Source organism: Pseudomonas imperatae, assembly GCF_057128625.1.
The window spans coordinates 1-110,540 of record NZ_JBSKHP010000023.1 but is presented as its reverse complement, the minus strand read 5'-3'; the positions used below and the strand labels follow the sequence as shown (position 1 = coordinate 110,540).

At 64.2% G+C, this 110,540-nt stretch carries 103 protein-coding genes and 9 tRNA genes; 89 read left to right on the top strand and 23 right to left on the bottom strand.

Translation table 11 applies throughout. The annotated features are described in order from the left end of the window. Positions 1 to 374: 374 nt before the first annotated feature. On the top strand, positions 375 to 1,766 hold the full coding sequence (locus tag ACWKWX_RS24855; protein WP_476299558.1) for an MFS transporter: 1,392 nt from the start codon (positions 375 to 377) through the stop codon (positions 1,764 to 1,766). Between the two features lie 61 nt (positions 1,767 to 1,827). On the opposite strand, the gene ACWKWX_RS24850 is transcribed toward ACWKWX_RS24855, so the two are convergent. The 4 genes from ACWKWX_RS24850 to flgA form a co-directional block, all read right to left on the bottom strand. Then, complete coding sequence (locus ACWKWX_RS24850; RefSeq protein WP_416426130.1) at positions 1,828 to 2,574, bottom strand: flagellar brake protein; 747 nt, start codon at positions 2,572 to 2,574, stop codon at positions 1,828 to 1,830. Between the two features lie 81 nt (positions 2,575 to 2,655). After that, positions 2,656 to 3,123: a flagella synthesis protein FlgN gene (locus ACWKWX_RS24845; protein WP_483829201.1), complete on the bottom strand. Its 468-nt coding sequence runs from the start codon at positions 3,121 to 3,123 to the stop codon at positions 2,656 to 2,658. Between the two features lie 51 nt (positions 3,124 to 3,174). Next, the gene (gene flgM, locus ACWKWX_RS24840; RefSeq protein WP_483829200.1) at positions 3,175 to 3,507 is read right to left on the bottom strand and encodes a flagellar biosynthesis anti-sigma factor FlgM; all 333 of its coding nucleotides are present in this window, start codon (positions 3,505 to 3,507) and stop codon (positions 3,175 to 3,177) included. A 149-nt stretch (positions 3,508 to 3,656) separates the two neighbouring features. Next, positions 3,657 to 4,409, bottom strand: a complete 753-nt coding sequence (gene flgA, locus ACWKWX_RS24835; RefSeq protein ID WP_416426127.1) for a flagellar basal body P-ring formation chaperone FlgA — start codon at positions 4,407 to 4,409, stop codon at positions 3,657 to 3,659. Between the two features lie 75 nt (positions 4,410 to 4,484). On the opposite strand from flgA, the gene ACWKWX_RS24830 reads away from it, so the two are divergent. The 15 genes from ACWKWX_RS24830 to ACWKWX_RS24760 all read left to right on the top strand — a co-directional run bounded on the left by ACWKWX_RS24830 (position 4,485) and on the right by ACWKWX_RS24760 (position 20,480). Beyond that, entirely contained in the window at positions 4,485 to 5,411 is a 927-nt protein-coding gene (locus tag ACWKWX_RS24830) for a chemotaxis protein CheV (protein ID WP_416426126.1), read from the top strand. Between the two features lie 52 nt (positions 5,412 to 5,463). Continuing rightward, on the top strand, positions 5,464 to 6,291 hold the full coding sequence (gene cheR / locus ACWKWX_RS24825) for a protein-glutamate O-methyltransferase CheR (RefSeq protein ID WP_416426125.1): 828 nt from the start codon (positions 5,464 to 5,466) through the stop codon (positions 6,289 to 6,291). Positions 6,292 to 6,583: 292 nt separating this feature from the next. Beyond that, positions 6,584 to 6,991 carry a flagellar basal body rod protein FlgB gene (gene flgB / locus ACWKWX_RS24820; protein WP_416426124.1) on the top strand — a complete coding sequence of 136 codons (408 nt, stop codon included), beginning with the start codon at positions 6,584 to 6,586 and terminating at the stop codon, positions 6,989 to 6,991. Between the two features lie 3 nt (positions 6,992 to 6,994). Next, the gene (gene flgC / locus ACWKWX_RS24815; RefSeq protein ID WP_473004016.1) at positions 6,995 to 7,441 is read left to right on the top strand and encodes a flagellar basal body rod protein FlgC; all 447 of its coding nucleotides are present in this window, start codon (positions 6,995 to 6,997) and stop codon (positions 7,439 to 7,441) included. A 15-nt stretch (positions 7,442 to 7,456) separates the two neighbouring features. Further along, the gene (locus ACWKWX_RS24810; protein WP_483829199.1) at positions 7,457 to 8,158 is read left to right on the top strand and encodes a flagellar hook assembly protein FlgD; all 702 of its coding nucleotides are present in this window, start codon (positions 7,457 to 7,459) and stop codon (positions 8,156 to 8,158) included. Positions 8,159 to 8,185: 27 nt separating this feature from the next. Beyond that, positions 8,186 to 9,493: a flagellar hook protein FlgE gene (flgE, locus tag ACWKWX_RS24805; RefSeq protein WP_483829198.1), complete on the top strand. Its 1,308-nt coding sequence runs from the start codon at positions 8,186 to 8,188 to the stop codon at positions 9,491 to 9,493. Between the two features lie 364 nt (positions 9,494 to 9,857). Further along, entirely contained in the window at positions 9,858 to 10,598 is a 741-nt protein-coding gene (locus ACWKWX_RS24800) for a flagellar basal body rod protein FlgF (protein ID WP_416426121.1), read from the top strand. A gap of 48 nt (positions 10,599 to 10,646) precedes the next feature. Continuing rightward, positions 10,647 to 11,432: a flagellar basal-body rod protein FlgG gene (gene flgG, locus ACWKWX_RS24795; RefSeq protein ID WP_416426120.1), complete on the top strand. Its 786-nt coding sequence runs from the start codon at positions 10,647 to 10,649 to the stop codon at positions 11,430 to 11,432. Positions 11,433 to 11,481: 49 nt separating this feature from the next. Next, positions 11,482 to 12,177, top strand: coding sequence for a flagellar basal body L-ring protein FlgH (gene flgH, locus ACWKWX_RS24790; RefSeq protein WP_027981699.1), 696 nt, complete (start codon positions 11,482 to 11,484; stop codon positions 12,175 to 12,177). 12 nt (positions 12,178 to 12,189) lie between these two features. Further along, positions 12,190 to 13,311: a flagellar basal body P-ring protein FlgI gene (locus ACWKWX_RS24785; RefSeq protein WP_416426119.1), complete on the top strand. Its 1,122-nt coding sequence runs from the start codon at positions 12,190 to 12,192 to the stop codon at positions 13,309 to 13,311. An 11-nt stretch (positions 13,312 to 13,322) separates the two neighbouring features. After that, positions 13,323 to 14,600, top strand: coding sequence for a flagellar assembly peptidoglycan hydrolase FlgJ (gene flgJ / locus ACWKWX_RS24780; protein WP_483829197.1), 1,278 nt, complete (start codon positions 13,323 to 13,325; stop codon positions 14,598 to 14,600). An 11-nt stretch (positions 14,601 to 14,611) separates the two neighbouring features. Then, positions 14,612 to 16,663, top strand: a complete 2,052-nt coding sequence (gene flgK / locus ACWKWX_RS24775; protein WP_483829196.1) for a flagellar hook-associated protein FlgK — start codon at positions 14,612 to 14,614, stop codon at positions 16,661 to 16,663. 14 nt (positions 16,664 to 16,677) lie between these two features. After that, on the top strand, positions 16,678 to 18,261 hold the full coding sequence (locus ACWKWX_RS24770) for a flagellar hook-associated protein 3 (RefSeq protein WP_483829195.1): 1,584 nt from the start codon (positions 16,678 to 16,680) through the stop codon (positions 18,259 to 18,261). Between the two features lie 295 nt (positions 18,262 to 18,556). Next, a complete protein-coding gene (locus ACWKWX_RS24765; RefSeq protein ID WP_483829194.1) occupies positions 18,557 to 19,486 on the top strand; it encodes a ketoacyl-ACP synthase III in 930 nt (309 codons plus the stop codon). 112 nt (positions 19,487 to 19,598) lie between these two features. Further along, a complete protein-coding gene (locus ACWKWX_RS24760; RefSeq protein WP_483829193.1) occupies positions 19,599 to 20,480 on the top strand; it encodes a CgeB family protein in 882 nt (293 codons plus the stop codon). An 89-nt stretch (positions 20,481 to 20,569) separates the two neighbouring features. Here the strand turns inward: ACWKWX_RS24760 and ACWKWX_RS24755 are convergent, their stop codons facing one another. Further along, complete coding sequence (locus tag ACWKWX_RS24755; RefSeq protein WP_483829192.1) at positions 20,570 to 22,207, bottom strand: tetratricopeptide repeat protein; 1,638 nt, start codon at positions 22,205 to 22,207, stop codon at positions 20,570 to 20,572. A gap of 236 nt (positions 22,208 to 22,443) precedes the next feature. On the opposite strand from ACWKWX_RS24755, the gene ACWKWX_RS24750 reads away from it, so the two are divergent. The 40 genes from ACWKWX_RS24750 (at position 22,444) to ACWKWX_RS24555 (ending at position 61,191) form a co-directional block, all read left to right on the top strand. Next, positions 22,444 to 23,577 (top strand): flagellin N-terminal helical domain-containing protein, encoded by a 1,134-nt coding sequence (locus tag ACWKWX_RS24750; protein WP_483829191.1) that lies wholly within the window; start codon positions 22,444 to 22,446, stop codon positions 23,575 to 23,577. A 74-nt stretch (positions 23,578 to 23,651) separates the two neighbouring features. After that, positions 23,652 to 23,996, top strand: a complete 345-nt coding sequence (locus tag ACWKWX_RS24745) for a flagellar protein FlaG (RefSeq protein WP_483829190.1) — start codon at positions 23,652 to 23,654, stop codon at positions 23,994 to 23,996. A gap of 84 nt (positions 23,997 to 24,080) precedes the next feature. Continuing rightward, positions 24,081 to 25,481, top strand: a complete 1,401-nt coding sequence (gene fliD / locus ACWKWX_RS24740; RefSeq protein ID WP_483829189.1) for a flagellar filament capping protein FliD — start codon at positions 24,081 to 24,083, stop codon at positions 25,479 to 25,481. A gap of 98 nt (positions 25,482 to 25,579) precedes the next feature. Next, positions 25,580 to 25,984 carry a flagellar export chaperone FliS gene (fliS, locus tag ACWKWX_RS24735; protein WP_483829188.1) on the top strand — a complete coding sequence of 135 codons (405 nt, stop codon included), beginning with the start codon at positions 25,580 to 25,582 and terminating at the stop codon, positions 25,982 to 25,984. A gap of 65 nt (positions 25,985 to 26,049) precedes the next feature. Next, a complete protein-coding gene (gene fliT / locus ACWKWX_RS24730; RefSeq protein WP_483829187.1) occupies positions 26,050 to 26,361 on the top strand; it encodes a flagellar protein FliT in 312 nt (103 codons plus the stop codon). 230 nt (positions 26,362 to 26,591) lie between these two features. Then, a complete protein-coding gene (locus ACWKWX_RS24725; protein ID WP_483829186.1) occupies positions 26,592 to 28,067 on the top strand; it encodes a sigma-54 dependent transcriptional regulator in 1,476 nt (491 codons plus the stop codon). A 233-nt stretch (positions 28,068 to 28,300) separates the two neighbouring features. Beyond that, positions 28,301 to 29,509, top strand: a complete 1,209-nt coding sequence (locus ACWKWX_RS24720) for a sensor histidine kinase (protein WP_483829185.1) — start codon at positions 28,301 to 28,303, stop codon at positions 29,507 to 29,509. Between the two features lie 5 nt (positions 29,510 to 29,514). Further along, positions 29,515 to 30,918: a sigma-54-dependent transcriptional regulator gene (locus ACWKWX_RS24715; protein ID WP_483829184.1), complete on the top strand. Its 1,404-nt coding sequence runs from the start codon at positions 29,515 to 29,517 to the stop codon at positions 30,916 to 30,918. 204 nt (positions 30,919 to 31,122) lie between these two features. Continuing rightward, a complete protein-coding gene (gene fliE, locus ACWKWX_RS24710) occupies positions 31,123 to 31,452 on the top strand; it encodes a flagellar hook-basal body complex protein FliE (protein ID WP_027981673.1) in 330 nt (109 codons plus the stop codon). A 15-nt stretch (positions 31,453 to 31,467) separates the two neighbouring features. Continuing rightward, positions 31,468 to 33,258, top strand: coding sequence for a flagellar basal-body MS-ring/collar protein FliF (fliF, locus tag ACWKWX_RS24705; RefSeq protein WP_483829183.1), 1,791 nt, complete (start codon positions 31,468 to 31,470; stop codon positions 33,256 to 33,258). After that, entirely contained in the window at positions 33,251 to 34,270 is a 1,020-nt protein-coding gene (fliG, locus tag ACWKWX_RS24700; protein ID WP_416426090.1) for a flagellar motor switch protein FliG, read from the top strand. Before fliF ends, fliG begins: the two co-directional genes overlap by 8 nt. A 134-nt stretch (positions 34,271 to 34,404) precedes the next feature. Continuing rightward, positions 34,405 to 35,169: a flagellar assembly protein FliH gene (gene fliH / locus ACWKWX_RS24695; RefSeq protein WP_483829182.1), complete on the top strand. Its 765-nt coding sequence runs from the start codon at positions 34,405 to 34,407 to the stop codon at positions 35,167 to 35,169. Next, positions 35,159 to 36,517: a flagellar protein export ATPase FliI gene (gene fliI / locus ACWKWX_RS24690; protein ID WP_473003986.1), complete on the top strand. Its 1,359-nt coding sequence runs from the start codon at positions 35,159 to 35,161 to the stop codon at positions 36,515 to 36,517. The genes fliH and fliI overlap by 11 nt, the downstream gene beginning before the upstream one ends. A gap of 6 nt (positions 36,518 to 36,523) precedes the next feature. Then, complete coding sequence (gene fliJ / locus ACWKWX_RS24685) at positions 36,524 to 36,973, top strand: flagellar export protein FliJ (RefSeq protein ID WP_416426087.1); 450 nt, start codon at positions 36,524 to 36,526, stop codon at positions 36,971 to 36,973. Between the two features lie 88 nt (positions 36,974 to 37,061). Further along, entirely contained in the window at positions 37,062 to 37,367 is a 306-nt protein-coding gene (locus ACWKWX_RS24680) for an STAS domain-containing protein (RefSeq protein ID WP_416426086.1), read from the top strand. A gap of 2 nt (positions 37,368 to 37,369) precedes the next feature. Beyond that, positions 37,370 to 39,076: a SpoIIE family protein phosphatase gene (locus ACWKWX_RS24675; protein ID WP_416427441.1), complete on the top strand. Its 1,707-nt coding sequence runs from the start codon at positions 37,370 to 37,372 to the stop codon at positions 39,074 to 39,076. Positions 39,077 to 39,102: 26 nt separating this feature from the next. Further along, entirely contained in the window at positions 39,103 to 39,447 is a 345-nt protein-coding gene (locus ACWKWX_RS24670) for an Hpt domain-containing protein (protein WP_473003983.1), read from the top strand. A 188-nt stretch (positions 39,448 to 39,635) separates the two neighbouring features. After that, entirely contained in the window at positions 39,636 to 41,087 is a 1,452-nt protein-coding gene (locus ACWKWX_RS24665) for a flagellar hook-length control protein FliK (protein ID WP_483829181.1), read from the top strand. A 206-nt stretch (positions 41,088 to 41,293) separates the two neighbouring features. Beyond that, complete coding sequence (gene fliL / locus ACWKWX_RS24660; RefSeq protein WP_416426083.1) at positions 41,294 to 41,797, top strand: flagellar basal body-associated protein FliL; 504 nt, start codon at positions 41,294 to 41,296, stop codon at positions 41,795 to 41,797. A gap of 9 nt (positions 41,798 to 41,806) precedes the next feature. Continuing rightward, positions 41,807 to 42,775 carry a flagellar motor switch protein FliM gene (gene fliM / locus ACWKWX_RS24655; protein ID WP_416426082.1) on the top strand — a complete coding sequence of 323 codons (969 nt, stop codon included), beginning with the start codon at positions 41,807 to 41,809 and terminating at the stop codon, positions 42,773 to 42,775. Between the two features lie 55 nt (positions 42,776 to 42,830). Beyond that, positions 42,831 to 43,298, top strand: coding sequence for a flagellar motor switch protein FliN (fliN, locus tag ACWKWX_RS24650; protein WP_473003979.1), 468 nt, complete (start codon positions 42,831 to 42,833; stop codon positions 43,296 to 43,298). Next, positions 43,299 to 43,772 carry a flagellar biosynthetic protein FliO gene (fliO, locus tag ACWKWX_RS24645; protein WP_416426080.1) on the top strand — a complete coding sequence of 158 codons (474 nt, stop codon included), beginning with the start codon at positions 43,299 to 43,301 and terminating at the stop codon, positions 43,770 to 43,772. Next, complete coding sequence (gene fliP / locus ACWKWX_RS24640; RefSeq protein WP_416426079.1) at positions 43,772 to 44,524, top strand: flagellar type III secretion system pore protein FliP; 753 nt, start codon at positions 43,772 to 43,774, stop codon at positions 44,522 to 44,524. The genes fliO and fliP overlap by 1 nt, the downstream gene beginning before the upstream one ends. 21 nt (positions 44,525 to 44,545) lie before the next feature. After that, entirely contained in the window at positions 44,546 to 44,815 is a 270-nt protein-coding gene (gene fliQ, locus ACWKWX_RS24635; protein ID WP_483829180.1) for a flagellar biosynthesis protein FliQ, read from the top strand. Next, positions 44,812 to 45,597, top strand: coding sequence for a flagellar biosynthetic protein FliR (fliR, locus tag ACWKWX_RS24630; RefSeq protein WP_483829179.1), 786 nt, complete (start codon positions 44,812 to 44,814; stop codon positions 45,595 to 45,597). The genes fliQ and fliR overlap by 4 nt, the downstream gene beginning before the upstream one ends. 1 nt (position 45,598) lies before the next feature. Continuing rightward, entirely contained in the window at positions 45,599 to 46,735 is a 1,137-nt protein-coding gene (gene flhB, locus ACWKWX_RS24625; protein WP_483829178.1) for a flagellar biosynthesis protein FlhB, read from the top strand. Between the two features lie 186 nt (positions 46,736 to 46,921). Then, complete coding sequence (gene flhA, locus ACWKWX_RS24620) at positions 46,922 to 49,051, top strand: flagellar biosynthesis protein FlhA (RefSeq protein ID WP_483829177.1); 2,130 nt, start codon at positions 46,922 to 46,924, stop codon at positions 49,049 to 49,051. 11 nt (positions 49,052 to 49,062) lie between these two features. Beyond that, positions 49,063 to 50,376 (top strand): flagellar biosynthesis GTPase FlhF, encoded by a 1,314-nt coding sequence (flhF, locus tag ACWKWX_RS24615; RefSeq protein ID WP_483829176.1) that lies wholly within the window; start codon positions 49,063 to 49,065, stop codon positions 50,374 to 50,376. Between the two features lie 123 nt (positions 50,377 to 50,499). Further along, positions 50,500 to 51,333, top strand: a complete 834-nt coding sequence (gene fleN, locus ACWKWX_RS24610) for a flagellar synthesis regulator FleN (protein ID WP_008374846.1) — start codon at positions 50,500 to 50,502, stop codon at positions 51,331 to 51,333. After that, on the top strand, positions 51,327 to 52,076 hold the full coding sequence (fliA, locus tag ACWKWX_RS24605) for an RNA polymerase sigma factor FliA (protein WP_416427440.1): 750 nt from the start codon (positions 51,327 to 51,329) through the stop codon (positions 52,074 to 52,076). The genes fleN and fliA overlap by 7 nt, the downstream gene beginning before the upstream one ends. Positions 52,077 to 52,336: 260 nt before the next feature. Continuing rightward, the gene (locus tag ACWKWX_RS24600; protein ID WP_177323407.1) at positions 52,337 to 52,711 is read left to right on the top strand and encodes a chemotaxis response regulator CheY; all 375 of its coding nucleotides are present in this window, start codon (positions 52,337 to 52,339) and stop codon (positions 52,709 to 52,711) included. A gap of 19 nt (positions 52,712 to 52,730) precedes the next feature. Next, positions 52,731 to 53,519: a protein phosphatase CheZ gene (locus tag ACWKWX_RS24595; protein ID WP_416426068.1), complete on the top strand. Its 789-nt coding sequence runs from the start codon at positions 52,731 to 52,733 to the stop codon at positions 53,517 to 53,519. A gap of 12 nt (positions 53,520 to 53,531) precedes the next feature. Continuing rightward, positions 53,532 to 55,736, top strand: coding sequence for a chemotaxis protein CheA (locus ACWKWX_RS24590; RefSeq protein ID WP_416426066.1), 2,205 nt, complete (start codon positions 53,532 to 53,534; stop codon positions 55,734 to 55,736). A 48-nt stretch (positions 55,737 to 55,784) separates the two neighbouring features. Beyond that, complete coding sequence (locus ACWKWX_RS24585) at positions 55,785 to 56,918, top strand: protein-glutamate methylesterase/protein-glutamine glutaminase (protein ID WP_473003973.1); 1,134 nt, start codon at positions 55,785 to 55,787, stop codon at positions 56,916 to 56,918. Then, positions 56,918 to 57,658, top strand: coding sequence for a flagellar motor protein (locus tag ACWKWX_RS24580; protein WP_416426062.1), 741 nt, complete (start codon positions 56,918 to 56,920; stop codon positions 57,656 to 57,658). Before ACWKWX_RS24585 ends, ACWKWX_RS24580 begins: the two co-directional genes overlap by 1 nt. Positions 57,659 to 57,668: 10 nt before the next feature. Beyond that, positions 57,669 to 58,556, top strand: a complete 888-nt coding sequence (gene motD, locus ACWKWX_RS24575; RefSeq protein ID WP_416426060.1) for a flagellar motor protein MotD — start codon at positions 57,669 to 57,671, stop codon at positions 58,554 to 58,556. Positions 58,557 to 58,612: 56 nt separating this feature from the next. Beyond that, positions 58,613 to 59,401 (top strand): ParA family protein, encoded by a 789-nt coding sequence (locus ACWKWX_RS24570; RefSeq protein ID WP_473003969.1) that lies wholly within the window; start codon positions 58,613 to 58,615, stop codon positions 59,399 to 59,401. Then, positions 59,401 to 60,249: a CheW domain-containing protein gene (locus ACWKWX_RS24565; protein ID WP_483829175.1), complete on the top strand. Its 849-nt coding sequence runs from the start codon at positions 59,401 to 59,403 to the stop codon at positions 60,247 to 60,249. Before ACWKWX_RS24570 ends, ACWKWX_RS24565 begins: the two co-directional genes overlap by 1 nt. 69 nt (positions 60,250 to 60,318) lie before the next feature. After that, positions 60,319 to 60,798, top strand: coding sequence for a chemotaxis protein CheW (locus ACWKWX_RS24560; RefSeq protein WP_027981645.1), 480 nt, complete (start codon positions 60,319 to 60,321; stop codon positions 60,796 to 60,798). Continuing rightward, positions 60,799 to 61,191, top strand: coding sequence for a DUF2802 domain-containing protein (locus ACWKWX_RS24555; protein WP_473003964.1), 393 nt, complete (start codon positions 60,799 to 60,801; stop codon positions 61,189 to 61,191). Positions 61,192 to 61,276: 85 nt separating this feature from the next. Here the strand turns inward: ACWKWX_RS24555 and ACWKWX_RS24550 are convergent, their stop codons facing one another. Both ACWKWX_RS24550 and ACWKWX_RS24545 read right to left on the bottom strand, forming a co-directional pair. After that, positions 61,277 to 62,827 (bottom strand): DHA2 family efflux MFS transporter permease subunit, encoded by a 1,551-nt coding sequence (locus ACWKWX_RS24550; protein ID WP_483829174.1) that lies wholly within the window; start codon positions 62,825 to 62,827, stop codon positions 61,277 to 61,279. Next, positions 62,817 to 63,854: an HlyD family secretion protein gene (locus ACWKWX_RS24545; protein WP_416426053.1), complete on the bottom strand. Its 1,038-nt coding sequence runs from the start codon at positions 63,852 to 63,854 to the stop codon at positions 62,817 to 62,819. The genes ACWKWX_RS24550 and ACWKWX_RS24545 overlap by 11 nt, the downstream gene beginning before the upstream one ends. A 175-nt stretch (positions 63,855 to 64,029) precedes the next feature. On the opposite strand from ACWKWX_RS24545, the gene gltX reads away from it, so the two are divergent. The 7 genes from gltX (at position 64,030) to ACWKWX_RS24510 (ending at position 66,562) form a co-directional block, all read left to right on the top strand. Continuing rightward, a complete protein-coding gene (gene gltX / locus ACWKWX_RS24540) occupies positions 64,030 to 65,508 on the top strand; it encodes a glutamate--tRNA ligase (protein ID WP_483829173.1) in 1,479 nt (492 codons plus the stop codon). Positions 65,509 to 65,787: 279 nt separating this feature from the next. Beyond that, positions 65,788 to 65,863 (top strand) — tRNA-Ala (locus ACWKWX_RS24535). Between the two features lie 72 nt (positions 65,864 to 65,935). Next, positions 65,936 to 66,011: transfer RNA gene (locus ACWKWX_RS24530), tRNA-Glu, on the top strand. 50 nt (positions 66,012 to 66,061) lie between these two features. Continuing rightward, positions 66,062 to 66,137 (top strand) — tRNA-Ala (locus ACWKWX_RS24525). A 43-nt stretch (positions 66,138 to 66,180) separates the two neighbouring features. Next, positions 66,181 to 66,256 (top strand) — tRNA-Glu (locus ACWKWX_RS24520). A gap of 111 nt (positions 66,257 to 66,367) precedes the next feature. Next, positions 66,368 to 66,443, top strand: a tRNA-Ala gene (locus tag ACWKWX_RS24515). 43 nt (positions 66,444 to 66,486) lie between these two features. Further along, positions 66,487 to 66,562, top strand: a tRNA-Glu gene (locus ACWKWX_RS24510). Positions 66,563 to 66,910: 348 nt separating this feature from the next. Here ACWKWX_RS24510 and ACWKWX_RS24505 read toward each other — a convergent pair. The 9 genes from ACWKWX_RS24505 to ACWKWX_RS24465 form a co-directional block, all read right to left on the bottom strand. Next, entirely contained in the window at positions 66,911 to 67,498 is a 588-nt protein-coding gene (locus tag ACWKWX_RS24505; protein WP_483829172.1) for a recombinase family protein, read from the bottom strand. A gap of 644 nt (positions 67,499 to 68,142) precedes the next feature. Continuing rightward, entirely contained in the window at positions 68,143 to 68,538 is a 396-nt protein-coding gene (locus tag ACWKWX_RS24500) for a hypothetical protein (RefSeq protein WP_483829171.1), read from the bottom strand. Next, entirely contained in the window at positions 68,535 to 68,789 is a 255-nt protein-coding gene (locus tag ACWKWX_RS24495; protein WP_483829170.1) for a hypothetical protein, read from the bottom strand. Before ACWKWX_RS24495 ends, ACWKWX_RS24500 begins: the two co-directional genes overlap by 4 nt. Positions 68,790 to 69,449: 660 nt before the next feature. Further along, positions 69,450 to 70,400, bottom strand: coding sequence for a hypothetical protein (locus ACWKWX_RS24490; protein WP_483829169.1), 951 nt, complete (start codon positions 70,398 to 70,400; stop codon positions 69,450 to 69,452). 50 nt (positions 70,401 to 70,450) lie between these two features. Next, the gene (locus ACWKWX_RS24485; protein WP_483829168.1) at positions 70,451 to 70,708 is read right to left on the bottom strand and encodes a hypothetical protein; all 258 of its coding nucleotides are present in this window, start codon (positions 70,706 to 70,708) and stop codon (positions 70,451 to 70,453) included. Positions 70,709 to 70,717: 9 nt separating this feature from the next. Next, positions 70,718 to 71,113 carry a hypothetical protein gene (locus ACWKWX_RS24480; protein WP_483829167.1) on the bottom strand — a complete coding sequence of 132 codons (396 nt, stop codon included), beginning with the start codon at positions 71,111 to 71,113 and terminating at the stop codon, positions 70,718 to 70,720. A 307-nt stretch (positions 71,114 to 71,420) separates the two neighbouring features. Continuing rightward, complete coding sequence (locus ACWKWX_RS24475; RefSeq protein ID WP_483829166.1) at positions 71,421 to 71,666, bottom strand: hypothetical protein; 246 nt, start codon at positions 71,664 to 71,666, stop codon at positions 71,421 to 71,423. Positions 71,667 to 71,784: 118 nt separating this feature from the next. Then, positions 71,785 to 72,540: a helix-turn-helix domain-containing protein gene (locus tag ACWKWX_RS24470; RefSeq protein WP_483829165.1), complete on the bottom strand. Its 756-nt coding sequence runs from the start codon at positions 72,538 to 72,540 to the stop codon at positions 71,785 to 71,787. 320 nt (positions 72,541 to 72,860) lie between these two features. After that, positions 72,861 to 74,297, bottom strand: a complete 1,437-nt coding sequence (locus tag ACWKWX_RS24465) for a DUF6538 domain-containing protein (protein WP_483829164.1) — start codon at positions 74,295 to 74,297, stop codon at positions 72,861 to 72,863. A gap of 292 nt (positions 74,298 to 74,589) precedes the next feature. On the opposite strand from ACWKWX_RS24465, the gene ACWKWX_RS24460 reads away from it, so the two are divergent. The 4 genes from ACWKWX_RS24460 to ACWKWX_RS24445 all read left to right on the top strand — a co-directional run bounded on the left by ACWKWX_RS24460 (position 74,590) and on the right by ACWKWX_RS24445 (position 77,537). Next, on the top strand, positions 74,590 to 75,129 hold the full coding sequence (locus tag ACWKWX_RS24460; protein ID WP_416426049.1) for a TetR/AcrR family transcriptional regulator: 540 nt from the start codon (positions 74,590 to 74,592) through the stop codon (positions 75,127 to 75,129). Positions 75,130 to 75,145: 16 nt separating this feature from the next. Next, positions 75,146 to 75,973, top strand: coding sequence for an alpha/beta fold hydrolase (locus ACWKWX_RS24455; protein WP_416426047.1), 828 nt, complete (start codon positions 75,146 to 75,148; stop codon positions 75,971 to 75,973). A 49-nt stretch (positions 75,974 to 76,022) separates the two neighbouring features. Then, positions 76,023 to 76,460: an acyl-CoA thioesterase gene (locus ACWKWX_RS24450; protein ID WP_473003955.1), complete on the top strand. Its 438-nt coding sequence runs from the start codon at positions 76,023 to 76,025 to the stop codon at positions 76,458 to 76,460. 117 nt (positions 76,461 to 76,577) lie between these two features. Then, the gene (locus ACWKWX_RS24445) at positions 76,578 to 77,537 is read left to right on the top strand and encodes a tRNA dihydrouridine synthase (protein ID WP_483829163.1); all 960 of its coding nucleotides are present in this window, start codon (positions 76,578 to 76,580) and stop codon (positions 77,535 to 77,537) included. Positions 77,538 to 77,560: 23 nt separating this feature from the next. On the opposite strand, the gene ACWKWX_RS24440 is transcribed toward ACWKWX_RS24445, so the two are convergent. Then, positions 77,561 to 80,851, bottom strand: coding sequence for a sensor domain-containing protein (locus ACWKWX_RS24440; protein ID WP_483829162.1), 3,291 nt, complete (start codon positions 80,849 to 80,851; stop codon positions 77,561 to 77,563). 56 nt (positions 80,852 to 80,907) lie between these two features. Further along, entirely contained in the window at positions 80,908 to 81,792 is an 885-nt protein-coding gene (locus ACWKWX_RS24435) for a LysR family transcriptional regulator (protein WP_416426038.1), read from the bottom strand. Between the two features lie 131 nt (positions 81,793 to 81,923). On the opposite strand from ACWKWX_RS24435, the gene leuC reads away from it, so the two are divergent. From leuC to ACWKWX_RS24345, 18 genes are all read left to right on the top strand, one after another. Further along, positions 81,924 to 83,357, top strand: a complete 1,434-nt coding sequence (gene leuC / locus ACWKWX_RS24430) for a 3-isopropylmalate dehydratase large subunit (RefSeq protein WP_473003947.1) — start codon at positions 81,924 to 81,926, stop codon at positions 83,355 to 83,357. Further along, positions 83,354 to 83,998 carry a 3-isopropylmalate dehydratase small subunit gene (gene leuD, locus ACWKWX_RS24425; protein ID WP_483829161.1) on the top strand — a complete coding sequence of 215 codons (645 nt, stop codon included), beginning with the start codon at positions 83,354 to 83,356 and terminating at the stop codon, positions 83,996 to 83,998. The genes leuC and leuD overlap by 4 nt, the downstream gene beginning before the upstream one ends. Positions 83,999 to 84,039: 41 nt before the next feature. Next, the gene (gene leuB, locus ACWKWX_RS24420) at positions 84,040 to 85,122 is read left to right on the top strand and encodes a 3-isopropylmalate dehydrogenase (protein WP_416426033.1); all 1,083 of its coding nucleotides are present in this window, start codon (positions 84,040 to 84,042) and stop codon (positions 85,120 to 85,122) included. 57 nt (positions 85,123 to 85,179) lie between these two features. Continuing rightward, complete coding sequence (gene asd / locus ACWKWX_RS24415) at positions 85,180 to 86,292, top strand: aspartate-semialdehyde dehydrogenase (protein ID WP_416426031.1); 1,113 nt, start codon at positions 85,180 to 85,182, stop codon at positions 86,290 to 86,292. A gap of 299 nt (positions 86,293 to 86,591) precedes the next feature. Further along, positions 86,592 to 87,593, top strand: coding sequence for an aspartate-semialdehyde dehydrogenase (locus tag ACWKWX_RS24410; RefSeq protein WP_483829160.1), 1,002 nt, complete (start codon positions 86,592 to 86,594; stop codon positions 87,591 to 87,593). A gap of 137 nt (positions 87,594 to 87,730) precedes the next feature. Further along, a complete protein-coding gene (locus ACWKWX_RS24405) occupies positions 87,731 to 90,541 on the top strand; it encodes a FimV/HubP family polar landmark protein (RefSeq protein ID WP_483829159.1) in 2,811 nt (936 codons plus the stop codon). Between the two features lie 109 nt (positions 90,542 to 90,650). Continuing rightward, positions 90,651 to 91,505 (top strand): tRNA pseudouridine(38-40) synthase TruA, encoded by an 855-nt coding sequence (gene truA / locus ACWKWX_RS24400; RefSeq protein WP_416426025.1) that lies wholly within the window; start codon positions 90,651 to 90,653, stop codon positions 91,503 to 91,505. A gap of 61 nt (positions 91,506 to 91,566) precedes the next feature. Then, positions 91,567 to 92,199 carry a phosphoribosylanthranilate isomerase gene (locus ACWKWX_RS24395; RefSeq protein WP_483829158.1) on the top strand — a complete coding sequence of 211 codons (633 nt, stop codon included), beginning with the start codon at positions 91,567 to 91,569 and terminating at the stop codon, positions 92,197 to 92,199. A gap of 311 nt (positions 92,200 to 92,510) precedes the next feature. Next, the gene (accD, locus tag ACWKWX_RS24390; protein WP_483829157.1) at positions 92,511 to 93,431 is read left to right on the top strand and encodes an acetyl-CoA carboxylase, carboxyltransferase subunit beta; all 921 of its coding nucleotides are present in this window, start codon (positions 92,511 to 92,513) and stop codon (positions 93,429 to 93,431) included. Beyond that, positions 93,428 to 94,735, top strand: a complete 1,308-nt coding sequence (gene folC, locus ACWKWX_RS24385; RefSeq protein ID WP_483829156.1) for a bifunctional tetrahydrofolate synthase/dihydrofolate synthase — start codon at positions 93,428 to 93,430, stop codon at positions 94,733 to 94,735. The genes accD and folC overlap by 4 nt, the downstream gene beginning before the upstream one ends. Next, the gene (locus ACWKWX_RS24380; protein WP_483829155.1) at positions 94,719 to 95,390 is read left to right on the top strand and encodes an SPOR domain-containing protein; all 672 of its coding nucleotides are present in this window, start codon (positions 94,719 to 94,721) and stop codon (positions 95,388 to 95,390) included. Before folC ends, ACWKWX_RS24380 begins: the two co-directional genes overlap by 17 nt. Before the next feature lie 77 nt (positions 95,391 to 95,467). Then, positions 95,468 to 96,028, top strand: coding sequence for a CvpA family protein (locus ACWKWX_RS24375; RefSeq protein ID WP_416426015.1), 561 nt, complete (start codon positions 95,468 to 95,470; stop codon positions 96,026 to 96,028). A gap of 42 nt (positions 96,029 to 96,070) precedes the next feature. Further along, positions 96,071 to 97,576, top strand: coding sequence for an amidophosphoribosyltransferase (gene purF / locus ACWKWX_RS24370; RefSeq protein ID WP_416426013.1), 1,506 nt, complete (start codon positions 96,071 to 96,073; stop codon positions 97,574 to 97,576). A gap of 165 nt (positions 97,577 to 97,741) precedes the next feature. Further along, positions 97,742 to 98,956 carry an O-succinylhomoserine sulfhydrylase gene (locus ACWKWX_RS24365; protein WP_027981620.1) on the top strand — a complete coding sequence of 405 codons (1,215 nt, stop codon included), beginning with the start codon at positions 97,742 to 97,744 and terminating at the stop codon, positions 98,954 to 98,956. Then, on the top strand, positions 98,953 to 99,729 hold the full coding sequence (locus ACWKWX_RS24360) for an SDR family oxidoreductase (RefSeq protein WP_416426010.1): 777 nt from the start codon (positions 98,953 to 98,955) through the stop codon (positions 99,727 to 99,729). Before ACWKWX_RS24365 ends, ACWKWX_RS24360 begins: the two co-directional genes overlap by 4 nt. 123 nt (positions 99,730 to 99,852) lie before the next feature. Next, positions 99,853 to 99,928, top strand: a tRNA-Val gene (locus tag ACWKWX_RS24355). Between the two features lie 62 nt (positions 99,929 to 99,990). Continuing rightward, positions 99,991 to 100,067 (top strand) — tRNA-Asp (locus ACWKWX_RS24350). A gap of 94 nt (positions 100,068 to 100,161) precedes the next feature. Beyond that, positions 100,162 to 100,238: transfer RNA gene (locus ACWKWX_RS24345), tRNA-Asp, on the top strand. Between the two features lie 204 nt (positions 100,239 to 100,442). Here the strand turns inward: ACWKWX_RS24345 and ACWKWX_RS24340 are convergent. From ACWKWX_RS24340 to ACWKWX_RS24330, 3 genes are read right to left on the bottom strand one after another with little or no spacing between them, the layout of a single operon-like run. Beyond that, the gene (locus ACWKWX_RS24340) at positions 100,443 to 101,099 is read right to left on the bottom strand and encodes a DUF799 domain-containing protein (RefSeq protein WP_483829154.1); all 657 of its coding nucleotides are present in this window, start codon (positions 101,097 to 101,099) and stop codon (positions 100,443 to 100,445) included. After that, a complete protein-coding gene (locus tag ACWKWX_RS24335) occupies positions 101,099 to 101,470 on the bottom strand; it encodes a DUF4810 domain-containing protein (RefSeq protein ID WP_483829153.1) in 372 nt (123 codons plus the stop codon). The genes ACWKWX_RS24340 and ACWKWX_RS24335 overlap by 1 nt, the downstream gene beginning before the upstream one ends. 33 nt (positions 101,471 to 101,503) lie before the next feature. After that, the gene (locus ACWKWX_RS24330; RefSeq protein WP_476301726.1) at positions 101,504 to 102,187 is read right to left on the bottom strand and encodes a CsgG/HfaB family protein; all 684 of its coding nucleotides are present in this window, start codon (positions 102,185 to 102,187) and stop codon (positions 101,504 to 101,506) included. Positions 102,188 to 102,490: 303 nt separating this feature from the next. Here ACWKWX_RS24330 and ACWKWX_RS24325 point away from each other — a divergent pair, with 303 nt between their 5' ends. Continuing rightward, positions 102,491 to 103,411: a DUF2242 domain-containing protein gene (locus ACWKWX_RS24325; protein ID WP_473003936.1), complete on the top strand. Its 921-nt coding sequence runs from the start codon at positions 102,491 to 102,493 to the stop codon at positions 103,409 to 103,411. A 921-nt stretch (positions 103,412 to 104,332) separates the two neighbouring features. Here the strand turns inward: ACWKWX_RS24325 and ACWKWX_RS24320 are convergent. Beyond that, complete coding sequence (locus ACWKWX_RS24320; RefSeq protein ID WP_483829152.1) at positions 104,333 to 105,373, bottom strand: AraC family transcriptional regulator; 1,041 nt, start codon at positions 105,371 to 105,373, stop codon at positions 104,333 to 104,335. A gap of 4 nt (positions 105,374 to 105,377) precedes the next feature. Continuing rightward, the gene (locus ACWKWX_RS24315) at positions 105,378 to 106,508 is read right to left on the bottom strand and encodes a nitrilase-related carbon-nitrogen hydrolase (protein ID WP_416425998.1); all 1,131 of its coding nucleotides are present in this window, start codon (positions 106,506 to 106,508) and stop codon (positions 105,378 to 105,380) included. Between the two features lie 127 nt (positions 106,509 to 106,635). Here ACWKWX_RS24315 and ACWKWX_RS24310 point away from each other — a divergent pair, with 127 nt between their 5' ends. The 3 genes from ACWKWX_RS24310 to ACWKWX_RS24300 all read left to right on the top strand — a co-directional run bounded on the left by ACWKWX_RS24310 (position 106,636) and on the right by ACWKWX_RS24300 (position 110,367). After that, positions 106,636 to 107,241, top strand: a complete 606-nt coding sequence (locus ACWKWX_RS24310; protein ID WP_483829151.1) for a glutathione S-transferase — start codon at positions 106,636 to 106,638, stop codon at positions 107,239 to 107,241. 151 nt (positions 107,242 to 107,392) lie between these two features. After that, positions 107,393 to 109,429, top strand: coding sequence for a 2,4-dienoyl-CoA reductase FMN-binding domain-containing protein (locus tag ACWKWX_RS24305; RefSeq protein ID WP_483829150.1), 2,037 nt, complete (start codon positions 107,393 to 107,395; stop codon positions 109,427 to 109,429). Positions 109,430 to 109,470: 41 nt separating this feature from the next. Further along, the gene (locus ACWKWX_RS24300) at positions 109,471 to 110,367 is read left to right on the top strand and encodes a 1-aminocyclopropane-1-carboxylate deaminase/D-cysteine desulfhydrase (RefSeq protein WP_483829149.1); all 897 of its coding nucleotides are present in this window, start codon (positions 109,471 to 109,473) and stop codon (positions 110,365 to 110,367) included. Positions 110,368 to 110,540: the final 173 nt, after the last annotated feature.

The window sequence follows — 110,540 nt, the reverse complement described above, 5'->3', positions numbered from 1 at the left end:
GCCGATGGTAGTGTGGGGTTTCCCCATGTGAGAGTAGGTCATCGTCAAGATTAAATTCCGAAACCCCCATCTGCTAACGCAGGTGGGGGTTTTGTCTTTTTGGCGTGCGCAAAAAGTCCTTGGACGCGGCCTGCGGCCGCTGCTACGGGGGCGCGTGGGCGCCATGTCAGGTACACCGCACGTAGCAGCGGCCACAGGCCGCGTCCAAAGCCCCCGCGTAACGACCGGGCACCCTGCAAACCCCGGACGCGGCCTGCGGCCGCTGCTACGGACATTGTTGTGGCGAGGTTCGAAATCGCATGCAAATCCGCGTCAGGCAACCTACCCTGTAGCGTAATTTGCCACCCGACCTCAAGGAGCCGCTCGGAACGCCGATGCGCCAGATCTGGAAACCTTTTCGAGCGTTGTATTTCGCCGCGTTGATGATGTTGATCGGCTCGGGCCTGCTAAGCACCTACCTGGCCCTGCGCCTGGCTGCCGAGCAAGTGGATGGCCTATGGGTGGGGGCCTTGATGGCCGCCAACTATTTCGGCCTGGTGCTGGGTGGCAAGATCGGCCACCGGCTGATCGGGAGGGTAGGGCACATCCGTGCCTATGCCACCTGTGCCGGCATTGTCTGTGCGGCGGTGCTGGGCCACGGCCTGGTGGACTACCTGCCGGCCTGGCTGTTCCTGCGGATGATCGTGGGCCTGGGCATGATGTGCCAGTACATGGTCATCGAGAGCTGGCTCAACGAGCAGGCCGACGCCAAGCAGCGTGGCGCGGTGTTCAGTGGCTACATGATCGCCTCCTACCTGGGCCTGGTGCTGGGGCAGCTGATCCTGGTGGTGCACCCGCAGCTGGGCCCTGAGCTGCTGATGCTGGTGGCCCTGTGCTTCGCCCTGTGCCTGGTGCCGGTGGCCATGACCCAGCGCATCCACCCGGCGCCGCTGAAGCCGGCGCCCATGGAGCCACGCTTCTTCCTCAAGCGCGTACCGCAGTCCCTGAGCACCGTACTGGGCTCAGGGTTGATCGTGGGTTCGTTCTACGGCCTGGCGCCGCTGTACGCCTCCCAGCAGGGCCTGAGCACCGAGCAGGTCGGCCTGTTCATGGGCTGTTGCATCTTTGCCGGGCTGTTGGTGCAGTGGCCGCTGGGCTGGCTGTCCGACCGCTACGACCGCGCCGTGCTGATCCGCACCTTCGCCTTCTGCCTGGCCATTGCCGCGTTGCCGCTGGCCATAATGCCCAGCGTGCCCCTGGAAGTGCTGTTCGGCGTCGGCTTCCTGGTGTCGCTGCTGCAGTTCTGCCTGTACCCGCTGGCCAACGCCTTCTCCAACGACCACGTCGAGCCTGACCGCCGTGTCTCGCTGACGGCCATGCTGCTGGTGACCTACGGCGTGGGCGCCAGTGTCGGGCCGTTGGCGGCCGGCGTGCTGATGAAGTCGTTCGGCAGCCACATGCTCTATGCGTTCTTCAGCTTCTTTGCCTTCGTGCTGGTGTGGCGTATCCGGCCCAAGGCCGTCACCAACCTGCACCAGGTGGACGACGCGCCGCTGCATCACGTGGCCATGCCGGACAGCATGACCAGTTCGCCGCTGGTGGCCGCCCTGGACCCACGGGTGGACGAGCAGTCGGTGCACGACCAGATGCACGTCAGCAACGAGCACACGCCCGAAGCGCCGGTGGACGTCCAGGTCGAGCCTATGGCCGACGAGCTGGACGAGGCCGCGGAGATGGGTGACGGCAAGAAGGTGGTAGGCCGCAGCCTGAGCGAAGAAGAGCAATAAGGCGGCGCAACAAAAAAGGCCCGGTATTCAATACCGGGCCTTTTTTCATGGGGCGATCAACTCAGTAATCGTCCTTGTCGAACCGCCGCGCCTCGCGCTGCAGGTCGAACACGAAGCGCTCTACCTGGCGCTGCACCAGCCCGGTCATGTTATGGAAGCGCATGCCGGCGAACGTGGTGTTGATGCGCTCCTCGAAGTGCAGGTGGCGCAGCTCGACCGGAGCGGTCATCTTGCCGAACGGCAGGTTGGCCACGAAGCGGTCATACACCTGGCCCAGCTGCAGGCGCTCGGAGATGTCGCCTTCAAAACGCAGCTTGCAGCCGGTGGCGGAGATGTCCAGCAACTTGCCGACGAACTCGCCCTTGAGCTTCTCGCCGGCAATCTCGACGTCCACCAGGTGGGCCAGCTTGAGCGCGGCGCGGAAGGCATTGCGGCGCTGGTGGTAGACCACCTCGGTCGGCAGCGGGCCGTGGTACACGCGGCCGCCGTCGTTCTCGTCGATGGTCAGGACGTCGTTGACGTCCCAGGCGATGCGCACGCCATCATGGAAGCCTTCCACCTTGAAAGGCTCGCCGGCGGCGAGGAATTTCTCGCCGTCGCGCGGGATCATCTCGTCGAACGCCAGGACATTGCTGTCCTTGTCCAGTTCGACCAGGTAGGTCTGGAAGCGCTGGCTGCGCTCATGAAAGGTGATGATCAAAGGATCATGGCTCTGCAGCAGCGCACGCAGGTTGGCGGCGATTTCCAGGGGCGTTGTCAGCACCTTGGGGGGCTGCGGAGCGTCTTCCGCGTTTGTGGCATTGAACACGGTTTATCAATCTCCAGGCAAAAAACGACACACGCAGGTGCTGGCTTTATGGCAGCATGTTCCACGCCTTGGTAAGGAAGGTCAAGCCTGACTAAGCGGACGAGGCTTGGCCAGTTTTGACGTGGTGCCTCGGGCATCATAAAGCGAGGGGGGTTCACCGCCCATGAGGATGCGCATTTGATTGGCGGTCGCGAGTTGTTCCAGGCGAATCAGCTTGCCGTTCTGCTCATTCACTGCCTGGCAGTCTGCCAGCAACCCCGTGAGCAGATCGCCCCGAGCCAGGAGGTCGGCTCCAAGGTGCGTGTGTTGGGCCAGGGTTTCCAGGCCATTACGGTCAGCGGTCAACTTGAGATTGAGCAGTATCTCGGTGCGTTTACGGCCATGCTGTTCGAGCAGAACGATCAACGACTGTTTGTGCGCCAGGATATTTTCCAGCAGCGGCATATCGCGGCCCTGCAGGGCCAGCGACTCTTGCTGGAGCAGGGCGAGCAGCTGCTGCGCCGGAGCAATATCTTCTTCAATCAACAGCAGTAGGTTTCTGTCGTGCATGGCTGGCTCTGGTATTCAAGCGTCCAGAAGCCTCGGCGCAGGGCGAGGGCCCTAGCGCTGGGCTTCGAAATTTAGCAGTTTGCTGGCTACGCGGCTGCTATCCACTTTATAGCTGCCATCGGCAACAGCGGCTTTCAACTGCGCCACGCGGGCACTGTCGACAGTCGGCTGGTCGCGCAGCTTGTCAGTGATTTTCTGCAACTGCTGAGCCTCGGAACTCAGGTGTACGGATTCCCCGCCGCTGGCGCTGCCAGTGGACGCAGTGGTGGCCGCGGACGTGTCGGTGCTCACCGATGTATCGGTGGCGGTGTCCTTGGTGCCGCTCGTACGTGTCGAGGTCGACACCTGCGAGGAACTGTTCAAACGACTGAAGTCGATAACCATAATGAAAAACCTCTGGGTATTTGGACGCTTGCCTTGTTTTCGGCCAAACCCCGAATAACTTTAGGCACTTTGATACAAAGCGCCGATGCGCCAGAACTGGGGGCTGCGATGCTCCCAGTCTAGGAAAATACGCCGCGAACCGCCAGCGTTTACATAGCCACTTCCACCTGGCCCGGGCCGGTGACGCGGGCCTTGATCACGCGATTGGAGTTCAGGTTGCGTACCCGGATCTGCTCGCTCATGGCCCCTTTGGACAAGGCCTCGCCGGGCATTTTCACCGCCAGGGTGCCGGTGGTGGCGGTGATCACCACGTTGTCGCCTTTCTTGATGGTGTCGGGCGCTTCCACGTGGGCAGGGCTCAATACCTGGTCGTTTACCGTTGGTCGGAGAAGCTTCTGGCCCACCGCCTGATCCAGTGCCGTCAGGTACCCCTGGGGCAGCAGCCCGACGTCGCGTTCGCGCATGGCCACGTCGCCGTCCTCGATGACGCTGTCGCGCTTGAGCGGGCGAGTGGTGATCACCACGTCGCGGAACAGCTTCACCTGGGCGGGCACGAACACCGTCCAGGGCGAGCTGCCGTCACAACGCACGCGCACCGACACGCGGCCTATAGGTGTGGCAGGGCTTTGCAGCGCCGCTGTCAATTCCTTGTCGCATAGCCCCATGCGCAGGCGCGGGTCAAGCGGGTTGACCTGTATCTCGTAGCGACCTTCGGTCTGGCTGGTTGCCAGATAATCTTCTACGGTGAACTCAAGAAAACCCTGGGTGGTACCGATAAGCTGCTCAGGAGTTGTGAACTCTTCGGCCTGGGAGGCACCGCCGAATCCAAAAATGCACAACACGGCGAATCCGCAGAGTAGTCTCTGTGCCATGCGTCGGGAAAATGTCGTTTTTGCGTTCATACATTACAAAAAGCAAGGGTCGTGCCGACTCAATGTTCAGGTACGATCCACGCGAAGGTTTAAGGAGTCACGGGCATGGCTGGTGTAATGGATTCGGTGAACCAGCGCACTCAACTGGTAGGGCAGAACCGCCTGGAACTCTTGTTGTTCCGGCTCAACGGTTCGCAGCTGTATGGCATCAACGTGTTCAAGGTGCGGGAGGTGCTGCAATGCCCCAACCTGACCGTGATGCCCAAGTCCAGCCCGGTAGTGCGCGGTGTGGCGAATATTCGTGGGGCGACCATCCCGATCCTCGATCTGGCAATGGCAACCGGTGCGCCCGGTCTGCAGGACATCAAGAACACCTTCGTGATCATCACGGAGTACAACACCAAGATCCAGGGCTTCCTGGTGCACTCGGTAGAACGCATCGTCAACATGAACTGGGAAGAGATTCATCCGCCACCCAAGGGCACGGGTCGTGATCATTACCTCACGGCCGTGACTCGGGTGGACAACAAGCTCGTCGAAATCATCGATGTGGAGAAAATCCTCGCGGAAGTGGCGCCCACCTCCGAATCGATTTCCGTCGGCGTGGTGGATGAGGAAACCCAGCACAAGGCGGTGTCGCTGCGGGTGTTGACCGTGGATGACTCGTCGGTGGCGCGCAAGCAGGTGACCCGTTGCCTGCAGACCGTGGGCGTGGAAGTGGTGGCATTGAACGACGGGCGGCAGGCGCTGGATTACCTGCGCAAGCTGGTGGATGAAGGCAAGCATCCCGAGGAAGAATTCCTCATGATGATCTCCGACATCGAAATGCCCGAGATGGACGGCTATACCTTGACTGCGGAGATCCGCAGCGACCCACGCATGAAGAACCTGCACATCACCCTGCATACTTCCCTGTCGGGGGTGTTCAACCAGGCGATGGTGAAGAAGGTGGGGGCAGACGATTTCCTGGCCAAGTTCCGGCCGGATGACCTGGCCCAGCGCGTGGTTGACCGGATCAAGGCAGCAGGCTAACGCCCGGGGCATAATGCCCCAGGCACGAACGACGATTTGAGAGGCGGCACCATTGTCTACGGGTAATTTGGATTTCGAACAGTTCCGGGTCTTCCTGGAAAAAGCCTGTGGCATTCTGTTGGGCGAGAATAAGCAATATCTTGTTTCCAGCCGTCTCAACAAGCTGATGGAACAGCAGGGCATCAAGTCCCTGGGCGAGTTGGTGCAGCGCATCCAGACCCAGCCGCGCAGTGGCCTGCGCGAGCAGGTGGTGGACGCCATGACCACCAACGAGACCCTGTGGTTTCGCGATACCTACCCCTTCGAGGTGATGAAGAACAAGGTCATCCCCGAGTTCGTCAAGAACGCGCCGGGCCAGCGCCTGCGCATCTGGTCGGCGGCCTGCTCTTCGGGCCAGGAGCCCTATTCGCTGTCCATGACCATCGACGAGTTCGAGCGTACCAACCTGGGCCAGCTCAAGGCCGGTGCGCAGATCGTCGCCACCGACCTGTCCGGTTCCATGCTCACCAACTGCAAGAGCGGCGAGTACGACAGCCTGGCCATCGGCCGCGGCCTGTCGGCGGACCGCCTGCAGCGCTACTTCGACACCAAGGGCCCTGGCCGTTGGGCGGTGAAGGCGCCGATTCGCAGCCGCGTGGAGTTCCGCTCGTTCAACCTGCTGGACAGCTACGCGGCGCTGGGCAAGTTCGACGTGGTGTTCTGCCGCAACGTGCTGATCTACTTCTCTGCCCAGGTGAAGAAAGACATCCTGATGCGCATCCATGGCACCCTCAAGCCAGGTGGCTACCTGTTCCTTGGCGCGTCCGAGGCGCTGAACGGCTTGCCGGACCATTACCAGATGGTCCAGTGCAGCCCGGGCATCATCTACCAGGCGAAATAACGCAAAGGCCCTTCGGGGCCTTTGTTGTTTTTGGCGTTTGGGGTGGGGACGCAGCCTTCGGCAGCTGCTACATACTGTGGGAGCTGCTACGGGGTGGTGTTCCGGGCCATGCAAAGCGGCAATCGGGTATTGCCGCTTTGTTGGCACCCAGCGGAACCCGCTTGCCGCTTTTCTGGCATTGCCGCTTGCCACTTTGCCTCATCCCCAGCAAAACCGGGCCTTTTAAAGTTTGGCACGGGCCTTGCTATCTCTCTGTCACCAACATCCGGTCCGCCGTTTAAAGGTTTCCACCATGAGCATCAGTTTCGACAAAGCGCTGGGCATCCACGAACAGGCACTGGCGTTCCGCGCCCAGCGCGCCGAAGTGCTGGCCAACAACCTGGCCAACGCCGACACGCCCAACTACAAGGCGCGTGACCTGGACTTTGCCGCCGTGCTGCAGGCCGAAGGCGACAAGCGCCAGAACGGCACGTTCGAGCTGGAGCGGACCAACGACAAGCACATCGAGGCCGAGGGCCTGAGCATGGGTGACCAGCAATTGCTGTACCGCACCCCCAGCTCGCCGTCGCTGGACCAGAACACCGTTGACGCGCAGGTGGAACAAGCCAACTACGCGCAGAACTCGGTGAACTTCCAGGCCAGCTTCACCCTGCTCAACGCCAAATTCAAAGGGCTGGTGTCAGCCATCCGTGGGGAGTGATTCATGTCTCTAGCCAGCGTTTTCAACATTGCCGGTACCGGCATGAGTGCCCAGACCACTCGCCTGAACACCGTCGCCAGTAACATCGCCAACGCCGAGACCGTCTCGTCGAGCATCGACCAGACCTACCGCGCGCGCCACCCGGTGTTCGCCACTGTGTTCGACCAGACCCAGTCCACCGGCGACAGCGGCTCGCTGTTCCAGGACCAGGATGCCGCCGGCAGCGGCGTGCAGGTGTCGGGCGTGATCGAGGACCAAAGCAACCTGGAAGCTCGCTACGAGCCCAAGAACCCGGCGGCCAACAAAGACGGCTACGTGTACTACCCGAACGTCAACGTGGTGGAGGAGATGGCTGACATGATCTCTGCCAGCCGTTCGTTCCAGACCAACGCGGACATCATGAATACCGCGAAAACCATGATGCAGAAAGTCCTGACCCTGGGTCAGTGATAGGGGCGCAAGAACATGACCACAACAACTGACAGCACCTCGGCTTCGTCCGTCCTGACGTCACTGCAGAAAACCACCAGTACCACCGACAGCTCCACCGGTACCGCGGGCAGTGCGCTGGGCAAGGACGCGTTCCTGCAACTGCTGGTTACCCAGATGCAGAACCAGAACCCCCTGGACCCACAGGACAACAGCGAATTCGTTTCGCAACTGGCCCAGTTCAGCAGCCTGGAAAGCATGCAGAGCCTCAACGACTCGGTGAGCACCATCCTCACCTCGTACCAGTCGTCCCAGGCCCTGCAGGCGTCCTCGCTGGTGGGCCACTCGGTCACCGTCACCGGCACCACCGCCGACGTCGACACCAGCAAGGGCATGACCGGCTCGGTCAACCTGACCGACTCCAGCACCAGCAACACGATTGGCGTCTACAGCAGTGACGGCACCCTGGTGCGTACCCTGGACATGGGTACCCAGTCGGCCGGCACCTACACCTTCACCTGGGATGGCAAGGACGGCGACGGCAACACCGTTGACTCGGGCACCTACACCTTCAAGGCAGTCGCCACCGTGAACGACACCTCGACCGTGATGACCACCAACCTGCCGAACACCGTGAACAGCGTGACCATGGCCACCACCAGCGGCGGCGAAATGACGCTGAACCTTGCGACCGGCACCAGCGTTGGCCTGTCGTCTGTCCAAACCATCGGAATTTAATGCCGGCTACGGCGCAGGAGTGAACTTATGTCTTTCAACGTCGGCCTCAGTGGCCTGGCAGCTGCCAACAAAGCCCTGGACGTCACCGGCAACAACATTGCCAACGTCGCCACCACCGGTTTCAAATCGTCGCGCACCGAATTCGCCGACCAGTATGCCCAGTCCATCCGTGGCACCTCGGGCAAGACCACCGTCGGTAGCGGCGTGACCACTGCCGCCGTGTCGCAGCAGTTCACCCAGGGCAACATCGAGTCCACCGGCAACAGCCTGGATATGGCCATCAACGGCAACGGTTTCTTCGTGCTCAGCGACAACGGCTCGAAGCTGTACACCCGTGCCGGTGCCTTCTACAGCGACAAGTCCGGCAACATCGTCGATGCCAGCGGCAACAACCTGCAGGGCTACACCACCGACTCCACCGGCAAGCTGACCTCGGGCGTGCTGTCGAACCTGGCCATCGACACGTCCAACCTGGCGCCCAAGGCGACCAGCAGCATCTCGGAAACCGTCAACCTGAACTCCAGTGCGACCGCCCCGACCGTCAGCCCGTTCACTGCCTCGAACACCAGCAGCTACAACTACACCTTCAACACCGATGTGTACGACAGCCAGGGCAACGCCCACCAGCTGAACCAGTACTTCGTGAAGGATGACACGTCCAACAGCTGGACCATGTACACCACCATCGACGGCGTGAACCCGACTGACCCGACGTCCACCACGCCGCTGGCCAACCCGATTACCTTCAACTCCGACGGTTCGTACAGCTACACCGCCGGCGCCGTGACCGGTGGCCTGACCGTGAACGCCGACGGTACCTTCAGCCTCGCCGGCTGGGTGCCTGCTGCCGAGCAGAGCGACGGTACCTACGCCTCCAACGGTGCTTCCGCTACCGCGAATATCACCCTGGACATGTCCAACCTGACCCAGTACAACGCCACCTCGGCGACGACTGCCAAGGACCAGGACGGCTACGCCACCGGCGAGCTGTCGGCCCTGTCGGTGAGCGACACCGGCCAGCTGACCGCTACCTTCACCAACGGCAAGACCAACGTCATCGGCCAGGTGGCCCTGGCCAACTTCGCCAACGTGCAGGGCCTGAGCCCGGCCGGTGGCACCGACTGGCGTGAAACCTACGCCTCGGGCGTGCCGGTGATCGGCACCCCTAGCAGCGGCACCATGGGCTCGCTGAGCGCCTCGTCGCTGGAAGACTCCAACGTCGACCTGACCGCTGAGCTGGTGAACCTGATCAAGGCGCAGTCCAACTACCAGGCCAACGCCAAGACCATCTCCACCGAAAGCACCATCATGCAGACCACTATCCAGATGACTTGATAGTTGTCGGCAGCACTACAAAGCCCGGGCCCAAAGCCCGGGTTTTTTTGTGCCCGCTCACCCGTAGCAGCTGCCGAAGGCGGCGTCGCATACGCCTCGGTGTGTCAGGCGAAGTGGCGGCGTCAATGACGCGGCCTGCGGCCGCTGCTACAGGGGAGCGGCTCCGGTTTTCTGGCGCCCCTTGCCGCCAACCGGCAGCCACGCGCCGTTTTTCCGACTCGGCCAGGGGCGGGGTAGGGCGCCAACCTTGGCAATCACCCTGTAACACCGGGCACACAAAGGCTTTTCCAACCTTGGCCCGCTTGTTGCTATATCCCATTCAGAACAGTGGTCGGCGGCATTCGCCCGTCATGGGAGACATACCTTGGACAAAATGCTTTACGTGGCTACGAGCGGGGCCAATCAGAACTCATTGGCCATGAAGGCTCACGCCAACAACCTGGCCAACGTTTCCACCAACGGCTTCCAGCGCGACCTCGAGCAGGCCCGCTCCATGCCGGTGTTTGGCGACGTATACGCCTCGCGCGCCTACGCCATGACCGAAAACCCCGGCACCGATTTCACCCCCGGTGCCATGGTGGCAACCGGTCGTGACCTGGACGTGGCCGCCGACGGCGACAGCTACATCGCCGTGCAATCGCCTGACGGCAGCGAGGGCTATGTGCGCATGGCCAGCATGAACGTCGACGCCCTGGGCGTGCTGCGCGACGGCAATGGTTTGCCGGTCATGGGCAACGGCGGTCCGATTGCCGTGCCGCCCCAGCAGCAGATCGAGGTGGGTGCCGACGGCACCATCAGCGTTCGCTCCATGGGCCAGGGCCCGGAAGTGATGGCCCAGGTGGACCGCATCAAGCTGGTCAAGCCCGACCCGCGCAACCTGGTCAAGGGCACCGACGGCTTGCTGCACACCAAGGACGGCCAACCGGCTGCGGCCGACGCCACCTCCAGCGTGACCTCCGGCTTCCTGCAGGCCAGCAATGTCAACGCCGTGGAAGAGATGACTTCGGTGCTGGCCCTGTCCAAGCAATTCGAACTGCACATCAAGATGATGACCACCGCCAAGGAGGACGATGAGTCCATGGCGCGGGTCTTGCAGAACACCTGATAAATGACTGGGCGCGGCGAAAAACAGGCGCGCACTTAGGAGAACAGAATGCTTCCGGCACTATACGTCAGCAAGACCGGTCTGGCCGCTCAGGACATGAACCTGACGACCATTTCCAACAACCTGGCCAACGTCTCGACCACCGGCTTCAAGGCCGACCGCGCCGAGTTCCAGGACCTGCTGTACCAGACCAAGCGCCAGCCAGGTGCCAACTCCACCACCGACACCGAGCTGCCGTCGGGCCTGCAGCTGGGTACCGGCGTGCGCATCGTCGGCACCCAGAAGAACTTCACCGCCGGCAGCCTGGCCACCACTGACCAGCCGCTGGACATGGCCATCAACGGCCGTGGTTTCTTCCAGATCACCCAGCCGGACGGCACCACTGCGTACACCCGCGACGGCACTTTCCACCTGGACTCCAACGGCCAGATCGTGACCGCCAGCGGCAACGCCCTGAACCCGGCCATCGTGGTACCGACCAACGCCCAGACGTTCACCGTGGGCACCGACGGCACCGTGTCGATCACCACCGCCACCAGCGCCACCTCGACCGTGATCGGCAACCTGCAGACCGCTGACTTCATCAACCCGGCCGGCCTGCAGGCCATCGGCAGCAACCTGTACCTGGAAACCGCTTCCAGCGGCGCGCCGCAAGTGGGTACCCCGGGCCTCAACGGCTTCGGCACCACCCTGCAGAACACCCTGGAAAACTCCAACGTCAGCACCGTTGAAGAGCTGGTGAACATGATCACCACCCAGCGCGCCTACGAGATGAACTCCAAAGTGATCTCGACCGCCGACCAGATGCTCCAGTACGTAACGCAGAATCTGTAATCCAGCCACACGGCGCCGCCGGCGCCAGCTTCATCGTGAGGTCAGTGTCATGAGTCGTTTGTCCAGTGTTCTTGCCTTGAGTGGGATCGCTTTGTTGTCGGGTTGCATGTCGCCGCCGCCCAAGCCCAATGACCCGTACTACGCGCCGGTGCTGCCACGCACCCCGCTGCCTGCGGCGTCCAACAACGGCTCGATTTACCAGTCCGGCTTCGACCAGAACCTGTACACCGACCGCAAGGCGTTCCGGGTAGGGGACATCATCACCGTGACCCTGGCCGAGAAGACCGCGGCCAGCAAGAGCGCCGACTCCAAGCTGACCAAGGACTCCAGCACCTCCCTGGGCCTGACTTCGCTGTTTGGCGGCGGCGCGTCCACCACCAACCCGCTGACCGGCGGCAAGCTGAGCCTGGACGCCGGCTACACCGGCACCCGCGCCACCGACGGCACCGCCAAGGCCGACCAGGCCAACAGCCTGACCGGTTCGATCACCGTGACCGTGGCTGACGTGCTGCCCAACGGCATCCTGTCCGTGCGCGGCGAGAAATGGCTGACGCTCAACACCGGCGAAGAGCTGGTGCGCATCGCCGGCCTGATCCGTGCCGACGACATCGCCACCGACAACACCGTGTCGTCGACCCGTGTCGCCGACGCACGCATTACCTATTCGGGCACCGGCGCGTTCGCCGAGTCCAACCAGACCGGTTGGCTTGACCGTTTCTTCATGAGCCCCTACTGGCCTTTCTAGGTGTCCACGACCATGCGTAAATTCAAGCACCTGATGGCCGTGACCCTGCTGGCTGCCGCGGCACTGGGAGCGGCCAGCGCCGCCCAGGCCGAGCGCCTCAAGGACATCGCGAGCATTTCCGGCGTGCGCTCCAACCAGTTGATCGGCTACGGCCTGGTGGTGGGCCTGGACGGCACGGGTGACCAGACCACCCAGACCCCGTTCACCCTGCAGACCTTCAACAACATGCTGGCGCAATTCGGCATCAAGGTGCCCACCGGTACCGGCACCACGCAGCTGAAAAACGTCGCGGCGGTGTCGATCCATGCCGACCTGCCACCGTTCTCCAAGCCTGGCCAGACCATCGACGTCACCGTGTCGTCCATCGGTAACTCCAAGAGCCTGCGCGGCGGCAGCCTGCTGATGACCCCGCTGAAGGGTATCGACGGCAACGTCTACGCCATCGCCCAGGGCAACCTGGTGGTGGGCGGCTTCGACGCCGAGGGCAAGGACGGTTCCAAGATCACCGTCAACGTGCCGTCGGCCGGCCGCATTCCCGGCGGTGCCTCGGTGGAACGCTCGGTGCCGAGCGGCTTCAACCAGGGCAACAGCCTGACCCTGAACCTCAACCGTTCGGACTTCACCACCGCCAAGCACATTGTCGACAAAATCAACAACATGCTCGGCCCAGGCGTGGCCCAGGCCATCGACGGCGGCTCGGTGCGCGTCACCGCGCCAATCGACCCGAGCCAGCGCGTGGACTACATCTCGGTGCTGGAAAACCTGGAAGTGGACCCGGGTGCGGCCCCGGCCAAGGTCATCATCAATTCGCGTACCGGCACCATCGTCATCGGCCAGAACGTGAAGGTTTCGCCAGCCGCCGTGACCCACGGCAGCCTCACCGTGACCATCACCGAAGACCCGATCGTCAGCCAGCCGGGCCCGCTGTCCAACGGCCAGACCGCCGTGGTACCGCGTTCCAAGATCAACGCCCAGCAGGAAGCCAAGCCGATGTTCAAGTTCGGCCCCGGCACCACGCTTGACGAGATCGTGCGTGCGGTCAACCAGGTGGGCGCGGCGCCCAGCGACCTGATGGCCATCCTCGAAGCACTGAAACAGGCCGGCGCCCTGCAAGCCGACCTGATCGTGATTTGAGGTAGCAGCGCATGGACATGCCCAAAGGTGGCGTCAGCGCCCCCGCCGATTCCGGGGCCTACACGGACCTCAATCGCCTGAACGCGCTGAAGACCGGTGACAAGGACAGCGACGCCAACCTGAAGAAGGTGGCCCAGGAGTTCGAGTCGCTGTTCGTCGGTGAAATGCTCAAGTCGATGCGTTCGGCCAACGACGTGTTGGGCAAGGACAACCCGATGAACACCGAGACCACCAAGCAGTATCAGTCGATGTACGACCAGCAGCTGGCCGTGACCCTGTCCAAGCAGGGCAACGGCATCGGCCTGCAGGACGTGCTGATGCGGCAGTTGTCCAAGAACAAGGGCGTGGAGCACACCGGCGCCAACCCGTTCGACCACAACGCCCCGGCGCTGTCCACGCTAAACGGCGGGCGCAACACGGCGGCCGACCTCAAGCACGCGCTCAACGGCACGGCCAGCACCGCCCACAGCAACGACGTGGCCATGCTCAACCAGCGCCGCCTGTCGCTGCCCAGCAAGCTGGCCGACCGCATCATGGCCGGCATCGTGCCGTCCACCTCGGCGGCCGCCGACGGTACCGCCGCGGCCACCCAGGCGCTGGCGCGCAACGGCATCAAGGTCAACGTCGCCAGCAGCATGGCGCAGACCGCTGCCACCAGCACCAGCACCGATGCCGACGGCAGCAGCGACGCCGGTGAATGGCAATCGGCCCAGGCGGCCATTGCCAGCGGCGACATTCGCATCATCGGCCGCAGCGTGGCCCAGCCACCGCTGGCGCCGGCCAAGAAAGCCTTCAGCACCGCCGACGAATTCGTCGCCACCATGATGCCCCTGGCCAAGGACGCCGCCGCGCGCATTGGCGTCGACCCCAGCGTACTGGTGGCCCAGGCGGCACTGGAAACCGGCTGGGGCCGCTCGGTCATGCGCGACGAAAGCGGCAAGAGCAGCCACAACCTGTTCGGCATCAAGGCCAGTGGCAACTGGCAGGGCGACCAGGCGCGGGCCATCACCAGCGAGTTCCGCAACGGCAAGATGGTCAAGGAGACGGCGCAGTTCCGTTCCTACGATTCCTACGCCGACAGCTTCCATGACCTGGTGACCCTGCTGCAAAGCAACGATCGCTATCAAGGTGTTGTGAAGTCGGCCGATAACCCAGAACAGTTTGTACGAGAGTTGCAAAAGGCCGGCTACGCGACCGACCCCCACTACGCAAGCAAGATCTCGGCAATCGCAAAACAGATGAAGGGCTACGCGAACTATGCGCAGGCCGGCTCTTCCACGACTCTATAAGGTTTTGAACCATGGCGAATCTGATCTCCATCGGGCTCTCGGGGCTGTCGGCCACTCAGACGGCACTTAACACGACCAGTAACAACATCTCCAACGCGGCGACCACGGGCTACTCGCGTCAGTCCACCATCACCACGGCTGGCGCGTTGCAGAGCATCGGCGGCGCTGGTTACGTCGGCACCGGCACGACCTTGTCGGAAGTGCGTCGTATCTATAACCAGTACCTGCAGAACCAGGTCAACAGCTCGACGTCCCTGGACTCCGAGGCGCAATCCTATTCGACGCAGATCAACACCCTCGACTCGTTGCTGTCCGACAGCTCCACCGGTATCACCTCGGTGCTGTCCAGCTTCTACTCGGCGTTGCAGTCCGTGTCCTCGACCCCCAGCGACACCTCGGCGCGCCAGCTGCTGCTGACTTCGGCCAGCACGCTGAGCAACCGTTTCAATTCGATTTCCAGCCAGCTGACCCAGCAGAACACCGACATCAACACCCAGCTGAGCACCCTGACCGGCCAGGTCAACCAGCTGTCGACGTCGATCGCCTCGCTGAACAAGCAGATTACCCAGCTGTCGGCCAATGGCTCGCCCACCAGCCTGCTCGATGCCCGCGACGAAGCCGTGCGCCAGCTCAACGAGCTGGTCGGCGTTACCGTGCAGACCAGCAGCAACGGCACCGGCTACGACATTTACCTGGGCACCGGCCAGGCGCTGGTGTCGGGCAACACCGCCAATACGCTGTCGGCGCAGCCCAGCAGCACTGACCCGAGCCAGTACAGCCTGACTGTCAACTACGCCAACTACAGCTCCGACGTTACCAGCGTGGTCTCGGGTGGCGAGATCGGCGGGCTGCTGCGCTACCGCAGCGACGTGCTGACGCCCACCACCAACGCCCTGGGGCGCCTGGCCATGGTGGTCAGTGACAACATCAACACGCAATTGGGCCAGGGCGTTGACTCCAATGGCGATTTCGGTTCGTCGCTGTACTCGAGCCTCAACACTGCCTCGGCCATGGCCCAGCGCAGCATTGCCGCGTCCACCAACAACACCAGCACCGGCAACCTGAACGTCAGCATCGCCGACACCAGCGCGCTGACCACCTACGACTACCAGGTGACCTTCACCAGCGCCGACGACTACTCGGTGACCCGTTCCGACGGCACCAGCATGGGCAGCTACAAGCTGTCTGCCGACCCGGCGCCGGTCATCGACGGCTTCTCGGTGGCCATGAACGGCACCGCGCCCAGCGCCGGCGACAGCTTCAAGATCACCCCCACCCGCAGCGGTGCCAGCGACATCACCACGGTGATGACCGACTCCACCAAGCTGGCCCTGGCCGGCGCCCTGAGCGCCACCAGCGGCTCGGCCAACTCGGGCACCGGGTCCATTACCCAGCCCACGCTGACCACCACCCTGGACATCGACGGCGGTACCGATACCTCGGCGCTGGAATCAGGCATCAAGACCTCGATGCCGGTCAAGCTGGTGTTCGACGCGGCCAGCGGCGGCGCGCAGACCTACACGGTATTCGACTCCAAGGGCAACAACATCGGCACCGGCAGCATCGTCCCTGGCCAGAGCAACGACCTGAGCGTGACCGTGCCGCTCACCGATTCCAGCGGTAACCCGGTGACCGACTCCGACGGCAACGCCATGAGCGCCAGCTTCTCCATGACCGTGGCTGGCTCGCCCGCCTCGGGCGACAGCTACAGCGTGGCGTTCAACAGCAGCGGCACCAGCGACAACCGCAACGCCGCCGCGCTGCTGACCCAGCAGACCGCCAGCACTGTGGGTACCGCCAATGGCGCCACCGGTAGCAGCGTCACCAACGCCTACGCCGCGCTGGTGGAAGGGGTAGGGGCCATGGCCAGCCAGGCCACCATCGACACCACCGCGACCGCCGCCGTGCTCAGCTCGGCCACCGACTCGCGCGACTCGGTGTCGGGGGTCAACCTCGACGAAGAGGCGGCCAACCTGGTGAAGTTCCAGCAGTACTACACGGCCTCGTCGCAGATCATCAAGACGGCGCAGACTATCTTCCAGACTTTGATCAGTAGCCTGTAACAGGAGGCAACGACATGCGCATTTCCACCGGCCAATACTTTGCGAACAGCCTCACGGGCTACTCGAAGAACTACAGCGACATCACCAAGACGCAGTCCGAGATCAGCTCCGGCACCCGCATCCAGACGGCTGCCGACGATCCCGTCGGCGCCTCCAAGCTGCTGCAACTGCAGCAGCAGAGCGCGCGCCTGACCCAGTACACCAGCAACATCACCTCCGCCAACAACTCGCTCAACAACGAGGAGTCGGTGCTGTCGAGCATCAACACCGCGTTGCAGAGCGCCCGCGAGCTGACCCTGCAGGCCGGCAACGGCGGCTTGACCGACGATGACCGCGCGTCCATCGCCAACCAGCTGGGTGATATCGAAAGCACCGTCTACGGCCTGCTCAACAGCAAGGACGCCAACGGCAACTACCTGTTCTCCGGGTCCAAGACCAACGTACAGCCGTACGTGAAGAACTCCGATGGCAGCTACACCTACCAGGGCGACGAGACGCAGCTGAGCCTGCAGGTGTCCGACACCCTGAGCATGGCCACCAATGACACCGGCTACAGCGTGTTCGAGCAGGCCAGCAACATCGCCCGTACCTCGGCGACCATGACCGCACCCACCACCGACGACGGGCGCATGACCCTGACCTCGGGCAACATGACCTCGCAGACCACCTACAACAGCAGCTTCAAGTCCGGCGAGCCGTACACCCTGACGTTCACCAGTGCCTCGGCCTACACCATCACCGACGCCAGCGGCAACGACGTCACCGCCGAGAGCAGCGGCAAGGGCGCCTACGACTCCACCGACGCATCGGGCAGCACCATCAGCTTCCGTGGCGTGGACTTCCAGGCCAACGTCATCGCCCAGAGCGGCGACGACTCCACCACGGACATGGACACCGCGCTGGCCGGCCACACCTTCAGCCTCGAAAGCAAGCCGGACAGCATTTCCACCAGCCGCATTTCCAGCAACACCTCCACCGCGCAGGTCACTTCCGCGTCGGTTACCGATGAGTCGGCCTACAGCAGCACCTTCCCCAATGGCGGGGCGATCATCAAGTTCACCAGCGCCACGGACTACCAGGTGTATGCCTCGCCGGTGACTTCGTCGAGCCAGGCCATTGCCAGCGGCACCATGACCAGCCCGGCCACCAGCATCACCGCTGCCGGGGTGACGTTCAACTTCACCGGCGCGCCGGCCAGCGGCGACCAGTTCTCGGTGACCGCCGACGCCCACCAGACCCAGAACGTGCTGAACACCATCAGCCAACTGCGGTCGGTGCTGTCCACGCCCATCACCGGTGACAGCGCCGGTGCCCTGCGGGTGCAGAACGCCGTGGCCTCGGCCACCGGCAACCTCGACTCGGCGTCCAACCAGATCGACATCACCCGGGGTTCCATCGGTGCGCGCGGCAACGCCCTGGACATTCAGTCGGCGGAAAACAGCACCCTGACCCTCACCAATACGGCCACCCAGTCGTCCATCGGTGACACCGACACCGCCGAGGCCAGCGTCAAGCTCACCTTGCAGCAGACCATGCTCGAAGCCTCGCAGCTGGCCTTCAGCCGTATTTCCCAGCTGAGCCTGTTCGACAAGCTCTGATCCAGCTGGCGCCTGCCTGAAGCCGCCGTCACCCCCTGGGTGCGGCGGCTTTTTGCGTTCCAGGCCCGTCCTTGAAGAATTTTTAACCCCGCCAGGCCACTTTTTCTCCGTCACCCCTTGCAACAAGTGTGACCAATAGGTCAAAACGTGCATCTTCACTGTATTGTATTAATGGGTCGGCCGGCCCCTCGCCTTGTCGCAGGTCCAGGCGACCCTCCACGGTGCGCTCCGGTGCCCTCGGCGCCCCCGTCGCGACGGGTGGTGATTACCAGTTCTTCTGCATTGGGAAGCCAGTATGATTGGCATTAAAAGTATCGCCAGCTACGTACCCTCCGGCGGCGTGGACAACTACGCCCAGGGCGCGAAATTCGGCAAGGAAGAGGACTTCATCCTCGGCAAGATCGGCTCGGCATTCCTGCCGCGCAAGGACGATGCTCAAGAAACCTCCGACCTGTGCGTCGAGGCCGCCAAGACGCTGTTCGCCAATCACCCCGAGCTCAACCCCGAATCCATCGATGCGCTGATCGTCGTCACCCAGAACGGTGACGAAGAGGGCCTGCCGCACACCGCCGCCATCGTCCAGGCCAAGCTGGGCCTGCCGACCCACGTGGCAGCGTTCGACATCTCCCTGGGCTGCTCGGGCTACGTCTACGGCATCTACGCGATGAAGGGCTTCATGGAAGCCGCCGGCCTGAAGAACGGCCTGCTGATCACCGCCGACCCGTACTCGAAGATCGTCGACCCCGAAGACCGCAACACCGCCATGTTGTTCGGCGACGCTGCCACGGTCACCTGGATGGGCGAAGACCCGATCTGGACCCTGGGCAAAGCCGCCTTCGGCACCGACGGCAGCGGCGCGGCGCACCTGAAGGTCACCGACGGCCTGTTCTTCATGAACGGCCGCCAGGTGTTCAACTTCGCCCTGGTCAAGGTGCCGGCGCACCTGCAGCTGCTGCTGGAAACCTCGGGCCTGACCAGCGACCAGATCGACGCCTACTGCATCCACCAGGGCAGCGCGGCCATCGTCGACGCCGTGGCACGGCGCTTCGAGGAAGACAAGCCGGAGAAATTCGTCAAGGACATGCTCGAGACCGGCAACACCGTGTCGTCGAGCATTCCGCTGCTGCTGGAAAAGCACGCGTTCGACAACCGCTGGAAGCGCGTGGCCATCAGTGGCTTCGGCGTGGGGCTGTCGTGGGGTTCGGCGATTATCGAGCGGCCGTGACCGCTGTGGAGCCCCGGTTCCGGGGCTCCCTCTGATTTACCGCCATGCACTTGGCGTCCTTCTTGCACCTTGACTCCATTGTCGTCAGAAACCTGCCATCCGCGTGGGCCTGATGACGTATTTTCGTGGCCGTAAATCCCTGGAGTCCAAGGTGAAGCTCAACATCGCCCATATCGGCAGCAACGACTGGTTCAACTTCAAGGCGGACATCGTCTACGGCCTGTACCACAGTCTCACGGCCCTGGGGCACGAAGTGAGCATGAGCCATAATCAGTTCTTCACCGGCGTGCACAACGTGGTGATTGGTGCTGACTGGCTGGTGGACGAGGGGCACCTGCAGCACATCCGCCAGACCGAGGCCGAATTTTCCATCTATGACGTGGAGTGCTTCGACGGCAAGACCATCAACCAGCGCGCTGGCTTCAAGATCGATAACTATCTTGAACTGCTGAACATGAGCCGCTTCATCTGCACGCCGTACCGCTACAACTTCCAGGCCTACGAGGCGTGCGGGTTGCTGGACAAGGCGCACTACGGGCGCTGGGGCTTCTTTGACGAACTGGTTTCGCCAAACATCAACCGTCGCGCTGCCATCCAGCACGACGCGGTGTTCTTCGGTCTCGCCAAGGGCGAGCGGCAGGTAAAACTGAACAAGTTGTCGGCCATTGCCGGCATGCGCCTGCGCACCGTGGACAACAAGTCGCCTCACATGAGTCGTGATTACTACCTGTCTTCCACCCGTTACGGGTTGTCGCTGAGTGCCGGGGCAGGTGAGCAGTTCGTCAATCCGTTCCGTATCTACTTGATGAGTGCGAATGGTGTGCCGGTGCTGGCGGATAACCCGCGGGATGATGATGGCTACCTGGACTTTACTGCGCGTGGGTCGCTGGATGATATTTGCGAATTCTTTGCCGATCCCGAGTCCCGGTTCGAGCTGACGGGCAGTCTCGCCGACGGCGTGCGCTTGGCAGATGAACTAAAGCCGTTGTTCTGAACGTTGTAGCAGCGGCCGCCAGGCCGCGTCATAGGCTTAAGGCCCCTGACGCGGCCTGGCGGCCGCTGCTACGGAGGATTGGCGAGGGGTTAGACGATGCCGTCTGTCTTCAGGGCCTGGATGATGCGCGTGAGCGGGTCTTGCCAGCCGATCAGTCCTGGGTTGCGGAACAGCTGGACGCTGTTGTACCAGTAGGTCCGGCCTTCCTTCATGCCCCAGCGGAAGTTGGGGTTCATCTGTACCAGCACATAGGTCGGGATGCCCAAGGCGCCGGCCAGATGGACAGTGGTGTTGTCGACGGTGATTATCGCGTCCAGCACGCTGACCTGCGAGGCTTGCGGATCCATGTCCAGGCGCGCGTCCACGGTGTCATCGTGGTAGATGGGCAGGCCGGCGGCCTGCATCTCGGCGATTTCCTCGGCGGAGCTGTCGTACTGCAGGTCGATGAACTGCACGTTGCCCAGGCTGGTCAGTGGCAGTAGGTCCTGCACCTGTGCCCGGCGGCTTTGGCGCTCGGTCTGCATGGTTTTACCGCCGCGCCACGACAGGCCGATCAGGCGCTTGCCGGGGAACAATTGCGCGTATTTCTCGCGGTAGGCCGCCGCGGCCTCGGGGTCTGGGGTGAGGAAGGCGGCGCCAGCGCCGAAGCTGGCCAGGTCATTGCGGAAGATTCCGCCCAGGCTGCCCGCTGGAATTTGAAAGTCCGCTCGAGGCCAACTCTGTTTGAACATGCGTTGACCCGCTACCTCTTCTTCGCCTAGGACGTCGCGGCGAAGGAAATTAACACCTTCAAAACTGCGCTTGAACAAGTCGTCGAGGCGCGCATAGATCTCGTAGTGCAGGGTTCCACCTCGTGCCTGCAACTCTTCAAGCATGCTGGCATACATGATGTGGTCGCCGATGCCCTGTTCGGCCCATACCAGCAGAGTCTTGCCTTCGAGTGGCTCACCCTGCCAGCGTGGGATATTAAAATGTTGTGCATGTTGCGGTTGAGAGCCTTTCCAGCGCCATTCATTGTGCAGCCAACCCTGCTTGAATTCGCCGAACCGCAACATGATCAACGAGATGTTGTTGTGTGTGCCTGCATGGTTTGGGTCAATACTCAGCACCTTCTGGTAGTACTGGAAAGCTTCTTCATAGCGGCCCACGTGCTCCAGACTTCCGGCGAGATTGAATAGTTGAGTCTGATTGCCTGGAGTGAGCTCTAGGCCCAACTGATAGCAGCCAATGGCGTCGTGGTAGCGTGCCTGACTGAAATATAGCTGGGCCAACAAAGTCAGGACCTGTGACTGTTCGCTGGGTTGCAGGGGCATTTCGAGCACACGGTGAATTAGTGCTTCCAGCTCTTCCTTGGCTTCGATGTTGTTCAGAGCCTCGTGCAGTAGCTTGAAGCGCCACAGGTTAGGCTGGGCGTTGAACCACTCACGGGCGCAATCGGGCCTGAGGGTGTAGCGCGCCAATTTGCACATGTGCTGGAACACCAGGCGATCGACCTTCAGGTCGTGAGGCAGCGCCAGCGCGATCTCCACATGGGGGGCGGCTTCTTTCTCTTGTTCGCGTTCGAAGAGCAGATGAGCGATCTGGGCGTGGATCAGCGCAGTGTTTGGGGCCAGGCGCGCCAGCTCTTGATAGAGCTTGAGCTGGGTGTCGGTGTCCTGGTGTTGCTCTGCCAGCGCCAGGGCGCTGGAGATGCGCTGGATCTCGGCCTGTTGGGTTCTGCTTTGCATAAGGAGGGTCCGGCTGTCGTGACGGGGGTTTGACATGTATCCGGACTGTAGCAAGAACAGGGCCACCGTCCCGAAACCGCGGGTTTCAGGGATGTAAGCAAAAAAAAACAAAATTTCCTCAAGGGATTCCGGAACCCGACGATAACAACTACGAAGGTTCTGTACGGCAACTTGATGGCAACGCCACACAGCCCAGGAACCCACAACCCGTTAGACTCACTGCAAGGAAATTAGTCATGGCTCTTACCGTCAACACTAACATTGCCTCTCTGTCGGTTCAAAAGAACCTGACCGCTTCTTCCAACGCTCTGACCACCTCCATGACCCGTCTGTCGACTGGTCTGCGTATCAACAGCGCCAAAGACGACGCCGCTGGTTCGCAAATCTCCAACCGCCTGACCTCCCAGGTCAACGGTCTGGACGTGGCGGTCAAGAACGCCCAGGACGCCAACTCGATCGCAACCGCCGCTGAAGGCGCCCTGCAAGAATCGACCAGCATCCTGCAGCGTATGCGTGAACTGTCCCTGCAGTCGGCTAACGGCAGCAACAGCAGCGAAGACCAATCGGCCCTGAACCAAGAGTTCAAGTCGATGACCGCTGAACTGACCCGTATCTCCAAGACCACCACCTTCGGCGGCGGTTCGTCGGGTATCAAACTGCTGGACGGCTCGGCTGGCAACTCCGGCACCCTGACCTTCCAGGTCGGCGCCAACGCCAACGAAACCGTTTCGTTCACCCTGAGCGACATGGGTGCCTCGGCTCTGAAAGGTAGTGCAGCTCTGGCTGTTGCTACTGTCGCTACTGGTTTGGCAAGCGCCGGTGCCACCGTTGCTTCGAGCTCGATCACCATCGGTGGTGTAGAAGTCGACATCGCTTCGGGTTCCTCGGCCAGCGACATCGTCAGCGCCATCAACACCAACGTCAGCGGCGTAACCGCTACCTTGGACAGCGCTGGTACCGGCATCGTGCTGACCTCCGGTAGCGACATTGCAGCTGTCACCGGTACTGGTGCACTGTCGGGTGGTGTTGCTTCGACCGCCGCGACCGTATCGAACTTCACCGTACAGGGCCTGAACATCAACGACGCTACCTCGGCCCAGAAAGCCACCCAGGTCATCGACGCCGCCCTGAAGCAGATCGATACTCAGCGTTCCTCGCTGGGTGCCATCCAGAACCGTCTGGACAGCACCATCTCGAACCTGCAGAACGTGTCGGAAAGCGCCACCGCTGCTCGTTCGACCATCCAGGACGTGGACTTCGCGGCCGAAACCGCCGAGATGACCAAGCAGCAAACCCTGCAGTCGGCTGCTACCGCTGTGCTGGCCCAGGCCAACCAGCTGCCTTCCGCTGTACTGAAACTGCTGCAATAAGGTAACGGCCCACCGGCCAACACCACGGAAAGGGCGCTTGCGCCCTTTCTTCGTTGCCATAGGAGGAGTGAACCATGGACCTCAATCTCAATGTTCCAGCTGTCGACGCCCGTACCATCGGCACGCGTTCCGTTGGCAGCGTTGCAGTTCAGCCGCAGGCGGCCAAGGCCGTCGGCAGCGATGACCAGGGCGAGCAGCCGCAATCGCTCGACCAGGCTGTCAGCAGTCTCAACGACTTCATGAAAGTCTCGCACCGCGACCTCGATTTCTCCGTGGATTCCGATACCGGCATCCAGGTAGTGAAAGTGGTGGCCAGCGATACCGGTGACGTCATCCGGCAGATTCCTTCGGAAGTGGCATTGAAGCTGGCGCAAAGTCTCAAGGACGGCAACACCTCGTTGTTCGATGGATGGGCTTGAGGGTTGGTGCCGTACTTGCATGACTAAACGGATACAGTTCATTTCCGAAGGCATGCGCCAATATTTTGAGTGGGAGCACACACAATGAGTACTTCGGTTAACGGGGTCGGGTCGGGGATCGACATCGACTCCATTGTTACTGCGTTGGTAACCGCGCAGAAAACACCCAAGCAGGATCAGATCACCAACGCCAAGACTACCGCGACCACCACCTTGTCGGCGGTCAGCTCGTTGAAGTCGGCATTGTCCACGTTCCAGACGGCGATGACCGATCTCAACGTGGCCAAGTCCTTTTCCGGCCTGACGGCGACTTCCGGTGATACCGATAATCTGACGGCTACCGTGGGTACCGGGGCCGCAGCCGGTTCCTACTCCATTACCACCACCAAATTGGCTACCGGTTCGAAGGTCGCCACGCAGTACATCACCAGCGGTACAACGTTCAGCAAGGGCAGCTTGACCCTCACCCAGGGCTCTACCACTCTGGGCACCATCAAGGTCGCGGCCAACGCCTCGTTGTCCGATATTCGTGACAGTATCAACACCCAGTTCAAGTCCAGTGGTGTCACGGCGAACATCATCACCGACTCCACCGGCCAGCGCCTGGTGCTGAGCTCTAGCACCACGGGCGTCAACACTGACCTTAGTCTGTCGACAACCGACAGCGGCCTGTCGAGCCTCGCTATCGATGGTTCCGGCACTCAGGCAAGTGCCACTGCGGGCGGTTACGTCACCGCGGTCACCCAGGACGCCGAGTACACTATCGACGGCCTGTCGATGACCAGTTCGAGCAACGACATCACCGGCGCGATCAGTGGCGTGGACTTTACGTTGCTCAAAGCTGGCGAAACCACCTCCCTGACGGTCGACACCAACACCGACGGCCTCACCACCTCGATCAACAGCTTCGTCACGGCCTACAACACCCTGATGAGCTCGATCGACTCGCTCACCAGCGTGACCTCCTCAACGGACGACGACGGCAACGCCACCACCACTGGTGCAGCGCTGACCAGCGACTCCAGCGTGCGCAACATCATCAACGGTCTGCGCAACGCGCTGGTGGGCAGCTCCACCAACGGCGGCACCATCAGCCTGCTGTCGCAGTTGGGTGTGTCTACCCAGACCGATGGCACCCTGAAAGTCGACGACGACAAGCTGACAACCGCCCTTGAAGCCAATGCCTCCTCCGTGGAAGGCTTCTTCACCGGCACTGGCGGCCTGATCACGCGCATGTCCGCGTCCCTGGACATCTACACCCAGGACAACGGCCTGCTCGACCAGCGCGTCGACTCGCTGAACGACACCCTCAGCGACCTGGCCACCCAACAGACCACCCTGGACACGCGCATGACCAAGTACGAGGCCACCATGATGGCCAAGTACAACGCCATGGACACCCTGGTTGCCCAGCTCAACGCCACCAGCACCAGCGTGATGACCACGCTCAACGCTCTGAACAAGACCTCCTCTACCAGCAGCTGATCGGAATAGCGCGAGGGTGGCTAAAGTTTGACGCCCCCTCGTCGATACCCCGAGTAGAGCGTCAATTGTCAGGCAACAATACCCCGAGGTAATACCCCATGAACCGCATGGCCGCGCTTCGACAGTACCGAAACGTCAATACCCAATCGGAGATGGTCGATGCGTCCCCTCATCGCTTGATCCAGTTGCTGATGGAGGGCGGCCTGAGCCGCATTGCCCAGGCCCGCGGCTGCATGGAACGGGGTGAGCTGGCCCAGAAGGGCGTGCTGATCAGCAAGGCGCAGAACATTCTGGCCGGCCTGCGCGACGGCCTGGACTTCGAGAAGGGTGAAGAGCTGGCGGTCAACTACGCTCAGCTGTATGACTATATGACCCGCCGCCTGGTGGAAGCCAATCGCGTCAACAGCATGGAAATGCTCGACGAAGTCAGCGGCTTGCTGTTGACTGTGAAGATGGGCTGGGACGCCATCGATCCCGCCAACGCGGCACCGGCTGCGCCATGAGGCACGGTCATCTGGTGCTGGTTGCCGAACGGGCAGCGGATGTCGTGCTGCCGCAGGAGAGTGTCATGAGTGCATTGGAAAAGATTGAGGCGACGCGCCAGGCGCTGCAAGCCGCGCTGGTGAACGAGGATTGGGATGCCGTGACGGCCCTGGACCTGGACATTCGTGCTTGCCTGGATGGCGCGCTGGGTGACAAGACCGTGGACGCGCAACTGCTGCGCGAGAACCTCGAGGGCCTGTTGGTGCTGTACCGCCAGCTGGTGGACGTGACGTCGCGGGCGCGACAGTCGATCGCCACCGAGATGACCCAGGCGAAGCGAGGTTATGAGGCCGCGAAGGTCTACAATATGGCCCGGCGGGCTTCATTCATGCGTTAAGGGGCCTATACGGCCCCTTTTGTTTCCGGCTTGATACAGTCACTCATCTGTTTCTTTACAAAACATTTGCCTGGTGACGGATAATACGCCATAAATTTGACTGTCTAAGGTTTTTTGACTTAACTAGTGGCTATTTACAGTACTGGGACGTCAATTAGGTGTATCAAGCCAATTACGTCTGACTTGCCCCTATTCCAGGGCACCGAGTTGACTAGGGAAGTTGCTATTGCATGTGGCGTGAAACCAAAATTCTGCTAATCGATGACGATAGCGTTCGCCGCCGGGACCTGGCGGTGATCTTGAATTTTCTTGGCGAAGAAAATTTGCCCTGCACCAGTGGTGACTGGCAGCAGGTGGTCGATTCGTTGTCGTCGAATCGGGAAGTGCTTTGCGTCCTGGTAGGGACTGTAAACGCACCCGGTACCCTTCAAGGCTTGCTTAAGACCATCGCGGGGTGGGATGAGTTCCTTCCTGTGTTGCTTTTAGGTGATACGGCCACCGGCGACCTGCCGGAAGACTTGCGCCGGCGCGTGCTTTCCAGCCTGGAAATGCCGCCCAGCTACAGCAAGCTCCTCGACAGCCTGCACCGCGCCCAGGTCTACCGCGAGATGTATGACCAGGCCCGCGAGCGCGGCCGGCAGCGCGAGCCCAACCTGTTCCGCAGCCTGGTCGGTACCAGCCGTGCCATCCAGCACGTGCGCCAGATGATGCAGCAGGTGGCCGACACTGACGCCAGCGTGCTGATCCTTGGCGAGTCGGGTACCGGCAAGGAAGTGGTGGCGCGCAACCTGCACTACCATTCCAAGCGTCGCGACGCGCCGTTCGTGCCGGTCAACTGCGGGGCCATTCCCGCCGAGTTGCTGGAAAGCGAACTGTTCGGCCATGAGAAGGGCGCCTTCACCGGTGCCATCACCAGCCGCGCCGGGCGTTTCGAACTGGCCAACGGCGGTACGCTGTTCCTCGACGAGATCGGCGACATGCCGCTGCCGATGCAGGTCAAGTTGCTGCGCGTGCTGCAGGAGCGCACCTTCGAGCGCGTGGGCAGCAACAAGACCCAGAGCATCGACGTGCGCATCATCGCCGCCACGCACAAGAACCTGGAAAGCATGATCGAGGTGGGTACCTTCCGCGAGGACCTGTACTACCGCCTGAACGTGTTCCCGATCGAAATGGCGCCGCTGCGCGAGCGTGTCGAAGACATTCCGTTGCTGATGAACGAACTGATCTCGCGCATGGAACATGAAAAGCGCGGCTCCATTCGCTTCAACTCCGCGGCCATCATGTCGCTGTGCCGTCACGGCTGGCCGGGCAACGTGCGCGAACTGGCCAACCTGGTGGAACGCATGGCCATCATGCATCCGTACGGGGTGATCGGCGTCGCCGAGCTGCCGAAGAAATTCCGCTACGTCGACGACGAAGACGAGCAGATGGTCGACAGCCTGCGCAGCGACCTGGAAGAGCGCGTGGCCATCAACGGCCATACCCCGGACTTCACCACCGGCGCCATGCTGCCGCCCGAAGGCCTGGACCTCAAGGACTACCTCGGTGGCCTGGAGCAGGGCCTGATCCAGCAGGCGCTGGATGACGCCAATGGCATTGTCGCCCGTGCCGCCGAACGCCTGCGTATCCGCCGTACTACCCTGGTGGAAAAAATGCGCAAGTACGGCATGAGTCGCCGCGAGGGCGATGATCAGACAGATGATTGACGCCTGAGTTCCCGCAAGCGGCGCACGGATGCGCCGCCGGACTGGCTTTGTAGCTTTTTTCTCGCCTTTACTTTCCCCGCAAGCCCCTGTCCTTATTGGCTTTCCTTGATTTGTATCAAGGATGATTCCAATCTTTGCCGCTGTAATGCCCTGTACAAAATGATCCGGCACGACGATTGCTACATGTCAGTCACGATACCCGTTTATGACGGTATGCCACGCGAGAGATCACGATGCCACAGGCCGCCCCCATGACCACCGCCCCTGAACTCGAGGGTCAACCCTCCGTCGAGCAAACCAGCCGGCTTGGCCTTGAGCAGGCGTTTGCGCTGTTCAACCAGATGTCCACGCAGCTCAGCGACTCCTACAGCATGCTCGAGGCCCGCGTGGCCGAGCTCAAGGGCGAGCTGGCGGTGGTGAGTGCACAGCGCATGGCCGAGCTGGCCGAGAAAGAGCGCCTGGCCAACCGCCTGCAGCACCTGCTGGACCTGCTGCCCGGGGGGGTCATTGTCATCGACGGCCATGGCGTGGTGCGCGAGGCCAACCCGGCCGCGACCCTGCTGCTGGGCGAGCCGCTGGAAGGCATGTTGTGGCGCCAGGTGATTGCCCGCTGCTTCTCGCCCCGCGAGGACGACGGCCACGAAGTGTCCCTGAAGGATGGCCGCCGGCTGTCCATCGCCACCCGTTCCCTGGACGCCGAGCCGGGCCAGCTGGTGCTGCTCACCGACCTGACGGAAACCCGGCGGTTGCAGGACCAGCTGGCCCGCCATGAGCGCCTGTCGTCCCTGGGCCGCATGGTCGCTTCGCTGGCCCACCAGATCCGTACGCCGCTGTCGGCTGCGCTGCTTTACGCCAGCCATTTGACGGAGCAGGCGTTGCCGGTGGAAACCCAGCAGCGCTTTGCCGGCCGCCTGAAAGAGCGGCTGCACGAGCTGGAGCACCAGGTGCGCGACATGCTGGTGTTCGCCCGCGGCGAGCTGCCGCTCAGCGACCGCCTGACGCCGCAAGCGTTGTTCGAGGCCCTGCAGTCGGCGGCCCATACTCACGTACAGGACCTGTCGGTGCGCTGGCAGTTCGACTGCCCCCGCGGCGAGCTGCTGTGCAACCGTGACACCCTGGTGGGCGCGCTGCTGAACCTGGTGGAGAACTCGATCCAGTCCAGCCCCGGCCAGGTCCACCTGAAGATTCATTTGTACGCCCGTGATCATCAATTGCGGCTGGCCATCAGCGACAACGGCAGCGGCATCGAGCCGGCAGTGCTGGCGCGCCTGGGCGAGCCGTTCTTCACCACCAAGACCACCGGCACCGGCCTGGGCCTTGCCGTGGTCAAGGCCGTGTCCCGCGCCCACCAGGGCGAGCTGGCGATTCGTTCGCGGCTGGGCCGCGGCACCTGTGCGCTGGTGACGCTGCCACTGATCCATACCCGTGCGGTGCAGGAGTAACGCTGATGGCTATCAAGGTCCTGCTGGTCGAAGATGATCGGGCCCTGCGCGAGGCGCTGGGCGATACTTTGGAGCTGGGCGGCTACGACTACCGTGCGGTGGGCAGCGCCGAGGACGCCTTGCTGGCGGTGAGCGGCGAGGTGTTCGGCATGGTTATCAGCGACGTCAACATGCCAGGCATGGACGGCCACCAGCTGCTGTGCCAGCTGCGGGCGCGCCAGCCGCAATTGCCAGTGCTGTTGATGACGGCCCATGCGGCGGTGGATCGCGCAGTGGAAGCCATGCGTGCCGGCGCCGCCGATTACCTGGTCAAGCCGTTCCTGCCCAAGGCCCTGCTGGACCTGGTGGCCCGGCATGCCCTGGGTCGCCTGGGTGCTACCGAAAGCGAAGGGCCGGTGGCCGTGGAGCCTGCCAGCGCGAAGTTGCTGGAGCTGGCCGCACGGGTGGCGCGCAGCGATTCCACGGTGCTGATCTCGGGTGAGTCCGGCACCGGCAAGGAGGTGCTGGCGCGCTACATTCACCAGCAGTCCAACCGCGCCAGCCGGCCGTTCATTGCCATCAACTGCGCGGCGATCCCCGACAACATGCTGGAAGCCACGCTGTTCGGCCACGAGAAGGGCTCGTTCACCGGCGCCATTGCCGCGCAGGCGGGCAAGTTCGAGCAGGCCGACGGCGGCACGCTGCTGCTCGACGAGATTTCCGAGATGCCCCTGGGCCTGCAGGCCAAGCTGCTGCGGGTGTTGCAGGAGCGCGAAGTGGAGCGGGTAGGGGCGCGCAAGCCGATTGCCCTGGACATCCGCGTGGTGGCCACCACCAACCGCGACCTGGCCGGCGAAGTGGCGGCGGGGCGCTTCCGTGAAGACTTGTACTACCGCCTGTCGGTGTTCCCGCTGGCCTGGCAACCGCTGCGCGAGCGTACCGCCGATATTCTGCCGCTGGCCGAGCGCCTACTGGCCAAGCACGTCAATAAAATGAAGCACGCTGCCGTGCGCCTGGCGCCGGGCGCCCAGGCCTGCCTGGTGAGCTACCCCTGGCCGGGCAACGTCCGCGAACTGGACAATGCCATCCAGCGGGCGTTGATCCTGCAGCAGGGCGGCCTGATCCAGGCCGAGGACTTCTGCCTGGCCGGGCCGGTGGGTGCGGCGCCGTCGCCGGCGTTGTCCATCGTGCGCAGCGCGCCTGCCGCCGTCGAGTCCTTGACGGCGCTGCCGGCGGAAACCGCCGGGGCCCTGGGTGATGACCTGCGCCGCCGGGAATTCCAGCTGATCATCGACACCCTGCGCACCGAGCGCGGCCGTCGCAAGGAGGCCGCCGAGCGCCTGGGCATCAGCCCCCGCACCCTGCGCTACAAGCTGGCGCAGATGCGTGACGCGGGCATGGACGTGGAAGCCAGCCTGTACGCCAGTTGAATATGTAACCCCTGACACGAACCCTTGTGGGAGCTGGCTTGCCAGCGAGTTTTTGAAGCCTCAAAAGCTCGCTGGCAGGCCAGCTCCCACGTTGTTGTGTAAGGATTTTGTGATGCAAGTCCGGAGCTGGCACCCTTGTTGCTACCTCCTTTGTATCCGTTGTAACAGTGTCAAAAAATTGCGGGCCGTCGGAGAGAGTGATCCATGAGCCAAGGTATTGAATTCAATCGTCTGATTATGGACATGCGCACCATGCAGGCCGATGCAATGGGTGCCAGCAAAACTGCTGCCGCGCCAGAAGTGGCCGGCACCAGCAGCTTTGCTGATTTGCTGGGCAATGCGGTCAACAAGGTCAGCGACACCCAGCAGGCGTCCGACCAGTTGGCCAACGCCTTCGAGATCGGCAAGAGCGGCGTCGACATCACCGACGTGATGGTCGCGTCGCAGAAAGCCAGCGTGTCGTTCCAGGCGCTGACCCAGGTACGCAACAAGCTGGTCCAGGCGTATCAAGACATTATGCAGATGCCGGTATAAGGGCGAGATTGAGACATGGCAGACGCAGTCGTGGATAACGTACCAGCCAAGAACGGCGCAGCCGGCGGCAAGCCGCCGCTGTTTGGCCTGTCCTTCCTGGAAAATATTTCCAAGATGACCATGTTGCGTCAGGTGGGCCTGTTGGTCGGCCTGGCTGCCAGCGTGGCGATTGGTTTTGCCGTGGTGCTGTGGTCGCAGCAGCCCGATTACCGTCCGTTGTACGGCAGCCTGGCCGGCATGGACACCAAGCAGGTGATGGAAACCCTCAACGCCGCGGACATTCCCTACACCGTAGAGCCCAACTCCGGTGCGCTGCTGGTCAAGGCCGACGACATTGGCCGTGCGCGCATGAAACTGGCCGCCGCAGGCGTGGCGCCGAGCGACGGCAACGTCGGCTACGAGATCATGGACAAGGAACAGGCGCTGGGCACCAGCCAGTTCATGGAGACCGCGCGTTACCGCCAGGGCCTGGAAGGCGAGCTGGCCCGCACCATCTCGAGCCTGAACAACGTCAAGGGCGCCCGCGTGCACCTGGCCATTCCGAAGAGCTCGGTGTTCGTGCGTGACGACCGCAAGCCTACCGCCTCGGTGCTGGTGGAGCTGTACCCTGGGCGCACCCTGGACGCAGGGCAGGTGCTGGCCATCGTCAACCTGGTCGCCACCAGCGTGCCCGAAATGGACAAGTCCGGCGTTGCCGTGGTCGACCAGAAGGGCAACCTGCTGTCCGAACAGCTGCAGGACTCCGAGCTGACCATGGCCGGCAAGCAGTTCGACTACAGCCGCAAAATGGAAAGCATGCTCACCCAGCGTGTGCACAACATCCTGGAGCCGGTGTTGGGCAACGACCGCTACAAGGCTGAGGTGTCGGCGAATGTCGACTTCAGCGCCGTCGAGTCCACCAGCGAACAGTTCAACCCCGACCAGCCGGCCCTGCGCAGCGAACAGTCGGTGACTGAACAGCGTTCCAGCGGCAGCGGCCCTGCCGGCGTGCCGGGCGCCCTGACCAACCAGCCGCCGGCCCCGGCCAGCGCCCCGCAGAAAACCGGTGGTGCCGCCGCACCAGCCGCGCCGGCGGCGATCCCGCCAGGCCAGCCGCTGCTGGACGCCAACGGCCAGCAGATCATGGACCCGGCCACTGGCCAACCGATGCTGGCGCCGTACCCGGCCGACAAGCGCAACCAGTCGACCAAGAACTTCGAGCTGGACCGCTCCATCAGCCACACCAAGCAGCAGCAGGGGCGCCTGACCCGCCTGTCGGTGGCAGTGGTGGTCGACGACCAGGTCAAGACTGACGCCAAGGGCGAAGTCACCCACACCCCGTGGAGTGCCGACGACCTGGGCCGCTTTACCCGCCTGGTGCAGGACGCCGTGGGCTTCGATGCCAGCCGTGGTGACAGCGTGACCGTGATCAATGCACCGTTCTCTGCCGACCGTGGTGAAGTGGTGCCGGAAGTGTCCTTCTACCAGCAACCCTGGTTCTGGGAAGTGGTCAAGCAGGTACTGGGCGTGCTGTTTATCCTGGTACTGGTGTTTGGCGTGCTGCGCCCGGTGCTCAATAACATCACCGGTGGCGGCAAGGGCAAAGGGCTGGTCGGCGCCGACGGCGACGTGGAACTGGGTGGCATGGGCGGTCTGGATGGCGAACTGGCCAACGACCGCGTCACCCTGGGCGGGCCGCAGAGTATTCTGCTGCCAAGCCCGAGCGAGGGATATGACGCTCAGTTGAACGCAATCAAGAGTCTGGTGGCCGAAGACCCGGGCCGCGTCGCCCAGGTCGTGAAAGAGTGGATTAACGCCGATGAGTAACAATCAAGCGCTTGCCGCCAAACTGACCAAAGTCGACAAGGCGGCCATCCTCCTGCTGTCCCTGGGCGAGACCGATGCCGCCCAGGTGCTGCGGCACATGGGCCCCAAGGAAGTACAGAAAGTTGGCGTGGCCATGGCGCAGATGCGCAATGTGCACCGCGAGCAGGTCGAGCAGGTGATGAGCGAGTTCGTCGACATCGTCGGCGACCAGACCAGCCTGGGCGTGGGTTCGGACACCTATATCCGCAAGATGCTGACCTCGGCCCTGGGCGAGGACAAGGCCAACGGCCTGATCGACCGCATCCTCCTGGGTGGCAACACCAGCGGCCTGGACAGCCTGAAGTGGATGGAGCCGCGCGCCGTGGCCGACGTGATCCGCTACGAGCACCCGCAGATCCAGGCCATCGTGGTGGCGTACCTGGACGCCGACCAGGCGGGCGAGGTGCTGGGCCATTTCGACCACAAGGTGCGCCTGGACATCATCCTGCGGGTCTCGTCGTTGAACACTGTGCAGCCGGCGGCGCTGAAAGAGCTGAACCTGATCCTGGAGAAGCAGTTCTCGGGCAACTCCAACGCGGCGCGTACTACCCTGGGTGGTATCAAGCGGGCGGCGGACATCATGAACTTCCTCGACAGCTCGGTGGAAGGCGCGTTGATGGACTCGATCCGCGAAGTCGACGAAGACCTGTCCAGCCAGATCGAAGACCTCATGTTCGTGTTCAACAACCTGGCCGACGTGGACGACCGCGGCATCCAGGCGCTGCTGCGCGAAGTGTCCTCCGACGTGCTGGTGCTGGCCCTCAAGGGCTCGGACGAGAACGTCAAGGAGAAGATCTTCAAGAACATGTCCAAGCGTGCCGCCGAACTGCTGCGCGACGACCTGGAAGCCAAGGGGCCGGTACGGGTCAGCGACGTGGAAACGGCGCAGAAGGAAATCCTCACCATTGCCCGCCGCATGGCCGAAGCCGGCGAGATCGTGCTGGGTGGCAAGGGCGGCGAGGAAATGATCTAACCGCCGTTCCTGTGGTCTAGCTGTAGTGGGAGCTGGCTTGCCAGCGAGTTTTTGCGGCCCGAAAAGCTCGCTGGCAAGCCAGCTCCCACCTTACCCGTCATGCCCCTGTATTCTGGCGCCATCAGGAATAATTCATGTCCCGCCCCTCTGAACAACACCCCAGTGACCTGATCCGCGCCCAAGACCTGCAAGGCGTCGACCTGTGGACCATCCCCAGCTTCGACCCCGAAGAACCCGAGCCTGAACCCGAGCCCGAGCCGATCGTCGAGGAAATCGAGGAAGTGCCGCTGGAAGAAGTCCAGCCGCTGACCCTGGAAGAACTCGAGAGCATCCGCCAGGAGGCCTATAACGAAGGCTTCGCCACGGGCGAGAAAGAAGGTTTCCACAGCACCACCCTCAAGGTGCGCCAGGAGGCCGAAGTGGCCCTGGCCGCCAAGCTGCAAAGCCTGGAACAGCTGATGGGCCACCTGATGGCGCCCATCGCCGAGCAGGACAGCCAGATCGAGAAATCCCTGGTGGAGCTGGTGGCGCACATCACCCGCCAGGTGATCCAGCGTGAACTCAAGACCGACTCCAGCCAGATCGAGCACGTGCTGCGCGAATCGCTGAAGTTGCTGCCCATGGGCGCCGGCAATGTGCGTATCTTCGTCAACCCGCAGGACTTCGAGCAGGTCAAGGCCCTGCGCGAGCGCCATGAGGAAAGCTGGCGCATCCTCGAAGACGAGGCACTGCTGCCCGGCGGTTGCCGGGTAGAGTCCGAGCACAGCCGCATCGACGCCAGCATGGAAACCCGCATTACCCAGGCCATCGCGCAGCTGTTCGACCAGTTGCACGAACAGGCCCTGCACCCCGGCGAAGCCGACGTCAGCGTCGACCTGGAAGGCCCCGATGCGCCTTGACCGCACCAGCTTCGCCAAGCGCCTGGGCGGCTATGCGCCCACCATCAGCCTGCCGGCCCAGCCGGTGCTGGAAGGGCGCCTGCTGCGCATGGTCGGCCTGACGCTCGAGGCCGAAGGGCTGCGCGCTGCCATGGGCAGCCGCTGCGTGGTAATCAACGACGACAGCCACCACCCGGTGCAGGTGGAAGCCGAGGTCATGGGCTTCTCCGGCACCAAGGTGTTCCTGATGCCGGTGGGCAGTGTCGCCGGCATCGCCCCCGGTGCCCGCGTGGTGCCGCTGGCCGACACTGGCCGCCTGCCCATGGGCATGAGCATGCTGGGACGGATTCTTGACGGTGCCGGCCGCGCGCTGGACGGCAAGGGCGGTATGAAGGCCGAGGACTGGGTGCCCATGGACGGCCCGACCATCAACCCGCTCAAGCGCGACCCCATCAGCCAGCCGCTGGATGTGGGCATTCGCAGCATCAACGGTTTGCTGACGGTAGGCCGCGGCCAGCGCCTGGGCCTGTTCGCCGGCACCGGCGTGGGCAAGAGCGTGCTGCTGGGCATGATGACCCGCTTCACCGAGGCCGACATCATCGTGGTAGGGCTGATTGGTGAGCGGGGCCGCGAGGTGAAGGAATTCATCGAGCACATCCTCGGCGAAGAAGGGCTCAAGCGCTCGGTGGTGGTGGCTTCGCCCGCCGACGAGGCGCCGCTGATGCGCCTGCGCGCCGCGATGTACTGCACGCGCATCGCCGAATATTTCCGCGACAAGGGCAAGAACGTCCTGTTGCTGATGGACTCCCTGACCCGTTTCGCCCAGGCCCAGCGGGAAATTGCCCTGGCCATCGGCGAGCCGCCGGCCACCAAGGGCTACCCACCATCGGTGTTCGCCAAGCTGCCCAAGCTGGTGGAGCGCGCCGGCAACGCCGAGGCCGGGGGCGGCTCCATCACCGCCTTCTACACCGTGCTGTCCGAGGGTGACGACCAGCAGGACCCCATCGCCGACTCGGCGCGGGGCGTGCTCGACGGCCACATCGTGCTGTCCCGGCGCCTGGCGGAGGAGGGGCACTACCCGGCCATCGACATCGAGGCGTCCATCAGCCGGGTCATGCCCAGCGTGGTCAGCCCCCAGCACATGGGCCAGGCCCAACACTTCAAGCAGCTGTGGTCGCGCTACCAGCAGAGCCGCGACCTGATCAGCGTGGGCGCCTACGTGCCCGGCGGCGACCGCGAGACCGACCTGGCGATCAACCTGCACCCCACGCTGGTGCGCTACCTGCGCCAGGGCCTGGACGACAACGAGAGCCTGGAAGCCAGCAGCGAGCGCCTGGCAGCCGTGTTCAAACCTGTCGCGCCGAGCTGATAAGCCATGGCCATCAGTCGCGCAGCACGCCTGGCCCCGGTGGTCGACATGGCCGAAAAGGCCGAGCGCACGGCTGCCCAGCGCCTGGGCCACTTCCAGGGCCAGGTGCGCCTGTCGGAAACCAAGCTGGCCGAGCTTGACCGCTACCGCGAAGACTACCAGGCGCAGTGGCACACCTACGGCAGCAAGGGCGTGTCGGGCCAGTGGCTGATGAACTACCAGCGGTTTTTGAACCAATTGGAAACCGCCGTTGCCCAACAGAAGCAGAGCCTGGCCTGGCACCAGAAGAACCTGGAGAACGCCCGGGGCACCTGGCAACAGGCCTACGCCCGGGTCGAGGGCCTGCGCAAGCTGGTGCAACGTTATATTGACGAGGCACGCCAGCTGGAAGACCGCCGCGAGCAGAAGCTGCTGGACGAGTTGTCCCAGCGTTTGCCGCGTCAGGGCAGCTTCTAGCCAATTATTTGTCAAGGGGCAGGTTGCCGGGGTTCGTGCGTGGTGCTAAACCTTGTACGGAGCTGGCTAATTTAAAGGAATTTTGTACATGGCCGTAGAAGCTAATCAATCTGGTGATGGCAAAGAGCTGACCATCAGCATCAAGGGGCGCTTTGACTTCGGCTCCCACCAGGACTTCCGCAACGCCTACGAGCGGGTCAACACCAAGCCAACCGCCTACCGCATCGATCTCAAGGACACCACGTACCTGGACAGCTCGGCGCTGGGCATGTTGCTGCTGCTGCGCGACCACGCCGGTGGCGACCACGCCAAGGTACGGCTGATCAACAGCCAGCCGGACGTGAAGAAAATCCTCGCGATTTCCAACTTCGACAAACTGTTCGAGATCGAATGAGCATGCTCGCGGCCAGTGAACCACTGACCGTACTGATTGCCGACGACAACATGACCGATCGCATGTTGCTCTCCAGCATCGTACGGCGTCAGGGCCATCGCGTGTTGACCGCCAGCGATGGCCAGGAAGCGGTCGAAGTGTTCGCCCAGCGCCGCCCGCAGCTGGTGCTGCTGGACGCGATGATGCCGGTGGTGGATGGCTTCGAGGCGGCCCGGCAGATCAAGGAGCTGGCCGGCGAGGCGCTGGTGCCGATCATCTTTCTCACCTCCCTGACCGAAGAGGAAGCGCTGGTGCGCTGCCTGGAGGCGGGCGGTGACGATTTTCTGGCGAAGCCCTACAACCAGGTGATCCTGGCCGCCAAGATCAAGGCCATGGACCGCATGCGCCGCCTGCAGGCCACGGTGCTGGAGCAGCGCGACCAGATTACCCGCCACCACGGCTACCTGCTCAACGAGCAGCGCGTGGCCAAGGCGGTGTTCGACCAGGTGGCCCACTCCGGCTGTCTCAGCTCGCCCAATATCCGCTACATGCAGTCGCCTTACGCACTGTTCAACGGCGACCTGCTGCTGGCCTCGTTCACGCCGTCGGGCGGCATGCACCTGCTGCTGGGCGACTTCACCGGCCACGGTTTGCCGGCGGCGGTGGGCGCCATGCCCCTGGCGGAAGTCTTCTATGGCATGACCGCCAAGGGCTATGGCCTGCCGGAAATCCTCCGGGAGATGAACGCCAAGCTCAAGCGCATCCTGCCGGTGGATATGTTCTGCTGCGCGACCCTGCTCAACCTGAATTTCCAGCGACGCATCGTCGAGGTGTGGAACGGCGGCATGCCCGACGGCTACCTGCACCGGCTGGACACCGGCGAGCACGTGCCGCTGCGCTCGCGCCACCTGCCGCTGGGGGTGCTGTCGCGGGCGACCTTCCAGGAAAAGACCGAGACCTTCGCCCTGCAGCCCGGTGACCGGCTGTTCCTGATGTCCGATGGTGTCATCGATACCGCCAACAGCGATGACCAGCTGTTCGGCCTGGAGCGCCTGCAGCGGGTGTTCGAGCTGAACAAGGACCCCGACCTGCTGTTCGAGGACATCCAGGCCGCGCTCAAGGCGTTCCGCGGTGAGTCGCGCGATGACGTGAGCATGGTCCAGGTCACCATGGTGGAACCCGACACCCTGGTGCCGCCGGCCACCGTGTACTCCGACAGCGGCGCGTCCAGCCCGCTGAACTGGTCCATGAGCCTGGAACTGCGCGCCGACACCCTCAAGCGTTTCAACCCCTTGCCCTACCTGTTGCAACTGCTGCAGGAAATCCACGGCCTGCGGGCCCAGAGCGGTGCGCTGTACAGCGTGCTCTCGGAACTCTACTCCAATGCCCTGGAGCATGGCGTGCTGGGGCTCGATTCCAGCCTCAAGCGCGATGCCGAAGGATTTGCGCAATATTACGAGCAGCGCAATACTCGTCTCAGCCAACTCAAGGACGGTTACGTGCGCCTGCACTTCCTGGTCACCCCGGAAGGCAACGGCGGCCGCCTGATCATCGATGTCGAGGACAGCGGCCATGGCTTCGACCCGCGCCAGGTGATGGCGCGCCCCGCCGAGGAAAAAGGCCTTTCCGGACGGGGCCTGAAACTGATCCGGCAACTGAGCCACAGTGCCCAATGGTCGGAAGACGGTCGAAGTGCCTGCGTGGAATTTTCCTGGGGGGCTCTGGCATAATCCCGGCTTGATCAAGGAGCGAACAAGTGTCACATCAACATCTGGACTATGACGTGCTCAGCGCGTTGCAGGAAGTCATGGAGGAGGAGTACCCGCTGCTGCTGGATACCTTCCTCACCGACTCCGAAGTGCGCCTCAGCGAGCTGCACAAGGCCACCGACCCCGCCCAGCTGGGGCAGGCCGCCCACAGCTTCAAGGGCAGCAGCAGCAACATGGGCGCCACTGCCCTGGCGGATCTTTGCCGCCAGCTGGAGGAGCGCGTCAAGCATCCGCCACTCAACGGCATCGAAGACCTGGTCAACCGCATCGACCATGAATTCGCCACCGTGCGCCGCCTGTACAGCGACGAGCGCCAGCGTTTCGCCTGCTGAACCACCCCTTGTAGCCGCTGCCGTCAGGCTGCGCTGGCCCTGTGCCACGCTGGAGATTTCCAGGTGTTCACGCAGGCCAGCGCAGCCTGGCGGCAGCGGCTACAGGGGAGAGTGTCAAGGCTTGGCCCGACTCTTGCTACCTTCCCTGCACCTGTACCCCCCGATTTCAGTGCAGCGGAGACCTGTAAATGTCAGTCGCGTCAAACCCCCTCTTGCAGATCGGCAGTACCGCCAGCACCCAGGCCAGTACCCTGGCGAGCCTGAGCAAGGCCGCGGAGCCCGCCAAGGACACCTCCGCAGACTTCGCCAAGGTGTACGCCAAGCAGTCGCAGAACCCGCCTGCGAAAGCGGCGAGCGCCACTGCCAGCCAGGCCAGTGCCCAGCAGAACCAGGCGAAGAACAGCGCTGCCCATGACAAGGACACTGCCGCTGCGAAGCCGGCCGTTGCCGATAGCGGCAAGAATTTGCCTGCCCACAAAACCGCCAAGGCGGACCAGCCGGGCAAGGCCGACAAGTCGGATAAAAGCGCCAGCACCACCAAGGCCGACAAGACCGACAAGAGCGACGCCACTGACAAGAGCAAGGCCAAGGATGACGACCAGGACGACGACGCCACCGTCACCGACGCCGCCAGCACCGACACCGCTACCCCGGTAGCCACCGTCGCCACCCCGGAGCCAGCCGCGCCCGTGGTCGATCCGGCCCTGGCCCAGGCGCAGCAACCCACGCCGGTCCCGGACCCGACCCAGGCGGCGGCCGTGGTGCAGGTGGCGCCGCCGGTGGTGGACACGCCCACCACGACCGACAGCGACACCTTCGACCCGTCCAAGGACGACCCGCTCGCCAACATGCCCACCCTGCGCCTGGCGCTGGAGCAGAACGCCAAGGCCCAGGGCACTACCTCGGCCCACGCGCAGCCGGACACCGCGGCGGCACAGGCCACCAACGGTTCCGACACCGACCAGAGCTTCGCCAGTGGCCTGGCGGCCATGGTGGTGCAGCAGAAGGGCAGCGGTGAGAGCGACGTCAGCGACAAGGCGTTCAGCGCGCAAATCGACGATGGCCTGAAGGACGTCAAGGGCGCCACTGCCGACACCCGCATCGACGACTTCGCCAATCGCCTGGCGGCCATGACCGACACCTCCGCGACCAAGACCGCTGCAGCCACCCCGGGCACGGTGCAGGCGCCCACCACCCAGCTGGCCATGAACCAGAACGGCTGGACCGAGGGCGTGGTCAACCGGGTCATGTACCTGTCCAGCCAGAACCTCAAGTCGGCGGACATCCAGCTGACCCCGGCCGAGCTGGGCCGCCTGAGCATTCGCGTGGACATGACCCCCGACCAGCAGACCTCGGTGACCTTCACCAGCGCCCACCTGCACGTGCGCGAGGCGCTGGAAAGCCAGCAGGGCAAGCTCAAGGACATGTTCGCCGAGCAAGGCATGGGCCAGCTTGACGTCAACGTCTCCGACCAGTCGCGCCAGTCCTCCCAGGACCAGGCCCAGCAGAACCAGCGCAGCAGCCGCAGCAGTGCCGGCAGCGACAGCCTGGACGGCGTCGCCGCCGCCTCGCCGTTGGCCTCGGAGCCTACGGTGCAGCAGGTGATCGTCGGCACCAGCGCGATCGATTATTACGCCTGACGCCGATTTTTGTGGGAGCTGGCTTGCCAGCGAGCTGTTGAGGTCCGAACAGCTCGCTGGCAAGCCAGCTCCCACAGATCGCCCATCCCAGGTGCCACGCCAATCCTCCCGCAACGCTTTGTCAGCATCCCGACAAATCTGGCATAACACTTGCTCCACCCTCTCCAGGTGAGTGTTAACCCCCCGATTAGTGACGGATTATTGGCATGGCGAAGAGCGAAGCAGCAGAGAAAGAACCGGCAGGCAAAGGCAAGCTGAAGATGATCATTCTTCTTGTCGTGGTCCTGCTGCTGGTGATCGGTGGCTCCGTGGGCGCTACCTGGTTCTTCCTGCACAAGGGCGCCGAGGCCAAGCCGGCGGAGGCCGCCGCCGCAGCCCCCGCGGGCAAGCAGCCCGCCCTCTACGAACCGCTGACCCCGGCGTTCGTGGTCAACTTCAAGCAAGACGGCCGTGACCGCTACATGCAGGTCAGCCTGACCATGCAGGCGCGCGACAAGGCCGACCTGGATGCCCTGCTGGTGCACATGCCGGTGATCCGCAACAACCTGGTGATGATGTTCTCCGGCGAAAACTTCGCCACCCTGGCCACGCCCGTGGGCGAGGAAATGCTGCGCCAGAAAGCCACGGCGGCGGTGCAGGCCGTAGCCCAGAAAGAAGTCGGCAAGCCGGTCATCGACCAGCTGCTTTTCACTAACTTCGTATTGCAGTAGGAACACGACATGGCCGTGCAAGACCTGCTGTCCCAGGATGAGATCGACGCCCTGTTGCATGGCGTCGACGATGGGCTGGTGCAGACCGAGAGCCTGGGTGAGCCAGGCAGCGTCAAAAGTTATGACCTGACCAGCCAGGACCGTATCGTCCGGGGGCGCATGCCGACCCTGGAAATGATCAACGAGCGCTTCGCGCGCTACACCCGCATCAGCATGTTCAACCTGCTGCGCCGCTCGGCGGACGTGGCGGTGGGCGGCGTGCAGGTGATGAAGTTCGGCGAATACGTGCACTCGCTGTACGTGCCCACCAGCCTCAACCTGGTGAAGGTCAAGCCGTTGCGCGGCACCGGCCTGTTCATCCTCGACGCCAAGCTGGTGTTCAAGCTGGTGGACAACTTCTTCGGCGGCGACGGCCGTCACGCCAAGATCGAAGGCCGTGAATTCACCCCGACCGAACTGCGCGTGGTGCGCATGGTGCTGGACCAGGCCTTCATCGACATGAAGGAAGCCTGGCAGGCCATCATGGAAGTCAACTTCGAGTACATCAACTCCGAAGTGAACCCGGCCATGGCCAACATCGTCGGCCCCAGCGAAGCGGTGGTGGTGTCCACCTTCCACATCGAACTGGACGGCGGTGGCGGCGACCTGCACGTGACCATGCCGTATTCCATGGTGGAGCCGATCCGCGAGATGCTCGACGCCGGCTTCCAGTCTGACCTGGACGACCAGGACGAGCGCTGGAGCAAGGCCCTGCGCGAGGACGTGCTGGACGTCAGCGTGCCGCTGAGCGCCACCGTTGCCCGTCGCCAGCTGCGCCTGCGCGACATCCTGCACATGGCGCCGGGGGACGTGATCCCCGTGGAGCTGCCGGAAGAATTGGTACTGCGCGCCAACGGCGTGCCGTCCTTCAAAGCCAAGCTGGGTTCCCACAAGGGCAACCTTGCGCTGCAAGTGATCGAGCCGATCGAACGTCGCTGACTGGCGCTGTCGATAAGCTGTTATCCCTGAATTTACTGCCCGTCGAGGACCCCTGATGGCTGACGAACACGAAATGACTTCCCCGGAAGACCAGGCCCTGGCCGACGAATGGGCTGCGGCCCTGGGTGAGTCCGGCGACGCCGGGCAAAGCGACATCGACGCGCTGCTGGCGGCTGATGCCGGCAACGGCAGCGCCGGCTCGCGCATGGCCATGGAGGAGTTCGGTGCCTCGCCCAAGCACAATGGCCCGGTGAACCTGGAAGGCCCGAACCTGGACGTGATCCTGGACATCCCGGTGACCATCTCCATGGAAGTGGGCTCCACCGACATCAACATCCGCAATCTGCTGCAGCTCAACCAGGGCTCGGTGATCGAGCTGGACCGCCTGGCCGGCGAGCCGCTGGACGTGCTGGTCAACGGCACGCTGATCGCCCATGGCGAGGTGGTGGTGGTCAACGAGAAGTTCGGCATCCGCCTGACCGACGTGATCAGCCCCAGCGAACGCATCAAGAAGCTGCGCTGAATGGGCCGCCTGCTGACCCTGCTGCTGGCGCTGCCGCTGCCGGCGTTCGCCGCCACGGTGGGCGCGCCCGCTGCGCCTGCCACCCCGGCTGCCACCCCTGCGGTGCCTGCCGTGGGGTCGGCGCTGGGCAACGGCATGGCCGGCCAGCTGACCCAGCTGATGCTCGGCCTGCTGCTGGTGATCGGCCTGATCTTCGCCCTGGCGTGGGTGCTGCGCCGCGTGCAGCAGGCCACCCCCAACGGCGGTCAGGTGATCGAGCTGCTGGGTTCGCGCGCCCTGGGCCCGCGGGACCGGCTGGTGCTGGTGCAGGTGGGGTCCGAGCAGATCCTGCTGGGCCTGAGCCCGGGCCGCATCGCCCCGCTGCATGTGCTGGAGCATCCGATTGCGGTGCCAGCCAAGACCAAGACGGCCTCGCCGGAGTTCGCCCAGCGCCTCATGGAGCTGATGGGCAAGGACCACAAGGATAAGCACTGATGGGCGCGCTGCGCTTTTTGTTGACCCTGGCACTGTTGGTGGCCGCGCCCATGGCGCTGGCCGCCGACCCGTTGTCGATCCCGGCGATTACCCTGGGCACTGGCGCCAACGGCCAGCAGGAATATTCGGTCAGCCTGCAGATTCTGCTGATCATGACTGCGCTGAGTTTCATTCCGGCGTTCGTCATGCTGATGACCAGCTTCACCCGCATCATCATCGTCTTCTCCATCCTGCGCCAGGCCCTGGGCCTGCAGCAGACGCCGTCGAACCAGTTGCTCACGGGCATGGCGCTGTTCCTGACCATGTTCATCATGGCGCCGGTGTTCGACAAGGTGAACCAGCAGGCGCTGCAGCCCTACCTGGCCGAGAAGATGAGCGCCCAGGACGCCGTGCTCAAGGCCGAGGGGCCGGTGCGCGACTTCATGCTGGCGCAAACCCGCCAGAGTGACCTGGACCTGTTCATGCGCCTGTCGCGGCGTACCGACATCGCCAGCCCCGACCAGGCGCCGCTGACCATCGTGGTGCCGGCGTTCGTCACCTCGGAGCTGAAGACCGCGTTCCAGATCGGCTTCATGATCTTCATTCCGTTCCTGATCATCGACCTGGTGGTGGCCAGCGTGCTCATGGCCATGGGGATGATGATGCTGTCGCCGTTGATCATCTCGCTGCCGTTCAAGATCATGCTGTTTGTGCTGGTGGATGGCTGGGCGCTGATCATCGGTACCCTGGCCAGCAGTTTTGGCGGCGTCTGAGACCCCGCACGGAGATCCGTCATGACCCCTGAAGTGGCTGTCGACCTGTTTCGCAACGCGCTGTGGCTGACCACCATGATGGTCGGCATCCTGGTGGTGCCCAGCTTGATCGTGGGCCTGATCGTCGCCATGTTCCAGGCGGCCACGCAGATCAACGAACAGACCCTGAGCTTCCTGCCGCGCCTGCTGGTGATGCTGATTACCCTGATTGTCGTCGGCCCCTGGCTGGTGCGTACCTTCATGGAGTACATCACCAACCTGTACACCAGCATCCCGCAAGTGATTGGATGAACCCGCTCCTGCACCTCACCGACGCCCAGATCGGCGCCTGGGTCTCGAGTTTCATGCTGCCGCTGTTCCGGGTGGGCTCGATGCTGATGGCCATGCCGATCTTCGGTACCACCATGGTGCCCAAGCGCATTCGTCTGTACCTGGCCATGGCTATTACCGTGGTCATCGCCCCGGCGCTGCCGGCCATGCCGGTGGTGGATTCCTTGAGCCTGCAGGGGCTGATGCTGGCGGGCGAGCAGATCATCATCGGCTCCTTGCTGGGCTTTTCCCTGCAGATGCTGTTCCAGGCCTTCCTGATTGCCGGGCAGATCCTGGCCATCCAGATGGGCATGGGCTTCGCTTCCATGAACGACCCGGTCAACGGCGTGCAGACCGCCGTGGTGGGGCAGTTCTTCACCATGCTGGTGACTCTGCTGTTCCTGGCCATGAACGGCCACCTGGTGGTGTTCGAGGTGCTGGTGGAAAGCTTCACCACGCTGCCGGTGGGTGGCGGGCTGCTGGTGAGCCAGTTCTGGGAGCTGATCATGCACATGAGCTGGGTGCTGGCGGCGGCGGTGATCCTGGTGCTGCCGGCCATCACTGCGCTGCTGGTGGTCAACGTCGCGTTCGGGGTGATGACCCGGGCGGCGCCGCAACTGAATATCTTCTCCATCGGCTTCCCGCTGACGCTGGTCATGGGCATGGTAATCCTGTGGCTGAGCCTGGCGGACATCCTCAACCAATACCAGCCCATGGCCACCGAGGCCTTGCAGTGGCTGCGCGAGCTGGCACGGGCACGCTGACATGGCAGAGAGCGAGAGCGGTCAGGACAAGACAGAAGAACCCACGGACAAAAAGCTGCGCGAGGCGCGCGAACGTGGCGAAGTGGCACGCTCCAAGGAACTCAACACCCTGGGGGTGATGGTCGGTGGTTGCGGCGCACTGCTGGCCTACGGCGGGCACCTGGCGCAATCGATGATGGAGTTGATGCGCATGAACTTCACCATCAGCCGCGCGGCGGTGGTGGACCAGGGCCAGATGGGTGCCATGCTGCTGGCCTCGGGCAAAATCGCCCTGGACGCCGTGGAACCGATCCTGGTGGTGCTGCTGGTGGTGTCGTTCGTGGCGCCAATCTCCCTGGGTGGCTGGCTGTTCTCGCCGGGCTCCATGGCGCCGAAATTCAGTCGCATGAACCCGCTCAGTGGCATCAAGCGTATGTTTTCGATGCACGCCCTCAGCGAGTTGCTCAAGGCCCTGGCGAAGTTTTTCGTGGTGCTGCTGGTGGCGTTGCTGGTGCTGTACAAGGACCGCGACGACTTGCTGAGCATCGCCCATGAACCCTTGGAAATGGCGATCATCCACTGTGTGCAACTGGTGGGCTGGAACGCGCTGTGGATGTCCATGGGGCTGTTGATCATCGCCGCCGTGGACGTGCCGATCCAGATGTACCAGACGCGCCAGAAACTGCTGATGACCAAGCAGGAAATTCGCGACGAACACAAGGACAGCGAAGGGCGCCCGGAGGTCAAGCAGCGCATTCGCCAGATGCAGCGCGAGATGTCCCAGCGCCGCATGATGTCCGCCATCCCCACGGCCGATGTGATCATCACCAACCCGACCCACTACGCCGTGGCGCTCAAATATGACCCGGAGAAGGGCAGTGCGCCGGTGCTGCTGGCCAAGGGCGCGGACTTCATCGCCCTGAAGATTCGCGAGATCGGCAACGAGCACAACATCCAGATCCTCGAGTCGCCGGCGCTGGCGCGGTCTATCTACTACTCCACCGAGATCGAGCAGCAGATTCCCGCCGGCCTGTACCTGGCCGTGGCCCAGGTGCTGGCGTACGTCTACCAGATCCGCCAATACCGCGCCGGCCGCGGCAAGCGCCCGACGCCGCTCAAGGACCTGCCGATCCCGCCGGACCTGCGCCGGGACAATTGAATGTGGGAGCTGGCTTGCCAGCGAGATTTTTGCTGACGCCGCAAAACTCGCTGGCAAGCCAGCTCCCACAGGATGGTGACACCCCTAAAATTGCCGGCCCCGACAAAAGTTGGAAAGGTTCTTGCAAAGGCATACCCACAACGCCATCAGGCGTCAAAAGTTTGCTTGAGCTCACGGGGACTATCGGTGGATCGCACTCAGTTAATCAACAACGCGCGCAGCAACCTGGTCGGCCTCGGCCGGGGCAGCCTGGGTGTGCCGCTGTTGCTGTTGATCATGCTGGCAATGATGATGTTGCCGGTCCCGCCGTTCCTGCTCGACGTGTTCTTCACCTTCAACATCGCCTTGTCGATCGTGGTCCTGCTGGTGTGCGTGTACGCCCTGCGGCCGCTGGACTTTGCCGTGTTTCCGACCATCCTGCTGGTGGCGACGCTGCTGCGCCTGGCGCTGAACGTGGCGTCCACCCGCGTGGTCATGCTGCACGGCCACGACGGCCACCAGGCCGCGGGCAAGGTGATCCAGGCCTTCGGTGAAGTGGTGATCGGCGGCAACTACGTGGTCGGTGCAGTGGTGTTCGCCATCCTCATGATCATCAACTTCGTGGTGGTGACCAAGGGCGCCGGGCGTATCTCCGAGGTGAGCGCGCGTTTCACCCTGGACGCCATGCCCGGCAAGCAGATGGCCATCGACGCCGACCTCAACGCCGGCCTCATCGACCAGGCCCAGGCCAAGCTGCGCCGCCTTGAAGTGGCCCAGGAAGCCGAGTTCTACGGTTCCATGGACGGTGCCAGCAAGTTTGTCCGCGGTGACGCCATCGCCGGCCTGCTGATTCTGTTCATCAACCTGCTGGGCGGCATGGCCATCGGTATCTTCCAGCACGGCCTGAGCTTCGCCGAAGCCGGCAAGGTGTACGCCCTGCTGACCATCGGTGACGGTTTAGTGGCACAGTTGCCATCACTGCTGCTGTCCACCGCCGCCGCCATCATGGTGACCCGTGCCTCGGGCTCCGAGGACATGGGCAAGCAGATCAGCCGCCAGATGTTCGCCTCGCCCAAGGCATTGGGCGTGTCCGCCGGCCTGATGACCATTATGGGCGCCGTGCCCGGCATGCCGCACGTGTCGTTCCTGTTCCTGGCCATGCTGGCCGGTGGCGCCGCGTACCTGGTGTGGAAGAAGCAGAACCAGGCCAAGGTCGCCGCTGCGGCGGAAGTGCAGCGCCAGCAGGATATGCTGCCGTCGCCTACCCGTGCCCAGGACACCAAGGAACTGGGTTGGGATGACGTTACCCCGATCGACATGATCGGCCTGGAAGTGGGCTACCGCCTGATTCCGCTGGTGGACCGCAACCAGGGCGGCCAGTTGCTGGCGCGGATCAAGGGCGTGCGCAAGAAGCTGTCCCAGGACCTGGGCTTCCTGATGCCCACCGTGCATATTCGCGACAACCTCGACCTGGCGCCCAGCGCCTATCGCTTGACGCTGATGGGCGTGATCCTGGCCGAGGCCGAGATCTACCCCGATCGCGAACTGGCGATCAACCCGGGCCAGGTGTTTGGCACCCTCAACGGCATCACCGCCAAGGATCCGGCTTTCGGCCTGGACGCGGTGTGGATCGAACTGAGCAACCGTCCCCAGGCGCAGTCACTGGGCTATACAGTGGTAGATGCCAGTACAGTGGTGGCCACGCACTTGAACCAGATCCTGTCCAAGCACGCTCACGAACTGATTGGCCACGAGGAAGTGCAGCAATTGCTGTCCGTGCTGGCCAAGGGCTCGCCAAAGCTGGCCGAGGAGCTGGTACCAGGCGTGCTATCGCTGTCCAACCTGCTCAAGGTGCTGCAGGCGCTGTTGGCCGAGCAGGTGCCGGTGCGCGACATCCGCAGCATCGCCGAAGCCATCGCCAACAACGCCGCCAAGAGTCAAGATACCGCCGCTCTGGTGCAGGCGGTGCGTGTCGGCCTGAGCCGCGCCATCGTCCAAAGCATTGTAGGGCTTGAGTCCGAGCTGCCTGTGATCACCTTGGAACCAAGGTTGGAACAGATATTGCTCAATAGTTTGCAGAAGGCCGGTCAGGGTCAGGAAGAAGGCGTTCTGTTGGAGCCAAGCATGGCCGAGAAGCTGCAGCGGTCGTTGATCGATGCAGCGCAACGCCAGGAAATGGCCGGGCAACCGGTGATCCTCCTGGTGGCGGGCCCGATCCGCGCGATGCTCTCGCGCTTCGGCCGCCTGGCAGTACCTAATTTACATGTCTTGGCGTATCAGGAAATTCCTGACAACAAGCAAGTGACCATCGTTGCGACAGTAGGGCCCAACGGCTGAGGTAGTGGGTTATGCAAGTTAAGCGTTTTTTCGCCGCCGATATGCGTCAGGCCATGAAACTGGTCCGTGACGAGCTGGGCGCCGATGCCGCTATCATCGGCAACCGTCGGATTGCCGGCGGCGTCGAGCTCACGGCCGCGCTGGACTACAAACTGTCCGCGCTGGCACCGCGTGTGCCGAACATGGAGCTTGAGGACGAGCTGCGCAAGACGCAGTCGCGAATCGTCAACGCCCAGGCTGAACTGGACACCCGTGGCGACAGCGACGCGGTCACCAACCGGCAACTGTTTGCCGGCCTGCCGCTGACTGCGCCCGAGCCGCTGGCGGAGCCGACCTTCGTCGAGCCGCCGCGCCCGCAGGCACCGCCTGCCGCGCCGGTGGACCAGCGCCTGTTCGAGTCCATGCGTTCGGAACTCAACGGCCTGCGCGAGTTGCTGGAAGTGCAGCTCGGCTCCCTGGCCTGGACCCAACTGCAAGGCAGCAAGCCTGCGCAGGCCAACCTGTGGCGCCGCCTGCAGCGCATCGGCCTGTCGGGCCCGCTGTCGCGCGAGCTGCTGGACATGGTTGGCGAGATCAATGAACCGCGCCAGGCGTGGCGCATGCTGCTGGCCCACCTGGCCCGCATGATCGTGACGCCGGACGTGGAGCCGCTGGAAGAGGGCGGTGTCATCGCCATGGTCGGCCCTGCCGGCATGGGCAAGACCACCACCCTGGCCAAGCTGGCGGCCCGTTACGTGCTCAAGTACGGCGCGCAGAACATCGCGCTGGTGAGCATGGACAGCTTCCGCATTGGCGCCCAGGAGCAGCTCAAGACCCTGGGCCGTATTCTCAACGTGCCAGTGACCCACGTCGACCCGGGCCAGTCCCTGGCCCAGGCGCTGGAGCCGCTGCTGCGCAAGCGCGTGGTGCTGATCGATACCGCCGGCCTGCAGGCCAGCGACCCGGCCCTGCGCCTGCAACTGGAAAGCCTGGCGGGGCGCGGCATCAAGGCGCGCAACTACCTGGTGCTGGCAACCACCAGCCAGAAGCAGGTTTTGACTGCTGCCTACCACAGTTACAAGCGTTGTGGGCTCGCAGGTTGTATCCTGACGAAACTGGACGAATCGGCAAGCCTGGGCGAAGTGCTCAGCCTGGCGATTGGTCATGAACTACCAGTGGCTTATCTCACCGACGGGCCACGCATTCCGGACGATTTGCACCTGCCAAGACGGCACCAGTTGGTGAGCCGCGCGGTTAACGTGCAAATGCAGGATGAGCCCAGCGAAGAGGCCATGGCCGATATGTTCGCTGATCTCTACCACAGCCCGAGTAAACGAGTTGGCTGAGGTGAATGTTTTGAAGTCGTTGCAATCTACCTACATTGTTGGTCTGCCGGGCATTTTTCATGTGTTTGAAAGCGCAGCCAGTCATGTGGCCTCGGTCTAAGTAAGACAAGGTAAAGAACGAACATGGGCAGCATGCATCCCGTACAGGTGATCGCCGTGACAGGCGGCAAAGGCGGCGTCGGCAAGACCAACGTGTCAGTGAACTTGTCTTTGGCGCTGGCCGAGCTTGGCCGTCGCGTGATGTTGTTGGACGCCGACCTGGGCCTGGCGAACGTCGACGTCCTGCTGGGGCTGACACCGAAACGAACCCTTGCCGATGTCATCGAGGGGCGCTGTGAGCTGCGCGACGTGCTGCTCCAGGGGCCTGGTGGCATCCGCATCGTGCCGGCCGCGTCCGGCACCCAGAGCATGGTGCACCTGACGCCTGCTCAACACGCGGGCCTGATCCAGGCCTTCAGCGACATCGGCGACAACCTCGATGTGCTGGTGATCGACACCGCCGCCGGTATCGGCGACTCGGTGGTCAGCTTCGTGCGCGCCGCGCAGGAAGTGCTGCTGGTGGTGTGCGACGAGCCCACCTCGATCACCGATGCCTACGCGCTGATCAAGCTGTTGAACCGCGACTACGGCATGAACCGCTTCCGCGTGCTGGCCAACATGGCCCAGAGCCCGCAGGAAGGCCGCAACCTGTTCGCCAAGCTGACCAAGGTGACCGACCGTTTCCTCGACGTGGCCCTGCAGTACGTGGGCGCCGTGCCGTACGACGAATGCGTGCGCAAGGCCGTGCAGAAACAGCGCGCGGTGTATGAGGCGTTCCCGCGTTCCAAGTGTGCGCTGGCGTTCAAGGCCATCGCCCAGAAGGTCGACACCTGGCCGTTGCCAGCCAACCCACGCGGGCACCTGGAGTTCTTCGTCGAACGCCTGGTGCAGCAGACCAGTGCAGGTCCCGTATCATGAGCGCCAGCGGCTATCGGATGTACAGCAAGGCTTCCCGCGAGTCGCAGCAGTACGAGCTGATCGAGCGCTATGCGCCGCTGGTCAAGCGCATCGCCTATCACCTGCTGGCGCGCCTGCCGGCCAGCGTGCAGGTGGAAGACCTGATCCAGGCCGGCATGATCGGCCTGCTCGAGGTGTCCACCAAGTACGACTCCACCAAGGGCGCCAGCTTCGAGACCTACGCCGGCATCCGCATTCGCGGCGCCATGCTCGACGAGGTGCGCAAGGGCGATTGGGCCCCGCGTTCGGTGCACCGCAACACGCGCATGGTCAGTGACGCGATTCGCGCTATCGAAGCGAAAACCGGTCGCGACGCTAAAGATCATGAGGTTGCGGCCGAACTCCAGTTGAGCCTGGACGATTACTACGCGATTTTGAACGATACCCTGGGCAGCCGCCTGTTCAGCTTCGACGACCTGTTGCAGGACGGCGAGCATGAAGGCCTGCACGAGGATGGCGCCAGCGCCGGGCTCGAGCCCTCGCGGGACCTGGAGGACGAGCGTTTCCAGGCGGCCCTGGCCGAGGCCATCAGCAACCTGCCGGAGCGTGAACGCCTGGTGTTGGCCCTCTACTACGACGAGGAGCTGAACCTGAAGGAGATCGGCGAGGTGCTGGGGGTCAGCGAGTCGCGGGTCAGCCAGCTGCACAGCCAATGCGCGGCGCGCCTGCGCAGCCGGTTGGGCGAGTGGCGCGCACGGGCATAATTCCTTGGTGGGCCAAGGTATGTGGGAGCTGGCTTGCCAGCGAGCTTTTCAGGGCCTCAACAGCTCGCTGGCAAGCCAGCTCCCACAGGGCCTGCATTAGCAGTTCAATGGCCCGCAATCGCTGTAAAACTGGATTTGGGGATGCGGCATGGGTATTTTCCTTGCCGCACGTCATGTAGTGCACTAGCCAGATTTGATTGAATGCGCGTTCGGGGACCGGACGCGTTTAAGACTGCTTGGAGGTCTAATTGGACAAGAACATGAAAATCCTCATCGTTGACGACTTCTCGACGATGCGGCGGATCATCAAGAACCTGTTGCGCGACCTGGGCTTCACCAATACCCAGGAAGCCGATGATGGCACCACCGCGCTGCCAATGCTGCACAGCGGCAGCTTCGACTTCCTGGTGACCGACTGGAACATGCCTGGCATGTCCGGCATCGACCTGCTGCGCCAGGTGCGTGCGGACGAGCGCCTCAAGCACCTGCCGGTGCTGATGGTGACCGCCGAAGCCAAGCGCGAGCAGATCATCGAAGCGGCCCAGGCTGGCGTCAACGGCTACGTGGTCAAGCCATTCACGGCACAAGTGCTGAAAGAGAAAATCGAAAAGATTTTCGAGCGCGTCAATAGCTGATGTCCGCCACGGGGGTGCTATGGAGCATAAGAACTCATCTTTGGGCGACTTCGAGTCGACCCTGAAGAAACATGCGCAGGAGTTGGTCGAAAGCCTGGAACGAGGCAAGTTCGGCGACGCTGTGCAATTGATCCATGAGCTGAACCAGACCCGTGATCGTGGCCTGTACCAGGAAGTTGGCAAGCTCACCCGCGAATTGCACAGTGCGATCGTCAGTTTCCAGATTGACCCGCACATGCCGCAAGCCGAGGAAGTTTCACAGATCACGGATGCCACCGAGCGCCTTTCCTATGTGGTCAGGCTGACCGAGGGTGCGGCCAACCGCACCATGGACCTGGTGGAGCAGAGCACGCCGGTGCTCAACGACCTCAGCGGCGAGGCCAAGGCCTTGAGCGCCGACTGGCAGCGTTTCATGCGCAAGGAAGTCGGCGCCGCCGAGTTCCGCGACCTGGTGAAGCGTGTCGACGGTTTTCTGACGCAAAGCGAGCAGGGCACCCGCAAGGTGTCCGGCGCGCTGAACGACATTCTGCTGGCGCAGGATTACCAGGACCTTACCGGCCAGGTGATCAAGCGCGTGACGCAACTGGTCACGGAAGTTGAAAGCAACTTGCTCAAGCTGGTGCTCATGGCCAGCCAGGTAGACCGCTTCGCGGGCATCGAACACGACCGTGAGCAGCTTCGTGCTGAAAAAGATCAAGAAAAACATCCCACTCGGGGTGAAGGTCCGCAGATTCATGCCGATAAACGTGAAGACGTTGTGTCCGGTCAGGACGATGTCGACGATCTGCTATCCAGTCTTGGTTTTTAAGGGGCACGTTAAATGAGCTTCGGCGCCGACGAAGAAATCCTCCAGGATTTCCTGGTAGAAGCCGGTGAAATTCTTGAGTTACTTTCCGAACAACTGGTCGAGCTGGAAAGCCGACCTGATGACGGTGATTTGCTCAATGCAATTTTTCGCGGTTTTCACACTGTAAAAGGGGGCGCCGGCTTCCTCCAGCTCAACGAGCTGGTGGAGTGCTGTCACATCGCCGAGAACGTCTTCGACATCCTGCGCAAGGGTGAGCGTCGCGTTGACTCGGAACTGATGGACGTGGTGCTCGAAGCGCTGGATGCGGTGAACGGCATGTTCAGCGAAGTTCGCGAGCGCACCGACATCACCCCGGCCACGCCTGAACTGCTGGCGGCGCTGTCGCGCCTGGCCGAGCCTGCCAGCGCCGACGAGGCGCCGGTAGCGGTTGCCGAACCTGAGCCTGTGGTTGAAGAGCCTGCCGAGTCGGGTGACATCACCGACAGCGAGTTCGAACAGCTGCTGGACTCGCTGAGCGCGGTCAAGGCCCAGGCCGAGGCCCCGGCCAGCCAGCCACCGGCAGCCCAGGCCCCGGCCGCCGACAGCGACGAAATCACCGACGACGAGTTCGAGTCCCTGCTCGACCAGCTGCATGGCAAGGGCCAGTTCGCGCCTGACGCCGTGGCGCCGGCCAGCACCGCCGGCAGCGCGCCGGCCAGCGACGAAATCACCGATGACGAATTCGAGGCCCTGCTGGACCAGTTGCACGGCAAGGGCACCTTCGCCCCTGACGCGCTGGACAGCGGTGCCCAGCCACCGGCCGCCGAACAACCGGCGGCCGCGGCCAGCGACCTGATCACCGACGACGAATTCGAGTCGTTGCTGGACCAGTTGCATGGCAAGGGCAAGTTCAGCGAGGCGCCCGCCGCCGCCGAAGCGGCCGTGGCCGCCCCGGTCGCTGCCAAGCCGGCGCCCAAGCCCGCTGCCGCCCCCGCGCCGGCCAAGGCTGCCGCCCCGGCGCCAGCCCGTGCCGCCGCGCCTGCGCCAGAGAAGCACGCCGCCAGCGAGGCGGAAACCACCGTGCGGGTCGACACCGCGCGGCTGGACGAAATCATGAACATGGTCGGCGAACTGGTGCTGGTGCGTAACCGCCTGGTACGCCTGGGCGCCAACAGTGGCGACGAGTCCATGCAGAAGGCCGTGTCCAACCTCGACGTGGTCACCGCCGACCTGCAGACCGCGGTCATGAAGACGCGCATGCAGCCGATCAAGAAGGTCTTCGGGCGCTTCCCCCGGCAGGTCCGCGACCTGGCACGCCAGCTCAAGAAAGAGATCAACCTGGAGCTGATCGGCGAAGAGACCGACCTGGACAAGAACCTGGTCGAGGCCCTGGCCGACCCGCTGGTGCACTTGGTGCGCAACGCGGTGGACCACGGCGTCGAGACCCCGGAAGAGCGCGAGGCCGCCGGCAAGTCGCGCAACGGCAAGGTGGTGCTGTCCGCCGAGCAGGAAGGCGACCACATCCTCTTGTCCATCAGCGATGACGGCAAGGGCATGGACCCGCAGGTGCTGCGTGCCAAGGCCGTGGAAAAGGGCCTGATGGACAAGGACGCGGCCGACCGCCTGAGCGAATCGGACTGCTACAACCTGATCTTCGCCCCCGGCTTCTCGACCAAGACCGAGATTTCCGACGTGTCCGGCCGCGGCGTGGGCATGGACGTGGTGAAGACCAAGATCTCCCAGCTCAACGGTTCGATCAACATCTACTCGGCCAAGGGCCAGGGTTCGAAGATCGTCATCAAGGTGCCGTTGACCCTGGCGATCATGCCGACGCTGATGGTGATGCTGGGCAACCAGGCCTTCGCCTTCCCGCTGGTCAACGTCAACGAGATCTTCCACCTGGACCTGTCGCGCACCAACGTGGTCGACGGCCAGGAGGTGGTGATCGTACGCGACAAGGCCCTGCCGCTGTTCTACCTCAAGCGCTGGCTGGTCAGTTCGGCCGCCCACGAGGAACAGCGTGAAGGCCACGTGGTGATCCTGTCGGTCGGCACCCAGCGCATCGGCTTCGTCGTCGACCAGCTGGTAGGCCAGGAAGAGGTTGTCATCAAGCCACTGGGCAAGATGCTCCAGGGTACGCCGGGCATGTCGGGCGCCACCATTACCGGTGACGGCCGCATTGCCCTGATTCTCGATGTTCCGAGCATGCTCAAGCGCTACGCAGCGCGGCGTATTTGATTCTGTGGGCGGGCGCACCCGGTGCGCCCGGCCGCTAATGGAGTGTTTATGGCAGTCAAGGTCCTGGTGGTGGATGATTCCGGTTTCTTCCGCCGCCGCGTCTCGGAAATTCTCTCGTCGGACCCCGCTATCCAGGTAGTGGGCACCGCGACCAATGGCAAGGAAGCGATCGAGCTGGCCCAGTCGCTCAAGCCCGATGTCATCACCATGGACTACGAGATGCCCATGATGGATGGCATCACCGCCGTGCGGCATATCATGCAGCGCTGCCCCACCCCGGTGTTGATGTTCTCCTCGCTGACCCACGAAGGCGCCCGGGTGACCCTGGATGCGCTGGACGCGGGTGCGGTGGATTACCTGCCGAAGAATTTCGAAGACATCTCGCGCAACCCCGAGAAGGTCAAGCAGATGCTGTGCGAGAAGGTGCATACCATCTCGCGCAGCAACCGTCGCTTCAGCGCCTACAGCGCCCCGGCGGCGGCCCCTGCGCCAGCGCCGGCCGCTGCGGTTGCCAGCAGCCCGGCCCCTGCGCCACGGCCAGCGCCCGTGCGCACCCCGGTGGCCAGCCACGCCCCGGCCGCGGCGGCCCACGCGCCGTCGTCGCCGGCGCCCAAGCGCAAGAACTACAAGCTGGTGGCCATCGGTACGTCCACCGGCGGCCCCGTGGCCCTGCAGCGCGTGCTGACCCAGCTGCCGGCCAGCTTCCCGGCGCCCATCGTGCTGATCCAGCACATGCCGGCGGCCTTCACCAAGGCCTTCGCCGAGCGCCTGGACAAGCTGTGCCGCATCACGGTCAAGGAAGCCGAGGACGGCGACGTGCTGCGCCCCGGCCTGGCGCTGCTGGCCCCCGGTGGCAAGCAGATGATGGTGGACGGCCGCGGCACGGTGAAAATCCTGCCGGGCGACGAGCGCCTCAACTACAAGCCGTGCGTGGACATCACCTTCGGTTCCGCCGCCAAGTCCTACGGTGACAAGGTGCTGGCCGTGGTGCTGACCGGCATGGGCGCCGACGGCCGCGAGGGCGCGCGCCTGCTCAAGCAGGGCGGCAGCCACATCTGGGCCCAGGATGAAGCCAGCTGTGTCATCTACGGCATGCCCATGGCGATCGTCAAAGCCAACCTCGCCGATGCCGTGTACGGCCTCGACGACATCGGTCGGCACCTGGTCGAGGCCTGTGTCTGATGGACGTCCTGAGCCTACTGGGGCTGCTGCTGGCCTTCATCGCCATTATCGGCGGCAATTTCCTCGAAGGTGGTCACCTGTCGGCGCTGCTCAACGGCCCGGCGGCGCTGATCGTCATTGGCGGCACCCTGGCCGCCTGCCTGTTGCAGTCGCCCATGAGCGCGTTCAAGCGCGCCATGCAGAACGTCATCTGGATCCTGTTCCCGCCGCGCATCGACCTGGCCGGTGGCATCGACCGGGTGGTGAACTGGAGCCTGACCGCACGCAAGGAAGGCCTGCTGGGCCTGGAGTCGATCGCCGACAGCGAACCCGACAGTTACTCGCGCAAAGGCCTGCAACTGCTGGTGGACGGCGCTGAGCCGGCGGCCATCCGCAGCATCCTGGAAGTGGATTTCCTCACCCAGGAAGCCCGCGATATCCAGGCCGCCAAAGTGTTCGAGAGCATGGGCGGCTACGCGCCGACCATCGGTATCATCGGCGCGGTGATGGGCCTGATCCACGTGATGGGCAACCTCGCCGATCCGTCGCAGTTGGGCAACGGCATTGCCGTGGCCTTCGTCGCCACCATCTACGGGGTGGCCACCGCCAACCTGATCCTGCTGCCCATCGCCAACAAGCTCAAGGCCATTGCCGTGCGCCAGGCGCTGTACCGCGAGATGATGCTCGAAGGCATCCTGTCGATCGCCGAGGGCGAGAACCCGCGGTCCATCGAGCTCAAGCTGCAAGGCTTCATGGAGTGAGGGAATAGCCATGGCCCGCCGTCGTCATACCGAAGAGCATGAAAACCACGAACGCTGGCTGGTGTCCTACGCGGACTTCATCACCCTGCTGTTCGCTTTTTTCGTGGTGATGTACTCGATCTCGTCGATCAACGAAGGCAAGTACAAAGTACTGTCCCAGGCGCTGGTGGGGGTGTTCAACGACCCCCAGCGTAGCCTCAAGCCCATTCCCATCGGTGACGAGCGGCCGCTGACCATGCGCCCCTCGGAGCCTCTGGTGACCGACAGCGAACAGCCCGACGCCGGCATTGCCAGCGCCGCCGAGGACCCGCTGAAAAGCATCGCCGACCAGGTGCGCGACGGCTTCGGCGACCTGATCAAGTCCAACCAGCTGACCGTGCGCGGCAACGAGCTGTGGATCGAGATCGAGCTCAAGTCCGGCCTGCTGTTCGGCAGCGGCGACGCGATCCCCAGCGACAAGGCGTTCACCATCATCGAGAAGGTCGCCGGCATCATCAAGCCGTTCGGCAACCCCATCCACGTGGAAGGGTTCACCGATGACCAGCCGATCCGCACCGCGCAGTACCCCACCAACTGGGAGCTGTCGTCGGCGCGGGCGTCGAGCATCGTGCGCATGCTGGCGATGGAAGGCATCAACCCCGGGCGCATGGCCTCGGTAGGTTATGGCGAATTCCAGCCCATCGACACCAATGCCACCCCCGAAGGCCGCGCGCACAACCGCCGCGTGGTGCTGGTGATCTCGCGCAACCTCGACGTGCGCCGCAGCATTACCGGCGCCGGCAGCGCCAATGTGACGCCGGACGCGGCATTGCGCCGTGCTGGCACACAAAGTGCACCGCAGCCCGTATCGCAGTCGGTTGGGGGCAATGCTGTCAATTCCCCGTCACCGGCCTTATAACTTGAGTCGCATGTCTCGGTAGGCAAACGCTGCCGTGCCGGGAGGAAGCAAATCCCATGAGAGTCTGGGCAGTAGCCAACCAAAAAGGTGGTGTCGGCAAGACCACCACCTCCATCGCCCTGGCCGGCCTGCTGGCCGAGGCGGGCAAGCGCGTGGTCGTGGTCGACCTCGACCCCCACGGTTCCATGACCAGCTACTTCGGGCACAACCCGGACGCGCTGGAACACAGCTGCTACGACCTGTTCCTGCACAAGGGCCAGGTGCCCCAGGGCTTGCCCGGGCAACTGCTGCTGAGCACCAGTGACGAAAACGTGGCGCTGCTGCCGTCCAGCACGGCGCTGGCCACGCTTGAGCGTCAATCTCCTGGCCAGAGTGGCCTGGGCCTGGTGATCGCCAAAACACTGGCGCAGCTGTGGCAGGACTTCGACTACGCCATTATCGACAGCCCGCCGCTGCTGGGCGTGCTGATGGTCAACGCCCTGGCCGCCAGCCAGCAGCTGGTGATCCCGGTGCAAACCGAATACCTGGCCGTGAAGGGCCTGGAGCGCATGGTCAGCACCCTGGCCATGATCAACCGCTCGCGCAAGCAGCCGCTGCCGTTCAGTATCGTGCCGACCCTGTTCGACCGTCGCACCCAGGCCTCCATGGGCACCTTGCGGGTGCTCAAGGACGCCTATCCGGAGCAGATCTGGCAGGGCTACATTCCGGTGGACACGCGCCTGCGTGACGCCAGCCGGGCAGGGCAGACGCCCTCGCAGTTCGACCCCAAGAGCCGCGGCGTGGTGGCCTACCGCGCGCTGCTCAAGCACCTGCTGGCCCAGCAACTTGTCGCGCAGGTGGCCTGATGAACCGGCCGGTCACTACCGTTACCAAGCCGCAGGTCGCGCTGCAGTCCTACCTTGACGGCCTGCTGCAGGACGCCACCGAGGAGCTGGACGCCGAGGTGCTGGAACCCAGCGACCAGGTGCTCGACGAATTCCAGGCCGCGGTGCTCGAGGAGCAGGTGCGTGACGCCCGGGTAGAACCCAGGGCGCCCGTTGCACCGCCCGTCGCTCCGGCCCCTGCAGCCGTGGCAAAACCGGTGCCGGTGGCCCCGGCGGTCGTCGCGCCCGCTCCAGTTTCGCCGCCGGTTGCCGAAGTAGTGGCAACACCGGTGGAACCGGTGGTCGAAGTGCACAAGCCCACCCCGCCGGGCGCCGTGCCGCCCGCTACGGTGGACGGCCGGCCCAGTTGGGCGGCCGAGCCCTTCGAATGCCTGTTGTTCGACGTTGCCGGGCTGACCCTGGCGGTGCCGCTGGTGTGCCTGGGCTCGATCTACGCCCTGGCCGGCCACGAGCTGACGCCGCTGTTCGGCCAGCCCAGCTGGTTCCTGGGGATCCTGCCCAGCCAGGCCGGCAACCTCAAGGTGCTGGACACGGCGCGTTGGGTGATGCCCGACCGCTACCGCGACGATTTCCAGCAGGGCCTGCAGTACGTGATCTCCGTGCAGGGCTACGAGTGGGGGCTGGCGGTGCATCAGGTCAGCCGCTCGCTGCGCCTGGACCCGGAGGAGATCAAGTGGCGCAGCCATCGTGGCCAGCGCCCGTGGCTGGCGGGCACGGTGATCGAACACATGTGCGCGTTGCTGGACGTCTCGGCCCTGGCCGAACTGATTGCCAGCGGCGCGGTGAAACAGCTGCAAGAACTCAAATGATTAGCGGCGCCGCGCGGCGCCACTGTACTGCACACACACCGTCATCACGGTTTTCGAGAGGTTAGGGGTATGAAGAAGTCGTCTGCACAAGGTTCCGAAGATCCTATTCTGCAGTGGGTAACCTTTCGCCTGGATAATGAGTCGTACGGCATCAACGTGATGCAGGTGCAGGAAGTACTGCGCTACACCGAGATCGCCCCGGTGCCAGGCGCCCCCAGCTACGTGCTGGGTATCATCAACCTGCGCGGCAACGTGGTCACCGTGATCGACACCCGCCAGCGCTTCGGCCTGATGCCGGCTGACGTCAGCGACAACACCCGCATCGTCATCATCGAGGCCGACAAGCAAGTGGTCGGCATCCTGGTCGACAGCGTCGCCGAAGTGGTATACCTGCGCCAGTCGGAAGTGGAAACCGCGCCGAACGTGGGCAACGAGGAATCGGCCAAGTTCATCCAGGGCGTGTGCAACAAGAACGGCGAGCTGCTGATCCTGGTGGAACTGGACAAGATGATGACCGAGGAAGAGTGGTCCGAGCTGGAGAGCATCTGATTGATTCTAGAGGTAGGCGTCATCGTGCTGGCCGTGTTGTGGGTGGCCACGCTCGCGGTATTGCTGGGCAACATCCGCGGGCAGCGTGAAATCGCTGCCCAGCAGGCGGCCGGCGATGCCATTCGCGACCAGCGCATCAAGGACCTGGCGCGCCGCGTCGAGGATTACCAGAACGGCACCGTGCGCATGGGTGAAGACCTGCACGAGTTGCGCGCCGTGGTGGCGCCGCTGCCGGACAAGCTGAGCATGCTGGAGCAGCGTGACCCTTCCAGCCTGTCCTTCGCCCAGGCCGCGCGCCTGGTGGGCATGGGCGCCAGCGTCGACGAGCTGACCCAGTCCTGCGGCCTGACACAGGCCGAGGCGGAGTTGATGAGCAAGCTGCACCGCGGCTGAATCGTGGCGCGCCCATCGCGACCAAGGTCGGCTCCTACGGTGTAGGAGCCGACCTTGGTCGCGATACAGGCGAATCGATTTCAGCTCAATGCGCCGCGCCCGCCGTCGCGCCTTTGGGCAACGCCCTGGTCAACATCACTGCCACCATCGCAATCCCCAACCCCAACCCCACCCAGTGGAACGCATCGTTGTAGGCCATGATCAGCGCCTGCTGGTGCACGATCTCGCTCAGGCGCCCCAGCGCCCCCGTGTCACTGCCCAGCCGCTCGCCCAGCTGCCCCAGGCGTTCGGCCACCTGTGGGTTGCCCGGCACCACTGACTCGCGCAAATAATCGAAGTACACCTTGGTGCGCGCATCCAGCAGTGTCGCCAGCAGGGCGATGCCGATGGCGCCGCCCAGGTTGCGCAGGATGTTGAACAGGCTCGATGCCGAGCCCGCGTCCTGGGGTTGCAGGTAAGAGGTGGCGATCAGCGAGATGGTCACCATGATCAGCGGCTGGCCCAGGGCGCGGATGATCTGGATCTGGTTGAACTGGCTGCCGGCGAAGTCCGGGTTCAGCACCCCGGAGGAAAAGCTCGCCAGGCCGAACAGGCCAAAGCCCAGGGTGCAGAGAATCTTCGGCGAGATGATCTTCATCAGCTGCGGCACCAGCGGGATCAGCACCAGCTGCGGCAGGCCCATCCACATGATCTCCTCGCCGATCTGCAGCGCGTTGTAGTTCTGCACCTGCGCCAGGTACAGCGGCAGCAGGTAGATCGAGCCATACAGACCTACGCCCATGCCCAGGCTGGCGATGCTCGACAGGCCGAAGTTGCGGTTGCGCAGGATGCCCAGGTTGATCAGCGGGTTGGCGCGCGACACCTGCAGGATCACGAAGGTGATCAGGCTGAGCAAGGCGATGACCGCCAGCACCACGATCTCGGTGGACTCCAGCCAGTCCTGGCGGTGGCCTTCTTCCAGGAACACCTGCAGGCAGCCCAGGCCCACGCCCAGGGTGAGGATGCCGGCGTAGTCGGTGCTTTTCAGCAGCGCCCAGTGCGCCGCCTTTTTTTCCAGGCCGTACAGCAGCCCGGCGATCATCAGCAGGCCGGGCGGCACGTTGATGTAGAAGATGTACTGCCAGCCGAAGTTCTCCGTCAGCCAGCCGCCCAGGGTGGGGCCGATGGAGGGCGCGAAGGTGGCGGTCATGGCGAACATGGCCATGCCCTTGGCGCGGTGGTGCTCGGGCAGCTTGATCAGCGTCAGGGTGAAGGCCAGCGGTATCAGCGCGCCGCCGGTGAAGCCCTGCATGGCGCGGAAGACGATCATGCTTTCCAGGTTCCAGGCCATGGAGCACAGCAGCGACGACGCCAGGAAGCCCAGCGACACCCACACCGCCAGGCGCCGCGCCGACAGCAGCTGTACCAGCCAGGCGGTGAGCGGGATCATGATGATCTCGGCCACCAGGTACGAGGTGGAGATCCACGAGCCTTCCTCCAGGGTCGCCGACAGCGCACCCTGGATGTCCTTGAGCGAGGAGTTGGTGATCTGGATGTCGAGCACGGCCATGAAGGCGCCGAGCATCACGCTCATCACCGCGATCCAGTCGCGCCGGGTGGGTTCGCCCACCGGGCGCAGCAGTTGATCACCGGCCATCGGCGATGTTGACGCTGACGGTGACTGACATGCCCGGGCGCACCTTGCCGTGCAGCGGGTTGTCCGCGGCGAAGGTCAGCTTCACCGGGATGCGCTGCACCACCTTGGTGAAGTTGCCGGTGGCGTTGTCCGGCGGCAGCAGGCTGAACTGCGCGCCCGAGGCGGCGAACAGGCTGTCGACGCGGGCATCGATAGGCTGGTCGGGGAAGCTGTCGAAGGTCAGGCGCGCGGCCTGGCCGGGCTGCATGTGGCCGATTTGGGTTTCCTTGAAGTTGGCCTGCACCCAGATATCCTCGTCGGGGACGATGGACAGCAGGTAGGCACCGGCCTGCACCACCTGGCCGGGGCGTGCGGCGCGCTGGCCGATCATGCCGCTGATGGGCGCGTGCACCTGGGCGCGGGCGAGGTTTAGCTGGGCCTGGGCCAGGTCGGTGCGGGCAGTGGCGATCTGTGCGTCGAGGCGCTTGATCTCGGCGTTCAGGGCGTTGACCTGCTGGCGCTGGCCCTGCACGTCGGCCTGGGCCTTGCTGACCTGGGAGTGGGCCACGCGGGTGTCGGCCGACAGGGTGGTGACGCGTTCCTCGGAGACATAGCCGGGCTTGCGCAGGGCTTCGGCGCGGTTCAGGTCGATCTGCGAGCGCCCCAGGGTCGCCTGGCTGGCGGCCACCTGGGCCTCGGCCGAGGCAATCAGGCTGCCCTGTTGGGCCAGCTTGCTCTGGGCCTGCAGGCGTTCGGCCTGGCGGGTGTCGAGGGTGGCCTGGGCGCGCTCCACGGCGAACTGGAAGTCGGCGGCCTCCAGGGTCACCAGCAGGTCGCCCTGGCGCACGTGCTGGTTGTCCTGCACCAGCACCTGGTCGATGCGCGCCGTCAGCTGGCTGGACACCCGGGTGATCTCGCCCTGCACGTAGGCGTTGTCAGTGCTTTCGAAGAAGCGGCCCTTGAACCACCAGTGGGCGAGGAAGCCCGCGGCGATCAGCAGGACCAGGGTGGCGAAAATAAGCAGTCGGCGTTTGAGCGGCGCAGGCATGGTCGATCCGTCGAAAAGGTGGGGCAGGGTGCCAGGGGGTGATGATCGGGCGGGGCAAGGGGGCCGGCAAGCGGCAATCATGCCGTTGATAGCCGGTAATGTGGCGCATTGCTGGAGCACCACGTGCCGGGCCTGCTAACATCCGCCCTTTGATTCACTCTGCTCGAGACCTTTCATGACCGTTCGTACGCGTATCGCGCCATCGCCCACCGGCGACCCCCATGTCGGCACGGCCTACATTGCCCTGTTCAACTATTGCTTTGCCAAACAGCATGGCGGCGAGTTCATCCTGCGCATCGAAGACACCGACCAGCTGCGTTCCACCCGCGAGTCGGAACAGCAGATCTTCGACGCCCTGCGCTGGCTGGGCATCGAGTGGAGCGAAGGCCCGGACGTAGGCGGCCCGCACGGCCCGTACCGGCAGAGCGAGCGCGGCGACATCTACAAGCAGTACGCCCAGCAGCTGGTGGACATGGGCCACGCCTTCCCGTGCTTCTGCACCGCCGAAGAACTGGACCATATGCGCGCCGAGCAGATGGCCCGCGGCGAGACCCCGCGCTACGACGGCCGCGCGCTGCTGCTGTCGAAGGAAGAAGTGGCGGCCCGCCTGGCGGCTGGCGAACCGCACGTGATCCGCATGAAGGTGCCGACCGAAGGCGTGTGCGTGGTGCCGGACATGCTGCGCGGCGACGTCGAGATCCCGTGGGACCGCATGGACATGCAAGTGCTGATGAAGACCGACGGCCTGCCGACGTACTTCCTCGCCAACGTGGTCGACGACCACCTGATGGGCATCACCCACGTGCTGCGTGGCGAAGAGTGGCTGCCGTCGGCACCCAAGCTGATCAAGCTGTACGAGTACTTCGGCTGGGAACAGCCGGTGCTGTGCTACATGCCGCTGCTGCGCAACCCGGACAAGAGCAAGCTGTCCAAGCGCAAGAACCCGACCTCGGTGACCTTCTACGAGCGCATGGGCTTCATGCCCGAGGCCATGCTCAACTACCTGGGCCGCATGGGCTGGTCCATGCCCGACGAGCGCGAGAAGTTCTCGCTGGCCGAGATGGTCGAGCACTTCGACCTGTCGCGCGTGTCCCTGGGCGGGCCGATCTTCGACATCGAGAAGCTGAGCTGGCTCAACGGCCAGTGGCTGCGCGACCTGCCGGTGGAAGAGTTCGCCGCGCGCGTGCAGAAGTGGGCGTTCAACCCTGACTACATGATGAAGATCGCGCCGCACGTGCAAGGCCGCGTCGAGACCTTCAGCCAGATCGCCCCGCTGGGCGGCTTCTTCTTCGCCGGCGCGCTGCAATTGGACGCCAAGCTGTTCGAGCACAAGAAGCTCTCGGCCGACCAGGTGCGCCAGGTAATGCAACTGATCCTGTGGAAGCTGGAATCCCTGCGCACCTGGGAAAAAGACCGCATCACCGCCACCATCCAGGCGGTGGTTGAGGCCCTGGAGCTGAAGCTGCGCGACGCCATGCCGCTGATGTTCGCCGCCATCACTGGCCAGGCCAGCTCGGTGTCGGTGCTCGACGCCATGGAAATCCTCGGCCCGGACCTGACGCGCTTCCGCTTGCGCCAGGCCCTGGACCTGCTGGGTGGTGTGTCGAAGAAAGAAAACAAGGAATGGGAAAAGCTGCTGGGCAGCATTGCCTGATTCCATCCACAAGGTGGGGGTTCCCCCACCTTGTGGGAGCTGGCTTGCCAGCGAGCTTTTGTTGCCCTGAAAAGCTCGCTGGCAAGCCAGCTCCCACATCTGCACCGCCCTTGCCCCAGCAAAACCGGGGCAGGGCGCCTGTTTCGTCGGTAAGTGGTTGTATTGCTGGAAAAATTTTTTGAATTTTTTCAAAAATAAGTTTGACAGCCCTTCGATCCGGTCTTAATATGCGCCCCGTCCACACAGCAACACGCAGAAATGCGAAGCGCTGAAGATTGTGGGGCTATAGCTCAGCTGGGAGAGCGCTTGCATGGCATGCAAGAGGTCAACGGTTCGATCCCGTTTAGCTCCACCAAATTCCAAGGCCTGAAGTCGTTGTTTGACTTCGGTCAGATCAGATCCAGACTGATCTTGGTAAGAAGGTTTTGTCCCCTTCGTCTAGTGGCCTAGGACACCGCCCTTTCACGGCGGTAACAGGGGTTCGAGTCCCCTAGGGGACGCCATTTAAAACTAGCGATGTTGTACGGTCGCTGCGTCGCAAGACGATAAATTTGGGGCTATAGCTCAGCTGGGAGAGCGCTTGCATGGCATGCAAGAGGTCAACGGTTCGATCCCGTTTAGCTCCACCAATTTGCCAGGGTTCGTGAAAACGAACTTGCTCGAAGGTTTTGCGTCCCCTTCGTCTAGTGGCCTAGGACACCGCCCTTTCACGGCGGTAACAGGGGTTCGAGTCCCCTAGGGGACGCCACGATTTGCCCGCTCTGCGGGAATTTTGAGGCTCATTCGCCTTTTGGATGAGCCTTTTGTTTTTAAGTGACGGCACGTGTAACGGGCTGTCGCGTCGCAAGACGATAAATTTGGGGCTATAGCTCAGCTGGGAGAGCGCTTGCATGGCATGCAAGAGGTCAACGGTTCGATCCCGTTTAGCTCCACCAATTTGCCAGGGTTCGTGAAAACGAACTTGCTCGAAGGTTTTGCGTCCCCTTCGTCTAGTGGCCTAGGACACCGCCCTTTCACGGCGGTAACAGGGGTTCGAGTCCCCTAGGGGACGCCACGATTTACCCGCTCTGCGGGATTTTTAAGGCTCATTCACTGGTTGAATTGAGCCTTTTGTTTTTACAGGGCGCAAAGCCCCGTAAATCAAGGCTTCCAGCCAATTCAGTGGCATCTGCCCACACCGTGCGCATCCGACGTGTGGTACATCCAGAATCCCGCCTGAATCTCCAGAACTTCAATTTGATCCCGTTATTTACACCCGGTGCACAGGGGTTTTTAGCGCGCCCCGGAATCTGGCACTTCCTGAAATCCCGTCCCGCCGCTTCGTTGGTACAGCGGGTGCACAGGGGTAGGCGCCTCGGGCAAGCACACGCACCGACAGCGCCGGCCATGGCAGAGTACCGGCTCAGATCAACCCACTATCGTCCGCCATGGCATGCTTGATTGAGCATGCACGCTTCACCGACGCTGGGCTGATGCCGAAGTGTGCCGCCGTCTGGGCAATGCTCGCGCTCTGCTCTCTGCGCCACATAGCCACTTCTGCATCGGGTATCGTCTTAACCCGACCTAGGGCGCGCCCCTCAGCCTTTGCTCGTTCAATCCCAGCCATCTGCCGTGCTTTGATGTTCGAGCGTTCTAGTTCGGCTACAGCGGTGAGCATAGTCAGCATGGCCTTGCCCATCGCTGTGCTTAGATCGAAACCCTCGCGCTTGCTGATGATGCTCACGCCTTTACCCTGTAGCACCTCGACGGTACTGAGTACGTCCAGAGTATCTCGCCCAAGGCGGTCTACAGCGCTTACCACCAGCGTGTCACCCTTCCGAACGTACGCCACCAGTGCAGCAAAGCCCGGACGCTCTAGCGCCTTCACAGCGCCGGATACGCCCACATCCTCGTACCAGTCGCTAACCGCGTACATCTCACCAAGGGCATGCTTCTGCGCCTCTACACTTTGGTCGCTCGTTGAAACCCGTACGTATCCGATAATTGCCATGAGTGTTACCCGTTGTAGTGGTCCGAGTGGCTCAGAACCTATAGCTCACATATTCGTGGGTGGCTCAGTGCAAGTCAACACGTTTGAGCTAGCGATTGAGCTAGACCGACGAGTGGCTCACAGGGTGTACCTTATGAGCCTTGCGTGATGGCACAAAGCGACTAACCTCATTTGGCCACTACAGGAGGAGCAACGATGGCGCTTTATAAACATGGAAACCTTTTGGGAACGTCCGATAGCGCTGAGTTTGATAAGAAGCACGCGCCGGGAGTTGAAGCCCCACATGCAGGTATTTATCGCTGTACGGCGTGCGGTGATGAGATTGGTATTGCGGCAACACACCGTTTACCGCCTCAGAACCACCGACAGCACGCACCCGGTGCCGGGAAGATTGAATGGCAGCTAGTGGTGTACGCCGTCCAGCAAAAGTAGATAGGCATGTGAACACGTCGCCGCCTCGCTTATCCGGCAGGCGGCGACCCGGCACGGGGGCGTTCGGCTTCTTGGAGTCCAGGGGACCGGCTCGGCTGCACAAAATAAAATCTCAATTCAAAAACCCACCGGGCAGGGTGCATGCCCAGGCGTGACGAAACCAAGAGTTAGACCGGAGTTTCAGGGCTAAAAACCGCAATAGGGAAGCGGCCTTAGGCCACTCCCAGGTGCCGCTCCAACGCCTGAATAAGCCGGATTTCCTCGGCATGTTCCCTAAGGATGGCGCGCACTACGCCAGCCTCTACCGGCTCAAGCACCGGATCCCAGCGACTGAACCCGCCCAGGTCTTCGCCCTCGTATCCGACAAGAACAGGGATGGTCCAGCTCGGCGGGAACGTGCACTGCCCCTTCATGGGGTTATCATGCGGGTAATCCACCTCGCGCGGATACCCAGCCTTCGGGCCTCGCATGTCCCCGAGCCAGCCCGCTTTAATAACGTGCGTCAGGCCGGATGGGCTGGCGTCGTCCAGGCGGAACTGGTCCCAGATGCACCGCACTTCAGGTTGAGCACTGCGACGGGCTGCGGCGCCTCTTGCCCGGCGCGTCATACCGACACCCCGCGATGCTGGGCGCGATGCAGCTGCACCAGCACCTCCCACGTCAGGTACTTCTGCCCACCGAGCGATACCACGTACACGCCGCTTGTGGTCACGCCACCAGCCACGTCCCCAGCTTCACGAGACCGGACGCCAGTTGCACCGTTCCAACGCTTCCAGCGCAGGCCGGACGGTGAGGCGAGATCGGGAATGAACGCATCCTGCATGGACGCCAGCACAGCCTTGTTGATTCGAGCTTTCATAATTCCTCCAGGCCCGCCCAGAGGGGCAGGCTCAATTCATTTGATGATTCGGTTTATGCCCAGCAAGGGCGGTGGCCACAGCACGGACGCACAGGGCCAAGTCCCGGTCTTGCTTCAGGAGCGGACGCATTGCTGCCTCAGACTCCGCACGGTCGCCGGACAGCAGCGCCTGCACAGCCAGCATCAGAGGCTCAGTGTCCAGGGCAACGCTGCCAGCACGCAGCACACGGCCCCCGGTGAGGCTGTACGGCCCGCAGTGAAGGGGCCCCAGGCGTGATAGCGTCTGCCGCTGATCGGCGAGCCACTGCACACGCTGATGCCGCCGCTGCCAGTCTTCACTAGCTGCCGCGCTGGTTGGTGTGTACACCGAGCCAACGCCAGGAAGTGCGCGGAACACCGTCGCCGGCCGCTTGGTTGCGCATCCACGGCACGCCAGGTTCCGGGTGTACCGTTCGGCCCCTCCGCACTTTAAACAGCACCAGCCGGCCTCTGAGAACGTCCTGGCGCCAGCCATCACTGCGGCGTACCGGGCAGGGCTGGCGGCGCGCATGCTCCTGAGCCGGTCGTTGTACCCCGGATACCCGAGGCGCATCCGCCTCAAGTCGGCGGTGCTAGGGTGCTGCCCGCGCCGGAGCGCAGGCACATCCTGTGAACCGGAGTTCACACCAGCCCCGCAAGGGCATCGGGGAACACCTTGCGCAGCGCTGGGGCTGGTTTCGCTGCTTCAGCCCGGCACGCCATAACGTGCTGGCGGTCTGCCAAGGCGCGTGCCTTGCCCAGGTCCGAGGCTTCCACCGGAATCCAGGCCTGATCTACGAACAGGCACAGGGTCCAGCCTTCGCCGGGGCGTACTTCGATCAGGTACGATACGTTACCAGCGGCGTCGCGGTCGGCATCGAAAGTGACCACGCCACGGGTAGTGCAAACGTCAGCCCAGTCCGCGCAGAGGGCGCGCCAGTCCGTACCACGGCCAGCGGCCAGGGCGGCAACATCGACATCAGGGCCGACGAGATTCTGCGCCATGGTGCAGCGGTCGGCGTCGATCAGCTCTAGCAGGTACTCGAACTCACCGGAGGTCAGTCGGCGACGGGCCTTGATAGCGGCAACCTCGCCCAGTACAGCCTCCCGGATGGCGCCTTGTCGGTCGGTATTCACCTGCGCGGCTGCGGTGCGGGCCTGGCTTGCCAGGTCGCGGTGCCGGTCCAGGGCCAGACTGCGCAGGGCATGGCTGGCGAACACACGAAGGGCGTACTCCAGATCCGCAGCGGAGTGGATATTGCCGTCTACCGCCTGGCGCAGTTGTTCGCTCAGGCGTGTGCCATTGGCGCGCAGGCGTGCGGTCACTGGCTCATCCAGGGGCACACCCCCGACGCGATCAGTGCGCGGTGGCAGGTCGTCCAGGGTCTTGGCTGCTGATACCAGGGCAATGGCCGCGAGGGTATCCTCCAGGCTGGGTGCACGCACCACGTTCGGTGCGCGGGTGCCGACGCCCGAGGACATTGCAAGTACAGCCCCCGCGCCGATGGGGGCCAGCAGATCCGAGTCGCTGAAGTGCGCCGCGTACGCCGAGACAACAAGGGGTTGGGATTTCGGGGTTGGGATATTTGACATGGGTACTCCTTAGAAGGTTAACCACGGCGGATGCCGGGATGATCAAGCGGTTATTCAGCAGGGCTGTTCCGGTACGCATGCGCGAGGGAGGCGGACACCTCGACGTCCTCGGCGCTCTGACCGGAGTTGCCCGTGTAGAACGCGGCGAGGGCCAGATCAGATCTGGTCAACTCCTTTCCGGCGAGCATGCTGTCGATCTCAGCGAGGTAGCGCTGCTTCACAGATGGTCGGGTGTCTCGGCGAATCTGGCTGGTGAGGTACACCAGGCGTTCGCGCTCTTGATACGAGATATTCGATTTACGGCCCATACAGTCTCCTCAGTGGTTAGTGCGGTTCATGGCGGTGCGCTCGGCGCGCGCCTCTAGCAACAATCCCACGACAGCCCACATCGGCCAGGCGGGATTGAGTGCGGCGAACTCTCGGTATGTGCAGCACCCGGATGCGGCTTCGAGGTCAGCCAGCGTCAGGCCCAGTCGGCCGCAGAACTTGCGGACGCCGCTGCCGGTGCTGGGGACGTACCAGGCGGGCAGGCGAACACCAGCGGCACCGGCCAGGGCGCGCCAGTACTGCGCGTCCGCAAAGTCCAGCCGCAGGTTCTCGCGGGCGTACTGCTGGGCCGCTTCTCGGGCCGCGGCAGCCGCGAGACGGTGTTCATCCAGAAGCAGGCCAGGGCGGAACGCTGGCGGGATTCTGGTTACAGATTCAGTTCTCATAGTTGTTACCTCCAATGGGGAACCTAAATGACGGGCGCACGGGCGCACAGAACGGCGCAAGGCCGTACCCGGTAGGTCAGGATGGGTTTTGAACGCGCGCAGGAAATCGCCCGGAAATCCCAGTGATTTAGGCGGGTTCTGATTATGCGCAGCGGGGAGCTGCGGTGGTCGAACAGGGAAGCGCGGGAGGCTTCCGGGAGATACAGCCGGTAGGTACAGCCGCTGGTGCCCGCCGAGAGTCAGGCGTCACCAGCGGCTGCTGCCCAGCGACCAAACCGGGCAGCGGCAGGAACAGTGCAGCGGTGAATCAGTACTCGTCGAGGTCTTGCAAGTGTGTACCTTCCCGGTATCGCCGCAGCCAATAATCCTCTGGGGATTCGTAAGGGCAGGCCGCAATCCAACGTTGAACACTCTCGAGGGGCTCTTGTAGCTCCTCAGCGATCTCGGCAGGCGTTCGGCCTTCAACTGCTGCGAGGTAGCGCGCTTGATGGTCGTGGTACAGCAGGGAGTCGTCGATTAGCTGGGTGCCGTCTGGCAGGGTGATGCTAGTCATGTGATCGCTCCAGAGAGAATAGGTACGGGAATACCCTTAGAGTTTGGTCGAATTCAGGGTGCCAATTTGGCACCCTTGGCACCCGTTTTACTACCTACTACGTAGTAGTAGAGAATACTTACAGCTTAGCGTCAGCCTTGATCCAGTTGCGGACAGAGGAAGGGCTGGCGCCAAGGCGCTTTGCGATTGCCTTGTAGCCCAGGGCATTCTGCTTGTGCAGCCGAACGGCTTCCGCACGCAGATCCACCCCCGCATCCTCCAACTCGTGGCGATGCTCCAGCGCAGAGAGGCGCGCCTCCAATGCGGCCACGCGCTGCGCCAGGGTGTACTGTTCGCCGACCTTGCGTAGGGATCGGGTTACGGTTCCGGTGTGCATGTCAGTTACCTTGCCGTGCTCGGCTATCAGTTTCAAAACGGGGTGCTGTGCGTGCTGCTCCAGCGCGCTGGCGTTCTGTTTAGAGGTGTCGCGCTGCTGCACCGCGCGGACGTGTCTCTCAGTGCATCCGCGGTCTCGCATATAGCCTGTGACATTCGGGCGGCGGCCAGCTTCTAGGTCCGCCAAGCCCTTGCCGATGTACTCTTGAACCTCATTACCAGTCACACGCTCAGGCAGGAGGCCACTCGAAGCTAGGTTTTCACGTTTCTCTTGGCGATGCCGAATCTGCATCTGCCAGTACGTTTCGGATGGTTTGCCGTTCGCTTTCCGCCAGGCATCGGCAGCAGCCTTGTACGACGGGATTTGCTGGTACGCCTGCTGGTCTATCTCCCGGCCCGCCGTCCAGCCCTCCCACCACATAAGCTGCTGCCTGTTCATACCTGCTGTGGGGTCTTCGAGCATCGTGGGCAGCTCAAGGCCTGCATTGAAATCTGTCATGTCTATCTCCTCTGTATTCAGCCCTCCACGGTGCTGGTGCTGGTTCTGTACTGTCCGGGGCGCTGGCTCCCGTTCTCTATAAGGTGTCGATTCATTGCTCAGGGCGTTGCCTTCCCTGCTCTCCTAATAGGTAGGACGTCAAACACACGCCCGTTGCCTAGCCCTCTTTCTATAGGTGTGGATCTAAACGCAGAATCCCGCCGCAGGGCCTCTAGCACGCGGCTTTCAGCGGTGCACTGGAACCGGCCCGATTCAGGCAGGAAATCGCGTTGCTCAGGCTTGCTTCGGCTGTGAATGCAGGCAGTGCCAAGTTCGTTTCTTCAGTCAGGAATTAGGGCGCGGACGGCAGACAGTAGTCCACGTGGGCGGTCCAGGGGCTGGCTCCCGCCGTAGATGCTCGTGGCCTTTGATCCTGCTGGGGTGTGTCCCAGGATGCCGCCAATCTCCTCCGCAGTGGCTTGCACGGACCGGAGCAGGTCGGCGCAGGTATGCCGCTGGCTATACAGCGTCAAGGTTGAACTGTCGCCCAGGAAGCGGCGGAACACTCGGGACAGGTTCGTCACACGCTGGCGCACTCGCCGGTCACGATCTTGCCGGGTCCAGTCCGGTGGCAGCTCAAGGCCTGCGAGCACTGCGCGGAACAGCGGGGCGTCCAGTTCGTGCACTGGTAGGTCTCTGCGGGCGGCAGCGTTCTTACCGCCACTCAGTCCCGCCTTGAACACCAACTGCCGACTTCCGAACACGTCAGTACGTTCGCTCAGGGCCTCGGGGCCCTCCTGGAGAAGCTCGCCAGGGCGTAGCCCGTACCGCGCCAATAGAACAGCAGCCGGGTGATGCGCCGGGGCCTTCTCCTTGATGGCCGCGTGCACCTCCAGCATTTGCTTGAGTGGGATCGAGTCCCGTTGATCCTTACCCATTCCCGCACCTGAGCGCACCGCTTTGGCCACGCTGCCGCCTTTTGGCAATGCAAGTCCAGCCCAGCCGGGAACACGGCGGAGCACCGTGACAAGGGCGGCGGCATCGGAATGCACCGAGGAGGGCTTGCCCCCGCCTTCCAGTTTCTCAGCGCAGTACTGCATGATCCGTTCAATCTGGGCATCCGGGCTGCTCGGCCACCTCAGTACGCGCTCAGAGAGATTTCGTACTTTGTTGGCCCGGCCAGGGCCCACGCCAGCACAGTACTCCGCTAGCACACCGGCGAACGCCTCAGCGTTGCGGGCGATTCCCGGCAATTCCTCATGCTTTTGGGGCTCTCCAGGCGTTTCAGGTGGAACGGAGTGCAAAGGTACAGGGGCGCCGCTTTCGATGCCGTCCAAGGCCCTTAGCGCCGCTCTGGCGGTCAAGGGATGCATCTGCACACCGGGCGGCATCTGTCCTTCAGCGTGAGCCTTCAGGGCTACCCGGCGCCACTCCAGTTCCTTCTGCCAGCCGGGCGACTGCATCCGTTCAACGATGTCGACGGTAAAGGCCCGCACCACGGCGTCAAGATTCCGGAGCACTTCCAGGGCGGTACCAGTTTCTGGTACGTCCCGCGACTCACGGCGGGTCACTGGCAGATCCTTAGGTGCGGAGGCGAGCGCTTCAGCGCACACGCGGTCAAACTCAACTGAAACTGCCCGCGCCAGCTTGAGCGCCTCGGTGCGGTCTGCTGTGCCCAGTGCTTTGCGGTACTCGCTCCGCCCGACTAGTGCCGCCACTTCAGTCGGGAATCTGCGGCGGTAGCTGTACCGACCATCTCGGCGGCTTATGAACGACATACGATCTCCGGGGCACGTGTCACATGCACAGGTCAGGGGCGCGCAGCGCAGAATGCTGGGCGTTTTAGCCTCTGTGGCACATTCTGAATTTGCTAGGAGCCCCGAATATAGGGCCTCTCGGGCCAGAGTGCTAGACCGTCCGTGTCACAGTCATTCACTGGTTGAATGGGCCTTTTGTTTGTCTGCGATTTAACCTCCCTCCTTTTTGATCCGCCGACCAGTGGCACGGCGAACGCCTTGCGGAAAAATATTACGAGCATAATATTACCTCCATAATATTCGGAGGTGCCCCATGGCTGACAAGAAAGCCCAGAGCCGCGAAAAAATCCTCGAGGCGGCGCGCAGGGCCATGATCCTGCGCGGCGTGGCCGACCCCAGCGTCAGTGAAGTGATGGGCGCCGCCGGCATGACCGTCGGTGGCTTCTACGCCCATTTCGACAGCAAGGACGCGCTGATGCTCGAAGCCTTCAGCCAGCTGCTGGGCCAGCGCCGGGCCTTGCTCGAACAGGTCGACCCCAACCTGCCCGGTGAAGAGCGCCGCGCGCTGATGGCGCGCTATTACCTGTCGCGCAACCACCGTGACGCCGAAGACCGCGCCTGCCCGCTGCCCACCGCGCTGGGCGAGATGGGGCGGCTGCCCGAGGCCTTTCGCGAGGTGCTCACCGAGCATGTGCAGCTGTTGGTTGGCCAATTGGCCGACAACCCCCAGGACACCGACAAGGCCTTGGCCGACCTGGCCCTGATGATTGGTGGCTTGGCCCTGGGGCGTGCCCTGGGCCAGACCGAACTGTCCGACCGTATCCTGCGCGCGGCCAAGGCCGCGGTGCGCTAACGCTGGGAGTGCAACCATGACCACGCTCACCTGGGTTCGCGGCGTCAACCAGACCCTCGGCCACCTGGCCCCACGGCAGATCGCCGCGCGCATGCGCCTGGCCTTCATGCACCCCCGCACGCTGCCGCCACGGGCCTGGGAGCTGCCGCTGTTGGCGCGCGCCGAGCGCGTGACCCTGCGCTTCGGCCTCTCGGTGCTGCGCTGGGGGCAGGGCCCCACGGTGCTGCTGATGCACGGCTGGGAAGGCCGGCCCACGCAGTTCGCGACGTTGATCGAGGCGCTGCTGCAGGCCGGCTATAGCGTGGTGGCCCTGGAAGGGCCAGGGCATGGTCGTTCCCGTGGCAGCCAGGCCCATGTGGTGCTGTTTGCCCATGCCCTGCTGGAAGCGGCCGCCGAACTGCCGCCGCTGCGTGCGGTAATCGGCCACTCCATGGGCGGCGCTGCGGCGCTGCTGGCCAGCCAGTGGGGGCTCAAGGCCGAAGTGTTGGTGAGCGTCTCGGCGCCGGCGCGTATCCTCGGCATGCTGCGCAATTTCGCCGCCCACGTGGGGCTGCCGGCGCGGGCGCGTTCGGCGTTCATCCGCCAGGTGGAGCGCACCGTGGGCATCGCCGCCGCGCAGCTGGACGTCAGCCGCTACCAGCTGGACATGCCTGGGCTGATAGTCCACGCCAGCGATGATCCGCTGGTGCCGGCCGCCGAGGCGCAGTCGATTCACCAGGCCTGGTTCGGCAGCCGTCTGCTGCTGTTGCCCGAGGGCGGGCACCAGCGCGTGCTGGCCGACCCGCAACTGATCGACGGCGTGCTGGGCCTGCTGCGTCACCAGCCGGCACGGCAATCGGCGTGAGGGTGCGCTAGACTCGCGTTTTGCCCATTGAGCAGGAGCGAGTGCGCGCATGAATTGGGATTTGGCAACGCCCTTTGTCATCGACCTGAGCGTCGGTGCCGAGGATATCGATGGATTGGGGCACGCCAACAATGCGGTGTACGTGACCTGGCTGGAACGCTGCGCCTGGCGCCATTCCCAGCGGTTGGGGCTGGACCTGGCCGAATACCGGCGGCTGAACCGGGCCATGGCGGTGGTGCGCCATGAAATCGACTACCTGGCCGCTGCTTATGAACATGACGAGTTGCAGATGGCCACCTGGATCGTCGAGTCCGACCAGCGCCTGAAGATGACCCGGCGCTTCCAGCTGATTCGCCCCAGGGACGGGGTGACGCTGCTGCGCGCCCACACCACCTTCTGTTGCATTGACCTGGCCAGCGGCAAGCCCAAGCGCATGCCGCCGGAGTTCATCGACGGCTATGGCCCTGCCTTGATGACTGCCCTCTGACCTTGTGGGGGCTGGCTTGCCAGCGAGCTTTTCGGCGGCCTCAAAAGCTCGCTGGCAAGCCAGCTCCCACAGGTTACAATGCGCGCAATTTTCTTCCTTCCTTCCCCGAGATTCCCCATGCACATTGCCCTGGCCCCCATGGAAGGCCTGGTCGACAACATCCTGCGTGACGTGCTGACCCGTGTCGGCGGTATCGACTGGTGTGTCACCGAGTTCATTCGCGTCAACGACATGCTGCTGCCGCCCGCGGTGTTCCACAAAATGGCGCCGGAGCTGGCCAGCGGCTGCGTGACCCCCGCCGGCACGCAGATGCGCGTGCAGCTGCTGGGCTCGGACCCCATCTGCCTGGCCGACAACGCGGCCCTGGCGGTGAGCCTCGGCGCGCCGGTCATCGACCTGAACTTCGGCTGCCCGGCCAAGACCGTCAACAAGTCCCGCGGCGGGGCGGTGCTGCTCAAGGAGCCGGAGCTGCTCAACAACATCCTCTGCGAAGTGCGCCGTGCCGTACCGGCGCATATTCCGGTGACCGCCAAGATGCGCCTGGGCTTCGACAGCCCCGACGGCGCCCTGGTGTGCGCCGAGGCGCTGGCCGAGGGTGGTGCCGAGGTGCTGGTGGTGCACGCCCGCACCAAGGTCGACGGCTACAAGCCGCCGGCCCACTGGGAGTGGGTGGCGCGGGTGCGTGACGTGGTCAAGGTGCCGGTGTACGCCAATGGCGAAGTGTGGACGGTGGACGACTGGCGGCGCTGCCGCGAGATCAGCGGCGTGCCCGACATCATGCTCGGCCGCGGCCTGGTCTCGCGCCCCGACCTGGCCCGGCAGATCGCCGCGGCCCAGGCCGGCATCGAGCTGGCGCCCATGACCTGGGCCGAGCTGATGCCGCTGCTGCAGGAGTTCTGGCGCCAGGCCGTCATCGACCTCACCCCGCGCCAGGCGCCGGGGCGCCTCAAGCAGTGGCTGGCGATGCTGACGCGCACCTTCCCCGAGGCGGTGGAGCTGTTCGCGCTGGTGCGCCGCGAGACGGATTGCGAGCGGGTGGGGCAGCTGCTGGGCCTACCGGCCCAGCAAGCGGCCTGATCCTGTAGCCGTAGTACGGGGCTTCACTGTGAGTCATCGATCAACATCTGCCTGAACTCCGCCAGCGGCAGCGGGCGGCTGTGCAGGTAGCCTTGGTACAGGTGGCAGCCCAGCCGTTCGAGGAATTCCAGCTGTTCGGACAGCTCCACGCCCTCGGCAATCACCGTGAGGTCGAGGCTGCGGGCCATGGCGACGATGGCGCGGACGATCTCGGCGTCGTTGGGGTCGTGGGTGGCGTCGCGCACGAATGACTGGTCGATCTTCAGGGCGTCCACCGGCAGGCGCTTGAGGTAGGTCAGCGACGAATAGCCGGTGCCGAAGTCGTCCATGGCAAAGCTGACGCCCAGCTTCTTCAGGCTGCGCATCTTGCTGATGGTGTCCTCCAGGTTCTGGATGACGATGCCTTCGGTGATCTCCAGTTTCAGCAGCGTGCAGGGCAGGTTGTGCTGGCTGAGGCTGTGGGCCACGCGCTCGACGAAGTCGTTCTGGCGGAACTGTCGCGGGCTGATGTTCACGCACAGGGCAAAGTCGTTGACGTCGATCAGGCCGTCGGCCAGCAGCTGCGCGCAGGCGCCGCAGGCTTCGTCGAGGATCCAGCTGCCAACTTCCAGGATCAGGCCGCTTTCCTCCAGCACCTGGATGAACTGCGCCGGCGATTGCTGGCCCAGCAGCGGGTGGTGCCAGCGCAGCAGCACCTCGGCGCCGACGATGCGATCCTCGCGGGCGTCCACCTGCGGCTGGAAGTGCAGGCTCAGCTCGCCCCGGGCCAGGGCCATGCGCAGGTCGTTTTCCATCTGCAGGCGCTCGCTGGCGGCCTTCTGCATGGTGTTGTGGAACATCTGCGTGGTGTTGCGCCCCGAATCCTTGGCCCGGTACAGGGCAATGTCGGCGCGCTTGAGCAGGTCGGCGGGGGTGGTGCCGTGGTCGGGTATCAGCGCCACGCCGATGCTGGGGGTGACCTGCAGGCGCTGGCCGTCCAGCGACATGGGCTCGGCCAGCAGCGCGCGCAGGGTGTCGGCCAGCTCGCGGACCTGGGCGGTGACCTCGGCGCGGTTGCCTTCCAGGCCCGTCAGCAGCACCACGAACTCGTCGCCGCCCAGGCGCGCCACGGTGTCTTCCAGGCGCACGCTGGCCTCCAGGCGCGCGGTGATGATCTTCAGCACCGTGTCGCCCACCGGGTGGCCCAGGGAGTCGTTGATGTGCTTGAAATGGTCCAGGTCCAGGAACAGCAGGGCGCCACGCAGGTTGTGGCGCTTGAGCAGGGCGATCTGCTGGCTCAGGCGGTCCATCAGCAGCGCGCGGTTGGGCAGGTTGGTCAGCGGGTCGTGGTAGGCCAGGTGGCGGATCTGCGCCTGGGCGTTCTTCAGCTGGCTGACGTCGCGGGCGTTGAGCAGCAGGCACGGGGTTTCGTTGAGGGTGATGGGCTCGATGGACACTTCCAGGGTCAGCGCCTCGCCGCGCTTGTTGCGGCCGATCAGCTCGCGGTGGTGCACGTGGCCGCTGTCTTCCAGCTCGGCCAGCAGCAGGGCCTGCTGGCGCGGGTCGGCCCAGAAACCGACGTCGTCGATGCTGCGCCCCAGCACTTCGCTGCCGCTGTAGCCGGTGAGCCGGCAGAAACCGTCGTTCACCTCCAGGTAGCGGCCGCTGTCGCGCTCGCTGATAGTGATGGCGTCGGGGCTTGAGTGGAACGCCTTGGCGAACTTCTCCTCGCTGCTTTTCAGCGCCGCTTCGGCCCGTTGCTGCTGGGTGATGTCGCGCAGGGTGGTGACCACGCAGGGCTGGTTGTCGACGGTGATCAGGCGGCTGGAGATCAGGCAGGTGAGCACCTGGCCGTTCTTGTGCATCACCTGCACGGCGACGTTGTTCAGCGCCCGCTCGCGAATCACCTCCTCGATGCGCTGCAGGCGCTGCGCGCTGTCCAGCCAGAAGCCCAGCTCGTCGGCGGTGTGGCGCTTGACCTCTTCGGCGCTCCAGCCAAAGGTCTGGGTGAAGCTGGGGTTGATCTCGATGAACTGGCCGCTGGCCTGCAGGGTCACGCAGATGGGGTCGGTGCTGGCCTGGAACAGGCTGGCGAACTTCTCTTCGGAGCTGACCAGGCGCTGCTCGCGTTCCACCTGTTCGGTGATGTCCAGCAGGGTGCCGGCCATGCGCAGCGGCTGGCCGTTGTCGTCGCGGTACAGCCGCGCGCGGCTCTCGATGTAGCGCGAGGCGCCGTTTTCCAGGGCGATGCGGTAGGTGATCTGGTAATTGCCCGCCGGGCCCTCGCGCAGGCTGCGGTAGGCCTGGCGCATGGTGTTGCGCTCGTCGTCGGGCACGCCTTCGAAGAACGCCTCGAAGGATTCGTGGAACGGCACCGGCGCCAGGCCGTGCAGCTGCGCCGCCCGCGCCGAGCCATAGAGCATGCCGCTGGGAATGTGCCAGTCCCAGGTGCCCAGCTGCGCCGAGTCCAGGGCCAGGTCCAGGCGCTCCTGGCTGTCCTTGAGCGCCTGTTCGGCGCGTTTGTTGTCGCTGGTGTCGGTAAAGGTGCTGAGCAGGTAGCTGTCGCCCTCAAGCTCGATGTTCTGGGTGCTGAGGATGCCGTCGTGCACCTGGCCGCTGCTGGCGCAGAAGCGCACCTCCATGTTCACCGGCTCGCTGGTGTGGCGCGTGGCCTCCAGCAGCTTGTGGCGCTGCTCGGGCTCGGCCCACAGGCCTAGCTCCACGGTGGTCTTGTTGATGATCTGGTGCGCGGCCCAGCCCAGGGTCTTCTCGAAATGGTGGTTGACCTCGTGGATCAGGCCGTCGGCGCGGCGGGTCAGCAGCACCACGTTGGGGCTGAGGTGGAAGAGGGTGGCGAAGCGCTTTTCCGAGTTGATCAGCGCCGTTTCCCGGTCGCGCTGGCGGGTGATTTCGCGGATCACGCCGATCATCTGCGGGCGGCCGTCCTTGTCGGCGATCAGGCTGCCGCTGATTTCCAGCCAGTGCAGGCTGCCGTCCGGCCAGCGGATGCGGTGGCGCAGGGCCTGCTCCACCGGCTCGCCGCGCAGCACCGCCTGGAACGCCTGGGTGGTGCGGCTGCGGTCTTCCTCGGGCAGCAGTTCCAGGTAATCCAGGTCGTTGGGCAGCGGCGCGCTGGGGTCGAAGCCGAACAGCGCCTGGGTGCCCCGCGACCAGCTGATCTTGCCGCTGCCCACGTCCCAGAACCAGGCCCCCAGGTGCGCGCCGTTGAGCGCCGCCAGCAGTTGCGGCGCGCTTTCCCAGGTCTGCTCGGACTCCTGGGGATCAGCCGCATGAATACGCGGCAAGCGCGGAAAGCGTGAAGCTGACTTGGGCATGGACCAGACCTTTGGCGGTTACGGCTTCCTTAAGGTAGACCGTCTGCGCCCGAGCGCTACCCGGCTAACGTGTCGGGCTCGGCGTCGAGCAGGGCCATGAAGGCCCGCGCAGCGTTGGACAGCGTTCTTTCGGTGTGCACGATGTAGCCTAGCTGGCGACTGAGCTGAATGCCCGGCAAAGCAATGCTGCGCACCTGGTCGTCGAGCATGGTGCGCGGCAGCACGCTCCAGGCCAGGCCAATGGAGACCATCATCTTGATGGTTTCCAGGTAGTTGGTGCTCATGGCGATGTTGGCCGTCAGGCCCCGCGCCTCGAACAGGCGCTGGACAATATGGTGGGTAAAGGTGTTGCCGCCAGGGAACACAGCCGGATGATAGGCGATATCCGCCAGGCTCACCGCGCCGTTGAGCGCCAGCGGGTGCTCGGGCGCCACCACGAAGTCCAGCGGGTCGGTCCACACCGGCACCGCGCGTACCAGGGTATGGGGCTCGGGGGCCAGGGTAATCACCGCCAATTCCGCGCGGCCATGGAGGATTTCCTCGTAGGCCACCTCCGAATCGAGGAACTGGATGTCCAGCGCCACGTCCGGGTAGCGCTTGGTGAAGGCGCGCAGCACCGGCGGCAGGCGGTGCAGGCCGATGTGGTGGCTGGTGGCCAGGGTCAGGCGGCCGCCGACCTCGCCGGTCAGGTTGGTCAGGGCCCGGCGGGTGTCGTCCAGCACGTTGAGAATCTGGTAGGCGCGGGGCAGCAGGGCACGCCCCGCTTCCGTCAGGCTGACTTCGCGCCCAAGGCGGTCGAACAGGCGTACATTGAGTTGTTGCTCAAGGCCGGCGATGCGTTTGCTGATCGCCGGCTGGGTGAGGTGCAGGCGTTCGCCGGCCCCGGAAAAGCTGCCACATTCGGCGATGGCGAGGAAGGCGTTGAGGTTGGCCAGGTCCATCTATTCGGATTCCTGTTGGTTATCCAAAGCATGAAAATTATGAATTTGAGTAATCCAATGTAACCCCTTAGCATTCGCCCTACAAGCCAAGCGGTTATTGGCATAGAAAAGATACTGATGAGGAAAGTCTGATGGCCGGCAAAACGCTCTACGACAAGCTCTGGGACTCGCATTTGGTCAAACAGCGCGACGACGGTTCGGCGCTGATCTACATTGATCGTCACATCATCCATGAAGTGACCTCGCCCCAGGCTTTCGAAGGCCTGCGCCTGGCCGGCCGCAAGCCATGGCGCATCGACGCCAACATCGCCACCCCGGACCACAACGTGCCGACCACCCCTGAGCGCAAGGGCGGCATCGAGGCCATCGCCGACCAGGTGTCGCGCTTGCAGGTGCAGACCCTCGACGACAACTGCGACGAGTACGGCATCACCGAGTTCAAGATGAACGACGTGCGCCAGGGCATCGTCCACGTCATCAGCCCGGAGCAGGGCGCCACCTTGCCCGGCATGACCGTGGTCTGCGGTGACTCGCACACCTCCACCCACGGTGCCTTCGGCGCCCTGGCCCACGGCATCGGCACCTCGGAAGTGGAACACGTGCTCGCGACCCAGTGCCTGGTGGCGAAGAAAATGAAGAACATGCTGGTGCGCGTGGAAGGCCAATTGCCCTTCGGCGTCACTGCCAAGGACATCGTGCTGGCCGTGATCGGCAAGATCGGCACCGCCGGCGGCAACGGCCACGCCATGGAATTCGCTGGCAGCGCCATTCGCGACCTGTCCATCGAAGGCCGCATGACCATCTGCAACATGTCCATCGAAGCCGGCGCCCGCGTGGGCCTGGTGGCGGCGGACGAGAAGACCGTTGCCTACGTCGAGGGCCGCCCGTTCGCGCCAAAGGGCGAGAACTGGACCAAGGCCGTCGAAGCCTGGAAAGACCTGGTGTCCGACGCAGACGCGGTGTTCGACACCGTGGTAGAGCTGGACGCCGCGCAGATCAAGCCGCAGGTCAGCTGGGGCACCTCGCCGGAAATGGTCCTGGCCGTTGACCAGAACGTGCCGGACCCGGCCAAGGAAGCCGACCCGGTCAAGCGTGGCTCCATCGAGCGCGCCTTGAAGTACATGGGCCTGAGCGCCAACCAGGCGATCACCGATATCCAGCTGGACCGCGTGTTCATTGGCTCGTGCACCAACTCGCGGATCGAAGACCTGCGCGCCGCCGCCGAGATCGCCAAGGGCCGCAAAGTGGCCTCCACGGTCAAGCAGGCCATCGTCGTGCCGGGCTCGGGCCTGGTGAAAGCCCAGGCCGAGAAGGAAGGCCTGGACAAGATCTTCCTCGAAGCGGGCTTCGAATGGCGTGAACCAGGCTGCTCCATGTGCCTGGCCATGAACCCGGACCGCCTGGAGTCGGGCGAGCATTGCGCGTCCACCTCCAACCGCAACTTCGAAGGCCGCCAGGGTGCCGGTGGCCGTACCCACCTGGTGAGCCCGGCCATGGCCGCCGCCGCCGCGGTGACCGGTCGTTTCATTGATGTCCGTGAATTGATCCAAGGGAGCGCAGCATGAAAGCCTTTACCCAGCACACCGGCCTCGTCGCGCCTCTGGACCGTGCCAACGTCGACACCGACCAGATCATCCCCAAGCAATTCCTCAAGTCGATCAAGCGCACCGGCTTCGGCCCCAACCTGTTCGACGAATGGCGCTACCTGGACGTGGGCCAGCCTTACCAGGACAACTCCAAGCGCCCGGTAAACCCTGATTTCGTGCTCAACCACGCCCGTTATCAAGGCGCCAGCGTGTTGCTGGCCCGCGAGAACTTCGGCTGCGGCTCGAGCCGCGAGCACGCGCCATGGGCCTTGGAAGAGTACGGTTTCCGTACCATCATCGCCCCCAGCTACGCCGACATTTTCTTCAACAACAGCTTCAAGAACGGCCTGTTGCCGATCATTCTCGACGACGCCGAGGTCGACGAGCTGTTCCAGCAGGTCGAGGCCAACCCTGGCTACCAGTTGACTATCGAACTGCAGGCGCAGACCGTGACCCGCGCCGACGGCAAGGTGTTGACCTTTGAAATCGACGAGTTCCGCAAGCACTGCCTGCTCAACGGCCTGGACGATATCGGCCTGACCTTGCAGGATGGCGATGCCATCGCGGCGTTCGAAGGCAAGCACCGGGCCAGCCAGCCCTGGTTGTTCCGCGACGCCTGACTGTTTCGCAATTTCGAATTGAACAAAAGATCGAGGAAAGCATGAGCAAGCAGATTCTGATTCTCCCAGGCGACGGTATTGGTCCGGAAATCATGACCGAGGCGGTCAAGGTGCTGAACCTGGCCAACGACAAGTTCAACCTGGGCTTCGAACTGCAGCACGACGTGATCGGTGGCGCTGCCATCGACAAGCACGGCGTGCCCCTGGCCGACGAGACGCTGGAACTGGCGCGCAAGGCCGATGCCGTGCTGCTGGGCGCCGTGGGTGGCCCCAAGTGGGACAAGATCGAGCGTGACATTCGCCCCGAGCGCGGCCTGCTGAAGATTCGCGCGCAACTGGGCCTGTTCGGCAACCTGCGCCCGGCCATCCTGTACCCGCAACTGGCCGACGCTTCCAGCCTGAAGCCGGAAATCGTCGCGGGCCTGGATATCCTCATCGTCCGTGAACTGACCGGCGGCATTTACTTCGGTGCCCCGCGCGGCAACCGCGAACTGGAAAACGGCGAGCGCCAGGCGTACGACACCCTGCCGTACAGCGAAAGCGAGATCCGCCGCATCGCCCGCGTCGGCTTCGACATGGCCCGCGTGCGTGGCAAGAAGCTGTGCTCGGTGGACAAGGCCAACGTGCTGGCTTCCAGCCAACTGTGGCGTGAAGTGGTCGAGGAAGTGGCCAAGGACTACCCGGACGTCGAGCTGAGCCACATGTACGTGGACAACGCCGCCATGCAACTGGTGCGCGCGCCCAAGCAATTCGACGTGATCGTGACTGACAACATGTTCGGTGACATCCTGTCGGACGAGGCGTCCATGCTCACCGGTTCCATCGGCATGCTGCCGTCGGCGTCGCTGGATGCCAACAACAAGGGCATGTACGAGCCGTGCCACGGTTCCGCGCCGGACATCGCCGGCAAGGGCATCGCCAACCCGTTGGCGACCATCCTGTCGGTGTCGATGATGCTGCGCTACAGCTTCAACCAGCAGGCTGCCGCCGACGCCATCGAGAAGGCCGTGAGCCTGGTGCTGGACCAGGGCTTGCGCACCGGCGACATCTGGTCGGACGGTTGTGCGAAAGTTGGTACGCAGGAAATGGGTGATGCAGTAGTCGCGGCGCTGCGGAATCTGTAATCTCTTGGGCCCGCTACAGCAGTAGCGGCCCACTTTTTTGTCAAAGGTGTAGTTGCGATGAAACGTGTAGGTCTGATCGGTTGGCGCGGTATGGTCGGTTCCGTGCTCATGCAGCGGATGCTGGAAGAGCAGGACTTCGATCTTATCGAGCCGGTGTTTTTCACCACTTCCAATGTCGGCGGCCAAGGCCCGGCGGTAGGCAAGGATATTGCCCCGCTCAAGGACGCTTACAGCATTGAAGAGTTGAAAACCCTCGACGTCATTCTGACCTGCCAGGGCGGCGACTACACCAGCGAGGTATTCCCCAAGCTGCGTGAAGCCGGCTGGCAGGGCTACTGGATCGACGCCGCCTCCAGCCTGCGTATGCAGGATGACGCGGTCATCGTCCTGGACCCGGTCAACCGCAAGGTCATCGACCAGCAGCTGGATGCCGGCACCAAGAACTACATCGGCGGCAACTGCACCGTCAGCCTGATGCTGATGGGCCTGGGCGGCCTGTTCGAAGCCGGCCTGGTGGAATGGATGAGCGCCATGACCTACCAGGCGGCCTCGGGCGCCGGTGCGCAGAACATGCGCGAGCTGATCCGCCAGATGGGCGCTACCCACGCGGCCGTGGCCGATGACCTGGCCAACCCGGCCAGCGCCATCCTCGACATCGACCGCAAGGTCGCCGAGGCCATGCGCAGCGACGCCTACCCAACGGAAAACTTCGGTGTGCCGCTGGCAGGCAGCCTGATCCCATGGATCGACAAGGAACTGCCGAACGGCCAGAGCCGCGAAGAGTGGAAGGCCCAGGCCGAGACCAACAAGATCCTGGGCCGCTTCAAGAGCCCGATCCCGGTCGACGGCATCTGCGTGCGCATCGGCGCCATGCGTTGCCACAGCCAGGCGCTGACCATCAAGCTGAACAAGGACGTGCCGTTGGCCGACATCGAAGGCCTGATCAGCCAGCACAACCCCTGGGTCAAGCTGGTGCCGAACCAGCGCGAGATCAGCATGCAGGAGCTGAGCCCGACCAACGTCACCGGTACCCTGAACGTGCCGGTTGGCCGCCTGCGCAAGCTGAACATGGGCTCCCAGTACCTGGGCGCGTTCACCGTCGGCGACCAGCTGCTGTGGGGCGCCGCCGAGCCGCTGCGCCGCATGCTGCGGATCCTGCTGGAACGGTAAGTGCTGCTGTGAGTTGAAAGAAACCCGTGCCGTTTGGTGCGGGTTTTTTTTTGGCTTGCCGTGATTTGCACGGATCGGCAGTGAACAACCAGGGTGGACATGGTGATGGTGCTGGCGTGACTGGCCCGAAACAAACGTAGGAGCCGGGCTTGCCCGCGATGCGCCGCGCGGGCGGCGCGCGATCTGATGAACGCCAAAAAAACCAACGGCATGCACCAATGGCCCACCCCAACCCCGAGACAAGCGCAACAATTAGATATAAAGTCCCGCCCCCCTGCCAAACCCCGAGGATCGCAACCATGACCCAGACTTTCGACATCGCCATCATCGGCGCCACCGGTACCGTCGGCGAAACCCTGGTGCAGGTCCTCGAGGAGCGTGATTTCCCGGTGGGCAACCTGCACCTGCTGGCCAGCATCGAATCGGCCGGCGCCTCGGTGCCGTTCCGCGGCAAGAACGTGCGGGTGCGCGAGGTGGAGCAGTTCGACTTCAAGCAGGTGCGCGTGGCGTTCTTTGCGGCGGGCGCCGCCGTTACCCGCAACTTCGCCGCCAAGGCCACGGCAGCCGGTTGCACGGTCATCGACCTGTCCGGCGAGCTGGCGGCGCCGCACGTGGTGCCGGAAGCCAATGGCGACGTGCTGGCCACCCTGCAGGCGCCGGTGCAGGTCGGCAGCCCCAGCTCCAGCGCGGTGGCGCTGGCGCTGATCCTGGCGCCGCTGCGTGAACAATTGGCCCTGGTGCGGGTCAATGTCACCGTTGCCATGGCCGTGTCGGCACTGGGCCGCGAGGCGGTCAGCGAGCTGGCGCGCCAGACCGCCGAGTTGCTCAACGCTCGCCCGCTGGAGCCACGTTTCTTCGACCGCCAGGTGGCGTTCAACCTGCTGCCCCAGGTGGGCAAGCCGGACGCGCAGGGCCACGTGGTGCTGGAACGCCGCCTGGTGAGCGAGCTGCGCGAGCTGCTGCAGCTGCCTTTGCTAAAGATTTCCGTGACTTGCGTTCAAGCTCCGGTGTTTTTTGGCGATAGCCTCACTGTGTCGCTGCAGACCGAGGCTGCCGTCGACCTGGCCGCGGTGAACGCCGCGCTGGACGGCGCCGAGGGCGTGGAGCTGGTGGAGGAGGGGGACTACCCCACCCCGGTCGGTGACGCGGTGGGCCAGGATGTGGTCTATGTTGGTCGCGTGCGCACCGGCATTGATGACCCCTGCGAACTCAACCTTTGGGCTACGCTCGATAACGTGCGCAAGGGCGCCGCGCTAAACGCCGTGCAGCTGGCTGAGTTGTTGATAAAAGACCTGCTGTAAAAGATACTTGGCAACAATTTGCATAATGATTCTAGCCCGGTGCCAAGCGCCGGGCCGATTGCTTGAGGTGAGCTGCCTCCAGGCAGCTTTTCACTTCTTCTCGCTTGCCGAGGAAATGTTCAAACAAGGATTAGGCCATGGTTCAAGTTCGCAAACTGGTGTTAGCAATAGCCGCCGCTTCGGCGCTGTCCTCCGGTATGGCGCGTGCACTGGATCTGGGTGAAGTCACCCTCAAATCGGCCGCCAACCAGCCGCTGGTGGCCGAGATCGAACTGCTCGACGTTCGCGACCTGGCGCCGGCCGACATCAAGCCCAGCCTGGCCTCGCCCGAGGAATTCCAGAAAGCGGGCGTGAACCGTGATGCCATCCTCAATGACCTGACGTTCACCCCGGTGATCAACAGCGGCGGCCGCAGCGTGATTCGCGTGACCTCGAAGCAGCCGGTCAGCGAGCCGATGCTCAAGTTCCTGGTGCAGGTGCTGTGGCCCCAGGGCCGCCTGTTGCGCGACTACAGCGTGCTGGTCGACTCCAGCAAGTTCGGGCCGCAGAACGCCGCCCCCGTTCAGCCTGCCACCACCCCCGCGGTCACCACCCAGACCCAGGGCAGCGAAGGCGGCTACACCACCGGCAAGCGCGACACCCTGTGGGACATTGCCCAGAAGAACGCCGTGCCGCCGGCCTCCGTGCAGCAGACCATGCTGGCGATCCAGGCGCTGAACCCCGACGCCTTCGTCGACGGCAACATCAACCGGCTCAAGACCGGCCAGGTGCTGCGCCTGCCGGACGCCCCGCAAGCCACCGCCCTGGGCCAGGGCCCGGCGATTGCCGAAGTGGCCCGCCAGAACGCCGCCTGGCGTGAAGGCCGCCGCCTGGGCCCGCGCGCCCAGCAGCTGGACGCCACCCGCCGCACCGGCACCGGTAATGCACCGGCGCAGACCGAGGCTGGCGACAAGCTCAGCCTGGTGGCTGCCGATGGCAAGAACGGCCAGGGCAAGGCCGGCGACCGTCAGGCGCGCCTGGCCCAGGCCAAGGAAAACCTCGACGCCACCCGCCGCGACAATGCCGAGCTGAAAAGCCGCATGGGCGACCTGCAGAGCCAGCTGGACAAGCTGCAGAAGCTGATCCAGCTCAAGAACGATCAACTGGCCAAGCTGGAAGCCGCCAGCGCCGCCGCACCGGCTGCGCCTGCCGCCGATGCCGCAGCCGCCACGCCGGCCCCGGCCGTCAACGCCCAGCTTGCGCCGGCCCCGGCACCGGATGCCGCCACGCCGGCCGCCCCGGCCGCACCCGCCACGCCACCGGAAGCGGCTACCCCCGCGCCGGCACCTGCCCCAGCACCGGCAGAAGCCCCGGCCCCGGCCGAAGCGCAGCCTGGCCTGTTCGGCAAGTTCCTGACCAGCCCGATCATGCTCGGCCTGATCGGTGGCGCCGCGGTGCTGATCCTGCTGCTGGCGGCGCTGCTACTGGCGCGTCGCCGCAAGGCCCAGCTGGAAGCCGAAAAGCACATGCGCATGGCCCGTGCCCTGGCCGAGGAAACCGACTTCGACAAGGACCTGGACCTGCCGCCCAGCAGCTTCGAAGGCCTGGAAACCCCGCCGCCGGCGGTGAAGCTGGCGCCGGCCATGGTCGCCGCGTCTGCCGCTGCCGCCGTGGCCGCCGCCGAGCCGGCGCCGGTGGTGCAGCCGCCGGTGTCCGAAATCATCCCCACGCCGCCGCTGCGCCCGGCTGCCGAGCCGGTGGTTGCCGCGCCGGTGGTCGAACCGCTGGTGGCCTCGGTCATCGAGCCGAAGGTGGCGCCGGTGGTTGCCCCTGAAGCCGACCTGCTGGCCGAGGCCGACCGCCTGATGGCCGAAGGGCGCCTGGGCGAGGCCGCGGAGCTGCTGGAACCTGCCGTGAAGGCCCAGCCCGAGCGCAGCGACCTGCGCCTCAAGCTGATGGAAGTCTACGCCCACCAGGGTGACCGCAACGCCTTCATCGGCGAAGAGCGCCAGCTGGTTGCCACCGGCCAGAACCACAACGCCGTGGAAGCGCTGAAAGCACGCTTCCCCGCCATGCTCGGGGTGGCCATGGCCGCTGCGGGCGCTGCCGCCGTGGCCGCCGAGCTGGACGCCCAGTACGTCAAGGACCTGCTGATGGACGAGCCGGGTGCTGCCGACCCGATCGACGACACCTTCGACAGCGACTTCGACCTGAACCTGGACGACGACCTCGGCGAGCCGGCCGAACCTGACCTGGACGTCGCCGACTTCGACGACGACCTGGTGCTGGACGCCCCGCAGCCGCTGGAAGCCGCCGCCGAGCCTGCGCCTGCCGTGGAAGCCCCTTCGGCCCTGGAAGAGGACGACCTGGACTTCGAGGCGCTGCTGGCCGAGCACAGCGCGCCTGCCGAAGCGCCGCCGGTGGATGACCTGGCCGATTTCGACCTGGCCATCGCCGACGACGAACCGGCCGCGCCGACCCTGGACCCCGAGCTGGAAGCCCAGCTGGAAGATTTCGAGGCCGAGCTGAACCTGGACAAGCCCGACGTGCCGCCGGCACCGGTGGATGACCTGGAGCTGCCGGACGACTTCGACCTGTCCTTGGCCGAGGAAATGGACGCCGCGCCCCAGGCCGCCCCGGACAAGCTGCACGAGCAGCTGGGTGACGTCAGCGCCGAGCTCGACAAACTCTCCGCCAGCCTGGAGCACCCGCCCATCGCCGAGCCGTTCAAGGCCCCGGAGAAGCCGGCGCTGGACGACCTCGACAACCTCGACGACCTGCCGCCGTTCGAAGACGACTTCGACTACCTGTCGGGCACCGACGAGGCCGCCACCAAGCTCGACCTGGCGCGTGCCTACATCGAGATGGGCGACCATGACGGTGCACGCGACATCCTCGACGAAGTGGTCAAGGAAGGCACCGAGGGCCAGCAGAGCGAAGCGCGCGAGATGCTCTCGCGGCTGGTCTGAGGCCTCCACTGCACCCTGACAACGGCAGCCCGCGTGGCTGCCGTTGTCGTTTCTGCCCCCTGGCCCCGTATAATGGCGGCCATTGCGCTTTATCACAGGCTTGAACCACGTGGACATTCTTCAACAATCGGCCAGCGAAGTCGCTGCCGAAGGCTTCACCCGCATCGCCCTGGGCGTCGAATACAAAGGCTCGCGCTACCGCGGCTGGCAGCGCCAGGCCAGCGGCGTGCTGACCGTGCAGGAAACCCTGGAAAAGGCCCTGTCGATCGTCGCCGACTCGCCCGTCGACCTGATGTGCGCCGGCCGCACCGACGCCGGCGTGCACGCCTGTGGCCAGGTGGTGCACTTCGACACCCGCGCGGTGCGCTCCATGAAGGCCTGGACCATGGGCGCCAACATCAACCTGCCCCACGACATCAGCGTGACCTGGGCCAAGGAAATGCCGCCCACCTTCCATGCGCGCTTCACGGCCATCGCCCGGCGCTACCGCTACGTGATCTACAACGACCAGATCCGCCCCGCGCACCTGGGCGACGAGATCACCTGGAACCACCGGCCGCTGGACGTGGAGCGCATGGCCGAGGCCGCCCAGTACCTGATCGGCACCCATGACTTCAGCGCCTTCCGCGCCGGCCAGTGCCAGGCCAAGTCGCCGATCAAGCAGATGCACCACGCCCGCGTGACCCGCCACGGCAAGATGATCGTGCTGGATATCCGCGCCAACGCCTTCCTGCACCACATGGTGCGCAACATCGCCGGGGTGCTGATGACCATCGGCGCCGGCGAGCGCCCGGTGGAGTGGATGCGCGAAGTGCTGGAAGGCCGCGAGCGCCGCGCCGGCGGGGTCACGGCGCACCCGTTCGGCCTGTACCTGGTGCAGGTGGAGTACCGCGACGAGTTCCCGCTGCCGGAGCGCTACATCGGCCCGCACTTCCTGACAGGCTTCGATACATTGCCGGGCTGACGGCATGGAATCCATTTGCTAACATCCAGAGCTTTGGCGTCTTCCTGAGGTTTTTCCGCATATGTCCGCCGTTCGCAGCAAAATCTGCGGTATTACCCGCATCGAGGACGCGCTGGCCGCAGCCGAGGCGGGCGCCGATGCCATTGGCCTGGTGTTCTACGCCAAGAGCCCGCGGGCCGTCACGGCCGAGCAGGCGCGCGCCATTGTCCGCGCGCTGCCGCCGTTCGTGACCACCGTGGGGCTGTTCGTCAACGCCAGCCGCTGCGAGCTGAACGAGATCCTCGAAGTGGTGCCGCTGGACCTCCTGCAGTTCCATGGCGACGAGACCCCGGCCGACTGCCAGGGCTACCACCGCCCGTACATCAAGGCAGTGCGCGTGCGCCCCGGCGAAGACCTGGAAGCCATCTGCAAGCAGTACAGCGGTGCCAGCGGCATTTTGCTGGACACCTTCGTGGCCGGCGTGCCGGGCGGCACCGGTGAGGCGTTCGACTGGAGCCTGGTGCCTGCGCGGCTGAGCAAGCCGGTCATCCTGGCGGGCGGCCTGTCGGCGGCCAACGTGGCCCAGGCCATCGCCCAGGTGCAACCGTATGCGGTAGACGTCAGCGGCGGGGTAGAGGCCGCGAAAGGCATCAAGGGCGCGGAAAAGATCGAGGCGTTCATGCAGGCGGTACGCGGTACGATTTCGCGCGAATGACGACCGACGTGGGAGCGGGCTCTGCCCGCGAAAAGCCCGCCGCGCAGTTGCTGAAATACCCTGGTGTCTGCTTCGCGGGCAGAGCCCGCTCCCACGGGGTCAGGTGAGGTTGTGCCAAGGGATGTGACGGTTGCCAATCTGCCACCGTCCATACCTCTGGCAAGGCGATGGCGACCGATGGGTCGGCCATCCGAAATTTGAAGATGGCGCGAGCGCACACGTGCAGTTCCCCATCCTTTACACGAATTAAATTGAGCTCAAGGGCATGCGCGGGATCGCGCGAGCTGTCCCCGTTACTGGAGAAATAAAGCATGAGCAACTGGTTGGTAGACAAACTGATCCCTTCGATCATGCGTTCCGAGGTGAAGAAAAGCTCGGTGCCTGAAGGCTTGTGGCACAAGTGCCCGTCCTGCGAGGCGGTGCTGTACCGTCCCGAGCTGGAAAAGACCCTGGACGTTTGCCCCAAGTGCAACCACCACATGCGCATCGGCGCCCGTGCGCGCCTGGACATCTTCCTCGACGCCGAAGGCCGCAACGAGCTGGGCGCCGACCTGGAGCCAGTGGACCGCCTGAAATTCCGTGACGGCAAGAAGTACAAGGACCGCCTGACCGCGGCCCAGAAGCAGACCGGCGAGAAAGACGCGCTGATTTCCATCAGCGGCACCCTGCTGGGCATGCCGGTGGTGTGCAGCGCCTTCGAATTCTCGTTCATGGGCGGTTCCATGGGCGCCATCGTCGGCGAGCGCTTCGTGCGCGCGGCCAACTATGCCCTGGAAAACCGTTGCCCGATGGTGTGCTTCGCCGCCTCCGGTGGTGCGCGCATGCAGGAAGCGCTGATCTCGCTGATGCAGATGGCCAAGACCTCGGCCGTGCTGGCGCGCCTGCGCGAAGAAGGCCTGCCGTTCATCTCCGTGCTGACCGACCCGGTGTACGGTGGTGTTTCCGCTTCCCTGGCCATGCTGGGTGACGTGATCGTCGCCGAGCCCAAGGCCTTGATCGGCTTCGCCGGCCCACGCGTGATCGAGCAGACCGTGCGTGAAAAACTGCCGGAAGGCTTCCAGCGCAGCGAATTCCTGCTGGAGCACGGCGCCATCGACATGATCGTCTCGCGCCAGGAACTGCGCCCACGCCTGGGCAGCCTGCTGGCACAAATGATGGGCCTGCCGACCCCGACCTTCGTCGCCGCTGCGATCGAGCCGATGGTGGTTCCACCGGCGCCTGCCACTGTATGACGCAACGTACCCTGGGCGAGTGGCTCGCTTATCTTGAGCAGTTGCACCCGGCGGGCATCGACATGGGCCTGGACCGTTGCCAGCAAGTGCTGGCGCGGCTGGGCCTGGGTCGCCTGGCGCCGCGGGTGATTACCGTCACCGGCACCAACGGCAAGGGTTCGACCTGCGCCTTTGTCGCTTCGCTGCTCAAGGCCCAGGGCCTGAAAGTCGGCGTCTACGCCTCGCCACACCTGCTGCGCTACAACGAGCGGGTGCTGATCGACGGCGTGGAGGTCGACGATGCCCGGCTGTGCGAGGCCTTCGCGGCCCTGGAAGCAGCCCGTGGCGAAATTTCCCTGACCTACTTCGAAATGGGCACCTTGGCAGCCTTCTGGCTGTTCAAGCAGGCGGCGCTGGACGCCGTGGTGCTGGAAGTGGGCCTGGGCGGGCGGCTGGACGCGGTCAACCTGATCGACGCCGACCTGTCCCTGATCACCAGCGTGGGCCTGGACCACGCCGATTACCTGGGCAACACCCGCGAATCCGTGGGCTTCGAGAAGGCCGGCATCATGCGTGCCGGCCATCCGGCCCTGTGCGGCGACCTCGACCCACCGCACACCGTGCTGGACAAGGTGGCCGAGCTGGGCTGCCCGTTCTTCCTGCGCGGCGATGCGTACGACCTGACCATCGGCGACAGCCAGTGGCAGTGGCGTGGCCGCACCCTGGCCGGCGACGCGCTGGTGCTGGACGGCCTGCCGCTGCTGGACCTGCCCATGGAAAACGCCGCCCTGGCGCTGCAGGCCTATGCCCTGACCGGCCTGCCCTGGCAGCGTGAGCAACTGGTCGCCGCCTTGCTGGCCACCCGCGTCACCGGCCGCCTGGATCGGCGCCAGGTGACCTGGAAAGGCAAACCCCTGAACCTGCTGCTGGACGTGGGGCACAATCCCCACGCCGCCGAGTACCTGGCGCGCCGCCTGGCCGCCCGGCCACCGGCGGGCAAGCGCCTGGCGGTGTTCGGCCTGCTGGCCGACAAGGACCTGGACGGCGTCATCGCGCCGCTGGCCAGCCATGTCGCCCAATGGGCGGTAGCGCCGCTGCCCACCGGCCGTACGCGCCCGGCGGACGAACTGGTGCAGGCCCTGGCGAACCTTGGCGCGACCGTGGCGTCCTATGCCAGCGTCGAACAGGCCCTCGAGGCCCAGTGCGACCTGGCAACGGCGGATGATGAAATACTGCTGTTCGGATCTTTTTATTGTGTCGGCGAAGCCCTGGAGTGGCTGGCCCGGCATGCCACGGAGGAAGTTGCGGATGGCTTTGCTGGATAAGGTGTTCAAACAGCGCATGGTAGGCGCCCTGGTGCTGATCGCCCTGGCGGTGATTTTCCTGCCCATGCTGTTTTCCCGCCAGGACGAGCTGCGCCAGGTGCGCGTGGACGCGCCCGAAGCCCCGCAGGCGCCGGTTGTTCCGCAGGTCAAGGTCGAGCCGGTGCCGGTGCCTGAGCAGCAGAGCCTGCCCCAGGACGCCGAATCGGTGGAGGCCCAGGCGGCGCCCACCGCACCACCGCCTTCGATGCCGGTGGCGCCGCAGCCGGTCGTCGCTCCCGCCCCGCGTGCCCAGGCTCAGGCGCCCGCGCCGGCACCCAAGCCAGCCCCTGCACCCATGGCCAAGCCTGCTCCCGCTCCAGCGCCTGCGCCGGTGGCCAAGGCCGACACGGCCGCCAGCAAGATCGACGCCAACGGCCTGCCGGTGAGCTGGGCGGTGCAACTGGCCAGCCTGTCCAGCCGCAGCGGCGCCGACAGCCTGCAAAAATCCCTGCGCAGCCAGGGCTATAATGCCTATGTACGCTCGGCCGACGGCATGAACCGGGTGTTCGTCGGGCCGCTGATCGACCGCGCCGAGGCCGAGCGCCTGCGTGACCTGATCAGCCGCCAGCAGAACGTCAAGGGTTTTGTGGTACGGTTCCAGCCAGAGCGCAACTAAACAGCTGGCAATCACTGCTTACCCATAAGGCGGCGCTCTGCTAAAATGCGCCGCCTTATCCTGTTGCAGGCTGCACCGTGGCATTTACCTGGGTTGACTGGGCGATACTCGCGATTATCGCCATCTCCGCTTTGATCAGCTTGAAGCGCGGCTTCGTCAAGGAAGCCTTGTCTCTGCTCACCTGGATCATTGCCGGTGCGGTCGCCTGGATGTTCGGAGGCGCATTGTCACAATACCTGGAAGGCTACATCCAGACGCCTTCGGCCCGCGTTATTGCAGGCTGCGCCATCCTGTTCGTCGCCACGCTGCTGGTCGGCGCCATGGTCAACTTTCTAATTGGTGAACTGATCCGCGTGACCGGCCTGTCCGGCACCGATCGGTTCCTGGGCACCGCCTTTGGCGCGGCGCGCGGCGGCCTGCTGGTGGTCGTCGGCGTCGGGCTGCTGAGCCTGGGCCCGTTTCAACAAGACACCTGGTGGCAACAGTCTCGGCTGGTGCCCCAATTTCTATTGGTCGCCGACTGGTCGAAAAACCTCGTTCTGGGGATGACCAGCCAGTGGCTCGCCAGCGGAATCAGCACACCAGTTGATATTCCGTTCAAGGATCAACTCTTCCCGACCGCTCACAAGGGTCAATGACGGGTTGTTCAGTTCAGATTCATTAAGTAGGGGTTGCGTCGCATGTGTGGCATCGTCGGTATCGTCGGTAAGTCGAACGTCAATCAGGCGCTGTATGACGCGCTAACCGTCCTCCAGCACCGCGGCCAGGACGCTGCCGGTATTGTGACCAGCCATGATGGCCGGTTATTCCTGCGCAAGGACAACGGGTTGGTGCGTGATGTGTTCCAGCAGCGCCATATGCAGCGCCTGGTGGGCAGCATGGGCATCGGCCACGTGCGCTACCCGACCGCGGGCAGCTCGACCTCGGCCGAGGCCCAGCCGTTCTACGTCAACTCGCCGTATGGCATCACCCTGGCGCACAACGGCAACCTGACCAACGTTGAACAGTTGGCCAAGGAAATCTACGAGTCGGACCTGCGTCACGTCAACACCAGCTCCGACTCCGAAGTGTTGCTGAACGTGTTCGCCCACGAGCTGGCCACGCGCAAGCAACTGCAGCCTACCGAGGAAGACGTGTTCGCCGCGGTGGCTGACGTGCACAAGCGCTGCAAGGGCGGCTACGCCGTGGTGGCGATGATCACCGGCTACGGCATCGTCGGCTTCCGCGACCCGAACGCCATTCGTCCGATCGTCTTCGGCCAGCGTCACACCGACGAAGGCGTGGAGTACATGATCGCCTCCGAAAGCGTGTCCCTGGACGTGCTGGGCTTCACCCTGATCCGCGACCTGGCCCCGGGCGAAGCGGTGTACATCACCGAAGACGGCAAGCTGCACACCCGCCAGTGCGCGCCAAACCCGCACTACGCGCCGTGCATCTTCGAGCACGTGTACCTGGCCCGCCCTGACTCGATCATCGACGGCATCTCGGTGTACAAGGCGCGCCTGCGCATGGGCGAGAAGCTGGCCGAGAAGATCCTGCGCGAGCGCCCCGAGCACGATATCGACGTGGTCATCCCGATCCCGGACACCAGCCGCACCGCGGCCCTGGAGCTGGCGAACCACCTGGGCGTGAAATTCCGCGAAGGCTTCGTCAAGAACCGCTACATCGGCCGTACCTTCATCATGCCCGGCCAGGCCGCGCGCAAGAAATCGGTACGCCAGAAGCTCAACGCCATCGAGCTGGAATTCCGCGGCAAGAACGTGATGCTGGTGGACGACTCGATCGTGCGCGGCACCACCTGCAAGCAGATCATCCAGATGGCCCGTGAAGCCGGCGCCAAGAACGTCTACTTCTGCTCGGCAGCCCCGGCCGTTCGCTACCCGAACGTCTACGGCATCGACATGCCAAGCGCCCACGAGCTGATCGCGCACAACCGCAGCACCCAGGAAGTGGCCGACCTGATCGGCGCCGACTGGCTGATCTACCAGGACCTGCCGGACCTGATCGACGCTGTTGGCGGTGGCAAGGTCAAGATCGAGCACTTCGACTGCGCGGTGTTCGACGGCAAGTACGTGACCGGCGACATCGACGAGAAATACCTGAACAAGATCGAACAGGCGCGTAACGACGCCTCGAAAATCAAGACCCAGGCCGTGAGCGCGATCATCGACCTGTATAACAACTGATCGGTAGCGCGCTCCACGACGCCCGGGCCTCTGCAAAGAGCCCGGGCGTTTTTTTGTAGTGGCAACAACACCCCCTGTAGCAGCGGCCGCAGGCCGCGTCCCGCGCCGTAATTTGATAAACTATTCACCCTGCATTTTCTAATCAATAGCTTTGGGAGTAGCGGCATGACACAGGAATGGGACGCCGGGCGGCTGGACAGCGATCTGGAAGGGGTCTCGTTTGACACCCTGGCCGTGCGCGCCGGTCAGCACCGCACGCCGGAAGGCGAACACAGCGACCCGCTGTTCTTCACCTCCAGCTATGTATTCCGCACCGCGGCCGACGCGGCGGCGCGTTTTGCCGGTGAAGTGCCAGGCAACGTCTATTCGCGCTACACCAACCCCACCGTGCGTTCGTTCGAAGAGCGTATCGCCGCCCTGGAAGGCGCCGAGCAGGCCGTGGGCTTCGCCACCGGCATGGCCGCCATCACCGCTGTGGCCATGGGCCTGTGCAGCGCCGGCGACCACGTGTTGATCTCCCAGAGCGTGTTCGGCTCCACCATCAGCCTGTTCGACAAGTACTTCAAGCGCTTCGGCATTGAAGTTGACTACGTGCCACTGGCGAACCTGGCAGGGTGGGACGCGGCCATCAAGCCCAACACCAAGCTGCTGTTCGTCGAATCGCCGTCCAACCCGCTGGCCGAGCTGGTGGACATCACCGCCCTGGCCGAGATCGCCCACGCCAAGGGCACCCTGCTGGTGGTGGACAACTGCTTCAGCACGCCTGCGCTGCAGCAGCCGCTGAAGCTGGGCGCCGACATCGTTGTGCACTCGGCGACCAAGTTCATCGACGGCCAGGGCCGTTGCATGGGCGGCGTGGTCGCCGGCCGTGCCGAGCACATGAAGGAAATGGTCGGCGTGGTGCGTACCGCCGGTGCTTCGCTGAGCCCGTTCAACGCCTGGATCTTCCTCAAGGGCCTGGAAACCCTGAACCTGCGCATGCGCGCCCACTGCGCCAGCGCCCAGGCCCTGGCCGAGTGGCTGGAGCAGCAGGACGGCATCGAGAAGGTGCACTACGCCGGCCTGCCCAGCCACCCGCAGCATGAACTGGCCAAGCGCCAGATGCGCGGCGGCTTCGGCGGCGTGGTCAGCTTCGAGGTCAAGGGGGGCAAGGAGGGCGCCTGGCGCTTCATCGACGCCACCCGCCTGATCTCCATCACCGCCAACCTGGGTGACAGCAAGACCACCATCACCCACCCGGGCACCACGTCCCACGGCCGCCTGTCGCCTGCCGAGCGTGAAGCCGCCGGCATCCGTGACAGCCTGATCCGCGTGGCCGTGGGCCTGGAAGACGTGGCCGACCTGCAAGCCGACCTCGCGCGCGGCCTGGCGGCATTGTGATCGACTGGTCTGCGAAAACCGCCAGCCACAATGGCCGGGTCGCCCTGGTCACTGGCGCGGCGCGCGGCATCGGCCTGGGCATCGCTGCCTGGCTGATCGCCGAGGGCTGGCAGGTGGTGCTCACCGACCTTGACCGCGTGCGCGGCCCCAAGGTGGCCCAGGTACTGGGTGAGAACGCGCTGTTCATTGCCATGGACGTCGCCGACGAAGCCCAGGTCAAGGCCGGCGTGGCCCAGGTGCTGGGCCAGTTCGGCCGCCTGGACGCGCTGGTGTGCAACGCCGCCATCACCGACCCCCACAACACCACGCTGGAAACCCTGGCGCTGGAGAAGTGGAACCGCGTGCTGGCGGTGAACCTCAGTGGGCCGATGCTGCTGGCCAAGCACTGTGCGCCGTACCTGCGTGCCCATGGCGGCGCCATCGTCAACCTGGCGTCTACCCGCTCCGGCCAGTCCGAGCCCGACACCGAGGCCTACGCCGCCAGCAAGGGCGGCCTGGTGGCCCTGACCCACGCCCTGGCCATCAGCCTGGGCCCGGAGATCCGGGTCAACGCCGTGAGCCCGGGCTGGATCGACGCCCGCGACCCGTCCGAGCGCCGCGCGGCACCGCTGTCCGACGCCGACCACGCCCAGCACCCGGCAGGGCGCGTGGGCACCGTGGAGGACGTGGCGGCGCTGGTGGCGTGGCTGCTGTCGCGCAATGCCGGCTTCGTCACCGGCCAGGAGCTGGTGGTGGACGGCGGCATGACCCGCAAGATGATCTACCAGGAATAGAAGAAGGTGCCCCCATGGAAGGGGGGGCGCGGTAAGAAAACCGTCTTTTTTGAAAAAACTTCAATAAAGTTATTGACTTACCTTCGTTGGCTGCGTAAAGTTCGCGTCATTGGAGAGGCAAGAGGGTGATTAGCTCAGCCGGGAGAGCATCTGCCTTACAAGCAGAGGGTCGGCGGTTCGATCCCGTCATCACCCACCACTCTGATCCTCTTTCATCCCAAAGAGGGGAGGCCTTGTTACTGAGAAGGCGTCCAGCACTGCGCAGCGGTAGTTCAGTCGGTTAGAATACCGGCCTGTCACGCCGGGGGTCGCGGGTTCGAGTCCCGTCCGCTGCGCCATTTTTACCTGATTCGGCCTTGCCGTGTCAGAGATCGAGAAGCTCGAAACGTCTCGGTCAGACCTGTTTCAACTGCACGCAAGTGCAAGCGATACGCAGCGGTAGTTCAGTCGGTTAGAATACCGGCCTGTCACGCCGGGGGTCGCGGGTTCGAGTCCCGTCCGCTGCGCCATACAAAGCTTCGAGGCCCTTGAACTCCTTGAAGCACAAAGAAAGCGACCTGCGGGTCGCTTTTTTTGTGCCCGCGATTTAACCCAAATCCCCGTAGCAATAGCTAACTTGTGGGAGCTGGCTTGCCAGCGAGCTGTTGAGGCCCGAAAAACTCGCTGGCAAGCCAGCTCCCACAAAAACAGTTGCGGTTACGGAGGTTTGGGGGTTAGTCAGTGCCGTACTTCGGCGAACGCGGGCCATACAGCAGGGCGTTGGGGTGCCCGGCCGACAGCAAGCGCGCGCTGGTCAGCCCGGCGATCGGGTAGCCGGCATCGGTGCTGCTGTTGATGATCTGCTTCACCGCCGCGGTGATCAGCATGCCGATCAAGCCGCCGCTGTTGTTCTGGCCTTCTTCACTGGAGGCCGAGGCCGCGCCGGTCCACAGGGTGGTGCCGGTCTTCAGGTCGACCAGGCTGGCGGTGGCGGTGACCACGGTGGCGCTGCTGAGCACCATGTACTTGGTGCCGTAGTCCGTCACCTTCACGTACAGGGCGGCGTCGGCGCCGAAGATCGAGCGCAGTTTCGGTGCGGGTACCTGGCTGATCTCGGCGGCGTTGTTCAAGCCGTTCTGCTTGAACGTCTCGTCCACCAGGCCCACCGGCATCACGTAGTAGCCGGCCTCGGCCAGCGGGAAGGTCACCTGGCTCATCATGCTGTAGGTGGCCGTTACGTCTGGCGATTCGTTGACCGGCGGCAGCACCAGGATCGAGTGCGGGCGCGCAGCCTTGAAGGCGGTGTAGTCGAGGTTTTTCTGCGGGCCAGCGCAGCCGCCCAGCAGGGCCAGGGCCAGCAGGGCCGCGGCAGGTTTGAACAGGCGCAGCATTATTGGATTGCTCCGTGCGTGGCGTTTTTCACCAGGAAGTCCATGTAGGCGGTGGATTCAGGGAACAGCGCCTTTTCCTGCTGGAACTGCTGAATCATCTGATCGTTCTTGCCCATGCTCGAGTACAGCAGCCCCAATTGGGCGTGGTAGCCCGGCGGCGGGGTGCCGTTCTTGGCGCGGATCTTTTCCAGGTCAGCTTCCAGCGCCTGCGCCTGCTGTTCCTTGGACTCGCCCTTGAAATACTCGTGCACCTGGGTCTGGTAGCCTTCCCATTGGTACAGGGTCTTGGGTTGCTGCGCGCAGCCGCTCAGCACGGCGCCGGCCAGCAGGGTGATGGCCAGCCCGAGGCGTGGCGTGAAGGTGTTGCCCATGGCGAATGTCGCTCCTTGTGTGACGCGGGGAAATTACGGGCGGGTCGGCTGCCAGCTGCCGTTGTCCACGGCTTCTACCAGGCGGTTGACGGCCTCGCGCATGGCCAGGTCGAGCACTTTGCCGTTGAGGGTGGAGTCGTAGCTGGCGGTGCCGCCGAAGCCGATCACTTCGCGGTTGGACAGGGAGTATTCACCGGCGCCCTGGGTGGAATAGACCACTTCGGAAGTGCTGATGTTGACGATGTTCAACGCTACCTTGGCGTAGGCTACCTGGGTCTTGCCGCGGCCCAGGATGCCGAACAGTTCGTGGTCGCCGACTTCCTTGCGGCCGAACTCGGTGACGTCGCCGGTCACCACGTAGTCGGCGCCCTTGAGCTTCTGTGCCTGGCCCTTGATGGCGGCTTCCTGGGCGATCTCGCCCATGTTGTCGCGGTCCAGCACGTTGAAGCGGTTGGTCTGCTGCAGGTGGGTAATCAGCACGGTCTTGGCCTGGCTGCCGAGGCGGTCGATGCCGTCGGAGAAGATGCCGCGCATGTAGCTGGAACGGTTGTCGAACTTGCCCACGGCGATGGGCGAACGCGGGCCGGCGTAAGGGCGGCCGGCGCTTTCCACCTTGGCCACGCTCAGGGCCTGGGAGCTTTCGGTGGCGCAACCGCCGGTCAGGGCGAGGGTCAGGGCAGCCAGGCCCAGGCACAGGCCACGGGTAACAGTTTTCACACACAATCTCCTGATGAACAAATGATCTTCCTGAAGGCGCGCAACAGCTCTATTCCCTCGGTGCCCGCAGGAATTGGATGCGGAACTGCACGGTGTTTCTGAGGGAATGTGTAACGAAGGCGACGCATCCTACAGACGTGGCGCGGTGATGTCATATGACTTTACACCGCGTCCATGTGTCGCCCCGGCTTTTAACTGGACGGCGCTCGTAGTAGGGTTGGAGGTTGTCTAAAACTCATTTCATGCGCCTTGTCTCTCCTTACTGAGGCACAATAGAGGCTGATTGTTTGCCCAGGATTCGCAATGTCTAAGTCACTGAGCTTGAGCGCCCCACGGTTGGGCTGTGCTTTGGCGTTCTCGCTGCTCGCCTTGAGCGGCTGTTCTTCGAAGAAACCGGCCATGTACGAGCACGAAGATTTCTCCGACTCGGGGACCTACTCGCGCAACTACCCGGTCAGCGATTCGTCGTCGTGCGAGGCCGCGCGCCGCGCGCTGCTCAGCCAGGGCTACATCATCACCAGCAGCGACCCCAAGCAGCTCAGTGGCCACAAGAGCTTCCAGCAGACCGGCGAGACGCACATGGAGATCAGCTTCAACGTCACCTGTGCCGCCGATGGCAACAGCAACCAGACCTCGACCATGTTCGCCAACGCCTTGCAGGATCGCTACGCGCTGAAGAAGGTCAACAACTCGGCCAGCCTGGGCGTGGGCGTGCTGGGCTCGGTGTCGATGCCGATCGGCTCCACCGACGACTCCATGGTCAAGGTGGCCAGCGAGACGGTGACCTCGGCCAAGTTCTATGACCGCTACTTTGCCCTGGTGGACGTGTACCTGCCGGCCGAGGCGAAGAAGGCCGCGCACATCGTCGACAAGCCCAAGGCCGACCTGGGCGTGCCGGAGCCCAAGGCCGAGGTGAAGCCTGAAGCGAAGAAAGAAGAACCCAAGCCCGAGGTCAAGGCCGAGGCCAAGGTCGAGCCTGAAAAGCCGGCGGAGCCTGTAGCGCCAGCACCTGCCGCTGCGGCGGTGGCGGCGCCTGCTGTGCCTGCAGCTACTGCAGCTGCTACGCAGGGTTCGGAGCCGGTGGTGCCGCCGGCGGATGCGGCGCCGATCACGCCGGTGTCGACGACTGCCACCACGGAAGCTGCGCCTGCTGCGAACGGTACTGATAGCAGTACTACTACGACGACCTCTACAACATCTGCGCCTGCCGCTGCTGCGCAGTAAAGGCGTACCCAGATCAAGCGTGCGCCGCAAGCTGCGTTTGATCTTGATCCCGTGCGGCCTTTGATCTTGATTGTGTGCCCCGTAAAGCGCCAGGGCCGACTGGAGGCGTTGGCCAAGCGGTCCCCGGCGTAGCCGGGGAAGACGGAACCGGAGGCGCTTCTATTCCGGGCCGTCGGCCGCTTGGGCGACGCCGGAGGGAGGGGACCCGCAGCGAAGCGTAGGGACCAAGCAGGGGCAAGCCTTTTTTGCTTACTTTTTGTGGCGTTTGACAAAAAGTGAGCCGCCGTAAGGGCGGAAAGGTGATTCTGCATCACCCTTGATATTGGATATGTGCATGGCTTTCGAATCTCGCTTCTGAGGGATTCGGACATATCCATTTTCGCGGTGCGACCACCGACCGTTTCGGCTTTACGCCGACTCACTTTTTTTCAAACGCCAAAAAAAGTAAGCAAAAAACGCTTGCCCCTGCTTGGGCCCTCCGCTGCGCTACGGGTCCCCTCCTTCCGGCGCCGCTCAACGGGCAGACGGCACCCGCTATAGAAGCCTGCGGGTTACCGTCTCTTCGGCCTGCGGCCTCGGCCCTTCGGGCAGCCCGTTGATCGACGCCTCCAGTCGGCCCGGGCGCTTTACGGGGCATACCATCAAGATCACAAGCCAGATCAAGATCACAAGCCAGATCAACAGCAGATCACAAGCCGGATCAACAGCAGATCAAAAGCCAGATAGATCGGCAGGTGGGGTAAATTCCTGTTTGCTGTACTCGTTCTCCGTTGACCCCGGTCATTTTTCTTTCATTGCCAGGCGCTATGCTGTCAATGACATCAACGAGAGGACAAGAGCATGGATGAGTACCAGGAAGAACTGCTGGAATCGCGCGCCGTCGAGCTGGACCCGCTGGAACCCGCCGAAGACGCCACCGAGCTATAACGCCCGCACGCTTGCGCGCCGATAGTCCCCGGGCGTCTGCGCCGTCCAGCGCTTAAACGCCCGCGCGAAGGCCTCGGCCGAAGCGAACCCCAACAGATAGGCGATCTCGCCAAACGCCAACTCCGTGTCACGGATGTAGGCCATGGCCAGGTCGCGCCGCGTGTCATTGAGAATCGCCCGGAACTGGGTGCCTTCATCGGCCAGCTTGCGCCGCAAGGTCCAGGTCGGCAGCTTCAACCGCGCCGCCACCTCCCCAAGATCCGGTTCCCGCCCGCCATTCAACAACGGCCCCAGCAACTGGCTGATGCGCTCGCTCAGGCTGCGGGTGCGCGTGCGCTGTTCCAGCTCCTGCTCGCACAGGCTCAACAGGTACTTGTAGGTGCTGGGGCAATGGTCCGGGTTGCGCAGCGCCAGGCTGGCCAGGCTCAGGCGCAGCTGGTTGTACTCGGCGCCGAAGCTCACCGGGCCGTGGCTCAGGGCCTGGTACTGCTCGGCATAGGGCGGCAGTTCGTACTCCACCTCAATGCGCTCGGCGCGCAGCGCCTGGCCGCACAGGGTGCCCAGCTGCTGCAGCCAGCCGCCCAGCACCGAGTCCACCACGAAGCGGTTGTAGGCGTTGTAGGGGCTGATGGAGTAGAAGCGCAGGCAGGCGCCGCGCGCGTCTTCGTGCAGGCTGGACTGGCCGCGGTAGTTGGACTGGCTCAGCGGTGCGAAGCGGATCAGCGTGCGCGCCGCCTCGCGCACGGTGGGCGCCTGGGCCGCAGTCACCCCGGCCAGGCCCGCCTGGGGCAGGCGGCACAGGTTGCCCATGCGCAGGCCCAGGGCCGGGTCGCCAGTGAGCTGGATAGCGGCGTGGCCCAGGCGCATGTAGCGCGGTATCGACAGCCGCGCGCCGGCTTCGGCCAGGCGCGAAGGGTCCAGGCCGTATTGCAGCAGCAGCGGCGCGGGGTCCTGGCCGTGGCTGGCCACCGCGTCGGCCAGGGCGTGGATAAAGCCGACGGACAGGTCGCCCAGTCTTACCGGTTGGCTGGGCATGGGCCTACAGCCACAGATTGATCAGCCGCGCGCCGCGACCGTCGTCGGTCGGGTGGGTCTGGCCGTCGTGGTTGGCGAAGCTCTGGCCGTCGCTGAACTGGTCCCAGAACTGCCCGCGCAGGAACACGCTGACGCTGGCGCGGGCCTTGCTAACCGGCGCGCGGCTGGCGTGGGCCAGGCGCTGCCAGGCCTCGCCCTCGCTGACCTCGCCAGGCTGGATGCCCAGTTGCGCGGCGTCGGCGCGGTCGGGGTTGCCGCGCCAGGGTTCGCGCCATACGTCCTTGCCGTTCAGCGCAGCCGGCACGGCGATCAGCTCGCAGCCCTTGGCGTCGAGCTGGGCGTAGTTGGCGGGGTACCAGCTGTCGCTGCCGATCAGCACGCCCAGGCGTCCGGCCGGGGTGTCCAGCACCTGCAACTGCGGGTCGGGGCTAGCCTGCACGTAGCGGCGCTGGACGAAATCGGGGTACAGCTGGCGCTGGGGCTGGCCCATGGGCTTGCCGTCGGCGCCAAACACCACGCTGATGTTGTAGAGACCGCCGTTGCCGGTCACCAGGGTGCCGTCGCGCAGCTGCGGGTCGGGCAGGATGATCGAGCCCGCCACCAGGGTGATGCCGAACTCCTTGGCCAGGCCGCCAAACACCTGCTGGTAGTCGCGGGCCATGCTGCTGGCCTTCATGCGCAGGCGGGTGTCCTGGGTGCGGTCGTCGCCCTGGGCCTGCAGCCAGGCGCGGGCAAACAACAGTGGGTTGCTGTAGCCCAGCCACTGGTTGGCCTCGGCCAGGTGTGGCGCCTGGTACAGCTCGTCTTTCTCGCCCAGCGCCCACAGCAGGGTGCCGATGTGCTCGGGCAGCACCACCACGGTCTTGGCGCTGAGCATGCCCAGGTTGCGCGCCTGGCTCAAATAGGCCGCCAGCTTGCGGTGCAGGCGCGGCAGGCTCTGGTAGTCGGTGGCGAACAGCTCGGGCTGGATGCCCAGCAGGTTGCCGCGGTCGGCGCGCACGCCGTCGTCCAGCGCCACCTGGATGCGCAGGTCGGACAGGTAATGGCCTGCCGGCCGGTCCTGGGTCCACAGGGCATAGGTGCCCAGCGCAACGACGAGGACGAGAGAGAGCAGGCTGAACAACAATCGGGCCATGGGCTGGCGTGAAACTCCCGGGTGGGTGAAATGAAATTTTAGCCGCACAGGTTATCAAGGTGTGAGCGGCTTTGCCCGTTTGTGGCGCCGGGGTTACTGTAACCAGACACCTCAAGGAGAGACGCCCGTGAAACTGATTGGCATGCTGGATTCGCCCTACGTTCGCCGCACCGCCATTTCCCTGGACCTGTTGGGCATTGCCTTCGAGCACGACGCCCTGTCGGTGTTCAGCACCTTCGACGCGTTCGCCGCGATCAACCCCGTGGTCAAGGCGCCGACCCTGGTGCTGGACGACGGCACGGTGCTGATGGACTCGACGCTGATCATCGATTACTTCGAGCGCCAGGCCGCCGCTCCCTTGTTGCCCAGCGCGGCGCAGCCGCTGGCCCAGGCGTTGAGCGTGGTCGGCCTGGCCCTGGCCGCCTGCGAGAAGGCCGTGCAGATCGTCTACGAGCGCAACCTGCGGCCGGCCGAAAAGCTGCACCAACCGTGGGTGGCGCGGGTCACCGGGCAGTTGCTGGCGGCCTGCAGTGCCTTGGATCGGCATTGGGCAACCACGCCATTGGCCGACGGCCAGCGCCCCGACCAGGCGGCGCTCAGCAGCGCGGTAGCCTGGTCGTTCATCCAGTTGATGGTGCCGGACGTGGTCAAGCCCGCGGACTTCCCGGCGCTGCGCAGCCAGGCCGAGCAGTTGGAGCAGACCGCGGTGTTCAAGCGTTACCCGATGGTCTGATCGGCTGTGCTATAGGATCAATAACTTGTCACTTTCGGTCATTGAGGCGCCCGTCCCTTGGCCGTAGATTCAACGACAGATAAACGACGGGGGCCGGTACAGATTGCCGAGCCCGCCGCATACCGTGATTTGCCTGTTGATGGAGTGACACATGGCCGCCGCCCACTACCCGCACCTGCTCGCCCCGCTGGACCTGGGTTTCACCACCCTGCGCAACCGCAGCCTGATGGGCTCGATGCACACCGGCCTTGAGGAAAAGCCCGGTGGCTTTGCGCGCATGGCTGCTTATTTCGCCGAGCGCGCCCGTGGCGGCGTGGGCCTGATGGTGACCGGCGGCATCGCCCCCAACGAGGAGGGCGGGGTATACGCCGGCGCGGCCAAGCTCAGCACCCCGGAAGAAGCCGACAAGCACCGCGTGGTCACTCAGGCGGTGCACGAGGCGGGCGGCAAGATCTGCCTGCAGATCCTTCACGCCGGCCGTTACGCCTACAGCCCCAAGCAGGTGGCGCCCAGCGCGCTGCAGGCGCCCATCAACCCGTTCACGCCCCACGAGCTGGACGAGGCGGGCATCGAGAAGCAGATCGCCGACTTCGTCAACTGCGCGCAACTGGCCCAACAGGCCGGTTACGACGGCGTGGAAATCATGGGGTCGGAAGGCTACTTCATCAACCAGTTCCTGGCCGCGCAGACCAACCGCCGCACCGACCGCTGGGGCGGTGCCTACGCGAACCGCATGCGCCTGGCCGTGGACATCGTCACCCGCGTGCGCGAAGCGGTGGGCCCGCAGTTCATCATCATCTTCCGCCTGTCGATGCTCGACCTGGTGGAAGGCGGCAGCGATTGGGAGGAGATCGTCATCCTCGCCAAGGCCATCGAACAGGCCGGCGCCACCCTGATCAACACCGGCATCGGCTGGCACGAGGCGCGCATCCCCACCATCGCCACCAAGGTGCCGCGTGCGGCGTTCAGCAAGGTCACCGCCAAGCTGCGTGGCGCGGTGCAGATCCCGCTGATCACCACCAACCGCATCAACACCCCGGAGGTGGCCGAGCAGATCCTCGCCGAGGGCGACGCCGACATGGTGTCCATGGCCAGGCCGTTCCTCGCCGACCCCGACTTCGTCAACAAGGCCGCCGAAGGCCGCGCCGACGAGATCAACACCTGCATCGGCTGCAACCAGGCGTGCCTGGACCACACCTTCGGCGGCAAGTTGACCAGCTGCCTGGTCAACCCGCGCGCCTGCCACGAGACCGAGCTCAACTACATCCACACCGCCAAGGTGAAGAAGATCGCCGTGGTCGGAGCCGGCCCTGCGGGCCTGTCCGCCGCCACCGTGGCCGCCGAGCGTGGGCACCAGGTGACCCTGTTCGATTCGGCCAGCGAGATCGGCGGCCAGTTCAACGTGGCCAAGCGCGTGCCCGGCAAGGAAGAGTTCTACGAAACCCTGCGCTACTTCAAGCGCAAGCTGGAAACCACCGGGGTCGACCTGCGCCTCAACACCCGCGTCGACGTGGCGCAGCTGGCGGCCGGCGGTTTCGATGACATCATCCTGGCCACCGGCATCGCCCCGCGCCTGCCGGCCATCGATGGCATCGAGCACGCCAAGGTGCTCAGTTACCTGGACGTGCTGCTGCAACGCAAGCCGGTGGGCCAGCGCGTGGCGGTGATCGGCGCCGGCGGCATCGGCTTCGACGTCAGCGAGTACCTGGTGCACGAAGGCGTGGCCACCAGCCAGGACCGCGCCGCGTTCTGGCAGGAGTGGGGCATCGACACCGCCCTGGAGGCCCGTGGCGGCGTGGCCGGCATCAAGGCCCAGCCGCACGCACCGGCGCGCCAGGTGTACCTGTTGCAGCGCAAGGTCAGCAAAGTGGGCGACGGCCTGGGCAAGACCACCGGCTGGATTCACCGCACCGGCCTGAAGAACAAGGGCGTGCAGATGCTCAACAGCGTCGAGTACCTGAAGGTCGATGATGCCGGGCTGCATGTGCGCATCGGCGAGGGCGAGCCGCAGGTGCTGGCGGTGGACAACGTGGTGATCTGCGCGGGGCAGGACCCGCTGCGCGAATTGCAGGAGGGGCTTGTAGCCGCGGGGCAGTCGGTGCACCTGATCGGCGGCGCCGATGTGGCGGCCGAACTGGACGCCAAGCGCGCCATCAACCAGGGTTCGCGGCTGGCCGCCGAGCTGTGACCCGGTAAACTGGCAGGCCCATGGCCTGCCAGTGACCTGCAATGATCCTTCCCGACTGGGCGCGCCCTGCGCCCCTGCATCCCCTGGACCTCGGTTGGCTGCGCGCCGCCGGGGTGCAGGTGGCCATCCTGCGCCTGGACCAGATCGACCCGCTCATCAGCGGCAACAAATGGTTCAAGCTCAGCGAACACCTGCAACGCATGCGCCGCGAAGGCTTGGGCGGGGTGATGAGCCTGGGCGGCGCCCATTCCAACCACCTTCACGCCCTGGCGGCGGCGGGCAAGCGCCTGGGCTTCAAGACCGTGGGCCTGTTGCGTGGCCACCCGCAGCAGACGCCTACCGTTGACGACCTGCAAGCGTTTGGCATGGAACTGCACTGGTTGGGCTATGCCGGCTACCGTGAACGGCATGCGCCGGGGTTCTGGCTGCCGTGGCAGGTGCGTTACCCCGATTTGCTAGCGGTGCCTGAAGGCGGTGGTGGCGAGGAGGGCGCGCGCGGCTGCCAGGTGCTACTGGAGCAGGTGCGGGCGGGGTTGCCGGGGCTGGGTTGGGATGGCTTCGATGCCTGGTGGCTGGCCGTGGGCACCGGCACCACCCTGGCGGGCCTGGTGCAAGCCAGCGGGCCGTTCGCCTACGGCGCCACGGCGGTGCCGGGTGGCCATGGGGTGGAAGAAAACCTGGCGGCGTTGCTGGGCACCGGCGATGGTTTTGAGCTGATCGACGCCAGCCGAGGCGGCTTTGCCAAGGTGGATGAAGCGCTGCTTGCGTTCATGGCCGCCGCCGAGCAGGAGAGCGGCGTGCCGTTGGAGCCGCTGTACACCGGCAAGGCCCTGCTGGCGCTGCACGACAACTTGCATCGCTTCGCCCCAGGCACCCGCCTGATGTTCATCCACACCGGCGGCCTGCAGGGAATACGCGCCGCCCCCCACCCCCCGTAGCAGCTGCCGCAGGCTGCGTCCAGCCGTTACGCGGCGAGCCTGCCGATGCGCGGTGCCCCCGGACGCGGCCTGCGGCCACTGCTACGGAATCCCCCACGTAGCAGCAACTGTCTTGAAATGGCGTCGTCTGCATCGCGACTAAAGTCGGCTCCTACACTATTCGTGGTAGGAGC

What these genes read in the sequence shown, in the direction of transcription:
- ACWKWX_RS24750 (WP_483829191.1), top strand. Translation starts at nt 22,444, where the DNA reads ATGGCTCTTACCGTCAACACTAACATTGCCTCTCTGTCGGTTCAAAAG.
- ACWKWX_RS24380 (WP_483829155.1), top strand. Translation starts at nt 94,719, where the DNA reads ATGGCTTTGCTGGATAAGGTGTTCAAACAGCGCATGGTAGGCGCCCTG.
- fliD (WP_483829189.1), top strand. Translation starts at nt 24,081, where the DNA reads ATGAGTACTTCGGTTAACGGGGTCGGGTCGGGGATCGACATCGACTCC.
- fliS (WP_483829188.1), top strand. Translation starts at nt 25,580, where the DNA reads ATGAACCGCATGGCCGCGCTTCGACAGTACCGAAACGTCAATACCCAA.
- leuC (WP_473003947.1), top strand. Translation starts at nt 81,924, where the DNA reads ATGGCCGGCAAAACGCTCTACGACAAGCTCTGGGACTCGCATTTGGTC.
- ACWKWX_RS24395 (WP_483829158.1), top strand. Translation starts at nt 91,567, where the DNA reads ATGTCCGCCGTTCGCAGCAAAATCTGCGGTATTACCCGCATCGAGGAC.
- fliG (WP_416426090.1), top strand. Translation starts at nt 33,251, where the DNA reads ATGAGTAACAATCAAGCGCTTGCCGCCAAACTGACCAAAGTCGACAAG.
- ACWKWX_RS24665 (WP_483829181.1), top strand. Translation starts at nt 39,636, where the DNA reads ATGTCAGTCGCGTCAAACCCCCTCTTGCAGATCGGCAGTACCGCCAGC.
- fliQ (WP_483829180.1), top strand. Translation starts at nt 44,546, where the DNA reads ATGACCCCTGAAGTGGCTGTCGACCTGTTTCGCAACGCGCTGTGGCTG.
- flgH (WP_027981699.1), top strand. Translation starts at nt 11,482, where the DNA reads ATGAGTCGTTTGTCCAGTGTTCTTGCCTTGAGTGGGATCGCTTTGTTG.
- flhB (WP_483829178.1), top strand. Translation starts at nt 45,599, where the DNA reads ATGGCAGAGAGCGAGAGCGGTCAGGACAAGACAGAAGAACCCACGGAC.
- fleN (WP_008374846.1), top strand. Translation starts at nt 50,500, where the DNA reads ATGGGCAGCATGCATCCCGTACAGGTGATCGCCGTGACAGGCGGCAAA.
- ACWKWX_RS24485 (WP_483829168.1), bottom strand. Translation starts at nt 70,708, where the DNA reads ATGGGCCGTAAATCGAATATCTCGTATCAAGAGCGCGAACGCCTGGTG.
- ACWKWX_RS24550 (WP_483829174.1), bottom strand. Translation starts at nt 62,827, where the DNA reads ATGGCCGGTGATCAACTGCTGCGCCCGGTGGGCGAACCCACCCGGCGC.
- ACWKWX_RS24675 (WP_416427441.1), top strand. Translation starts at nt 37,370, where the DNA reads ATGCTCGCGGCCAGTGAACCACTGACCGTACTGATTGCCGACGACAAC.
- fliH (WP_483829182.1), top strand. Translation starts at nt 34,405, where the DNA reads ATGTCCCGCCCCTCTGAACAACACCCCAGTGACCTGATCCGCGCCCAA.
- ACWKWX_RS24600 (WP_177323407.1), top strand. Translation starts at nt 52,337, where the DNA reads ATGAAAATCCTCATCGTTGACGACTTCTCGACGATGCGGCGGATCATC.
- fliE (WP_027981673.1), top strand. Translation starts at nt 31,123, where the DNA reads ATGAGCCAAGGTATTGAATTCAATCGTCTGATTATGGACATGCGCACC.
- ACWKWX_RS24855 (WP_476299558.1), top strand. Translation starts at nt 375, where the DNA reads ATGCGCCAGATCTGGAAACCTTTTCGAGCGTTGTATTTCGCCGCGTTG.
- fliJ (WP_416426087.1), top strand. Translation starts at nt 36,524, where the DNA reads ATGGCCATCAGTCGCGCAGCACGCCTGGCCCCGGTGGTCGACATGGCC.
- ACWKWX_RS24565 (WP_483829175.1), top strand. Translation starts at nt 59,401, where the DNA reads ATGAACCGGCCGGTCACTACCGTTACCAAGCCGCAGGTCGCGCTGCAG.
- ACWKWX_RS24845 (WP_483829201.1), bottom strand. Translation starts at nt 3,123, where the DNA reads ATGCACGACAGAAACCTACTGCTGTTGATTGAAGAAGATATTGCTCCG.
- ACWKWX_RS24560 (WP_027981645.1), top strand. Translation starts at nt 60,319, where the DNA reads ATGAAGAAGTCGTCTGCACAAGGTTCCGAAGATCCTATTCTGCAGTGG.
- ACWKWX_RS24505 (WP_483829172.1), bottom strand. Translation starts at nt 67,498, where the DNA reads ATGGCAATTATCGGATACGTACGGGTTTCAACGAGCGACCAAAGTGTA.
- ACWKWX_RS24765 (WP_483829194.1), top strand. Translation starts at nt 18,557, where the DNA reads ATGATTGGCATTAAAAGTATCGCCAGCTACGTACCCTCCGGCGGCGTG.
- ACWKWX_RS24715 (WP_483829184.1), top strand. Translation starts at nt 29,515, where the DNA reads ATGGCTATCAAGGTCCTGCTGGTCGAAGATGATCGGGCCCTGCGCGAG.
- purF (WP_416426013.1), top strand. Translation starts at nt 96,071, where the DNA reads ATGTGTGGCATCGTCGGTATCGTCGGTAAGTCGAACGTCAATCAGGCG.
- flgK (WP_483829196.1), top strand. Translation starts at nt 14,612, where the DNA reads ATGGCGAATCTGATCTCCATCGGGCTCTCGGGGCTGTCGGCCACTCAG.
- ACWKWX_RS24470 (WP_483829165.1), bottom strand. Translation starts at nt 72,540, where the DNA reads ATGACAGATTTCAATGCAGGCCTTGAGCTGCCCACGATGCTCGAAGAC.
- flgE (WP_483829198.1), top strand. Translation starts at nt 8,186, where the DNA reads ATGTCTTTCAACGTCGGCCTCAGTGGCCTGGCAGCTGCCAACAAAGCC.
- gltX (WP_483829173.1), top strand. Translation starts at nt 64,030, where the DNA reads ATGACCGTTCGTACGCGTATCGCGCCATCGCCCACCGGCGACCCCCAT.
- asd (WP_416426031.1), top strand. Translation starts at nt 85,180, where the DNA reads ATGAAACGTGTAGGTCTGATCGGTTGGCGCGGTATGGTCGGTTCCGTG.
- fliT (WP_483829187.1), top strand. Translation starts at nt 26,050, where the DNA reads ATGAGTGCATTGGAAAAGATTGAGGCGACGCGCCAGGCGCTGCAAGCC.
- ACWKWX_RS24785 (WP_416426119.1), top strand. Translation starts at nt 12,190, where the DNA reads ATGCGTAAATTCAAGCACCTGATGGCCGTGACCCTGCTGGCTGCCGCG.
- ACWKWX_RS24405 (WP_483829159.1), top strand. Translation starts at nt 87,731, where the DNA reads ATGGTTCAAGTTCGCAAACTGGTGTTAGCAATAGCCGCCGCTTCGGCG.
- accD (WP_483829157.1), top strand. Translation starts at nt 92,511, where the DNA reads ATGAGCAACTGGTTGGTAGACAAACTGATCCCTTCGATCATGCGTTCC.
- ACWKWX_RS24320 (WP_483829152.1), bottom strand. Translation starts at nt 105,373, where the DNA reads ATGCCCAGCCAACCGGTAAGACTGGGCGACCTGTCCGTCGGCTTTATC.
- ACWKWX_RS24570 (WP_473003969.1), top strand. Translation starts at nt 58,613, where the DNA reads ATGAGAGTCTGGGCAGTAGCCAACCAAAAAGGTGGTGTCGGCAAGACC.
- ACWKWX_RS24340 (WP_483829154.1), bottom strand. Translation starts at nt 101,099, where the DNA reads ATGCTGCGCCTGTTCAAACCTGCCGCGGCCCTGCTGGCCCTGGCCCTG.
- ACWKWX_RS24315 (WP_416425998.1), bottom strand. Translation starts at nt 106,508, where the DNA reads ATGGCCCGATTGTTGTTCAGCCTGCTCTCTCTCGTCCTCGTCGTTGCG.
- ACWKWX_RS24500 (WP_483829171.1), bottom strand. Translation starts at nt 68,538, where the DNA reads ATGACGCGCCGGGCAAGAGGCGCCGCAGCCCGTCGCAGTGCTCAACCT.
- ACWKWX_RS24325 (WP_473003936.1), top strand. Translation starts at nt 102,491, where the DNA reads ATGTCTAAGTCACTGAGCTTGAGCGCCCCACGGTTGGGCTGTGCTTTG.
- ACWKWX_RS24465 (WP_483829164.1), bottom strand. Translation starts at nt 74,297, where the DNA reads ATGTCGTTCATAAGCCGCCGAGATGGTCGGTACAGCTACCGCCGCAGA.
- flgB (WP_416426124.1), top strand. Translation starts at nt 6,584, where the DNA reads ATGAGCATCAGTTTCGACAAAGCGCTGGGCATCCACGAACAGGCACTG.
- ACWKWX_RS24585 (WP_473003973.1), top strand. Translation starts at nt 55,785, where the DNA reads ATGGCAGTCAAGGTCCTGGTGGTGGATGATTCCGGTTTCTTCCGCCGC.
- ACWKWX_RS24495 (WP_483829170.1), bottom strand. Translation starts at nt 68,789, where the DNA reads ATGAAAGCTCGAATCAACAAGGCTGTGCTGGCGTCCATGCAGGATGCG.
- flgC (WP_473004016.1), top strand. Translation starts at nt 6,995, where the DNA reads ATGTCTCTAGCCAGCGTTTTCAACATTGCCGGTACCGGCATGAGTGCC.
- fliL (WP_416426083.1), top strand. Translation starts at nt 41,294, where the DNA reads ATGGCGAAGAGCGAAGCAGCAGAGAAAGAACCGGCAGGCAAAGGCAAG.
- ACWKWX_RS24755 (WP_483829192.1), bottom strand. Translation starts at nt 22,207, where the DNA reads ATGCAAAGCAGAACCCAACAGGCCGAGATCCAGCGCATCTCCAGCGCC.
- fliM (WP_416426082.1), top strand. Translation starts at nt 41,807, where the DNA reads ATGGCCGTGCAAGACCTGCTGTCCCAGGATGAGATCGACGCCCTGTTG.
- ACWKWX_RS24300 (WP_483829149.1), top strand. Translation starts at nt 109,471, where the DNA reads ATGATCCTTCCCGACTGGGCGCGCCCTGCGCCCCTGCATCCCCTGGAC.
- ACWKWX_RS24810 (WP_483829199.1), top strand. Translation starts at nt 7,457, where the DNA reads ATGACCACAACAACTGACAGCACCTCGGCTTCGTCCGTCCTGACGTCA.
- fliF (WP_483829183.1), top strand. Translation starts at nt 31,468, where the DNA reads ATGGCAGACGCAGTCGTGGATAACGTACCAGCCAAGAACGGCGCAGCC.
- ACWKWX_RS24745 (WP_483829190.1), top strand. Translation starts at nt 23,652, where the DNA reads ATGGACCTCAATCTCAATGTTCCAGCTGTCGACGCCCGTACCATCGGC.
- flhF (WP_483829176.1), top strand. Translation starts at nt 49,063, where the DNA reads ATGCAAGTTAAGCGTTTTTTCGCCGCCGATATGCGTCAGGCCATGAAA.
- flgM (WP_483829200.1), bottom strand. Translation starts at nt 3,507, where the DNA reads ATGGTTATCGACTTCAGTCGTTTGAACAGTTCCTCGCAGGTGTCGACC.
- ACWKWX_RS24445 (WP_483829163.1), top strand. Translation starts at nt 76,578, where the DNA reads ATGCACATTGCCCTGGCCCCCATGGAAGGCCTGGTCGACAACATCCTG.
- motD (WP_416426060.1), top strand. Translation starts at nt 57,669, where the DNA reads ATGGCCCGCCGTCGTCATACCGAAGAGCATGAAAACCACGAACGCTGG.
- fliN (WP_473003979.1), top strand. Translation starts at nt 42,831, where the DNA reads ATGGCTGACGAACACGAAATGACTTCCCCGGAAGACCAGGCCCTGGCC.
- ACWKWX_RS24440 (WP_483829162.1), bottom strand. Translation starts at nt 80,851, where the DNA reads ATGCCCAAGTCAGCTTCACGCTTTCCGCGCTTGCCGCGTATTCATGCG.
- ACWKWX_RS24590 (WP_416426066.1), top strand. Translation starts at nt 53,532, where the DNA reads ATGAGCTTCGGCGCCGACGAAGAAATCCTCCAGGATTTCCTGGTAGAA.
- ACWKWX_RS24720 (WP_483829185.1), top strand. Translation starts at nt 28,301, where the DNA reads ATGCCACAGGCCGCCCCCATGACCACCGCCCCTGAACTCGAGGGTCAA.
- flgG (WP_416426120.1), top strand. Translation starts at nt 10,647, where the DNA reads ATGCTTCCGGCACTATACGTCAGCAAGACCGGTCTGGCCGCTCAGGAC.
- fliP (WP_416426079.1), top strand. Translation starts at nt 43,772, where the DNA reads ATGGGCGCGCTGCGCTTTTTGTTGACCCTGGCACTGTTGGTGGCCGCG.
- ACWKWX_RS24770 (WP_483829195.1), top strand. Translation starts at nt 16,678, where the DNA reads ATGCGCATTTCCACCGGCCAATACTTTGCGAACAGCCTCACGGGCTAC.
- flgJ (WP_483829197.1), top strand. Translation starts at nt 13,323, where the DNA reads ATGGACATGCCCAAAGGTGGCGTCAGCGCCCCCGCCGATTCCGGGGCC.
- ACWKWX_RS24410 (WP_483829160.1), top strand. Translation starts at nt 86,592, where the DNA reads ATGACCCAGACTTTCGACATCGCCATCATCGGCGCCACCGGTACCGTC.
- ACWKWX_RS24545 (WP_416426053.1), bottom strand. Translation starts at nt 63,854, where the DNA reads ATGCCTGCGCCGCTCAAACGCCGACTGCTTATTTTCGCCACCCTGGTC.
- ACWKWX_RS24595 (WP_416426068.1), top strand. Translation starts at nt 52,731, where the DNA reads ATGGAGCATAAGAACTCATCTTTGGGCGACTTCGAGTCGACCCTGAAG.
- folC (WP_483829156.1), top strand. Translation starts at nt 93,428, where the DNA reads ATGACGCAACGTACCCTGGGCGAGTGGCTCGCTTATCTTGAGCAGTTG.
- ACWKWX_RS24305 (WP_483829150.1), top strand. Translation starts at nt 107,393, where the DNA reads ATGGCCGCCGCCCACTACCCGCACCTGCTCGCCCCGCTGGACCTGGGT.
- ACWKWX_RS24475 (WP_483829166.1), bottom strand. Translation starts at nt 71,666, where the DNA reads ATGACTAGCATCACCCTGCCAGACGGCACCCAGCTAATCGACGACTCC.
- ACWKWX_RS24435 (WP_416426038.1), bottom strand. Translation starts at nt 81,792, where the DNA reads ATGGACCTGGCCAACCTCAACGCCTTCCTCGCCATCGCCGAATGTGGC.
- leuB (WP_416426033.1), top strand. Translation starts at nt 84,040, where the DNA reads ATGAGCAAGCAGATTCTGATTCTCCCAGGCGACGGTATTGGTCCGGAA.
- ACWKWX_RS24725 (WP_483829186.1), top strand. Translation starts at nt 26,592, where the DNA reads ATGTGGCGTGAAACCAAAATTCTGCTAATCGATGACGATAGCGTTCGC.
- ACWKWX_RS24460 (WP_416426049.1), top strand. Translation starts at nt 74,590, where the DNA reads ATGGCTGACAAGAAAGCCCAGAGCCGCGAAAAAATCCTCGAGGCGGCG.
- ACWKWX_RS24335 (WP_483829153.1), bottom strand. Translation starts at nt 101,470, where the DNA reads ATGGGCAACACCTTCACGCCACGCCTCGGGCTGGCCATCACCCTGCTG.
- ACWKWX_RS24760 (WP_483829193.1), top strand. Translation starts at nt 19,599, where the DNA reads ATGACGTATTTTCGTGGCCGTAAATCCCTGGAGTCCAAGGTGAAGCTC.
- ACWKWX_RS24830 (WP_416426126.1), top strand. Translation starts at nt 4,485, where the DNA reads ATGGCTGGTGTAATGGATTCGGTGAACCAGCGCACTCAACTGGTAGGG.
- ACWKWX_RS24365 (WP_027981620.1), top strand. Translation starts at nt 97,742, where the DNA reads ATGACACAGGAATGGGACGCCGGGCGGCTGGACAGCGATCTGGAAGGG.
- ACWKWX_RS24580 (WP_416426062.1), top strand. Translation starts at nt 56,918, where the DNA reads ATGGACGTCCTGAGCCTACTGGGGCTGCTGCTGGCCTTCATCGCCATT.
- ACWKWX_RS24680 (WP_416426086.1), top strand. Translation starts at nt 37,062, where the DNA reads ATGGCCGTAGAAGCTAATCAATCTGGTGATGGCAAAGAGCTGACCATC.
- fliI (WP_473003986.1), top strand. Translation starts at nt 35,159, where the DNA reads ATGCGCCTTGACCGCACCAGCTTCGCCAAGCGCCTGGGCGGCTATGCG.
- flgA (WP_416426127.1), bottom strand. Translation starts at nt 4,409, where the DNA reads ATGAACGCAAAAACGACATTTTCCCGACGCATGGCACAGAGACTACTC.
- fliR (WP_483829179.1), top strand. Translation starts at nt 44,812, where the DNA reads ATGAACCCGCTCCTGCACCTCACCGACGCCCAGATCGGCGCCTGGGTC.
- ACWKWX_RS24455 (WP_416426047.1), top strand. Translation starts at nt 75,146, where the DNA reads ATGACCACGCTCACCTGGGTTCGCGGCGTCAACCAGACCCTCGGCCAC.
- ACWKWX_RS24480 (WP_483829167.1), bottom strand. Translation starts at nt 71,113, where the DNA reads ATGAGAACTGAATCTGTAACCAGAATCCCGCCAGCGTTCCGCCCTGGC.
- ACWKWX_RS24490 (WP_483829169.1), bottom strand. Translation starts at nt 70,400, where the DNA reads ATGTCAAATATCCCAACCCCGAAATCCCAACCCCTTGTTGTCTCGGCG.
- leuD (WP_483829161.1), top strand. Translation starts at nt 83,354, where the DNA reads ATGAAAGCCTTTACCCAGCACACCGGCCTCGTCGCGCCTCTGGACCGT.
- ACWKWX_RS24450 (WP_473003955.1), top strand. Translation starts at nt 76,023, where the DNA reads ATGAATTGGGATTTGGCAACGCCCTTTGTCATCGACCTGAGCGTCGGT.
- fliO (WP_416426080.1), top strand. Translation starts at nt 43,299, where the DNA reads ATGGGCCGCCTGCTGACCCTGCTGCTGGCGCTGCCGCTGCCGGCGTTC.